The sequence below is a fragment of the Pseudomonas sp. NPDC089401 genome, assembly GCF_044749485.1.
Classification (GTDB): Bacteria; Pseudomonadota; Gammaproteobacteria; order Pseudomonadales; family Pseudomonadaceae; genus Aquipseudomonas.
In genome coordinates, this window is sequence record NZ_JBIVIA010000001.1 from 661975 (window position 1) to 775611 (window position 113637).

At 65.0% G+C, this 113637-nt stretch carries 98 protein-coding genes and 1 tRNA gene (2 of these 99 cut by a window edge); 47 read left to right on the forward strand and 52 right to left on the reverse strand.

What is annotated here, in order from left to right; translation table 11 throughout:
• Both treS and glgB read left to right on the forward strand, forming a co-directional pair.
• On the forward strand, window positions 1–511 hold the final stretch of the coding sequence (treS, locus tag ACIP21_RS03045) for a maltose alpha-D-glucosyltransferase (RefSeq protein WP_400683802.1). 2807 nt of this gene lie to the left of the window's left edge; the window shows 511 of its 3318 coding nt (coding positions 2808–3318); its start codon lies off the left edge, out of view; its stop codon occupies window positions 509–511.
• Complete coding sequence (glgB, locus tag ACIP21_RS03050) at window positions 508–2703, forward strand: 1,4-alpha-glucan branching protein GlgB (RefSeq protein ID WP_400683804.1); 2196 nt, start codon at window positions 508–510, stop codon at window positions 2701–2703. The genes treS and glgB overlap by 4 nt, the downstream gene beginning before the upstream one ends.
• 117 nt (window positions 2704–2820) lie before the next feature.
• Here glgB and ACIP21_RS03055 read toward each other — a convergent pair whose 3' ends face one another.
• The 8 genes from ACIP21_RS03055 to ACIP21_RS03090 form a co-directional block, all read right to left on the reverse strand.
• A complete protein-coding gene (locus ACIP21_RS03055) occupies window positions 2821–3621 on the reverse strand; it encodes an autotransporter domain-containing protein (protein WP_400683806.1) in 801 nt (266 codons plus the stop codon).
• A 364-nt stretch (window positions 3622–3985) separates the two neighbouring features.
• A complete protein-coding gene (gene glgX, locus ACIP21_RS03060) occupies window positions 3986–6139 on the reverse strand; it encodes a glycogen debranching protein GlgX (RefSeq protein ID WP_400683808.1) in 2154 nt (717 codons plus the stop codon).
• Window positions 6140–6264: 125 nt separating this feature from the next.
• Window positions 6265–6531 carry a DUF2934 domain-containing protein gene (locus tag ACIP21_RS03065; RefSeq protein ID WP_400683810.1) on the reverse strand — a complete coding sequence of 89 codons (267 nt, stop codon included), beginning with the start codon at window positions 6529–6531 and terminating at the stop codon, window positions 6265–6267.
• A gap of 14 nt (window positions 6532–6545) precedes the next feature.
• Window positions 6546–9320, reverse strand: a complete 2775-nt coding sequence (locus ACIP21_RS03070; RefSeq protein WP_400683812.1) for a malto-oligosyltrehalose synthase — start codon at window positions 9318–9320, stop codon at window positions 6546–6548.
• Entirely contained in the window at window positions 9317–11386 is a 2070-nt protein-coding gene (malQ, locus tag ACIP21_RS03075; protein WP_400683814.1) for a 4-alpha-glucanotransferase, read from the reverse strand. The genes ACIP21_RS03070 and malQ overlap by 4 nt, the downstream gene beginning before the upstream one ends.
• Window positions 11383–13125: a malto-oligosyltrehalose trehalohydrolase gene (treZ, locus tag ACIP21_RS03080; protein WP_400683816.1), complete on the reverse strand. Its 1743-nt coding sequence runs from the start codon at window positions 13123–13125 to the stop codon at window positions 11383–11385. The genes malQ and treZ overlap by 4 nt, the downstream gene beginning before the upstream one ends.
• A gap of 13 nt (window positions 13126–13138) precedes the next feature.
• Window positions 13139–14698, reverse strand: a complete 1560-nt coding sequence (gene glgA / locus ACIP21_RS03085; protein WP_400683818.1) for a glycogen synthase GlgA — start codon at window positions 14696–14698, stop codon at window positions 13139–13141.
• Window positions 14699–15223: 525 nt separating this feature from the next.
• The gene (locus tag ACIP21_RS03090) at window positions 15224–15391 is read right to left on the reverse strand and encodes a DUF6026 family protein (protein ID WP_400683820.1); all 168 of its coding nucleotides are present in this window, start codon (window positions 15389–15391) and stop codon (window positions 15224–15226) included.
• Between the two features lie 202 nt (window positions 15392–15593).
• Here ACIP21_RS03090 and gnd point away from each other — a divergent pair, with 202 nt between their 5' ends.
• From gnd to ACIP21_RS03110, 4 genes are all read left to right on the forward strand, one after another.
• Complete coding sequence (gene gnd / locus ACIP21_RS03095) at window positions 15594–16574, forward strand: phosphogluconate dehydrogenase (NAD(+)-dependent, decarboxylating) (protein ID WP_400683822.1); 981 nt, start codon at window positions 15594–15596, stop codon at window positions 16572–16574.
• Window positions 16574–18079 (forward strand): glucose-6-phosphate dehydrogenase, encoded by a 1506-nt coding sequence (gene zwf, locus ACIP21_RS03100; RefSeq protein WP_400683824.1) that lies wholly within the window; start codon window positions 16574–16576, stop codon window positions 18077–18079. Before gnd ends, zwf begins: the two co-directional genes overlap by 1 nt.
• Window positions 18080–18152: 73 nt before the next feature.
• On the forward strand, window positions 18153–19949 hold the full coding sequence (locus tag ACIP21_RS03105) for a glycoside hydrolase family 15 protein (RefSeq protein WP_400683826.1): 1797 nt from the start codon (window positions 18153–18155) through the stop codon (window positions 19947–19949).
• A gap of 111 nt (window positions 19950–20060) precedes the next feature.
• On the forward strand, window positions 20061–20681 hold the full coding sequence (locus ACIP21_RS03110) for a TetR/AcrR family transcriptional regulator (protein WP_400683828.1): 621 nt from the start codon (window positions 20061–20063) through the stop codon (window positions 20679–20681).
• Between the two features lie 144 nt (window positions 20682–20825).
• Here the strand turns inward: ACIP21_RS03110 and preA are convergent, their stop codons facing one another.
• From preA to hydA, 3 genes are all read right to left on the reverse strand, one after another.
• A complete protein-coding gene (preA, locus tag ACIP21_RS03115) occupies window positions 20826–22100 on the reverse strand; it encodes an NAD-dependent dihydropyrimidine dehydrogenase subunit PreA (RefSeq protein ID WP_400683830.1) in 1275 nt (424 codons plus the stop codon).
• Window positions 22101–23468, reverse strand: a complete 1368-nt coding sequence (locus tag ACIP21_RS03120; protein WP_400683832.1) for an NAD(P)-dependent oxidoreductase — start codon at window positions 23466–23468, stop codon at window positions 22101–22103. It lies immediately after the preceding gene.
• Between the two features lie 153 nt (window positions 23469–23621).
• Window positions 23622–25061: a dihydropyrimidinase gene (gene hydA, locus ACIP21_RS03125; protein WP_400683834.1), complete on the reverse strand. Its 1440-nt coding sequence runs from the start codon at window positions 25059–25061 to the stop codon at window positions 23622–23624.
• Window positions 25062–25676: 615 nt separating this feature from the next.
• Here hydA and ACIP21_RS03130 point away from each other — a divergent pair.
• Window positions 25677–27164 carry an NCS1 family nucleobase:cation symporter-1 gene (locus tag ACIP21_RS03130; RefSeq protein ID WP_400683836.1) on the forward strand — a complete coding sequence of 496 codons (1488 nt, stop codon included), beginning with the start codon at window positions 25677–25679 and terminating at the stop codon, window positions 27162–27164.
• A gap of 57 nt (window positions 27165–27221) precedes the next feature.
• On the opposite strand, the gene ACIP21_RS03135 is transcribed toward ACIP21_RS03130, so the two are convergent.
• Entirely contained in the window at window positions 27222–27767 is a 546-nt protein-coding gene (locus ACIP21_RS03135) for an RNA polymerase sigma factor (RefSeq protein WP_400683838.1), read from the reverse strand.
• A gap of 252 nt (window positions 27768–28019) precedes the next feature.
• Here ACIP21_RS03135 and tssA point away from each other — a divergent pair, with 252 nt between their 5' ends.
• The 14 genes from tssA (at window position 28020) to tssM (ending at window position 47539) form a co-directional block, all read left to right on the forward strand.
• Window positions 28020–29024 carry a type VI secretion system protein TssA gene (gene tssA, locus ACIP21_RS03140; RefSeq protein ID WP_400683840.1) on the forward strand — a complete coding sequence of 335 codons (1005 nt, stop codon included), beginning with the start codon at window positions 28020–28022 and terminating at the stop codon, window positions 29022–29024.
• Between the two features lie 45 nt (window positions 29025–29069).
• Complete coding sequence (tssB, locus tag ACIP21_RS03145; protein ID WP_400683842.1) at window positions 29070–29579, forward strand: type VI secretion system contractile sheath small subunit; 510 nt, start codon at window positions 29070–29072, stop codon at window positions 29577–29579.
• 53 nt (window positions 29580–29632) lie between these two features.
• On the forward strand, window positions 29633–31129 hold the full coding sequence (gene tssC / locus ACIP21_RS03150) for a type VI secretion system contractile sheath large subunit (protein WP_400683844.1): 1497 nt from the start codon (window positions 29633–29635) through the stop codon (window positions 31127–31129).
• A gap of 52 nt (window positions 31130–31181) precedes the next feature.
• On the forward strand, window positions 31182–31664 hold the full coding sequence (locus ACIP21_RS03155; protein WP_400683846.1) for a type VI secretion system tube protein Hcp: 483 nt from the start codon (window positions 31182–31184) through the stop codon (window positions 31662–31664).
• 96 nt (window positions 31665–31760) lie between these two features.
• Complete coding sequence (tssE, locus tag ACIP21_RS03160; protein WP_400683848.1) at window positions 31761–32279, forward strand: type VI secretion system baseplate subunit TssE; 519 nt, start codon at window positions 31761–31763, stop codon at window positions 32277–32279.
• On the forward strand, window positions 32276–34150 hold the full coding sequence (gene tssF, locus ACIP21_RS03165) for a type VI secretion system baseplate subunit TssF (RefSeq protein WP_400683850.1): 1875 nt from the start codon (window positions 32276–32278) through the stop codon (window positions 34148–34150). Before tssE ends, tssF begins: the two co-directional genes overlap by 4 nt.
• On the forward strand, window positions 34135–35160 hold the full coding sequence (gene tssG, locus ACIP21_RS03170) for a type VI secretion system baseplate subunit TssG (RefSeq protein WP_400683852.1): 1026 nt from the start codon (window positions 34135–34137) through the stop codon (window positions 35158–35160). Before tssF ends, tssG begins: the two co-directional genes overlap by 16 nt.
• The gene (gene tssH / locus ACIP21_RS03175; RefSeq protein WP_400683854.1) at window positions 35153–37822 is read left to right on the forward strand and encodes a type VI secretion system ATPase TssH; all 2670 of its coding nucleotides are present in this window, start codon (window positions 35153–35155) and stop codon (window positions 37820–37822) included. The genes tssG and tssH overlap by 8 nt, the downstream gene beginning before the upstream one ends.
• Window positions 37819–38409, forward strand: coding sequence for a hypothetical protein (locus tag ACIP21_RS03180; protein ID WP_400683856.1), 591 nt, complete (start codon window positions 37819–37821; stop codon window positions 38407–38409). The genes tssH and ACIP21_RS03180 overlap by 4 nt, the downstream gene beginning before the upstream one ends.
• Before the next feature lie 90 nt (window positions 38410–38499).
• The gene (locus ACIP21_RS03185; protein WP_400683858.1) at window positions 38500–40449 is read left to right on the forward strand and encodes a type VI secretion system Vgr family protein; all 1950 of its coding nucleotides are present in this window, start codon (window positions 38500–38502) and stop codon (window positions 40447–40449) included.
• A 33-nt stretch (window positions 40450–40482) separates the two neighbouring features.
• Window positions 40483–41787, forward strand: a complete 1305-nt coding sequence (gene tagH, locus ACIP21_RS03190; protein ID WP_400683860.1) for a type VI secretion system-associated FHA domain protein TagH — start codon at window positions 40483–40485, stop codon at window positions 41785–41787.
• 33 nt (window positions 41788–41820) lie between these two features.
• Complete coding sequence (tssK, locus tag ACIP21_RS03195; protein WP_400683862.1) at window positions 41821–43152, forward strand: type VI secretion system baseplate subunit TssK; 1332 nt, start codon at window positions 41821–41823, stop codon at window positions 43150–43152.
• Between the two features lie 22 nt (window positions 43153–43174).
• Window positions 43175–44449 carry a type IVB secretion system protein IcmH/DotU gene (gene icmH / locus ACIP21_RS03200; RefSeq protein ID WP_400683864.1) on the forward strand — a complete coding sequence of 425 codons (1275 nt, stop codon included), beginning with the start codon at window positions 43175–43177 and terminating at the stop codon, window positions 44447–44449.
• Window positions 44450–44452: 3 nt separating this feature from the next.
• Window positions 44453–47539: a type VI secretion system membrane subunit TssM gene (tssM, locus tag ACIP21_RS03205; protein WP_400683866.1), complete on the forward strand. Its 3087-nt coding sequence runs from the start codon at window positions 44453–44455 to the stop codon at window positions 47537–47539.
• A gap of 13 nt (window positions 47540–47552) precedes the next feature.
• On the opposite strand, the gene ACIP21_RS03210 is transcribed toward tssM, so the two are convergent.
• The 4 genes from ACIP21_RS03210 to ACIP21_RS03225 all read right to left on the reverse strand — a co-directional run bounded on the left by ACIP21_RS03210 (window position 47553) and on the right by ACIP21_RS03225 (window position 50848).
• Window positions 47553–48407 (reverse strand): serine/threonine-protein kinase, encoded by an 855-nt coding sequence (locus tag ACIP21_RS03210; RefSeq protein ID WP_400683868.1) that lies wholly within the window; start codon window positions 48405–48407, stop codon window positions 47553–47555.
• Between the two features lie 144 nt (window positions 48408–48551).
• On the reverse strand, window positions 48552–49514 hold the full coding sequence (locus tag ACIP21_RS03215; RefSeq protein WP_400683870.1) for a ribonuclease Z: 963 nt from the start codon (window positions 49512–49514) through the stop codon (window positions 48552–48554).
• Window positions 49515–49575: 61 nt separating this feature from the next.
• Window positions 49576–50139: a lipocalin family protein gene (locus ACIP21_RS03220; protein ID WP_400683872.1), complete on the reverse strand. Its 564-nt coding sequence runs from the start codon at window positions 50137–50139 to the stop codon at window positions 49576–49578.
• A 73-nt stretch (window positions 50140–50212) separates the two neighbouring features.
• Entirely contained in the window at window positions 50213–50848 is a 636-nt protein-coding gene (locus tag ACIP21_RS03225) for a dihydrofolate reductase family protein (RefSeq protein WP_400683874.1), read from the reverse strand.
• 160 nt (window positions 50849–51008) lie between these two features.
• On the opposite strand from ACIP21_RS03225, the gene ACIP21_RS03230 reads away from it, so the two are divergent.
• Both ACIP21_RS03230 and nudC read left to right on the forward strand, forming a co-directional pair.
• A complete protein-coding gene (locus tag ACIP21_RS03230; protein WP_400683876.1) occupies window positions 51009–51821 on the forward strand; it encodes a crotonase/enoyl-CoA hydratase family protein in 813 nt (270 codons plus the stop codon).
• Between the two features lie 36 nt (window positions 51822–51857).
• The gene (nudC, locus tag ACIP21_RS03235; protein ID WP_400683878.1) at window positions 51858–52688 is read left to right on the forward strand and encodes an NAD(+) diphosphatase; all 831 of its coding nucleotides are present in this window, start codon (window positions 51858–51860) and stop codon (window positions 52686–52688) included.
• Here nudC and ACIP21_RS03240 read toward each other — a convergent pair.
• The 4 genes from ACIP21_RS03240 to ACIP21_RS03255 all read right to left on the reverse strand — a co-directional run bounded on the left by ACIP21_RS03240 (window position 52656) and on the right by ACIP21_RS03255 (window position 56795).
• The gene (locus tag ACIP21_RS03240; RefSeq protein ID WP_400683880.1) at window positions 52656–53435 is read right to left on the reverse strand and encodes a TSUP family transporter; all 780 of its coding nucleotides are present in this window, start codon (window positions 53433–53435) and stop codon (window positions 52656–52658) included. The two genes, nudC and ACIP21_RS03240, sit on opposite strands and share 33 nt — an antisense overlap.
• A 164-nt stretch (window positions 53436–53599) precedes the next feature.
• On the reverse strand, window positions 53600–54952 hold the full coding sequence (locus tag ACIP21_RS03245) for a glutamine synthetase family protein (RefSeq protein ID WP_400683882.1): 1353 nt from the start codon (window positions 54950–54952) through the stop codon (window positions 53600–53602).
• A gap of 9 nt (window positions 54953–54961) precedes the next feature.
• On the reverse strand, window positions 54962–55513 hold the full coding sequence (locus ACIP21_RS03250; RefSeq protein WP_400683884.1) for a helix-turn-helix domain-containing protein: 552 nt from the start codon (window positions 55511–55513) through the stop codon (window positions 54962–54964).
• Window positions 55506–56795, reverse strand: coding sequence for an NAD(P)/FAD-dependent oxidoreductase (locus ACIP21_RS03255; RefSeq protein ID WP_400683887.1), 1290 nt, complete (start codon window positions 56793–56795; stop codon window positions 55506–55508). The genes ACIP21_RS03250 and ACIP21_RS03255 overlap by 8 nt, the downstream gene beginning before the upstream one ends.
• Before the next feature lie 219 nt (window positions 56796–57014).
• Between ACIP21_RS03255 and ACIP21_RS03260 the strand changes: the two genes are divergently transcribed.
• The 3 genes from ACIP21_RS03260 (at window position 57015) to ACIP21_RS03270 (ending at window position 60202) form a co-directional block, all read left to right on the forward strand.
• Window positions 57015–57902, forward strand: a complete 888-nt coding sequence (locus tag ACIP21_RS03260; RefSeq protein WP_400683889.1) for a LysR substrate-binding domain-containing protein — start codon at window positions 57015–57017, stop codon at window positions 57900–57902.
• Between the two features lie 93 nt (window positions 57903–57995).
• Window positions 57996–59105, forward strand: coding sequence for an agmatine deiminase (aguA, locus tag ACIP21_RS03265; protein WP_400683891.1), 1110 nt, complete (start codon window positions 57996–57998; stop codon window positions 59103–59105).
• The gene (locus ACIP21_RS03270) at window positions 59105–60202 is read left to right on the forward strand and encodes an extracellular solute-binding protein (protein ID WP_400683894.1); all 1098 of its coding nucleotides are present in this window, start codon (window positions 59105–59107) and stop codon (window positions 60200–60202) included. Before aguA ends, ACIP21_RS03270 begins: the two co-directional genes overlap by 1 nt.
• Before the next feature lie 133 nt (window positions 60203–60335).
• Here the strand turns inward: ACIP21_RS03270 and ACIP21_RS03275 are convergent, their stop codons facing one another.
• From ACIP21_RS03275 to ACIP21_RS03310, 8 genes are all read right to left on the reverse strand, one after another.
• The gene (locus tag ACIP21_RS03275) at window positions 60336–62288 is read right to left on the reverse strand and encodes a DNA topoisomerase III (RefSeq protein ID WP_400684295.1); all 1953 of its coding nucleotides are present in this window, start codon (window positions 62286–62288) and stop codon (window positions 60336–60338) included.
• A gap of 228 nt (window positions 62289–62516) precedes the next feature.
• The gene (locus tag ACIP21_RS03280) at window positions 62517–62945 is read right to left on the reverse strand and encodes a GNAT family N-acetyltransferase (RefSeq protein ID WP_400683897.1); all 429 of its coding nucleotides are present in this window, start codon (window positions 62943–62945) and stop codon (window positions 62517–62519) included.
• Window positions 62938–64104: a JmjC domain-containing protein gene (locus ACIP21_RS03285; RefSeq protein WP_400683900.1), complete on the reverse strand. Its 1167-nt coding sequence runs from the start codon at window positions 64102–64104 to the stop codon at window positions 62938–62940. Before ACIP21_RS03285 ends, ACIP21_RS03280 begins: the two co-directional genes overlap by 8 nt.
• A gap of 82 nt (window positions 64105–64186) precedes the next feature.
• Complete coding sequence (purB, locus tag ACIP21_RS03290) at window positions 64187–65557, reverse strand: adenylosuccinate lyase (RefSeq protein ID WP_400683903.1); 1371 nt, start codon at window positions 65555–65557, stop codon at window positions 64187–64189.
• A gap of 246 nt (window positions 65558–65803) precedes the next feature.
• A complete protein-coding gene (gene hflD, locus ACIP21_RS03295) occupies window positions 65804–66430 on the reverse strand; it encodes a high frequency lysogenization protein HflD (RefSeq protein ID WP_400683906.1) in 627 nt (208 codons plus the stop codon).
• A complete protein-coding gene (gene mnmA / locus ACIP21_RS03300) occupies window positions 66427–67551 on the reverse strand; it encodes a tRNA 2-thiouridine(34) synthase MnmA (protein ID WP_400683908.1) in 1125 nt (374 codons plus the stop codon). The genes hflD and mnmA overlap by 4 nt, the downstream gene beginning before the upstream one ends.
• A 60-nt stretch (window positions 67552–67611) precedes the next feature.
• Window positions 67612–68052, reverse strand: a complete 441-nt coding sequence (locus ACIP21_RS03305; RefSeq protein ID WP_400683911.1) for an NUDIX hydrolase — start codon at window positions 68050–68052, stop codon at window positions 67612–67614.
• 192 nt (window positions 68053–68244) lie between these two features.
• The gene (locus ACIP21_RS03310; RefSeq protein WP_400683913.1) at window positions 68245–70470 is read right to left on the reverse strand and encodes an NADP-dependent isocitrate dehydrogenase; all 2226 of its coding nucleotides are present in this window, start codon (window positions 70468–70470) and stop codon (window positions 68245–68247) included.
• A 427-nt stretch (window positions 70471–70897) separates the two neighbouring features.
• Here ACIP21_RS03310 and icd point away from each other — a divergent pair, with 427 nt between their 5' ends.
• The gene (gene icd, locus ACIP21_RS03315) at window positions 70898–72154 is read left to right on the forward strand and encodes an NADP-dependent isocitrate dehydrogenase (RefSeq protein ID WP_400683915.1); all 1257 of its coding nucleotides are present in this window, start codon (window positions 70898–70900) and stop codon (window positions 72152–72154) included.
• A gap of 70 nt (window positions 72155–72224) precedes the next feature.
• Here icd and cspD read toward each other — a convergent pair whose 3' ends face one another.
• Complete coding sequence (gene cspD, locus ACIP21_RS03320) at window positions 72225–72476, reverse strand: cold shock domain-containing protein CspD (protein WP_400683918.1); 252 nt, start codon at window positions 72474–72476, stop codon at window positions 72225–72227.
• A gap of 228 nt (window positions 72477–72704) precedes the next feature.
• Between cspD and clpS the strand changes: the two genes are divergently transcribed.
• Window positions 72705–73067 (forward strand): ATP-dependent Clp protease adapter ClpS, encoded by a 363-nt coding sequence (gene clpS, locus ACIP21_RS03325; RefSeq protein WP_016488124.1) that lies wholly within the window; start codon window positions 72705–72707, stop codon window positions 73065–73067.
• Between the two features lie 30 nt (window positions 73068–73097).
• Window positions 73098–75368, forward strand: a complete 2271-nt coding sequence (gene clpA, locus ACIP21_RS03330) for an ATP-dependent Clp protease ATP-binding subunit ClpA (RefSeq protein WP_400683921.1) — start codon at window positions 73098–73100, stop codon at window positions 75366–75368.
• Between the two features lie 174 nt (window positions 75369–75542).
• On the opposite strand, the gene infA is transcribed toward clpA, so the two are convergent.
• From infA to aat, 3 genes are all read right to left on the reverse strand, one after another.
• Window positions 75543–75761 carry a translation initiation factor IF-1 gene (gene infA, locus ACIP21_RS03335; RefSeq protein WP_002553999.1) on the reverse strand — a complete coding sequence of 73 codons (219 nt, stop codon included), beginning with the start codon at window positions 75759–75761 and terminating at the stop codon, window positions 75543–75545.
• Between the two features lie 100 nt (window positions 75762–75861).
• Entirely contained in the window at window positions 75862–76569 is a 708-nt protein-coding gene (locus tag ACIP21_RS03340) for an arginyltransferase (protein WP_400683923.1), read from the reverse strand.
• 55 nt (window positions 76570–76624) lie between these two features.
• Complete coding sequence (gene aat / locus ACIP21_RS03345; RefSeq protein WP_400683926.1) at window positions 76625–77305, reverse strand: leucyl/phenylalanyl-tRNA--protein transferase; 681 nt, start codon at window positions 77303–77305, stop codon at window positions 76625–76627.
• A 443-nt stretch (window positions 77306–77748) separates the two neighbouring features.
• On the opposite strand from aat, the gene ACIP21_RS03350 reads away from it, so the two are divergent.
• The 5 genes from ACIP21_RS03350 to cysG all read left to right on the forward strand — a co-directional run bounded on the left by ACIP21_RS03350 (window position 77749) and on the right by cysG (window position 85035).
• A complete protein-coding gene (locus ACIP21_RS03350) occupies window positions 77749–80247 on the forward strand; it encodes a DNA translocase FtsK 4TM domain-containing protein (protein WP_400683928.1) in 2499 nt (832 codons plus the stop codon).
• A 62-nt stretch (window positions 80248–80309) separates the two neighbouring features.
• On the forward strand, window positions 80310–80933 hold the full coding sequence (gene lolA / locus ACIP21_RS03355) for an outer membrane lipoprotein chaperone LolA (RefSeq protein WP_400683930.1): 624 nt from the start codon (window positions 80310–80312) through the stop codon (window positions 80931–80933).
• 12 nt (window positions 80934–80945) lie between these two features.
• Complete coding sequence (locus ACIP21_RS03360; protein ID WP_400683932.1) at window positions 80946–82271, forward strand: replication-associated recombination protein A; 1326 nt, start codon at window positions 80946–80948, stop codon at window positions 82269–82271.
• Window positions 82272–82362: 91 nt separating this feature from the next.
• Window positions 82363–83643, forward strand: coding sequence for a serine--tRNA ligase (gene serS / locus ACIP21_RS03365; protein WP_400683935.1), 1281 nt, complete (start codon window positions 82363–82365; stop codon window positions 83641–83643).
• Complete coding sequence (gene cysG, locus ACIP21_RS03370; protein ID WP_400683937.1) at window positions 83644–85035, forward strand: siroheme synthase CysG; 1392 nt, start codon at window positions 83644–83646, stop codon at window positions 85033–85035.
• A 118-nt stretch (window positions 85036–85153) separates the two neighbouring features.
• Here the strand turns inward: cysG and ACIP21_RS03375 are convergent, their stop codons facing one another.
• The 8 genes from ACIP21_RS03375 to ACIP21_RS03410 all read right to left on the reverse strand — a co-directional run bounded on the left by ACIP21_RS03375 (window position 85154) and on the right by ACIP21_RS03410 (window position 91228).
• Entirely contained in the window at window positions 85154–86113 is a 960-nt protein-coding gene (locus ACIP21_RS03375) for a glutathione S-transferase family protein (RefSeq protein WP_400683940.1), read from the reverse strand.
• 92 nt (window positions 86114–86205) lie between these two features.
• On the reverse strand, window positions 86206–87210 hold the full coding sequence (locus ACIP21_RS03380) for a glycosyl transferase family protein (RefSeq protein ID WP_400683943.1): 1005 nt from the start codon (window positions 87208–87210) through the stop codon (window positions 86206–86208).
• The gene (locus ACIP21_RS03385; RefSeq protein WP_400683946.1) at window positions 87207–87542 is read right to left on the reverse strand and encodes a TusE/DsrC/DsvC family sulfur relay protein; all 336 of its coding nucleotides are present in this window, start codon (window positions 87540–87542) and stop codon (window positions 87207–87209) included. The genes ACIP21_RS03380 and ACIP21_RS03385 overlap by 4 nt, the downstream gene beginning before the upstream one ends.
• Window positions 87539–87835, reverse strand: a complete 297-nt coding sequence (gene tusB, locus ACIP21_RS03390; RefSeq protein ID WP_400683949.1) for a sulfurtransferase complex subunit TusB — start codon at window positions 87833–87835, stop codon at window positions 87539–87541. Before tusB ends, ACIP21_RS03385 begins: the two co-directional genes overlap by 4 nt.
• Window positions 87835–88194: a sulfurtransferase complex subunit TusC gene (gene tusC, locus ACIP21_RS03395; RefSeq protein WP_400683952.1), complete on the reverse strand. Its 360-nt coding sequence runs from the start codon at window positions 88192–88194 to the stop codon at window positions 87835–87837. The genes tusB and tusC overlap by 1 nt, the downstream gene beginning before the upstream one ends.
• Before the next feature lies 1 nt (window position 88195).
• Window positions 88196–88588 carry a sulfurtransferase complex subunit TusD gene (gene tusD / locus ACIP21_RS03400; RefSeq protein WP_400683955.1) on the reverse strand — a complete coding sequence of 131 codons (393 nt, stop codon included), beginning with the start codon at window positions 88586–88588 and terminating at the stop codon, window positions 88196–88198.
• A gap of 287 nt (window positions 88589–88875) precedes the next feature.
• On the reverse strand, window positions 88876–90255 hold the full coding sequence (locus ACIP21_RS03405; protein WP_400683957.1) for a nucleobase:cation symporter-2 family protein: 1380 nt from the start codon (window positions 90253–90255) through the stop codon (window positions 88876–88878).
• Between the two features lie 301 nt (window positions 90256–90556).
• Window positions 90557–91228 carry a Bax inhibitor-1/YccA family protein gene (locus ACIP21_RS03410; protein ID WP_400683959.1) on the reverse strand — a complete coding sequence of 224 codons (672 nt, stop codon included), beginning with the start codon at window positions 91226–91228 and terminating at the stop codon, window positions 90557–90559.
• A gap of 124 nt (window positions 91229–91352) precedes the next feature.
• Between ACIP21_RS03410 and ACIP21_RS03415 the strand changes: the two genes are divergently transcribed.
• Window positions 91353–91440, forward strand: a tRNA-Ser gene (locus tag ACIP21_RS03415).
• Between the two features lie 158 nt (window positions 91441–91598).
• Here the strand turns inward: ACIP21_RS03415 and ACIP21_RS03420 are convergent.
• Window positions 91599–92159: a manganese efflux pump MntP family protein gene (locus ACIP21_RS03420; RefSeq protein ID WP_400683960.1), complete on the reverse strand. Its 561-nt coding sequence runs from the start codon at window positions 92157–92159 to the stop codon at window positions 91599–91601.
• 9 nt (window positions 92160–92168) lie between these two features.
• Window positions 92169–92744, reverse strand: a complete 576-nt coding sequence (locus tag ACIP21_RS03425) for a cadmium resistance transporter (RefSeq protein ID WP_400683962.1) — start codon at window positions 92742–92744, stop codon at window positions 92169–92171.
• A gap of 175 nt (window positions 92745–92919) precedes the next feature.
• On the opposite strand from ACIP21_RS03425, the gene ACIP21_RS03430 reads away from it, so the two are divergent.
• From ACIP21_RS03430 to ACIP21_RS03460, 7 genes are all read left to right on the forward strand, one after another.
• The gene (locus tag ACIP21_RS03430; protein ID WP_400683964.1) at window positions 92920–93603 is read left to right on the forward strand and encodes a class I SAM-dependent methyltransferase; all 684 of its coding nucleotides are present in this window, start codon (window positions 92920–92922) and stop codon (window positions 93601–93603) included.
• A 112-nt stretch (window positions 93604–93715) separates the two neighbouring features.
• Complete coding sequence (locus ACIP21_RS03435; protein ID WP_400683966.1) at window positions 93716–94408, forward strand: response regulator transcription factor; 693 nt, start codon at window positions 93716–93718, stop codon at window positions 94406–94408.
• The gene (locus tag ACIP21_RS03440) at window positions 94395–95645 is read left to right on the forward strand and encodes a sensor histidine kinase (RefSeq protein ID WP_400683968.1); all 1251 of its coding nucleotides are present in this window, start codon (window positions 94395–94397) and stop codon (window positions 95643–95645) included. Before ACIP21_RS03435 ends, ACIP21_RS03440 begins: the two co-directional genes overlap by 14 nt.
• A 53-nt stretch (window positions 95646–95698) precedes the next feature.
• On the forward strand, window positions 95699–96313 hold the full coding sequence (locus ACIP21_RS03445) for a hypothetical protein (RefSeq protein WP_400683971.1): 615 nt from the start codon (window positions 95699–95701) through the stop codon (window positions 96311–96313).
• An 18-nt stretch (window positions 96314–96331) separates the two neighbouring features.
• Window positions 96332–97228 carry an SdiA-regulated domain-containing protein gene (locus tag ACIP21_RS03450; protein WP_400683973.1) on the forward strand — a complete coding sequence of 299 codons (897 nt, stop codon included), beginning with the start codon at window positions 96332–96334 and terminating at the stop codon, window positions 97226–97228.
• A gap of 168 nt (window positions 97229–97396) precedes the next feature.
• Window positions 97397–97810, forward strand: coding sequence for an alternative ribosome rescue aminoacyl-tRNA hydrolase ArfB (gene arfB, locus ACIP21_RS03455; RefSeq protein WP_400683975.1), 414 nt, complete (start codon window positions 97397–97399; stop codon window positions 97808–97810).
• Between the two features lie 141 nt (window positions 97811–97951).
• A complete protein-coding gene (locus ACIP21_RS03460) occupies window positions 97952–98158 on the forward strand; it encodes a hypothetical protein (RefSeq protein WP_400684297.1) in 207 nt (68 codons plus the stop codon).
• An 86-nt stretch (window positions 98159–98244) separates the two neighbouring features.
• Here ACIP21_RS03460 and ACIP21_RS03465 read toward each other — a convergent pair whose 3' ends face one another.
• The 4 genes from ACIP21_RS03465 to ACIP21_RS03480 form a co-directional block, all read right to left on the reverse strand.
• Window positions 98245–98508 carry a DUF3077 domain-containing protein gene (locus ACIP21_RS03465; protein WP_400683978.1) on the reverse strand — a complete coding sequence of 88 codons (264 nt, stop codon included), beginning with the start codon at window positions 98506–98508 and terminating at the stop codon, window positions 98245–98247.
• Between the two features lie 125 nt (window positions 98509–98633).
• Window positions 98634–98876 carry a hypothetical protein gene (locus ACIP21_RS03470; RefSeq protein ID WP_400683981.1) on the reverse strand — a complete coding sequence of 81 codons (243 nt, stop codon included), beginning with the start codon at window positions 98874–98876 and terminating at the stop codon, window positions 98634–98636.
• Between the two features lie 340 nt (window positions 98877–99216).
• Window positions 99217–99396 (reverse strand): hypothetical protein, encoded by a 180-nt coding sequence (locus ACIP21_RS03475; RefSeq protein WP_400683984.1) that lies wholly within the window; start codon window positions 99394–99396, stop codon window positions 99217–99219.
• A 145-nt stretch (window positions 99397–99541) separates the two neighbouring features.
• Window positions 99542–100501: a LysR substrate-binding domain-containing protein gene (locus tag ACIP21_RS03480; RefSeq protein WP_400683987.1), complete on the reverse strand. Its 960-nt coding sequence runs from the start codon at window positions 100499–100501 to the stop codon at window positions 99542–99544.
• Between the two features lie 169 nt (window positions 100502–100670).
• Between ACIP21_RS03480 and ACIP21_RS03485 the strand changes: the two genes are divergently transcribed.
• Window positions 100671–102302 carry a BCCT family transporter gene (locus tag ACIP21_RS03485; RefSeq protein WP_400683989.1) on the forward strand — a complete coding sequence of 544 codons (1632 nt, stop codon included), beginning with the start codon at window positions 100671–100673 and terminating at the stop codon, window positions 102300–102302.
• Entirely contained in the window at window positions 102299–103420 is a 1122-nt protein-coding gene (locus ACIP21_RS03490) for a mandelate racemase/muconate lactonizing enzyme family protein (RefSeq protein WP_400683992.1), read from the forward strand. Before ACIP21_RS03485 ends, ACIP21_RS03490 begins: the two co-directional genes overlap by 4 nt.
• Window positions 103421–103460: 40 nt before the next feature.
• Here ACIP21_RS03490 and ACIP21_RS03495 read toward each other — a convergent pair whose 3' ends face one another.
• The gene (locus ACIP21_RS03495) at window positions 103461–104480 is read right to left on the reverse strand and encodes an alpha/beta fold hydrolase (RefSeq protein WP_400683994.1); all 1020 of its coding nucleotides are present in this window, start codon (window positions 104478–104480) and stop codon (window positions 103461–103463) included.
• 279 nt (window positions 104481–104759) lie between these two features.
• Here ACIP21_RS03495 and ACIP21_RS03500 point away from each other — a divergent pair, with 279 nt between their 5' ends.
• The gene (locus tag ACIP21_RS03500) at window positions 104760–106310 is read left to right on the forward strand and encodes a sensor histidine kinase (protein ID WP_400683996.1); all 1551 of its coding nucleotides are present in this window, start codon (window positions 104760–104762) and stop codon (window positions 106308–106310) included.
• A 30-nt stretch (window positions 106311–106340) separates the two neighbouring features.
• Here ACIP21_RS03500 and ACIP21_RS03505 read toward each other — a convergent pair whose 3' ends face one another.
• The gene (locus ACIP21_RS03505) at window positions 106341–107714 is read right to left on the reverse strand and encodes a UDP-glucose dehydrogenase family protein (RefSeq protein WP_400683999.1); all 1374 of its coding nucleotides are present in this window, start codon (window positions 107712–107714) and stop codon (window positions 106341–106343) included.
• 108 nt (window positions 107715–107822) lie between these two features.
• Entirely contained in the window at window positions 107823–108008 is a 186-nt protein-coding gene (locus ACIP21_RS03510; RefSeq protein ID WP_400684001.1) for a hypothetical protein, read from the reverse strand.
• Window positions 108009–108746: 738 nt separating this feature from the next.
• Here ACIP21_RS03510 and ACIP21_RS03515 point away from each other — a divergent pair.
• Window positions 108747–108941 (forward strand): hypothetical protein, encoded by a 195-nt coding sequence (locus tag ACIP21_RS03515; protein WP_400684003.1) that lies wholly within the window; start codon window positions 108747–108749, stop codon window positions 108939–108941.
• A 116-nt stretch (window positions 108942–109057) separates the two neighbouring features.
• Here ACIP21_RS03515 and ACIP21_RS03520 read toward each other — a convergent pair whose 3' ends face one another.
• Window positions 109058–109978 carry a LysR substrate-binding domain-containing protein gene (locus ACIP21_RS03520; protein ID WP_400684005.1) on the reverse strand — a complete coding sequence of 307 codons (921 nt, stop codon included), beginning with the start codon at window positions 109976–109978 and terminating at the stop codon, window positions 109058–109060.
• Between the two features lie 113 nt (window positions 109979–110091).
• Here ACIP21_RS03520 and ACIP21_RS03525 point away from each other — a divergent pair, with 113 nt between their 5' ends.
• Window positions 110092–110853: a sulfite exporter TauE/SafE family protein gene (locus ACIP21_RS03525; RefSeq protein ID WP_400684007.1), complete on the forward strand. Its 762-nt coding sequence runs from the start codon at window positions 110092–110094 to the stop codon at window positions 110851–110853.
• A gap of 1 nt (window position 110854) precedes the next feature.
• Here the strand turns inward: ACIP21_RS03525 and ACIP21_RS03530 are convergent, their stop codons facing one another.
• Window positions 110855–112279: a diguanylate cyclase gene (locus ACIP21_RS03530; protein WP_400684009.1), complete on the reverse strand. Its 1425-nt coding sequence runs from the start codon at window positions 112277–112279 to the stop codon at window positions 110855–110857.
• A gap of 137 nt (window positions 112280–112416) precedes the next feature.
• Window positions 112417–113637: the 3' portion of an SLC13 family permease gene (locus ACIP21_RS03535; RefSeq protein ID WP_400684011.1), read on the reverse strand. It continues 609 nt past the right edge of the window; only the last 1221 of its 1830 coding nucleotides appear in the window; its start codon lies off the right edge, out of view; the stop codon is at window positions 112417–112419.

Here is a 113637-nt window from a genome sequence, read left to right on the forward strand (position 1 = left end):
CGCCAAGCTGGCCGAGCAGGCCCGCGGCGGCTTGCTGATGCGCGTGCATGGCGACCTGCACCTGGGCCAGGTGCTGGTGGTGCAGGGTGATGCCTACCTGATCGATTTCGAGGGCGAGCCCTCCCGGCCGCTGGACGAACGCCGGGCCAGACACAGCCCGTACAAGGATGTCAGCGGCGTGTTGCGATCCTTCGACTATGCTGCTGCGATGATCTTGCGCAGTGCGTCTGCGGTCGACCTTGGCGACCCGGCGCGTCAGGCTCGTCAACGTGTTGCCCGGCAGTACCTGCACCAGTCGCGTCATGCCTTCGTCGAAGCCTATGGCCTGGCCACCGCCGCCATGCCCCATGCCTGGCAGCAGGCCGAGGGCGAGCGCGCCGCGCTGGAGTTGTTCTGCCTGGAAAAAGCCGCCTACGAAATCACATACGAAGCCGAGAACCGTCCGAGCTGGCTGGCCGTGCCCTTGCATGGCCTGCATGGACTGATCAGTACCTGGGGAGAGTCAGAATGAACGTTACAACGCGTGAAAACGGTGGCCTTCGGCAACGGGACGTGGACGCCCTGGCCCGCGCCGAGCACGCCGATCCCTTTGCCGTGCTCGGTCCACATGGTGAATGGGTGCGCGCCTTCCTGCCCGGTGCACTGAGCGCGCGCGTGCTGGCGCGCCAGGATGGGCGCATCCTCGCCGAAATGGTGCAAGGCAGCCTGCCTGGGCTGTTCACCGCGCACCTCGACCAGGCACAGCCGTACCTGCTGCAGGTCGGTTGGGCCGGTGGCGAGCAGGTCACCGAAGACCCGTACAGCTTTGGCCCACAGCTGGGCGACATGGATCTCTACCTGTTCGCCGAGGGCAACCACCGCGACCTGTCCGGGCGCTTCGGCGCCCAACCCAGCCAGGTCGATGGCGTCGATGGCGTGTGTTTCTCGGTGTGGGCGCCGAACGCCCGGCGGGTGTCGGTGGTGGGCGACTTCAACAACTGGGACGGCCGTCGCCACCCCATGCGCCTGCGCCACAGCGCCGGGGTCTGGGAGCTGTTCGTGCCGCGCCTGGGCGTGGGCGAAACCTACAAGTTCGAAGTGCTGGGCAAGGACGGCGTGCTGCCACTCAAGGCCGACCCGCTGGCCCGCGCCACCGAGCTGCCACCGAGCACGGCGTCGAAGGTGGCCGGCGAGCTGAGCCACGCCTGGCATGACCACGAATGGATGGAGCAGCGTGCCCAGCGCCATGCCTACAGTGCGCCGTTGTCGATCTACGAGCTGCACCCCGGATCCTGGCAATGCGAGCTCGACGAGGTGGGCGAAGTGTCGCGCTACTTCAACTGGCGCGAGCTGGCCGAGCGCCTGGTGCCCTACGTGCAGCAATTGGGTTTCAGCCACATCGAGCTGCTGCCGATCATGGAGCACCCGTTCGGCGGCTCCTGGGGCTACCAGCCGTTGTCGCTGTTCGCGCCGACCTCGCGCTATGGCAGTGCCGAGGACTTCGCATTCTTCGTCGATGCCTGCCACCAGGGCGGCATCGGCGTGATCCTCGACTGGGTGCCGGCGCATTTCCCCACCGACGAGCATGGCCTGGCGCGCTTCGACGGTACCGCGCTGTACGAGTACGACAACCCGCTGGAAGGCTTCCACCAGGACTGGAACACGCTGATCTACAACCTCGGCCGCAACGAGGTGCGCGGCTTCATGCTGGCGTCGGCGCTGCACTGGCTCAAGCACTTCCATGTCGACGGCCTGCGCGTCGATGCGGTCGCCTCGATGCTGTACCGCGACTATTCGCGCAAGGCCGGCGAGTGGGTACCCAACCGCCACGGCGGGCGCGAGAACCTCGAGGCCATCGACTTCATCCGTCACCTCAACGGCATCGCTGCCCATGAAGCGCCGGGGGCGCTGATCATCGCCGAGGAGTCCACCGCCTGGCCGGGCGTCAGCCAGCCGATCCAGCAGGGCGGCCTGGGCTTTGCCTACAAGTGGAACATGGGCTGGATGCATGACACCCTGCACTACATCCAGAACGACCCGGTGCACCGCACCTACCACCACAACGAAATGAGCTTCGGCCTGATCTATGCCTATTCCGAGCATTTCATCCTGCCGATCTCCCACGACGAAGTGGTGCACGGCAAGCACTCGCTGATCGACAAGATGCCCGGCGACCGCTGGCAGAAGTTCGCCAACCTGCGCGCCTACCTGACCTTCATGTGGACCCACCCGGGCAAGAAGCTGCTGTTCATGGGTTGCGAGTTCGGCCAGTGGCGCGAGTGGAACCATGACCAGCAACTGGACTGGTACCTGTTGCAGTATCCGGAACACCAGGGCGTGCAGCGCCTGGTCGGCGACCTCAACCGGCTGTACCGCGAGCTGCCGGCGTTGCACGAGCAGGACTGCCAGCCCCAGGGCTTCCAGTGGCTGATCGGCGATGACGCGCACAACAGCGTGTTTGCCTGGCTGCGCTGGAGCAGCCAGGGCGAGCCGTTGCTGGTGGTGGCCAACTTCACCCCGGTGCCCCGTGAGGGGTACCGGATTGGCGTGCCGTTCGGCGAGCGTTGGCAGGAGCTGTTGAACAGTGATGCCGAGCTGTATGCCGGGTCGAATGTCGGCAACCTGGGCGCGGTGCACAGTGACGAGGTGGCCAGCCATGGGCAGCCGTTGTCGCTGGCCCTGAACCTGCCGCCGCTGGGAGTGCTGGTGATGAAGCCGGCCTGATCTTTCGCCTGCGTCGGCCTCTTCGCGGGTAAACCCGCTCCCACAGGTATTGCACATCCGTGAAGGAGTGTGCGGTCCCTGTGGGAGCGGGTTTCCCCGCGAACTGGCCGGCACAGGCTACCAGCGCATCCTCACCCCCAGGCTGCCAATCAACCCGTTGATGTCATTGTCATCCACATCGCTGCTGTAATCGGCACTGACGAACAACGCCACCGATGGCGTCACCCGCGCCACCAGCCCCAACCCCAGTTCCACCGTGGTCGAATAGCGCGAGCTGGAAATCTTGTCGACCTGGTCCAGCTTCACCTCGTCGGCATTGCTGAAGTCGTACCAGACGCTGGTGCGCACATAGGGCTCGATCGGCATGCCGTTGACATCGTAGCGCCCGGACAGCTTGGCGCCGACCCGGCCGCTCCAGCTGGGCGCATTGTCGAAGGCCTGCGAGGTGGCCACCGGTACCTGGCCGCCGGGGTAGAAGCGCTGGTTGACCACTTGTGCCTGGGGTTCGATCACCCAGTTGCCGCCCAGGCTGATCGGGAAGCCGCCTTCCACCGAGAAGGATGTTGCGCGGCTGCTGCCATTGGCGCCAAGGCCCTGGTCGCCATCGATGCGCGAACCGGTGGCCACGGCATCCAGGTGCCAGCCCTGCGCGTGGGTCAGGCTCCAGTAGGCGCCCTGGCCCTCGCCGCTGAGGCTGACCGCGTTGCGTTGCATGTCGGCCACCTGCGGGCGAGGCCCCTCGAGGTTGCCTTGCAAGCTGTCGTGGCCGACGAAGGTGCCTGTGCGCAGCACCGTCGCCGGCTGTTGCCGGACAGTGGGATTTGCCGTGTTTTCCAGCAGTTCGTAGGCAAAGGTTTCCACCGGGGTTGCCAGAAGCAGCGACGTGGAAACCGCGCAGAAAATCGAGGTGTTTTTCATGGCGGATCTCCTGAGTTTCGTTGTACAGCCCAAGGATCTGGCCTGCGTGTCACGAGCTGTACGACAAAAACAGAGGGCGACCCAAACCAGCACGCGAAGGCCCGCTGGCGCGCGCAAAGGCGCGAGCTAGAGGCCCGGCATGAGTAATTACCGTAGATGGTACTGTTCAGCTAAGGAGAGGTCGGCGCTTGCGTCAAGATTATGTGCAGGGCACGTTCAAGCACGATGCCTGATGCCAAGGCCTTGATTATCCTGATAATCGAGCCGGGTATAGCGGGCTTCGCTATTTGCCCGGCGTCGACTATGCCGAATCATTGCTAGAGGCGCACCTCTTGCGCAAGGCGCTTGCACCTGGCGGGCGGGATCAGTCTTCCTCGCGCTGCAACACCATCAGCAGGAACGACCGGCCCTGGACCTCGAAGGTACTGTCGAATTGCAGGTGCTGCGGCTTGCGCATTTCCGGCCGGTCGGTGTCGAGCAGGCAGCTCCAGTACTCGCCTTCAGGCACCGACGGCAACTGGAAGGGCACCACATCATGGTGGGCATTGACGATCAGCAGCATGGTCGCCTCGGCGCCCGGCCTGGCGATACCGCTGACCTGCGCGCGGCCATCGATCAGCATGCCCAGGCAACGCCCGTGCGGGTCCTCCCACTGCTCCACGCTCATCTCGCTGCCGTCCGGCGCCAGCCAGGTCACGTCCTTGACCCCGATCGCCTCGTTGTAGTCGCCGACCAAGAAGCGCGAGCGGCGCAGCACCGGGTAGGCCAGGCGCAAGCGGGTCAGGCGCTTGACGAATGCCTGCAGGTCCGTGCCGTCCTGGTCCAGGTCCCAGTTGACCCAACCGATCTCGCTGTCCTGGCAGTAGGCATTGTTGTTGCCGTGCTGGGTTCGGCTGAACTCGTCGCCGGCGACGATCATCGGCGTGCCTTGGGCAAGCAGCAGGGTGGCGAAGTAGTTGCGCATCTGGCGCATGCGCAGGGCGTTGACCTCAGGGTCGTCGGTCGGGCCTTCGACGCCGCAGTTCCACGACAGGTTGTTGTCGGTGCCGTCCTGGTTGTTCTCGTCGTTGTCCTCGTTGTGCTTGCCGTTGTACGACACCAGGTCGCGCAGGGTGAAGCCGTCGTGGGCGGTGACGAAATTGACCGAAGCGTAGGGCCGCCGGCCACGGTTGTTGAACAGGTCGCCCGAGGCGGTCATGCGCGAGGCAAAGTCGGCCAGCTGGCCTTCGTCACCCTTCCAGAACGCGCGCACGGTGTCGCGGAAGCGGTCGTTCCATTCCGCCCAGCCCGGCGCGAAGTTGCCCACCTGGTAACCGCCGGGGCCGCAGTCCCAGGGCTCGGCGATCAGTTTCACCTGGCTCAGCATCGGGTCCTGGCGGCAGGCGACGAGGAAGCCGTGGCGTTCGCTGTAGCCGTCGTGGTAGCGGCCGAGGATGGTCGCCAGGTCGAAGCGGAAGCCATCCACGCGCATCTCGCCGGCCCAGTAGCGCAGCGAGTCGGTGACCAGCTGCAGGACCCGCGGGTGGCTCAGGTCGAGGGTGTTGCCGGTGCCGGAATCGTTGATGTAGAAACGCTTGTCGTCGGGCATCAGGCGGTAGTACGAGGCGTTGTCGATGCCGCGCATGGACAGGGTCGGGCCGCGCTCGTTGCCTTCGGCGGTGTGGTTGTAGACCACGTCGAGGATCACCTCCAGGCCGGCGTCATGCAGGTGCGCGACCATCTCCTTGAACTCGGCGATCTTGCCGCTGGCAAGGTAGCGCGGGTGTGGCGCGAAGAAGGCGATGCTGTTGTAGCCCCAGTAGTTGTTCAGGCCTTTTTCCAGCAGGTGCTGGTCGTTGACGAAGGCGTGGATCGGCAGCAGCTCGATGCTCGACACGCCCAGCTCCTTGATGTGCCTGAGCAGCTCGTCGTTGGCCAGGCCGGCGAAGGTGCCGCGCAGTTTTTCCGGCACTGCGGGGTGGCGCATGCTGATGCCGCGGGTGTGGGCCTCGTAGATGATCGTGCGCTCCCAGGGGGTCTGCACCGGCTGGTCGCGGCCCCAGGTGAAGGCCGGGTCGATGACCTTGCACTTGGGCACGAAGGGCGCGCTGTCGCGCTCGTCGAACGACAGGTCGCCGTCGGGGTGGCCGATGGTGTAGCCAAACAGTGCCTCGGACCATTTCAGGCTGCCGACCAGTTGCTTGGCGTAGGGGTCGATCAGCAGTTTGTTGGGGTTGAAGCGGTGGCCGTTCTGCGGCTCGTAGGGGCCGTATACACGGTAGCCGTAGACCAGCCCGGGGTGGGCGTCGGGCAGGTAGCCGTGGTAGATCTCGTCGGTGTATTCGGGCAGTTCGATGCGCTCGATTTCCTGCTCGCCGGTGGAGTCGAACAGGCACAGCTCGACCTTGGTGGCGTTGGCCGAGAACAGGGCGAAGTTGACCCCCAGGCCGTCCCAGGTGGCGCCCAGCGGGAAAGGCAGGCCTTCGCGGATGCGCGACGGGGCGACGGAGCGGGTTTTCTTCGGGGTGCGGGGGCTCATGGCGGTCCTCGATTGGCCGTGGTGGAGGAAGTGTTGCGGGGACCTGCACCGGCCTCTTCGCGGGTAAACCCTCCCACACGCTGCCCTGTGGGAGCGGGTTTACCCGCGAAAGGGCCGCACAGGCTTCAGCCGGCAGCGGGCTTTTTCGCAGCCCTTGGCTTCTTCGCAGCAGGCGTTTTTGCCGCCGGCAGGGCGGTCACCTTGGGCTCGGCAGGCGCCTTGGCCTTGGCCGGCGCGCGCTTGCGCGGTGCCGCCTTGGGTGCCAGCGCCTCGGCTTCGGCGAGTTTGCGGGCCATGTCCCAGTGGCGGTCTTCCTGGCCGGCGGGTTGGCCTTCCGATTCCCAGATCTGGTAAGCGAATTCGCGGATACGTTTTTCATCGACACTCATCATGACGCTCCTGATGCTCAAGATTGTTGTATCAACAGGTTGACCGGAAACTCCGCCAGCACGGCGCTCAACATCAGCTCCCTAGAAGGGCTGACCGCTGCGCTGGGAAAAAGTCCAGTCGAGTTGGCAGGCGACAAGGCAAACGGCAAGATCACCCGGGTGTCGTCCCAGTTCTGAGCCGGGATCAACGGTATCGTGGCGCTGCCCAGCAGGCCGCTGGCCAGGCGCGGTGCAACGATGATGGCGCGTTCGTCTTCACCCAGGCGGGCAAAGGCGATGACCTGGTCGGCATGCCGGCCCTGCACGGTCAGCGGCAGGTAGGCGCCGCGGCGGAACAGCTCGGCGTGGGCCTGGCGGCAATCCAGCACGCGGGCCACCAGTGCCTGCTTGAGACGGCCGTCACGCCAGTGCGCCAGCAGCTCGCCCGGCGGCGTGGCGTCGTCCAGGGTGCGACGCCTGCAAGCGTAGTCCACGGCGCGGCGGTTGTCCGGGTCGACCAGGCTGAAATCCCAGTACTCGTTGCCCTGGTACAGGTCGGGGACACCGGGCACGGTCATGCGCAGCAGGGCCTGGACCAGGCCGTTGAGGGCGCCGGGGCAGGCGAGCAGTTGCGCCGCATCGGCCAGCGAGCGGCGCAGTTGCTGGTTTTCCCGATCCAGCAGCAGGCCATCGACATAGGCGGCACAGGCCGCTTCGTAGGCCTCGTTCGGCGCGCTCCAGCTGCTGCGCAGCTTGGCCTCGCGCAGGGCCTTCTGCTGCCACTGGCGGATGCGCTCGGCGTACTGGCGCAGGGCGTTGTCATCCTGCAGGTCCAGCGCCAGCGGCCAGCTGCCGAGCAGTGTCTGCAACAGCAGCAGCTCGTCAGCAGGGCTGGGCGCCAGGCCATCGTCGAGGGCTTGGCGCAGCGGCGCGGCCAGCTCGCGCCAGTGCTCGACGCGGCTGGCGAACCAGGCGCCGCGCTCGCTCAGCACGGCCAGGCGCGCGCGGGTGTCTTCACCGCGCTTGTGGTCGTGGGTGGCGGTGGCCAGCAGGCAGTCGGGGAAGTCGCGCAGGCGGCGCTGGGCCTCGTTGTGGAAATGCGCCGGCGCGGCGCTGAAAAGCTCGGCCTCGAAACCCACGTCGTTGCGTGACAGCAGCCGTGCCGAGCGGTAGAAGGCGGTGTCTTCCACGGCCTTGGCGGCACTGGGCGCGGTGAGCTGCTGGAAGCGCACGCAGGCATGGCGCAGGTGCTTGCGCGGGCGGCCCGGCGGCAGGTGGCGCCAGGGCTGGCCGCCGAGCCACTGGGCGAGCTGGTCGAGCAATGGCCAGTCGGCTTCGGCCAGGTCCTGGCGGGCATTGGCCAGGGCCTGCTGGAAGAACCGCTCGTCCTCGGCCGGGCGGCCACAGGCGTTGAAATACGTGCGATACACCGGGTAATGCGCGACCAGCGCCTGCAACGCGCGGCGGATGGCGCCGAGGGTCAGGTCGCGGGTCATCAGGTCGTCGCGGGCGACTTGCAGCAGGGCCTGGGCCACCGACTCGCAGTCGCCGGCCAGGCTCGCGTTGAGCACCAGGTGACGGGCCTGGCGCACCTCTTCGGCAAAGTCCGGCCGCTCGCTGAGCGTGGCCCACAGCTCGGTCAGCGGCGCTTCCCCGGCCGGGTCATGCTGCAGCAGCGACACCTGGTTCATGAACTCGTAGCCGGTGGTGCCGTCGGTGAGCCAGTCGCGGTGCAGGTGCTCGCCGGCGCCAAGGATCTTCTCGACATAGATCGGAAAGTGCTCAAGCGCGGCATTCAGCGGGCGCCGGGCGAGCAGGCCGTCGACCCGGCGGCGCAGCTTGCGGCAGTAGCCGCGCGGGTCGGCCAGGCCGTCGATGTGGTCGATGCGCAGGCCGTCCACCAGGCCACGCTCGATCAGCTCGAACAGTTTGGCGTGGGTCGCCTCGAACACCACCGCGCGCTCCACCCGCAGGCCGCCGAGCTCGTTGATGTCGAAGAAGCGCCGCCAGTTGATGTCGTCGGCGGCGGTGCGCCAGCTGGCCAGGCGGTAGGTCTGGCGTTCGAGCAGCAGGTGCAGGCGCTTGAAGCCGGCTTCGCTGCGGCTGTCGAAGGCGAGCAGGGCCGATTGCAGGTCGGCGCCGTCACGCACCAGGCGTGCCAGTTCGGCGTGCAAGGGCAGGGCGTCGGCCAGGGGGGCGGCGGCGTCGCCCAGGGCGGTGAAGTGTTCGGCCAGGGCCGCCAGCGCAGGCTCGGGGCTCTGCGCGAGAATCCAGCCGTAGTCCAGCGGGCAGATCGGGAAACGATGTTCGTGGTGAGCGACTTGCAACTGGCCCAGGTGCGGGTCGAACTGCAAGGGCATTTCGCCGTTCTTCAGGGCAGTGCCATAGTCGCTGCCGAGGAACGGCAGCAGCAGCTGGCCGGCCAGCAGGGGGTCGCTGGAGTGCCACTGGATATCGAAGAATTCCGCGTAGGGGCTGCGCCTGCCCCACGCCAGCAGGCTCTGCCACCAGGGGTTGTCGGCGCCGCCCACGGCCATGTGGTTGGACACGGTATCGAGCAGCAGGCCCATGCCATGCTGGCGCAGCGCGGCCACCAGCCGTTGCAGCGCGGCCTCGCCGCCGAGTTCCGGGTTGACCTGGGTCGGGTCGACCACGTCGTAGCCGTGGCGCGAGCCGGCACGGGCCTTGAGGATCGGCGAGGCATACAGGTGGCTGATGCCCAGCTGGGCGAAATAGGGCACCAGCGGCACCGCGTCGTCGAGGGTGAAGTCGCTGTGAAATTGCACGCGCAAGGTGGCGCTCAACGGTTTCATCGGTCGCGCTCCCAGGCTTGCTCGCGGGCCTGGGCCAGCAGCTCCAGGCGCCGTGCGGCGTGTTCGTCATCCAGCAGTTCGCGCACGGGGGCGGCAAAGCGGCGGCGCCAGTTGGGGTGGCCGCTCGTGGTGCCTGGCAGGTTGGGCTGCTCGTCGCTGCCGAGCAGGTCTTCCAGCGGGATCAGCACCAAGGGGGCGCGGGTGTGACCAACGTAGCGGATGGCGGCATCGATCACGGCGTCGTTGTCCTGCTGCGGGCCGTAGTTGGCTTCCAGGGTATGGCGCAGGCCTTCGCTTTCCTTATGCCGCTCGTGGCGCCAGTGCAGCTCGGTGGCGGCGTCGATCAGTTGCAGGCGGTGGTTCCAGTCGATGTCGCGGCTCTGCAGCCAGCCGGCCAGGGGCGCCAGGTCGTGGGTGCCGGTGGTGGCCAGGGCGTTGTCCGGCCAGTCGAGGATCGGCTTGAAGTGGCCCGGCCGGGTCTGTTCGAAGGGCAGCACGCGCATGCCCAGCACGGCCTTGGCCGCCAGTTGCTCGCGCAGGCCTTCGGGCACGGTGCCGAGGTCTTCGCCGAGGATGATCGCCTGGTGACGCACCGATTCCAGGGCCAGCAGGCGCAGCAGGTCGTCCAGCGGGTAGTGCAGGTAGGCGCCTTCGCTGGGCTTGCAGCCACGCGGGATCAACCACAGCCGGCGCAGGCCCATGACATGGTCGATGCGCAGGCCGCCAGCGTGGGCCAGGTTGGCCCGCAGCATCTCGATGAAGGCGCGGTAGCCATTGCGCTTGAGGCCTTCGGGGGAGAAGGCGCAGATGCCCCAGTCCTGGCCGGAGCGGTTGAGGATATCGGGCGGTGCACCGACCTTGAGGTCGGCCAGCAGCTCGTCCTGGCGGCTCCAGGCCTGGCTGCCGGCGCCGTCGGCACCGACCGCCAGGTCGGCGATCAGGCCGATCGCCATGCCGTTGCTGCGTGCGGCGTGCTGGGCACGTTGCAGGCTGCGCTCGGTCAGCCACTGGCAGAAGGCATGGAACTCGACCTTGGCCGGATAGGCGTTGGCGAAGGCTTCGACTTCCGGGTGATAAGGGTCGTGCCAGGCACTCGGCCAGTGGCGCCAGTCGGCGCCCAGGCCGTGCTCCATGGCTTGCGCCTGCAGCACCTCGAAGCGGCAATGGTGCTCCAGGGCCTGGCCACGGGCTTCGCGGAAACTGTCGAAGTCCTTGCGCAGCGGGTGGTCGGCCTGGCTGAAATCCTGGTACAGCGCTTCGAGCAGGCGCAAGCGGGCATCGGCGGCGCGTGGCCAGTCGACCAGGGGGCGCTGCTCCAGGTCCTCGAGCACCTGCTCCAGGCCGCAGGCCTCGATCGCGATGCGCACGGCGCGCTCGCCCAGCAGCGCGGCGGGGCTGGCGTAGAGGGTATTGAGCAACAGCCGGCTGGACGGCGAGTAGGGGCTGTAGTGCTGCTGGTCGACTGCCGACAGCGCGTGCACCGGGCTGATCGCCAGGGCATCGGCGCCGCGCTCGGCGGCGCTGCGGGCCAGTTGCTCCAGGGCCAGGCAGTCGCCGAAGCCGCCATCGCCGGTGCGCCGCAGGCTGTAGAGTTGCACGGCCAGGCCCCAGAGCCGCGCTGGCGGTTCGGCCACGGCATCAGCCAGGCTGTGGCAGCGTGGTGGCGCCACGGCGAGGGTGAAACTGCGGTCGTTGATGTGCAGCAGGTGATAGCCGACCGGCAGGCCGCCGGGCAGGTTGCCCTGGGCATCCAGGGTCAGGTCCTGCAGGCGGTTGCTTTCCAGGGTGCAGCGCACGGCACTGCCGGGCGGGAAGTAGCGGTGCAGGGGCAGCGGCTGGTCCTGCTCGGCGGTCAGCAGCGGCGGCAGGTGATCGCTGTCTTCGGCGGCCTCCACGGCGCGCAGGCTGGCCTGGATGGCCGGTTCGTCGTCGGCGGGGTGGCCCAGCCCCTCGAGGACCTTGCGCAGCACCTCGTCGCTGACCTGCTGGGGGCGGTTGTTGGCGTCGATCCAGTCGCGGGCCAGCCCGACGCGGGCGGCCAGTTGGTGCAGGGCGGTTTCGCTCATGGGCGCTCCTGGCCAGGTGGAAGCAGGCTGACCACGCAGCAGTGGGCGGACAGCGCGGAATCGGGGTGCGTGGTGTCGCTGCTGTCGAACAGCCGGCGTTCGGCGCTGGGCAGTTCGACGGCCTGGGGCGTGGCCGCCAGGTTCAGGTCGATGCGCAGGGTGTTGCCATCGCCCAGGCGCCAGCGTGCGGTCAGTGCCTTGTCGCCGAGGACTTCGGCGCCCAGCGCCTGGCTGCCGGGCAGGTGCGGGATGACATGGCGTCGGCGCAGGTCGAGCAGTTGCTGGTAGAGGCCGTGCCAGCCGGCGATGACCTCCTGGCTTGTCGGGCGTGACGCTTCGAAGGTCTGCTCGGCGTTGGGGTCGGGAATATGCTCGCGCTGCTCCGGGTCGGCGAATGCCTTGAAGTGGGCGAACTCGCCGCGTCGGCCTTCGCGCACGGCGTCGGCCAGTTCGTCGTGGAAGTCGGTGAAGAACAGGAACGGCCGGCAGCTGCCATCGTCGTCGCCCATGAACAGCAGCGGGATCATCGGTGCCAGCAGCAGCAGGCCGGTGGCCGCGCGCAGGGCCGGCGGCGGGCACAGGCGGGTCAGGCGCTCGCCCAGGGCGCGGTTGCCGATCTGGTCGTGGTTCTGCAGGAACAGCACGAAGGCACTGGGCGCCAGGTGCCCGCTGGGCTCGCCGCGCGGCGTGCCGTGGCGGTTGGCCTGGCCCTGGAAGACGAAGCCTTCGCTCAGGCAGCGGGCCAGCTTGTCGATGGGCCTGGCCTGGTAGTCGGCGTAGTAGCCTTCGGTTTCGCCGGTCAGCAACACATGCAGGGCGTTGTGGCCGTCGTCGTTCCACTGGGCGTCGAAGCCCTGTTCGAGCAGGGAGGCCTGGTTGTGTTCGTTTTCCAGCACCAGCCACACCTGGCGGCCGGGCTCGACGGCGGCGCGCACGCGCTGGGCCAGCTCGACCAGGAAGTCGGGCTGGTCGATGGCGTGCACGGCATCCAGGCGCAGGCCGTCGCAGCGGTAGTCGCACAGCCACATCAGGGCGTTCTGGATGAAGTACTCGCGCACCTCGCGGCGACGAAAATCGATGGCCGCGCCCCAGGGGGTCTGGCGGTCTTCACGGAAGAACGGGCTGGCGTACTGGTGCAGGTGGTTGCCGTCCGGGCCGAAGTGGTTGTACACCACGTCCACCAGCACCATCAGGCCCTGGCCGTGGGCCTGGTCGACCAGCGCGCACAATTGTTCGGGGCTGCCGTAGCTGTGCTGCGGCGCGTAGGGCAGCACGCCGTCGTAGCCCCAGTTGCGCTCGCCGGGGAACTGCCCCAGGGGCATCAGTTCGATGGCGCTGATGCCCAGCGCCGCCAGGCGCGGCAGGTGCCGGGCAACGCCGGGGTAGCCTTCGAGCACCCCGACGTGCAGCTCCTGGATCACCGCCTCGTGCCACGGGCGGCCGTGCCAGGGGTGTTGCCAGGCGTAGGCGGCGGTGTCGACCACCTGGCTCGGCCCCTGCACGCCTTCGGGCTGAAAGCGCGAAGCCGGGTCGGCCACCTGCAACCGGCCGTCGATGCGGTAGTGATAGCGGTCACCGGCCTGGCACGGGGCAACCCCCGTGTACCAGCCGTTGTCCTCGGGCTGCAGCTCGATCGAGGGCTGCTGCTCCAGTTCCAGGCTCACGCTGCGCGCATCCGGTGCCCACAGGGCGAAGCGCGCCGACGTGGCGTCCAGCAGGTGTGCGCCATGTCTGTGCATCGTCCATCCCCGCTCAGTAGTGGCCCAGTTGTGCCTGCTTGACCAGGTCCTCGTAGAGGCGGGCGTAGGGTTCCACCGCCTGGCACCAGTTGAACGGCTGGGTCATGGACAGGCAGCGCATGGCGTTGAGCAGGTCCTTCTTGGCATAGATGTAGAAGGCCCGGCCCAGGGCTTCGCGGTAGCTCTCGACGGTCGATTCGTCGAACAGGAAGCCGGTGACGCCATTCTCGATGGTGTCGGCCAGGCCGCCGGTATTGCGTGCCACCGGCAGCGAGCCGAAGCGCTGCGCGTACATCTGGCTGAGGCCACAGGGCTCGTAGCGCGATGGCATCAGCAGGAAGTCGCTGCCGGCGAACATGCGCCGCGCGTCGGTCTCGTTGAAGCCGATGCGCACGCCGATGCGGCCAGGGTGACGCAGGGCCAGCTCGCGCATGGCCTGTTCCTCTTCCGGCTCGCCACGGCCGATGATCGCGATCTGCCCGCCCTGTTCGACGATGTAGTCGGCCACGCCCAGGGTCAGGTCCAGGCCCTTCTGGTAGACCAGCCGCGAGACCACGGCAAATAGCGGGCCTTCGGACGCCTCCAGCTCGAACAACTGGCGCACGGCGGCGGCATTGCGTGCCTTGCCGTCCCAGTCGTTGATGCTGAAGTTGTGCTGCAGGTGCTGGTCGGTGGCCGAGTCCCAGCTTTCGTCGATGCCATTGGGAATGCCGCCAAGCAAGCCTTGCTGGGCTTTGCTGGCGAGGAAGCCATCGAGGCCGCAGCCGAATTCCGCTGTGGTGATTTCCCGGGCGTAGGTGGCGCTGACCGTGGTGATGTGGCTCGAGTAGGCCAGGCCCGCCTTGAGGAACGACAGCTTGCCGTAGAACTCCATGCCTTCCTGCTGCATGGCATGGTCGGGGATCGCCAGCTCCGGGCTGCAGCCACGGCTGTACACGCCCTGGTAGGCCAGGTTGTGGATGGTGAACAGGGTCGGCGTGTTCAGCCCGCGCCAGTGCATGTAGGCCGGGGCCAGGCCGGCGGGCCAGTCGTGGGCGTGGACCACTTCGGGCTGCCAGTGGATCATGCCTTCGCCGGCGGCGATCTCCGCCGCCGCCAGGCCCAGGCGGGCGAAGCGGATGTGGTTGTCGGGCCAGTCACGGCCATTGTTGGCGCCGTAGGGCGTGCCTTCGCGCTGGTACAGTTCGGGGCAGATCAGCACATAGATGACCAGGCCGTCGGCCATGTCCATGCGGCCGATCTTGCATGGCGGCAGGGCGGCGTGGCCGCCCAGTTCGCCGACGATATGGATCGGGTTGTCGCTTTCCACCACTTGCGGGTAGCCAGGGATCAGCACCCGCACATCGTGCAGGTGCGCCAGGGCGCGGGGCAGGGCGGCGGAGACGTCGCCGAGGCCGCCGGTCTTCACCAGGTCGGCGATTTCCGAGGTGACGAACAGGATCTTGCGTTTGTTCGGGTTGTGCTGGCGCTGGGCGCCAGGTGCCGTGCCTGTCTTGGCGAAGTCCGGGGTGAGCGGCTCGCGGTTGTCCGGGTTGAATGAATCTACGTGAGGCTCGACAGCGGCACTGATCATACTTCTCTCCGTCCCTAAGCGTTGGCCGGGTGGCTGGCACCCGTTGCGTTATATCGTGTTGGTTCTCTCTGATTCTGTAGATGCGTGTAGCAATCCATGCCCCGAAGTCGTGCGCACAGGCACGACGCGATCGGCATTCCGGCCGAAGGCGATTGAACTGGTAGGGGTTGGCGGGCCGTGCGCGGGAAGTCCCTTTGCGTTTGGCCTACTTAGTTCCTGACCCACCACCATTTCCAAAAGTTCGACTTTTTTACGTCGCTCTTCCTCTGAGCAAATGGCGGGCCGAAACCTGAGTGTAGGAGAGCTGGAGATAAAAAGGTGACCCACTGGTCACTTTCGTTATGACGCGGGCCAGACGCAAACGTTGGCGTATGTGACGGGATGTGAACGAGGGTGTTCGAAGGCGGTGCGCGGGGTTTTCGTCAGTGCGCCAAGGTGTGGCTGATGGCGCTGATTTGCACTGTGCTGGTGCAGCAGAGGCAGCAATGTGGGAGCATTACGCCCCCACCGCAGGGAAGGGAAGAATCAGAGGCTGACGGGCTTGCCTTCGACACGCGCCTGTTCCAGCAGCCTGTGCAACTGGGAGACCTGCTGGCGCAGCTGGTCACGCTCGTCCTTCAACTGGCGCAGCTCGTCGCGGCGCACGGAGACATAGAGGGTCTGGGTTGGGGTAGCAGGCATCAAGGTACCCATGAGCACACCTCGCGGTTTTGGCTGGTGACAGTTAAAGCGTAGTCGCTTCACGCGGCGCGCATTCTGAATTCTTTTGCTTCCCCTGGGAACTTTTTTGTTTAACGTGGTCACGCCGTTCGTCGCTGAACCCTCGGGCGGTGTGCTGGACTAATCTGAAACGCTGAAAATGTTGTCATCTATTACGCAAGAGGAGCATCTGCTCATGCAATTGGGAATCGTCGGGCTGGGCCGCATGGGCGGCAATATCGCAAGGCGGCTGATGCGCGCCGGTCACCGCACCGTGGTGCACGACCGCAACCGTGATGCCGTCGTCGGCCTGGAAGGCGAGGGGGCGCAAGGCGCCCATGACCTGGGTGCGCTGGTGCAGAAGCTCAAGGCGCCGCGCGCGGTGTGGGTCATGCTGCCGGCCGGTGAGCCGACCGAGCAGACCATCGCCCAGCTGGCCGAACTGCTGGAGCCTGGCGATGCGATCATCGACGGCGGCAACACCTTCTACAAGGACGACATGCGCCGCGCCGCCGAGCTGGCCAAGCGCGGCCTGCATTACCTGGACGTCGGCACCTCCGGCGGGGTGTGGGGCCTGGACCGCGGCTACTGCATGATGATCGGTGGCGAGAAGGACGTGTTCGAGCGCCTGGAACCCCTGTTCAAGACGCTGGCCCCCGGCGTCGGCGACATCCCGCGCACCCACGGCCGCAGCGGTGAGCACGGGCGCGCCGAGCACGGCTACATCCACGCCGGCCCGCCTGGCGCCGGGCACTACGTGAAGATGGTGCACAACGGCATCGAGTACGGCCTGATGCAGGCCTACGCCGAAGGTTTCGACCTGCTGCGCAGCAAGGGCGGCGACGAGCTGCCGGAAGACCAGCGCTTCGACCTCGACGTGGGCGAGATCGCCGAGGTCTGGCGCCGGGGCAGCGTGGTCACTTCGTGGCTGCTCGACCTCACCGCCGATGCCCTGGTGGCCGACCCGCAACTGTCGGCGTTCAGTGGCTCGGTGTCCGACAGTGGCGAAGGCCGCTGGACCATCGACGCCGCCGTCGAGCAGGCGGTGCCGGTACCGGTGCTGTCCAGCGCGTTGTTCGCCCGCTTCCGTTCGCGCCAGCAACAGGGCACCTACGGCGACAAGATCCTGTCCGCCATGCGCCTGGGCTTCGGTGGCCACGTCGAGAAAAAAGACTGATGACCCAACAGACCATTCCTGCTGCCCCGCCTTGCACCCTGTTTCTGTTCGGCGCCAACGGTGATCTGGTCAAGCGCCTGCTGATGCCGGCGCTCTACAACCTCAGCCGTGACGGGTTGCTGGACCGCAACCTGCGTATCGTGGGTGTCGATCACAACCCGGCCACGGCCGACGAATTTACCGAGCGCCTGCATGCCTTCATGCAGGCGCGCGACAAGGCCGGCGAGGGTGCCGCCAAGTGCCTGGACGAGAAGCTCTGGGCACGCCTGGCCAAGCGCCTGGACTACCAGACCGGCGACTTCCTCGACCCCGCCACCTACGCGGCACTGGCCAGGCGCATCGAGGCGACGCGCCATGGCAACGCCATCTTCTACCTGGCCACCTCGCCGCGCTTCTTCCCGGAAGTGGCCCAGCGCCTGGGCGAGGCCGGCCTGCTCGACGAGTCGGCCGGCGGTTTTCGGCGGATCGTGGTGGAGAAGCCCTTCGGCACCGACCTGGCCAGCGCCGAGGCACTCAACGCCTGCCTGCTGAAGGTGATGAGCGAGCGGCAGATCTACCGCATCGACCATTACCTGGGCAAGGAGACGGTGCAGAACATCCTGGTCAGCCGCTTTTCCAACGGGCTGTTCGAGTCGTTCTGGAACAACCACTACATCGACCATGTGCAGATCACCGCCGCCGAGACGGTCGGGGTCGAGACCCGCGGTGCGTTCTACGACAACACCGGTGCGCTGCGTGACATGGTCCCCAACCACCTGTTCCAGCTCCTGGCGATGGTCGCCATGGAGCCCCCGGCGGCGTTTGGCGCCGATGCCGTGCGTGGCGAGAAGGCCAAGGTGATCGGCGCGATCCGCCCGTGGTCGGCGAAGATGGCCCTGAAGAACTCGGTGCGCGGCCAGTACGCGGCCGGCAAGCAAGGCCGCAAGCGCCTGCCGGGGTATCGCGAGGAAGCCAACGTCGCGCCCGACAGCCAGACCGAAACCTACGTGGCGCTCAAGGTGATGATCGACAACTGGCGCTGGGCCGGGGTGCCGTTCTACCTGCGCACCGGCAAGCGCATGAGCGTGCGCGACACCGAGATCGCCATCTGCTTCAAGCCGGCGCCCTACGCGCAGTTCCGCGAGTCGGAACTGGAACGGCCCAAGCCCAACTACCTGAAGATCCAGATCCAGCCCAACGAAGGCATGTGGTTCGACCTGCAGGCCAAGCGGCCGGGGCCTGAGCTGGTGATGGAGAACGTCGAGCTGGGCTTCGCCTACAAGGACTTCTTCAAGATGACCCCGGCGACCGGCTATGAAACGCTGATCTACGACTGCCTGACCGGAGACCAGACCCTGTTCCAGCGCGCCGACAACATCGAGAACGGCTGGCGCGCGGTGCAGCCGTTTCTCGATGCCTGGGCGCAGGACGGTGATGTGCACCCATACCCGGCTGGGGAGGATGGGCCGGAGGCTGGTAATGAGCTGCTGACCCGCGACAAGCGGGAGTGGCACAAACTGGGGTGAACGTGCCGGCCTCTTCGCGGCGGTTCGACGCCTCGAAGAGGCCCGAGCAGGCAACCCCATTCAAGGAGGTGCAATGCCCGCCCACATCGAAGACTACGCCCTGCTCGGCAATTGCCGCAGCGCCGCCCTGGTCAGCCGCGACGGCTCCCTCGACTGGTTGTGCCTGCCGCGCTTCGACGCCCCGGCAGTGTTCGCCGCCTTGCTGGGCAACGAAGAGAACGGCCGCTGGCGCCTGGCCCCCAGCGACCCGGTCGAGCACATCAGCCGCCAGTACCTGGGCGACACCCTGGTGCTGGAAACCACCTGGGTCACCGCCAGCGGCCGCGCCCGGGTCCTGGATTTCATGCCCCTGGACGAAGTCAATTCGGTGGTGCGCATCGTCGAGGGCCTTGCGGGGGAAACCCATTTCGAAATGGACCTGGTCATGCGCTTCGACTACGGACGCAGCGTGCCCTGGGTGGAAAAGCTCGACCCGATGACCCTCAGCGCGGTCGCCGGCCCCGACCGCCTGATCCTGGCCAGCACCGTCACCACCCACGCCCAGGACCATCACACCGTCGCCCGCTTGCGCGTGGCTGCCGGCGAACGCCAGGTATTCAGCCTGCGTCACCAGCCTTCGCACCTGCCGGTGCAGCCCGATTGCGACATCGACCAGGCCTTGCAGCACACCCACGAGCACTGGCAGGCGTTCGCCGACCGTTGCCCGGACGTCGGTGCCTACACGGGCCTGGTACGTCGCTCGCTGCTGACCCTCAAGGCCATGACCTTCGCCCCCACCGGCGGCATCGTCGCGGCCATCACCACGTCGTTGCCCGAGCGCATCGGCCACGAGCGCAACTGGGACTACCGTTTCTGCTGGCTGCGCGACGCCACCATGACCCTGCTGGCGTTCATGAACCTGGGCTACTTCGACGAGGCCCAGGCCTGGCGCGAGTGGTTGCTGCGCTCGGTGGCCGGCAACCCGGAGCAGATGCAGATCATGTACGGCCTGGCCGGAGAGCGTGATCTGCAGGAATACACCCTGCCGTGGCTGGCCGGCTACGAGCAATCGCAACCGGTGCGGGTCGGCAATGCGGCGTCGGAGCAGGTGCAACTGGACATCTACGGCGAACTGGCCGATGCCATGGCCCAGGCGATCAAGGGCGGCTTGCCACGCCACCCGCGCAGTGCGGCGATCTCGCGCCTGATCCTGCCCTATGTCGAGCGCATCTGGCGTGAGCCCGACGAGGGGCTCTGGGAGGTGCGCGGTGGGCGCCAGCATTTCGTGCATTCCAAGGTCATGGCCTGGGTGGCCTTCGACCGTGCCGCGGGCCTGGCGGACACCACCGAGGAAGGCCGCGAGCGCGGCAAGCATTACCGCCAGGTGGCCGACGAGATTCATCGCGAGGTCTGCGCGCGCGGGCTGGATGCGCAAGGCCAGCACTTCGTCCAGGCCTACGGTTCGAGCGAGCTGGATGCCAGCCTGCTGCAGATCGCCCTGACCGGTTTCCTGCCCGCCGCCGACCCGCGTTTCCAGCGCACCCTGGCGCGGATCGAGCAGCGCCTGCTGAAGAACGGCCTGCTGCTGCGCTACGACAGCGACAGCTGCAGCGACGGGCTGACGCCCGGGGAGGGTACCTTCCTGGTGTGTTCGTTCTGGCTGGCCGACGTCTATGTGCTGCTGGGCCGCGAAGCCGAGGCGCAGGCGCTGTACGCAACGCTCGCCGGCCTGTGCAACGACGTCGGCCTGCTGGCCGAGCAGTACGACCCCGTCGGCGGGCGCATGCTCGGCAACTTCCCCCAGGCGTTCAGCCATATCGGCATCATCAACAGTGCCCTGAACCTGCACCGGGCGCAGTGCCCGGTGCGGGACAGGGCGAATTGTGGCTAGCTGTGCACGGCCCCGGATCGTCGAAAGGGCGCGCGTGTTCATCACTGGCGAGCTCACGGTTGGCTGCAAAACTGTTAGCCTTGAGCGGTTCCCGCCGCTTCCGGACCCTCCATGGCCAACCACAAGATCGAAATCCGCCGGCGCAATATCGAGAAGATCCTCCTCGCCGCCGAAAAGGTGTTCGCCGACAAGGGCTACGGCGCCACGTCCATGGGTGATATCGCCGAACAGGCCGAGCTGCCGCGCTCCAACCTGCATTACTACTTCAGCACCAAGGACGAACTGTTCCGCGCAGTGCTGCAGGACCTGCTGGAGGTCTGGAAGCAGGATGCGCTGTGCTTCGAGAACTTCGACGACCCGAGGGTGGTGCTGACCAGCTACATTCGCGCCAAGATGGGCCATTCGCGATCGCGGTCGCTGGGCTCGAAGATCTGGGCCGAGGAAATGCTGCACGGGGCGCCGGTGCTGGGTGCGAGCCTGGGCGAAAGCCTGGTGCCCTGGGCCAGGCTCAAGGAAGACAAGATCCGTCGCTGGGTGGCGGAGGGGCGGATCTTGCCGGTGGAGCCATCGGCGTTGCTGTACATGATCTGGGCCTCGACCCAGCACTATGCCGACTTCGGCTACCAGGTGGCGCTGCTCAACGAGGGTGAGCCGCTGTCGGACGTGGCCTTCGAGCGAGCGGTGCAGACGGTGACCTGTGTGATCCTGCGCGGGATCGGCCTGGAACCCTGAAACGGCCCATTGTAGGAGCGGCCTTGTGTCGCGAAAGGGCCGCGAAGCGGCCCCAGGAATATCTGCTGCGAAGCTGAAAATCCGGGGCCGCTTCGCGGCCCTTTCGCGACACAAGGCCGCTCCTACAAGGCCTGGTCATCAGCCTCAACTGGCCTCACGGTAAGGGTTGCGCGGATCCTGCGTCCAGTTCAGGTAAGGCTTGCCAGTCTCCTGCGCGACCATCTCGATGCAACTTTCCACCGGGCAGGTGATCTGGCACAGGTTGCAGCCCACGCATTCCTCCTCGATCACGCTGTAGGCATGCGTGCCATCGGCCTTGAGCGTGCTGGCGATCGCCTGGTGCGACGTGTCCTCGCAGGCGATGTGGCAACGCCCGCAACCAATGCACGCTGCCGGGTCGATATGGGCCACCGACTTGTAGTTGATGTCCAGGTACTTCCAGTCGGTGGTATGCCCCACCGCCTGCCCGCGGAACGCCTCCAGGTTGCGATGCCCCTGCTGGTCCATCCAGCGCGCCAGGCCGTCCTGCATGTCCTCGACGATGCGAAAGCCATGCAGCATCGCCGCCGTGCACACCTGCACCGCGCCACTGCCCAGGGCGATGAACTCGGCGGCGTCACGCCAGTTGCCGATGCCGCCGATGCCGCAGATCGGCAGGCCCCGGGTCTGCGGGTCGCGGGCGATTTCGGCGACCATGTTCAAGGCGATCGGCTTCACCGCCGAACCGCAGTAGCCACCGTGGGTGCTCTGGTCGCCGACGATGGGGTGGGCGACCATGCGCTCCAGGTCGACGCTGGTGATCGAGTTGATGGTGTTGATCAGCGACACCGCATCGGCGCCGCCACGGTGCGCCGCGCGGGCCGACTGGCGGATGTCGGTGATGTTCGGTGTGAGCTTGACGATCACCGGCAGCGAGCAGTGCGTCTTGCACCAGCGGGTGACCATTTCCACATACTCCGGCACCTGGCCGACCGCCGCGCCCATGCCGCGCTCGGGCATGCCGTGCGGGCAGCCGAAGTTCAGCTCGATGCCATCGGCGCCGGTGGCTTCCACCAGCGGCAGGATGAACTTCCACGACGCCTCCTCGCACGGCACCATCAACGACACGATCAGCGCGCGGTCGGGCCAGTCCTTCTTCACCTGGGTAATTTCCCGCAGGTTGATTTCCAGCGAGCGGTCGGTGATCAGCTCGATGTTGTTGATGCCCTGCACCTGGCGGTTGGGGCCGTAGTGCGCGGAGTAGCGCGACGACACGTTGACCGCCGCCGGGTCCTCGCCAAGGGTTTTCCAGACTACCCCACCCCAACCGGCCTCGAAGGCGCGGACCACGTTGTAGGCCTTGTCGGTCGGCGGCGCGGAGGCCAGCCAGAAGGGGTTGGGTGCCTTGATACCAGCGAATTCGATGGACAGGTCGGCCATTTACGCTGCCTCCAGGTTGAGCATGAGTTGGGCATGGATGGCCTCGGCGGCCAGCTTGCCGTGTTGCACCGCCTGGACGGTGAGGTCCTGGCCCAGCGCCGTGCAGTCGCCGCCGGCGTAGACGCCCGGCAGGCTGGTGCGCATCTGTGCGTCGACGCGGATGCGCTCGCCGTCGCGGGCCAGTTGCGCGGCCAGCGGGTCGGCCAGGCTGCTGTCGTCGAACCCCTGGCCGATGGCCTTGAAGATCGCGTCGGCGGCCAGCTCGTAGGTTTCGCCGGTATCGCCCAGGCGGCCCTCGGCCAGTTCGGTGCGCATGAAGCGCATGCCGCGCACGCGGCCGTCGTCATCGAGCAGCACGGCGTCGGGCCGGGCCCAGGTGTGCAGGCGCACCTGGTTGGCCTTGGCGATGTCCTGCTCGTGGCCGGTGGCGCCCATGTCGGCAGGGCCGCGGCGGTACACCAGGTTGACGTCGCGGGCGCCCAGGCGGCTCATCTGCACCGCCATGTCGATGGCGGTGTTGCCGGCGCCGATCACCAGGCAGCGGTCGGCCAGCGGCAGTTGCGACAGGTCGTCGGCCTGGCGCAGTTCGCGGATGTAGGCCGTGGCGGCGAGCATGCCGGGGGCTTCTTCGGCGGGCAGCCCGAGCTGGCGCACGGCGTTCAGGCCCAGGCCGAGGAACACCGCATGGTACTGGTCGCGCAGTTCGCCCAGGGCAAGGTTGCCACCCAGGCGCTGGCCGTGGCGGATCTCGATGCCGCCGATGCCCAGCAGGAATTCGACTTCGCGCTGGGCATAGTCGTCCACCAGCTTGTAGCGGGCGATGCCGTATTCGTTGAGGCCGCCGGCCTTGTCGCAGGCTTCGAACACCACCACGTCATGGCCGTGCATGGCCAGGCGGTGAGCGCACGACAACCCGGCGGGGCCGGCACCGACCACGGCAATGCGCTTGCCGGTGGCGGGCGAGCGCTGGAACGGGTGTTCGCTGAAACCGGCGTTGTCCAGGGCGTAGCGCTGCAACTGGCCGATCAGCACCGGCGCGCATTCCTGGGCGTTGTTGCGCACGCAGGCCTGCTGGCAGAGGACCTCGGTGGGGCATACGCGGGCGCAGCTGCCGCCGAGGATGTTGGCCGACAGGATGCGTTCGGCGGCGCCTTGCAGGTTCTCGTCGCTGATGCGGTGGATGAACGACGGGATGTCGATCTCGCTGGGGCAGGCGTTGACGCACGGGGCGTCGTAGCAGTACAGGCAGCGCGCGCTTTCCACGGCGGCCTGGCGGGCGGTGAGGGGCGGGGCGAGGTCGCTGAAGCGCTCGTCCAGCGGGTCGCTGCCGGCGCGTGGGCGCGGCAAGTGGTTCAGGGCATCGATCACGGTGGGTAGCCTCTCTTGTTCATGGGGCTTGGTTTGAGGGCTTGAGGGCGCTACGCGCCCTTTTCGCGACACAAGGCCGCTCCTACAAGGACCGCGATCTCCTGCAGGAGCGGCCTTGCATCGCGAAAGGGCTGCGCAGCAGCCCCAATGGCCTCAGCGCTGCACGGGGCTCGGGCGCTGCTGCTCGGCGCGGCGGCCCAGCACCTCGTACACCGAGGGGTAGGCCGGGCGTTCCACGTAGCGGCCGGCGCCAGGTTCGGCGCGCAGGTCGCCATCGGCCCAGAGCAGCTTGCCCTGGCTGATGGTGTGGCTGGGGATGCCGCGCACGGTGCGGCCTTCGAAGATGTTGAAGTCGACCCGCTGGTGGTGGGTCTGGGCGGAAATGGTCCGCGTGCCCTGGGGGTCCCACAGCACCAGGTCGGCATCGGCGCCGACGCGGATGGCACCCTTGCGCGGGAACAGGTTGAAGATCTTCGCGGTATTGGTCGAGGTGAGCGCGACGAACTCGTGCATCGACAGGCGTCCGCTGTTGACCCCGGCATCCCACAGCACCGCCATGCGGTCCTCGATGCCGGCGGTACCGTTGGGGATGCGGCTGAAGTCGTTGCGGCCCATGGCCTTCTGCTCGGCGCAGAAGCAGCAGTGGTCGGTGGCGGTGGTATGCAGGTTGCCCGATTGCAGGCCGCGCCAGAGTGCTTCCTGGTGCTCGCGCGGGCGGAACGGCGGGCTCATCACATAGCCGGCAGCGGTGCTCCAGTCCGGGTGGCGGTAGACGCTGTCGTCGATCAGCAGGTGGCCGGGCAGTACCTCGCCGTACACCGGCTGGCCCTTGGCCCGGGCGTAGGTGATTTCATCCAGCGCCTCGCGGCTGGAGATGTGCACCACGTACAGCGGTGTGCCGAGGGTTTCGGCGATGCGGATGGCCCGGCTGGCGGCCTCGCCCTCGACCTGCGAAGGGCGCGACAGCGGGTGCGCCTCCGGCCCGGTCAGGCCCTGGGCCAGCAGTTTGTTCTGCAGGTGGTACACCAGCTCGCCGTTCTCGGCATGCACGGTGGGCACCGCGCCCAGTTGCAGGCAGCGCTCGAAGCTGGCCACCAGGGTGTCGTCGGCGGCCATGATGGCGTTCTTGTAGGCCATGAAGTGCTTGAAGCTGTTGACCCCATGCTGGCTCACCAGCTCGCCCATCTCTTCGGCCACCTGCTCGCTCCACCAGGTGATGGCGACGTGGAAGCCGTAGTCGGATGCGCTTTTCTGCGCCCAGCCACGCCAGGTGTGGAAGGCTTCCAGCAGCGACTGCCGGGGGTTGGGAATGACGAAGTCGATGATCGACGTGGTGCCGCCGGCCAGCCCCGCGGCAGTGCCGCTGAAGAAGTCCTCGCTGGCCACGGTGCCCATGAAGGGCAACTGCATGTGGGTGTGCGGGTCGATGCCGCCGGGCATCAGGTAACGGCCGCTGCCGTCGAGGATTTCGCAGTCGGTGGGCGGTTCGAGGTCTTTGCCGATGGCGCGGATCTGGCCATCGACACACAGGACATCAGCGGGATAGCTCTCTTCGTGGGTGACCACGGTGGCGCCACGGATCAACAGGGACATGCCGTCTTCCTCGCAGGCTGACCGGTCTGTGCCGGTTCTTGAATTGTTATGTGTCAGGGGCTGGAGGAGAGGGTAATAATCTTGCCAGACCTGACAAGATTGGAATCTAGATGCGAACTCTCGATTGTTCAAGAAAATAATTTATGAGCTTATGACTTTTATAAAGCATTGATTTATATGAATAAAAATTATGAGTTACCAAAATGGTGAGGCCTTTCACCATTTTGACGCACTTGACAAGATGAAAATCTGGTCGAGATTTTCCATGCAAAATCAGCCGCTTGAAACCCGGTGTCGAGGCGCAGGCGGCGCCGTTGAAAGACCGGGCTGCACCGCTTTGAAACACGGTGCGGGGGCCAGGGCCGGCCCAAGGTGGCGAATGGAACAGGCGCAAGGTACCGCGTGCCTGTTTCTGGCGCGCAACAATGCTTTGCAGATCAGTTGATTACCTCCGGTCGGCGGCGGCCGGCGGGGCGGGCGCAAGCCAACCCGGCACGTAATTTGAGTTCGGCCACAACCGTCAGGCCGGACCGGAGGTGCAGTACGGTGGTGTGTACTCCGGCCATCGCATCAGCCCGATGAGCAGACAACTAGAAGAAATCTGGAGAAGGCCCCATGCAACAGAGCAGATCGCAAGTGATCGAGCAGGATGGCCTGTTCGAGCTGTCCCCGGGCAGCGACGTCCTCGACAGCCCGCGCTACAACCACGACATCGCGCCGACCCAGGTGCACCAGCGCACCTGGAACCAGTGGCACATCACCGCGCTGTGGGTGGGCATGTCCATCTGCGTGCCGACCTACACCCTGGGCGGGGTGCTCACAGCCTACTTCGGCCTGAGCGTGGGCGAGGCGCTGCTGGCGATCCTGCTGGCCAACCTGATCGTGCTGATCCCGTTGACCCTCAACGCGTTCCCCGGCACCAAGTACGGCATCCCGTTCCCGGTGTTGCTGCGCTCGTCGTTCGGTATTTTCGGCTCGAACGTGCCGTGCCTGATCCGCGCGGTGGTGGCGTGCGGCTGGTTCGGTATCCAGACGATGTTCGGCGGCCTGGCCATCCACCTGTTCCTTGGCTCGCTGTTCGACGGCTGGAAGGCCCTGGGCGGCACCGGCGAGGTGATCGGCTTCATGGTGTTCTGGGCGCTGAACCTGTGGGTGGTGCTGCGTGGCGCCGAGTCGATCAAGTGGCTCGAGACGTTGTCGGCGCCGTTGCTGGTGGCGGTGGGCTTGGGCCTGCTGTTCTGGGCCTTGCCGCACATGTCGATGACCGAGCTGCTGGCGCAGCCGCCCAAGCGCCCGGAAGGCGCCAGCGTGGTCGGCTACTTCTGCGCCGGGCTCACCGCCATGGTCGGTTTTTGGGCCACGCTGTCGCTGAACATTCCCGATTTCAGCCGCTACGCCAAGAGCCAGAAGGACCAGATCCTCGGGCAGATCTTCGGCCTGCCGCTCACCATGTTCCTGTTCGCCGCGCTGGGCGTGGTGATGACCGCCGCGTCGGCGCAGCTGGTCGGTGAAACGGTGTCCGACCCGGTAAGCCTGATAGGCAAGATCCACAGCCCTGGCTGGGTGGCGCTGGCCATGGCGCTGATCGTGGTCGCCACCCTGTCGACCAATACCGCCGCCAACATCGTCTCGCCAACCAACGACTTCCAGAACATCGCCCCGCGCCTGATCGGGCGCAGCCGCGCGGTGTGGCTGACCGGCTTCATCGGCCTGGCGCTGATGGGCCATGAACTGCTCAAGAAGCTTGGCTGGATCGTCTCCGACCTGAGCCTGGAAAGTGTCTATTCCAACTGGTTGCTGGGGTATTCCAGCCTGCTCGGGCCGATTGCCGGGATCATGGTGGTGGACTACTTCCTGATCCGTCGCCAGCAGCTGGACCTGGCCGGGCTGTACCGCGATGACGTGTACCCGGCGTGGAACTGGGCGGGCTTTGCCGCCTTCGCCTTGCCGGTGGCGCTGACCGTGCTGGCCATCGGCGACAGCCGTTTCAGCTGGTTCTACGACTATGGCTGGTTCACCGGGTCGTTGCTCGGCGGCGCGTTGTATTACGCGCTGGGCAGCGTGGCGCTGCGCGGGCCGGTCCAGACAACCAGAAATGCCTGAGGAGAAACCCCATGAAGCAAGCCAACGCAGCGTTGCGCCTGGCGCACATGGATATCGTCAGCGGGCAGATGGCGGCCTAGCCCTGGCAGCGGCGCTCGGCGGCTCTTCGTGGAGTGCGCCGAGCGTTTGCCTGGCGCGGGAAATGCGGCTCATCACCGTACCGATGGGAATGCCCAGCTGCTCGGCGGTTTCCCGATAGCTGAAGCGCTCGATGGCCACCCGCAGCATCACTTCGCGCTGCCGCTCGGGCAGCCGGTACAGCGCCTCGAGCAACTGGGCGTGCATCAGCGCGCATTCCGGCGGGTGTGCGGCAGGGTCGCGGATGGCATCGATGGTGCTGTCGTCCCACTCCACGCAAGCGCGGCCACGTACCTGGCGCGAGCGCACTTCGTTGATCCAGATGGAATGGACGATGCTGAAGGTCCAGCTCAAGGGCGAGGAGCCAGGCTTGAGCTGGTGCGCGCGCTCCAGGGCGCGCACGCAGGCCAGTTGGACCAGGTCTTCGGCGTCGTGGGGGTCGCCGGACAGGCGCAGGGCGAATGCTCGCAGGCGCGGAACCAGGGGGGGCAGCAGGGTGGCGAGGTGGGTACCGGTGTTCGGCATGATCGTTCGCTTTCATGATTGAGGGGCTGGCAGTCAGTTGCCGGCTGGCGGAGCCCCCTCGCATACCCATGGACATCACTGTCGCTGAGCCGGTCTGTTGCAGGGTGTGAAGTAAGAACCCCGTCGCAGATGGCTGGAACCCTCAAGCATTTCCCCGGTTGGGCACGGCGAAAATATTCATTCCGCCCCCGGAATAAACCTTCGGCCCCGGTTGTTCTCTTCGCAGAATTTGCCTGCTGACGGGGTACGCCGATGCACCTTTGCGACCACCTGGCCGCGTTGACCGACGCCTTGAGTGCCGCCTCGCCGTGCGGAGAAAACCTTGAGTACGATGCCGACTTCCTGGCCCTCGAGTACGCGGCCCAGGGCACGCCGGACGTCGAGTACGGCGCGACCCTGACCGAGGCCGTCGCCCCGGACTGGAAGCGCGTCCACAGCTTGGCCCTGGCCCTGGGCAGGCGCAGCCGCGACCTGCGCCTGGCCATGTACCTCACCCGCGCCGAACTGCACCTTCACGGCGTCGCCGGCCTGGCAGCAGGCCTGGCACTGATCGAGGTGCTGCTGGCCGAGCATTGGCAGCACGTGCATCCGCAGCTGGACCCCGACGAAGACAACGACCCGCAGTTGCGCATCAACAGCCTGGCTGGCCTGTGCGACGGCGTCGGGCTGCTGCGCGACCTGCGTGCGACACCCTTGGTCGAGGTAGCGGGGCTGGGCCGGGCCAGCCTGCGTGACATCGACCAGGGCAGTGACGACCCACGCCGTGCAGGCGAGCAGGACATGGCCCTGATCGAGGCCATGTTCCAGCAAGCCGGGCATGGGCCGCTCGCCGCGACCCTGGCGTGGCTCGAACAAGCCTGCCAGGCCAGCCGGCGCATCGAGGCGCTGTTGACCGAGCAGGTCGGCTGCAGCCGTGCCCTTGACCTCAGCGCCTTGACATCGTTGTTGCAGCGGGGCGCCGGCTGCTTGCGCCAGCGCCTGCCGCAGTTGCCCGCCACGCTGCCGGCCGAGGCGGCGCTCGCGAGCGTCGCAGGCGCCGCACCGAGGGGGCCGATCGACAGCCGCGAGGACGTGCGCCAGGCCCTCGATCAGCTCTGTCGCTATTTCGCCGTGCACGAGCCCGGCAGCCCGGTGCCGCTGCTGTTGCAGCGCGCAGGCAAGTTGCTGGACCTGAATTTCATCGAGCTGCTGCAGGACCTGGCCCCCGACGGGCTGGCGCAGATGGCCCAGGTGAGTGGCATCCGCAGCGACGACTGAGCGTACCAGAAGACCCATCGATGCCCCCGTCACAGGAGTAGCCCCATGGCTGAAAACAGTCAGAAGTTCATCGCCCGCAACCGTGCACCGCGGGTCCAGATCGAATACGACGTGGAGATCTACGGCGCGGAAAAGACCGTGCAGTTGCCGTTTGTCATGGGGGTGTTTGCCGACCTCTCCGGCACGCCGGCCGAACCCCTCGCGCCCGTGGCCGAGCGCAAGTTCCTGGAGATCGACAGCGACAACTTCGACGAGCGCCTCAAGTCGATGAAGCCGCGCGTGGCCTTCCAGGTCGCCAACACCCTGACCGGCGAGGGCAACCTGCCGGTGGAGGTCACCTTCGAGCGCATGGACGACTTCGGCCCCGGCACCGTCGCGCGCAAGGTCCCGGCACTCGCGGCCCTGCTCGAAGCACGCACCCAGCTGGCCAACCTGCTGACCTACATGGATGGCAAGACCGACGCCGAAGCACTGCTCGCCCGTTTGCTCGCAGACCCCGCGTTGCTCAAGGCGCTGGGCAGTGCCGGCAAACCGGCGGAAGCCAGCCCCGACTGAATGCCCTGCGCGGTAGCGCCAGGCCTCAATCCCAACCCACGAGAGATGCTGCAATGTCCACTCCCCAAGCGCACCAGGCGATGGAGCCTGCGGTGGCCGGCGACACCGACGCCGGTGACTTCGCCAGCCTCTTGCAGAAAGCCTTCAGGCCCAAGACAGACCAGGCCCAGGAAGCCGTCGAAAGCGCCGTGCGCAGCCTGGCGGAACAGGCGCTGCAGAGTACCCAACTGATTGCCGGCGACGTGCTCGGCAGCGTCGAAGGCATGATCGCCGAACTCGATCGCAAGCTCTCGGAGCAGATCAACCTCATCCTTCACCACGCCGCGTTCCAGTCGCTGGAAAGCGCCTGGCGCGGCCTGCACTACCTGGTGAGCAACACCGAGTCCGACGAGTCGCTGAAGATCCGGGTGATGAACATTTCCAAACAGGACGTGCACAAGACCTTGCGCAAGTTCAAGGGGGTGGCCTGGGACCAGAGCCCGATCTTCAAGAAGCTCTACGAAGAGGAGTATGGCCAGTTCGGCGGTGAGCCCTACGGCGCATTCGTGGCCGACTACTACTTCGGCAACAGTGCGCCGGACGTCGACCTGCTGAGCCAGATGGCCAAGGTCAGCGCCGCTGCCCATTGCCCGTTGATCACCGCCGCCGACCCCAGTGTGATGCTGATGGAGTCCTGGCAGGAACTGGCCAACCCGCGCGACCTGAGCAAGCTGTTCCAGACCCCGGAGCACGCGGCCTGGCGCAGCTTGCGCAGCGCCGAGGACTCGCGCTACGTGGGCCTGGCGATGCCGCGCTTCCTGGCCCGCGCGCCCTATGGCGCCAGGACCAACCCGGTGGATGACTTCGATTTCGAGGAAATCACCGAAGGCACGGCCGGGCAAAGCTTCACCTGGGCCAATGCCGCCTACGCCATGGCGGTGAACATCAACCGCTCGTTCAAGCACTACGGCTGGTGTTCGCAGATTCGCGGCATCGAGTCGGGCGGCGCGGTGGGTGGGCTGCCGGTGCATACGTTCCCGACCGATGACGGCGGTGTCGACATGACCTGCCCGACCGAGATCGCCATCAGCGACCGGCGCGAGGCGGAGCTGGCCAGGAACGGCTTCATGCCCCTGGTGCACAAGAAGAACAGCGACCTGGCGGCGTTCATCGGCGCGCAGTCGTTGCATAAACCGGCCGAGTACGACGACCCCGACGCCACCGCCAACGCCAACCTGGCCGCGCGCCTGCCGTACCTGTTCGCCACCTGCCGCTTTGCCCACTACCTCAAGTGCATCGTGCGCGACAAGGTCGGCTCGTTCAAGGAACGCGGCGACATGCAGGTCTGGCTGAACAACTGGATCGGCCGTTACGTCGAGCACAACCCCGCCACCGCGACCGATGCCGACAAGGCCCGCAAACCCTTGGCCGGCGCCGAAGTGGTGGTCGAGGACGTCGAGGGCAACCCCGGCTACTACCAAGCCAGGTTCTACTTGCGGCCGCACTACCAGCTCGAAGGGCTGACGGTGTCGCTGCGCCTGGTTTCCAGACTGCCATCGGGCAAGGCCTGACGGGCACTGCCAGCAAGACCCACCTCAATGATCGACTGACAAGGCACAGACCATGATTCTGCTCAACTTCAACGGCAAGAAAATCAAAGGCACCTCGACCGTCTCCGGCCATACCGACTGGATCACCATCGATGCCATGCAGATGGGCGTGGGGCGCGCCATCACCACCAGCGGTGGGGGCCTCGACCGCGATACCAGCAACCCCTCGTTCTCGGAAATCACCCTGACCAAGAGCACCGACCTGGCGTCGGCCGACCTGTTCATGGAGGGTGTGTGCGGCATGAGCCTGGGCAAGGCCGAGATTCACTTCATCCAGACCGGTGGCGCCGACACCAAGGATCAGGTGTTTCTCAAGATCGAACTCGAGGACGCGATCATCAGTTCCTACTCGATCATGAGCAACGGCGAGCGCCCGAGCGAAACCTTCTCGATCAATTTCACCCAGATCAGCTACCAGTACGACTCGTTCAGCGGCGGCAAGATCACCACCGGCACGCCGAAGAAGTGGGACCTGCAAGCCAACGCCAAGATCTGACGCAATGGACCTGGCAGGTTGGCCTGACGCGCCGGCCTGCCAGGTTGCCTGGAGAGTCGACGATGAACCCACCGTTCTTTGACCGTGCCATCGCCCATGGCTGAGCTGACCAGCCGGGAACGCTTGCAGCCGTCGTTGCTCGATCGCTTGAGCGACGATGCCCGCGAGCAGTTGCAAGAACCGCGCGAGCAACGCGTGCTGTCCATGCGCGCCCTGCGCAAGGCCGTGCTGCGAGACCTGGACTGGCTGCTCAACAGCACCGCGCTGAGCGCTGCCCACGACCTGGCGGGCTACCCGCTGGCGGGGCGCTCGGTGCTCAATTTCGGCATGCCGGACCTTGCCGGCAAGACCGCCAGTGGCCTTGACCCCCTTGCCCTGGGCCGGCACCTGCAGCAAGTGATCGAAACCTTCGAACCGCGCATCCTGCCTGGCAGTGTGCGCGTCACGCCACTGGCGCCCCCAGGCGGCCTGGCGCGGGCCAGGCCAGTGGCCTTCGAGATCGTTGGCGAGCTCTGGGGGCAGCCCTTGCCGGAGCGCCTGTACCTGAAGACCGAGTTCGACCTGCAAGCCGGTGTGGTGCACCTCTATCCCCTCGAATCGGCCATCGGCCCATGAATGCCAGGCTGCTGCGTTACTACGAGCGCGAACTGCAGCACCTGCGCGAGATGGGCGGCGAGTTCGCCCGTGACTTTCCCAAGATCGCCGGGCGTCTGGGCCTGGAAAACCATGCCTGCGCCGACCCTTACGTCGAGCGTCTGCTGGAGGGCTTCAGCTTTCTTGCCGCGCGGGTGCAGCTGAAACTCGATGCCGAGTTCCCGCGCTTCACCAATCACCTGCTGGAACTGGTGCTGCCCCATTACCTGGCGCCCACGCCGGCCATGGCCGTGGTGCAGCTGCAACCTGATCTCGGCGCGGGCAGCCTGGCGCAGGGTTTCACCGTACCTCGCGGCACGGCCATGCACAGCCAGCTGGGCAAGAGCGACCAGACCGCCTGCGAATTTCGCACGGCGCACGCCCTCACGCTGTGGCCGGTGGAGCTCACCGAGGCTTGCTATTTTGCCTGCTCCAGCCAGGTCGGCGGGGTCGACCTGGCGCGTCTCGGGCCGGCCAAGGCAGCCCTGCGCCTGCGCTTGAAGGCCGGTGCCGGGCTGAGCTTCGACACCCTGGCGATGGACAGCCTGATGCTCTACCTGCCAGGGGTCGAAGGGGTGGTCGACCGCTTGCTCGAACAGCTCCTGGCACAGGCGGCAGGGGTGTTGGTGCAGCCGGTGCAGGCCGACAACCCCTGGCATGAGGTGCTGGAGAAATCCGCCCTCCACGGCCACGGCTTCGACGATGATCAGGCGCTGCTGCCGGTCGGGCCACGCAGCTTCCAGGGTTACCGGTTGCTGCAGGAGTATTTCACTTTGCCGCAACGTTTCCAGTTCGTCGAGCTGCGGGGCCTGGGCAACGCGATTCGCCGTTGCCAGGGCTCAGAGCTCGACCTCACGGTGCTGTTCAAGACCTTTGTCCCGGCCCTGGAGAAGTCCGTGTGCGCCGCGCGCTTCGCATTGCATTGCACCCCGGTGATCAACCTGTTCCCCAAGCGCGCCGAACGCGTGCACCTGTCCGACCGACAGGTCGATCACCATGTGGTGGCAGACCGCACGCGGCCAATGGACTTCGAGATCTACCAGGTGACCGGGGTCACCGGCCACGGTACCGGCGAGCGCGCCGAGCAACGTTTCCAACCGCTCTACCTGGCCAACGACCTGCAGCCGCCAGGGCGCGGTGCCTGGTACCAGCTGCGCCGCGACAGCCGCGTGTTGTCCGAGCGCCAGCGCCGAGAGGGGCCGCGCTCGAGCTATGCCGGCAGCGAACTGTTCCTGACCCTGGTCGACATCGAGCAAGCGCCGGTGTCCAGCGACCTGCGTCAGCTGAGCGTCGACACCTTGTGCAGCAACCGCGACCTGGTGCTGAGCATGCCGCTGGGCGTGGGCAAGACCGACTTCACCCTCGACAGCGGCGCCCCTGTGCGGGCGATCCGCTGCGTGGCCGGGCCAACCGCGCCGCGGGCATCGTTTGCCGAGGGCGAGACCGCCTGGCGGCTGGTCAGCCACCTTTCGCTCAACTACCTGTCGCTGCTCGACGAGGCGCCGGGGCAGGGGGCAACCGCGCTGCGCGACCTGCTGCGGTTGTACTGTGGGGTGAACGATGCGGTGGCGCACAAGCAGGTCGAAGGCCTGCGTTCGGTCACGGCCGCGCCGATCGTGCGGCGCCTGCCCCTGCCTGGGCAGATCAGCCATGGGCGAGGGCTGCAGGTCTGCGTGACGGTGGACGAAGACGCCTTCGAAGGCGCCAGTGCGTTCGTGTTCGGGGCGGTGCTGGAGCAGTTCTTCGCCCGGTATGTGACGCTCAATGGCTTTACCGAGACCCGGCTGCACGGCGTCGCGCGCGGGCTGATCATGCAATGGCCGACGAGGGTGGGGCGATGCGCGATCCTGTAGGCTTGCTGCAGCGTCTGGCGCGCCAGCCAGCGGCATTCGGCTTCCATGCGGCGTTGCGCCAGCTGGAGTGTGCCTTCGGTGACCAACCGCGGATCGGCCAGGCCAGCCACCCGGCCTTCGAACCGGTGCGTTTCGGCCAGCAGCCCTCGCTGGCCTTCGAGCCGGACATGCTGGCCGGCCTGCAACCGGGCGAAGGTGGACGGGCAGCGTTGCTGCTGCTCAACGGTTTCGGCGCGCTGGGGGCCAATGGGCCATTGCCGGTGCACCTGACCGAGTATGTCCGTGATCGCCAGCGCAACGGCGGCGATCCGACCCTGGCGCGCTTTCTGGATACCTTCCACCATCGCATGATCAGCCTGTTCTACCGCGCCTGGGCCAATGCCCAGCCCGCGGTGAGCCTCGATCGCCCGGACGCGGACCGCTTCTCCGACTATGTCGCCTCGCTGATCGGCCTGGGCATGCCCTCGCTGCAAGGGCGCGATGCCGTGCCGCTGCGGGCCAAGCAGCACTATGCCGGGCGCCTGGTGGCGCAGGTGCGCAATGCCGAGGGGCTGGCTGCGCTGCTGCGCGACGATCTGCAGATGCCCGTGCAGGTCGAGCAGTTCGTCGGGCACTGGATGACCCTGCCGGCCGATGGCCTGTGCACCCTGCGCAGCGGGCCGGATGCAGGCCGCCTGGGCCGGGACACGGTGCTGGGCGCCAAGGTGTGGGACGCCCAGGGCAAGTTCCGCCTGCTGATCGGCCCGCTGGACATGGCCCAGGTCAGGCGCCTGCTGCCGGGCAGCCCGACGTTGCAGCGGCTGGTCGACTGGGTGCGCCAGTACGCAGGCCTGGCGCTGGCCTGGGACATCAACCTGATCGTTGCCAGGCAGCACCTCCCGGGCACCCGCCTGGGCCAGGATGCCCGGCTCGGCTGGAGCAGCTGGTTGAGCAGCGCGCCGCCCCTGCGCGACGACGCCCAGTTGTTGCTCGACCCTTCCCGTTCACCACAAGGAGCAGATCATGGCTGAGATCAGTCGCGTCGCCCTGTTCGGCAAACTCAACCGCCTGTGTTATCGGTCCATCGAAAGCAGCACGGCGTTTTGCCGGTTGCGCGGCAACCCTTATGTCGAGCTGGTGCACTGGCTGCATCAGTTGCTGCAACTGGACGACAGCGACCTGCTGCGCATCCTGCGGCATTTTGCGCTGGACCTGGCGCAACTGCACGAGGGCATCACCCAGGCGCTCGACCGCCTGCCGCGCGGCTCGACCTCGATCACCGACCTGTCGTCGCAACTGGAAGACAGCGTCGAACGTGCCTGGGTGCAGGCCACGTTGTTGTTCGGCGAGTCGCAGATCCGCTCCGGCCATCTGCTGTATGCCCTGCTCAAGGACCGCACCCTGCGCAATGCGCTGCTGGCGCTGTCCGGCGAGTTCGCCAAGGTCAAGGTCGATGGCCTGGGCGAAGGGTTCGCCACACTGTTGGCCGCGTCGCCCGAGGCCCGTCAGCGCGCCAGCGACGGTTCGCAACCGGCAGCGGGCGAGGCCGTTGCAGCCCCGGTCGGGTCCGGCTGCCAGGCAGCGCTCGAACGTTTTGCCGTCGACCTCACCGCCCAGGCGCGTGACGGCGTGCTGGATCCGGTGGTGGGGCGCGATGAGGAGGTCCGCCAGGTCATCGACATCCTCATGCGCAGGCGCCAGAACAACCCGCTGCTGGTGGGCGAGGCCGGGGTTGGCAAGACCGCGGTGGTGGAGGGCCTGGCCCAGCGCATCGTGCACGGCGATGTTCCGCCGGCACTGCGCGAAGTACGCCTGCTGGCGCTTGATAGCGGCCTGTTGCAAGCCGGGGCTGGCGTAAAGGGCGAGTTCGAGCAGCGCCTGCGTTCGCTGATGGAGGCCGTGCAGGCCAGCCCGGTGCCGGTGATTCTGTTCATCGACGAAGCACACACCCTGGTCGGCAGCGGTGGGGCCAGCGGCACCGGCGATGCGGCCAACCTGCTCAAGCCGGCGCTGGCCCGGGGCACGTTGCGCACGGTTGGCGCGACCACCTTCGGCGAGTACCGCAAGCACATCGAGAAGGACCCGGCACTGACCCGGCGCTTCCAGACCGTTCAGGTCGGCGAGCCGGACGAAGCCGGCGCCGTGCTGATGCTGCGTGGCATTGCCGAGCGCATGGCCCGGCACCACCAGGTACAGATTCTCGATACAGCCCTGCAAGCCGCGGTACGCATGGCTCAGCGCTACCTGCCGGCGCGCCAGTTGCCCGACAAGGCGATCAGCCTGCTCGACACCGCCTGTGCCCGCGTCGCCGTCAGCCAGCACGCCACCCCGGCGGCCGTGGAGGACAGCCGTCGACGCATCGAGGCGCTGGCCATCGAGCGGGCGATCATGGCCCGTGAGCGCGCCCTGGGTGTCGACACTGCGCTGCGTGAGGCAGCGATCGACGCTCGGCAGGCCAGCGAGGAGGCGCACCTGGCCGGCATCGAAGCGCGTTGGCAGGACGAGCAGCAGCAGGTGCGGACGATCCTCGAACTGCGTGCCCGCCTGGGGCGCCAGCCCGATGATGACCAGGCCCTGGCGGCACTGCGCGAGCGCCAGCAGGCCTTGCTCGAGGCCCAGGGCGAGACGCCCTTGATCCTGCTGACCGTCGATGCCCAGGTCGTCGCCGCGGTGGTGCAGGACTGGACCGGTATTCCGCTGGGGCGCATGGTGCGCAACGAAATCGATGCTGTGCTCGGCCTTGCCGACACCCTGTCACGCCGCATCATCGGCCAGCCCCATGCGCTGGAGGCCATCGCCCGGCGTGTGCAGACGGCGCGTGCCGGCCTGGACAACCCCGGCAAGCCCGTGGGGGTGTTCCTGCTCGCGGGCAGCTCCGGGGTGGGCAAGACCGAGACCGCGCTGGCCTTGGCCGAGGCCTTGTACGGCGGCGAGGACCATCTCGTCACCCTCAACATGAGCGAGTACCAGGAAGCCCATTCGGTCTCTGCCCTCAAGGGATCTCCACCCGGCTACGTCGGTTATGGCGAGGGCGGCGTGCTGACCGAGGCCGTGCGCCGCAAGCCCTACAGCGTGGTGCTGCTGGACGAGATCGAGAAGGCGCACCCGGACGTGCATGAACTGTTCTTCCAGGTGTTCGACAAAGGCTGGATGGAGGATGGCGAGGGCCGCGCGATCGACTTCAGGAACACGCTGATCCTGCTCACGACCAACGCCGGCACCGAGGTCATCGAACAACTGTGCCAGCGCCAGGACCAGCTGCCGGCACCCGACACCCTCGGCAAGGCCTTGCGCCAGCCACTGTTGCAGGTGTTCCCCGCAGCGCTGCTCGGGCGCCTGGTGGTGGTGCCCTACTACCCGCTGAGCGACGCGTTGCTCGCCAGCATCATCCGCCTGCAACTGGGCCGGATCCAGCAGCGCCTGCAGGACAGCCACGCGGCGCCATTGAGCTTCGACGAGGAGGTGGTGGCGCTGATCGCAAGTCGATGCACCGAGCTGCAAAGCGGTGGGCGGATGATCGACGCGATCCTGACCCAGTCGGTGCTGCCCAGCATCAGCCGGATGCTCCTCGAACACACGCTGCGTGCCCAACCCGTGCGCAGGGTGCACATCCATGTACGCGATGGCGAATTCATGTTCAGCCAGGACGATGCCCAACAAACCGCTTTGCCACCCAGCAAGGGCCTTCGATGAGAAAACAACAGCAGTTCGGCAATTCCTGCGGCGCGGCTGCGCTGCTCTGCGCGGCAATGGAGCTGGGCATCAGGCACCTGCCACGTCTGGGAGGGATCAACCTCGGGCAACCGTTGCAGGCCAACGGCCAGTGCGAGTCGGCGCTGTATGCGCTCACCTCTGGCGCGCTTACCGGGGGGTATTCGAGGCCGCTGGACTTCGACAAGCTCGGTTATTCGATGCCGCACAACGTTGCCATCGCGGCCCGCGAGTTGGGGCTGGCCGTGCAGATCTACAGCAGCGGCCCGCTCGCCAGGCTCCTGGCGTACGGCTACCCCAGCGCCGAGGCACAGTGCATCAAGGCGGGTTTCCCCATCCTCCGTGCCGCGCCGCCGGCGCTGGCGGCCCATCAACGCGCCCTGAAAGTCATGATGACCTTCGTGGTCGGCCTGCATTACGTCATGCGCCGGCCTGACGGTACTTACATGGACCCGGGAGACGGCAGGGACTTTGCCAGTTTCGAGGCCCTGAACAGCTGGTCGAAAACCTACAACCATTCCGGCATCACCCTGGTCCTGGAAAACCCGCCTACCGCCGCTGCGGCATGAGTGCGGCAGCCTGAGGCAAGGGGCGGGAATAAACCGCCTGCGCCGGGTGTTGTCATCCCACGTCTGCCGATGAGTCGAAGAATCCGACCGATGCCCGTTACCCAAGCCAACCGCGAAATCACCGTCACCTGTGCGCTCGGTGCCGATGCGCTGCTGTTGCGGCACATGCGTGCCAGCGAAGCGTTGTCGACCCTGAGCGAGTACCGTATCGACCTCTGCAGCGAGCGTGCCGACCTTTGCATGGATGATCTGCTGGCCACGCCCCTGACGGTTTCGATCGCCCTGGCCAATGGCGGCCAGCGTCATTTCAGCGGCCTGGTCGCGCGCTTCGAATACACCGGCCAGCAGGGTCGCCTGGCCACTTACCATGCCGTGGTGCGGCCCTGGCTGTGGCTGCTCACCCGCAGCCGCGACTGCCGCATCTTCCAACAGCAAAGCGTGCCGGACATCGTCCAGGCCGTCTGTGCCCGTTACACGGTCGCCGACCTCGACAGCGCCGGGCTCAGTGCCAGCTACCCGGCACTTGCCTATTGCGTGCAGTACCGCGAAAGCGATTTCGACTTCATCAGCCGCCTGCTGGAGCAGGCGGGTATCTACTACTTCTTCCGCAGCAGCGCCGGGCGCCATACCTTGGTGCTGGCCGACGGCTATGCCGCGCATGAGCCAGCCCCTGGCTGCGAAGTGCTGCGTTACCAACCGGCCCTGGCGCCCGGTGAGGTGATCGGCGAGTGGCGCATGAGCGGTGAAGTCGAACCCGGTGCCTGGGTGCTGCAGGATTATGACTTCGAAAAGCCCTCGGCCAGCTTGTTGGTCAAGTCGGTTCAGGCGCGTGACTACGCGCAATCGCGCCACGAATGCTATGACTACCCCGGCAAGTACCACGACCGTCAGGCCGGTGAAAGCCTGGCGCGCCAGCGCAACCAGGCGTGCCACGCCAGCTATCGGCGCATCGAGGGTAGCACGGCGGCCCGTGGCCTGTTCCCCGGTGCCTTGTTCACCCTTGCCGAGCACCCGCGTGACGATCAGAACCTGCAGGTGCTGGTGCTCGGTGCACGTTACCAGCTGTCGTCCGATGCCTTCGAGCCCGCTCGCCAGGACGCCCCGGCTATGGGCTTGACCTGCACCTTCAGCGCCATGCCCAGCGAACAGGATTTCTGCCCGCCCAGCCGCAGCCCCAAGCCTGTGGTCTACGGCCCGCAGACTGCCAGGGTGGTGGGCAAGCAGGGCGAGGAGGTCTGGACGGACAGCTTTGGCCGGGTCAAGGTGCAATTTCACTGGGACCGCGAGGGTGCCGGTGACGAGAACAGTTCGTGCTGGATACGCGTCGCCCAGGGCTGGGCCGGCAAGCGTTGGGGCAGCCTGTTCCTGCCACGCATCGGTCAGGAAGTGGTGGTGAGCTTTCTGGAAGGCGACCCGGACCGCCCGTTGATCACCGGCTGCCTGTACAACGCCGAGGCCATGCCGCCCTGCGCGTTGCCGGAGCAGGCCACCCGCTCGACCTTGAGAAGCTGTTCGTCCAAGGGCGGCGGCGGCCACAACGAACTGCGCTTCGAGGACCGCAAGGGCGCCGAGCAGGTGTTCCTGCATGCCGAGCGCAACCTCGAACAACGTATCAAGCAGGACGCCCTGGACTGGGTGGGAGGCGATCGCCACTCCCATGTGGCCAACGACTTGCGAGAAAGCGTCGGCGGCAACTGTCACCAGTCCGTGCTCGGCGACCGTATTGAAAAGACCCGCGGCAGCGCGGCGCAGGTGGCCGGCGGCAACCTGCTGCTGGACGGCGCGCTCAAGGCCAGCCTGAGCGGTGGCAAGGACGTGCACATCCAGGGCGGGATGAACGTGGTGATCGAGGCTGGCGCCAGCATCACGCTCAAGGCCGGCAGCGCCTTCGTGACGATCGGCCCGGCCCTGGTGGTTTCCATGCTGCCCATGGTCGTGCCCCAGGCGGCAGCGGCGGCCAACGCCCTGGTGATGGCCTCGCGCCCGGCGCCCGCTGCGCAGCCGTTGCAACCCAAGGAGGCTGACGATGGTCGGCAGTGACCCTCGTCAGCCCGAAACATCAAGGAGCCTGACATGCCTGTAATACTGCGGGTCACGTACTATCGCGGGCGTTCGCCTGCGGCCGAACTGTCCTGTGCCATCGATGACGCCGGCACATTGGGACGCGCACCTGGCAACGACCTGGTGCTGGAAGACCCCGGCAAGTACATCTCCCGCAAGCACGCCTGCATCGAGCGGCGCGATGACGGTTACTACCTGGTCGATACCGGCAGCAACCCGAGCGTCCTCAACGAACGCCTGATAGGCCACGGCCACGAGGCGCTGCTGCGCACGGGCGACGTGCTGGTGATCGGCGACTACCAGATCGACATCGAGCTGCCGCCTGCGACGGCGGCCGCGCCTGATCCGGCCGGTCTCGGCGGTCTGCAGACACTGGCGGTGTTCACGCCGTCATCGGTGGGCGGGCTGACGCCACTGCCGCCTGCGCAGCCGCCGATCGGCGAGCCGCCACTGGAGCGCATCGACCTGCTGGACCTCGACCGCATCATCGATCCCGGCCAGGCCCCGTTGCTCGCGCTGCCCGGGGCCATCCCCAGGCAGCCGGACTTTGCGGGGGCGGGCTTCGATCATGGCTCGCCCGAGCGGCAGCCACTGCCGCAGTCGGCCCAAGTGCCAGCCGGCCTTGACGAGGCCGTGCTGATTCCCGACGGCTACGATGCCCTGGCAGACCTGGTCACGCCCCGCGGCGCGCCGGCTGCACGTGCGGGCGAGGTATCTGCGCCTGCGCACTGCCAGGTCCTGGGGGCATTGCTCGAGGGGCTGGGGCTGGCGCAGTTGCCCACTGCCCGTGGCCCCGAGGCGCTGGCCCGGCTGGTCGGGGAAATGCTCCGCGAAGCCACCGGGGCCACCATGCGCATGCTGATGGAGCGGACATTGGCCAAGCGCGAGAGCAACGTCGAGCTGACCCTGATCGGTGCGTTGGCGAACAACCCGCTGAAGTTCTTCCCTGATACCAGCAGCGCCCTGAGCCACATGCTCGGGGCGGATTCGCCAGCCTACCTGCCAGGTGTGCAGGCGTTGCGGGGCGCCTTCGATGACCTCAGGGTCCATGAGCAAGCGGTCGCGGCCAGCCAGCGTGAAGCCCTCGGCGCGGTGGTGCGCTGCTTCGACCCGTCGCTGATCGCCCGCGGCCTGCCCGCGGTGGGGCTGATGGAGCGGTTGCGGCCAGTGAAACGCAAGGCGCGTCTGTGGGCCTGCTACACCAAGCGCTACGAGCTGGTGGTGGGCGAGGGGGGAGAGCACTTGCAACGGCTGGTGGCCAAGCAGTTTTCCTCGGCCTACCCGTTGCAGGTCAGCCGTTTGCGCGGCATGCCCTGAACCCCTTCCTTTGTATTGCGTGAGACCCCGTCCATGTCCTGGAACAGCAAAGTCATCTGGTCGGAAGGCATGCTCCTGCAACCCCAGCACCTGCAGCAGCACGACCGTTATCTCGACGCCCGCCTGGAAGCCCGCGTCACTGCCTTGCGGCCCTATGCCTGGGGCTTTTCGCAGCTGCAGATCGATGAACCGCAGTTGGCGCTCGGCAAGTTCGCACTCAAGGGCTACAGCGCGGTGCTGCCGGATGGCACGCCCGTCGGCCAGCCCTTCGACGAAATGCCGTTGCCGCTGGAGATCCCCGTCGGAGCCCGCGGTTTCGACGTGGTACTGGCACTGCCCAGCGCACGCCGTGGCGTAAGCGAGGTGGACGATCGCGAGGGGGCCGAGAACGTCGCCCGGCATTGCAGCGTCGAGCACCAGGCCATGGACAGCAATGGCCTGGACAACTGCGCATCGATGCGGGTGGGCAAGCTGCGCTTGCGCCTGGCCAGCGCCTGCGACGTCAGCGATACCCACACCCTGCTGGGGGTGGCGCGGGTGCTTGAGCGCCGCGCCGACCAGCAGGTCCTGCTGGATCCCGAGTTCTGCGCGCCGAGCCTTCAGCTGCGGGCCGCACCACGCCTGGCGCAATTCGTCGAGGAATTGCTCGGGCTGCTGCACCAGCGCGGAGAAGCCCTGGCCAGGCGGCTGGCGCAACCAGGGGCCCAGGGTGTGGCGGAAATCGCCGACTTTCTGTTGCTGCAGCTGCTCAATCGCAGTGAGCCGCTGATGCGTCACCTGGCCGGCATGGCGGGGCTGCATCCCGAGGCGCTGTACGTGGAACTGACCCGCCTGGCCGGTGAGCTGGCGACCTTCACCCGCAGCTGCAAGCGTGCCAGGGATTACCCGGTGTACCGCCACGATGCCCTGGCCGAGACCTTTGCCCCGTTGATGCTCGACCTGCGCCGTGCCCTGGCGGTGGTGATGGACGCGCGGGCCATCCAGATCCGCCTGGAAGAGCGCCAGTTCGGCATCCGCGTTGCGGTCGTGGCGGACAGGGCGTTGCTGCATTCGGCCAGCTTCGTGCTGGCGGTCCAGGCGCAGATGCCAAGTGAGGCGGTGCGCAGTGTGTTTCCGCTGCAAGTCAAGCTGGGCCCGGTGGAGAGCATCCGTGAAATGGTCAACCTGCAACTGCCCGGTATCGGCCTGCAGGCGTTGCCGGTGGCGCCGCGCGAGCTGCCGTTCCATGCCGGGTTCACGTATTTCGAGCTGGATCGCGGCAGCGAGTACTGGCAACCCTTGACCCAGTCGGCGGGCTTCGCCCTGCATGTGGCGGGCAACTTCCCAGGGCTCGAAATGCAGTTCTGGGCCATCCGCAACGGATGATCGACAAGGCAGGTGATTGACGGTGAAGCTGAACGACTCCCTGGTACTGGGGCATGACCCGGAGCAGACCCTGCTGCTGTCGCCCGCCACCGCGAGGGTGCCAGCGACGCGCGACACGCTGCCCGAAGGCGTCGAGCATGGCGGCGAAGGGCTCAACCCGCTGGTGCGCGCCGCCAATCCATTGCTCGATGTGGTGGTGCCTCTGCGTGGCATGGCCCGCCCGCCCGACCGGGAGGCCCTGCGCGAGCGCCTGGTGCGGGCGGTCAGGCAGTTCGAGAAGCAGGCACTGGCCAGCCGGGTGCCGACCCAGGCCATTGCCGTGGCGCGTTACGCGCTCTGCACCCTGGTAGACGAAACCATCTCCAGTACCCCCTGGGGGGCCGGGGTGTGGAGCAGCCGCAGCCTGCTGGTGACCTTCCATAACGAGGCTGGCGGTGGCGAGAAGTTTTTCCAGGTCCTGCAACGGCTGACGCTGGACCCGCGCGGCAACCTTGACCTGCTGGAATTGATGTACCTGTGCCTGGCCCTGGGCCTGGAGGGGCGTTACCGCGTGGTCGAGCGTGGGTCGGAGCAGCTCGAGGCGCTGCGCGAGCGCTTGTTCGAGCTGATTCGCCAACAGCGCGGCAGCGTCGAGGCGGACCTGTCGCCCCGCTGGCGCGGCGTGCTCCAGACGCCAACGCCGATGCGCGGGTTGTCGCTATGGGGCACGGTCGGGCTGGCCATCGCCCTGTTGGCGGGGCTGCAGCTGGGGTGCAACTGGCTGCTCGGCCGCGCCACGGCACCGGTGCTGGCGCAAATGGCCGAAATGCGCCTGGCGCCATCGCTACAGGCACCGGCCAGGCCTGCGCCGGTGAGCGTGGCAGGCCTGCTGGCCGAAGACATCGCCGAGGGCCTGGTGAGCGTGCAGGAGAGCGCCGATCGTGCGCTGATCACCTTGCCAGGGCAAGGCCTGTTCGCCTCGGGCAGTGCCGAGGTGTCGGGCAGCCAGCGGGCCTTGCTGGGCCGCATCGGCGATGCGTTGAGTCAGCTTCCAGGCGAAGTGCTGGTGGTCGGGCACACCGATAACCAGCCACCGGCAGCGGGGGCGCGGCTGGCGTCGAACAGCGCGTTGTCCCAGGCCCGCGCCGCCAGCGTGGCGCGGTTGTTGGGCTTGCGCGCCGGCCCCGCCGCGCGTTACCGCAGCGAAGGTCGGGGAGAAAGCGAACCCCTCGTGGCCAACGACTCCTCGGCCAACCGTGCACGCAACCGGCGGGTGGAGATCACGGTATTTTTTCGGCGCAGTCGCAGTGAGGGGTAGGTAATGTCTTTTCTGATGCGGATCATCGATTGGCCGGGGCGAGTGCTGCGCTGGCTGGGCCGTTGCCTCGCGTTCGAGCGTGGCGATGGCGGCCAGGCGCGTGCCGAACGGCGCCACCTGGCAGCGCGCATGCGCTCGGTCAGGGCCGTGCTGCGCAAGCTCGGTCCTGGCGGCCGCCAGCCCTTGCCGTGGTACCTGCTGATCGGCGCGCCAGGCAGCGGCAAGACCACCGTCCTGGCGCATTCCGGCCTGCATTTCCCGCTCGGCGATGCCGCGCAGACCAGGGGCTGCGACACGCTCGCCGGGACGCGGCAGTGTGACTGGTGGTTCACCGACGAGGCGGTGCTGCTCGACACCACCGGGCGTTACGTCAGCCAGGCCGGCGAAACCGACCAGAGGGCCTGGCATGCCCTGCTGGAGCAACTGCGCAAGCACCGGCGGCGCAGCCCGGTCTGCGGGGTGATCGTCACCCTTGGCGTCAGTGACCTGCTGCAGCTCGACGATGCCGGGCGTGCCGGGCAGGCCAAGGCGGTCCGGGCACGCATCGAAGCGCTTCACGGGCACCTGGGGCGCGTGCTTCCGGTCTATCTCATGGTCACCCAGTGCGACCGGCTGGCAGGCTTTTGCGAGTTCTTCGAGTGCCTCGGCCAGGCCCAGCGTGGGCAAGTCTGGGGCATGACCTTTGCGATGGGCAGCGCCGAGCCGGCGGCCGGCGCGTTGGCGAGTTTTGCAACGGAATTCGATGCGCTGGAGCGGCAATTGCAGGTTCGGGTGCTCGAGCGCCTGCAGCAGGAGCGCAACCTTTGCCGACGCGCCTTGCTTTACCGTTTTCCCCAGCAGTTCGCCGGGATCAAGGCGATGCTCGGCGATTATCTGCAGCACGTCTTCGAGCCCAACCGCTACCAGTCTGCGCTGATGCTGCGCGGGGTCTACTTCACCAGCAGCCAGGCAGCCGGACGCAGCTACTTTGTCAGCCGTCTGCTGCGTGAGGTGATCTTTGCGGAGGCGGGGGCGACGGGCGCCGACTGGCGTCTGGAACAGCGGCGCTGGCTCAGGGCGGGCAAGCTGCGGGTACTGCTGCTGACACTGCTGCTGGCCGTGGGCATGGGTTTCGGTTTTCGGCACAACCTGTCCCTGGTCGAATGGTCGGAGCAGTACACGGCGCAAATGCAGCGCTTGATCCAGCTGGTGTGCCATGAGCGCGATGTGCCCGGGGTCTTGCCATTGCTGGATCAGGCCCGTGGCTTGGCAGCCATCCATTCCGAGCATGGCAAGCACCTGGAGCGTGTTGCGCTGAACCCGGATTCGCAGCGAGAAAGAGCGGCGCAGGCGCTGTATCGGCGCTTGCTGCGCAGCACCTTGCTGGAGCAGATCGTCGCCGACCTGGAAAGCACTTTGCGCCGTGGTGACGCCAACGACCAGCATTGGCTGTTCGAAACCTTGCGCGCCTACCTGATGCTCGGTGAGCGCCAGTTCTTCGATGCCGCTTCGCTGCAGGCCTGGGTCGATGTGGCCTGGCGCGATGCCTGGCCTCAGGTCAGCGAGCAGCAACGCCAGGCGTTGTCGGTGCATGTCTCGGCGCTGCTGGACGACAAGGATGCGCTAGCCGTGCCACTGGATGCCGAACTGATCGCGCGCACCCGCTTGACCCTGGCCAAGCTGCCCGTCCCACATCGCGTCTACAACCGCCTGACGCGGCAACTGGCCCAGCGCGGCTTTGCCGAGCTCAGTGTCAATGCGGCGGCAGGGCGCGATGCCTCATCCTTGCTCCGGCGCCGTAGCGGGGCGCCCTTGTCGCGCGGCGTCAGCGGGGTCTACAGCGTCGCCGGCTACCGCGCACTGCTGGCATCGAGCGAGCAGGCGGTGCTCGACATGGCCGGCGAGGGTTGGGTGCTGGACCGGCAGGAGGCGATGCTCGGGATGAACGGCGTGGAAGATATCAACGGCGCGGTATTGTCGTTGTACTACGCCGATTACATCCAGCACTGGGACGCGTACCTCGCCGATGTGCAGCCTGTGGCGCTCAATACCCTGGACCAGGCGGCGCGGGTGAGCCATGCACTGAATGCGGCCGACTCGCCGTTGCGTGCCTTTCTCCAGGCAGCCGCACGCGAAACCAGCCTCGAAGGCGCCGACCCGGAAAGCGCCAGTCACCCGGTGGACAGGCATTTTGCCGCGTTGCACACCCTGGTCGGGCGCGACCCGCCTTCGCCGCTGGACGAGGGGCTGGCCCTGTTGAGCGAGGCCTCGCAATTCTTCGACGGTGCCCAGCGTGCTCGGCGCAGTGGCATGCCTGCGCCCAGCGACGAGGTGCTCGGGCGGATACAGCGAGCCGCCGGCGACCAGCCGGCACCACTTTCGAGCATTCTGCTCGAGGTCGGTGAAAACGGTTCGTTGCTGGCACTGGGCAATGAGCGCGAGCGACTCAATGCCCTCTGGCGCGCCGGCGGCGCCACCTTCTGCCGTGAGGCCATCGAGGGGCGTTACCCGTTGGTGCGTGAGGCCAGCGCGGAGATCTCCGCCGATGACTTCGGCAAGTTCTTCGGGCCTGGCGGCCTGCTGGACGACTTCTTCAACAAGCAACTGGCACCCTACGTGGACATGAGCAGCAGCCGCTGGCGCTGGCGCGCCACGAGCAACATTCCCCAGGCTGTGCTCGATCAGTTCCAGCATGGCCTGCGCCTGCGCGACATGTTCTTCGTCGGCGGGGCGCAACAGCCATCGCTGCGCTTTGGCCTCAAACCCATTGGCGCCGACCCCGAGCTGGCAATGGTGACGCTGGATATCGCCGGCCAGCCGGTGGTTTTCGAGCCCGGCAGCCGCCCAGGTTTCACCCCCATCGTGTTGCCCAGCGGCAAGGGCAGCGACCTGGTGCAGTTGCATGCAGGCCTGGGCTTGCGCAGCGAGGGGCCATGGGCGTGGCTGCGGCTGGTCGATCAAGGCCGCCTCAGTGGCGAGCAAGGCAAACGCTTCGAGCTGAGCTTCGACCTCGATGGGCGCCAAGTGCGCTATGCGCTGCTGGCCAATAGCGTGATCAACCCGTTCAACCGCGACAGCCTCGAGCAGTTCCGTTGCCCGGTGCGCCTCTAGCCAGGGGCCTGGCTCAGGGGCCGATGCACAGCCGGGTAAGCTCGTCGTCCTGGGGCGTGTCTGCCAGTGCCTGCAGCACGGCGAGAAACTCCAGGGCCGAGGCGAAGCGTTCATCCGGGTGCTTGGCCAGGGCCCGGCTGATCAACCGATCGAAGCGCGCGTCCAGTGACGGGTCGAGGTCCGACGGGCGCCGTGGAGGGTGTGTGAGGATCTGCTGGGTGACCTTGGCCGTCGACCCCGAGAACGGTCGTTCGCCGGTGAGCAGCTGGTAGAACACGATGCCTGCGGAAAACAGGTCGGAACGGCCGTCCACCGCTTCACCGCGGCACTGCTCGGGCGACATGTAGCAGGGCGTGCCGATCACCGAGTCGGCGTGGGTAGCCAGGGCGCAGTCGATGCGTGCAACGCCGAAATCTATGAGCTTGAGTTGGCCACCGGCGGTGATGATCAGGTTGGCCGGCTTCAGGTCGCGATGCACCACCTCCCGGCAATGGGCATGATGCAGGGCCAGCAGCAGTTGCCGCATCCAGCCGAGCACCTTGGGTAGATGGCAGGGCAGGCGCTGGCGCAGCAGCTGGTCGAGGCCGACGCCGTCGGCGAATTCCATGGCGATGAAGGCGATGCCGCCGTCCTCGGCGTAGTCGTGGACAGCGACGATGTTCGGGTGGCTCAGCCGGCCGGCGGCCCGGGCCTCGTGGAGAAAGCGGCTGGCCAGTTGCTGCTGCGGGTAATCGTCGGGCAGGTCCTTGCGTATCGTCTTGAGCGCCACTACCCGCGCGATGAGCGGGTCGTAGGCTTTGTACACGGTGCCCATGGCGCCTTTGCCCAACACGCCGTCGATGCGGTACCTGCCCAGTCGTTCGAGCATGACGGCCTCCTTGGCGGCCCTGAAGTGCGCGCAGGGTACCCGCTGCAAGCCGCTGGGAAACGTCAATTCTTTCTATGCATCCACAGGCCTGGCATTGAAGCAAACGATGGAATAGAACGTTGCCCCGAGGTGTTGCCCGTGTTTTCAGGCCGACACGGCGACCAGGCCGCCATCGCGGCCGATGTGGTAGCGCTGCAGGTCCCGGGCCAAGGTCAGGTTGCCGCTGTAGTGCGCTTGCGCCTCCTCGCGCACGTCATCGATGCACGGGCTGCGCTTGGGGTCTGCTTGATAGCGGGCACTGAAATGCGTCAGCACCAGGTTGCGCACCCCGGCCTGCTCGGCGAACCGGGCCACGGCCGCCGCCGTGCTGTGGCCGAAGCTGTTGCCGCTGCGGTCGATGATCGGCTGGGTAAAGGTCGCCTCGTGCACCAGCACGTCCGCGCCCTGGGCGACCTGGGCCAGCAGCGCCGGGTTGTCGTTGTCGCCGCAGACGATCACTCGACGCGCCGGGCGCGAAGCTTTGAGGTAGACGCGTGCGTCGAGCGTCTGGCCGTCATGCTCGACCGAAATGCCCTTGGCCAGGTCGCCCCACAACGGCCCGCGCGGAATGCCTTCGGCTTCCAGGCGGGCGATGTCCAGGCGCGGCTCGGGGTTCAGCTCGGTGAACACGAAGCCGACGCTCGGCACGCGGTGCGACAGTTGCACGGTGCTGACTTCGACGTGGCTGCTTTGCCAGTGCTGCAGTTGCTCGACCGGCAACATGCGCAGTTCGAACGGCAGGTAGCTTTCGCTGGCCGCCAGGCTCAGGCGCACCCAGTCCTGCAGGGCGGCGGGCAGGATCAGGTCGAGCGGTTCGGTCCGCCCGCTCATGCCGGCGCTGGCCAGCAGGCCGGGCAGGCCGAAGCAGTGGTCGCCGTGCACGTGGGTGATGAAGATGCCGCGCAGGTCGCGCATCGACAGCGGCGAGTGCAGCAGTTGATGCTGGGTGCCTTCGCCGCAGTCCACCAGGTACCAGTGGCTGCCACTGGCTTCGATGACGGCGGTGGCGCTGACGTTGCGGGATTTGGTAGGCACCCCGGAGGAGGTGCCCAGAAACTGCAGGTCCAATGTTTCGCTCCATGCGTTTGGGGAGCGACACCTTAGCCCGATTGCTGCTGGGCGTCGATGCTCAAGGCGTGGCCGGGGTGTCCTGGCGCCAGATCAGCTTGTGCGTGTCGTAGCCCTGCTTGCGGGCGATCGCCAGCAACTGGTCGCGGGCCTGGTCGGTGATTGCCGGGGTGCGCGAGAGCAGCCACAGGTACTCGCGGTTGGGGTGCCCGACCAGCGCCACGCGGTAATCCTTGTCGTGGTACAGCACCCAGTATTCGCCTTTGGTCAGGCCCGGCGCCAGGCGGCTGAACCAGTTGTCGAAGCGCACCCAGAGCTTGTCGGTCCTGCCCGCCACCTGGGGTTCGGCGACGCCGCGGGCTTCGTTGAGCTCGCCGTCCTTTTCCTTGCAACGGTTGGTGACGTCGATCTTGCCGTCCTCGCGCAGGCCGTAATGGGCCTCGGACTGCACGCAGTTGCGCTGGAAGAACATCGGCAGGCGCGCCAGCTCGTACCAGGTACCCTGGTAACGTTGCAGGTCGACCTGCTGGGTGCTGGGCGGCGCGCGGTGCTCGTCGCTGGAACCGGCGCAGCCCATCAGGGCCAGGGTCATGCAGGAAAACATCAGGGCCGTGCGCATCGCCATGGCAAACCTCCTGTCGGCTTATGTTGGGCTCACAGGATGTTCGATTCAGCCTCGGCGGAAAAGTTGTATCGGCTCATGTATTCTCCGGCGGCAAATCGAATGAGCCTGTCTCAACGTCACCTGCCCGTACATAGCGGGCGATGATCACGCCCTTCGGTGTCACTTGTGAATGCTGCAAGGTATAGGCGCCTGGCGCGGCATCATCGCCGAACAACCGCTTGCCGTGCCCCAGCAGCACCGGGTTGATCAACAGCTGCAATTCATCGACCAGCCCGGCTGCCAGCAGTTGCTGCACCAGCTCGGCACTGCCCTGGGTCAGCAGGTCGCCGCCGTCCTGCTGCTTGAGGGCCCGCACCGCTGCAACGATGTCGCTGCCCAGGCCATGGCTGTTGCGCCAGGCGAGGCTGTCTGGCGCATGGGTAGCGACATGCTTGGGTACGCTGTTGAACAGGTTGGCGATGGAAAATTCCTCGGTGTCGTCCTTAACCTTCGGCCAGTAGCCGGCGAAGATGTCGTAAGTGCGCCGGCCCAGCAGCAGTTCGAAGGGCTGGCTGAACAGGGCCTGCATGGCCTGGCCGAACACTTCCTCGGCGTAGGGCACGATCCAGCCGCCGAAGGTGAAGTTGCCGCTGGTGTCTTCCTGGGGGCCACCGGGCGCCTGCATGACCCCGTCCAGGCTGGTGAAGGCGGCTACGATGAGTTTGCGCATGGGGCGTCTCCTGAAGCAGGGAAGTGTCGAAACGTCATTAATGGTCGAACGGCCCCCGGCGATTTCGACAAGCCGGCAGTCCCGTTTTTGGCACAAGCACGGCTATCGCCCTGGGTTACCATCCGCGAAGTGAACCCAACCCTCCACAGGAGTGCCGCCCGTGACCGAGTACACCGCGTTCAAGGTCGAACTGACCGACAGCATCGCCCACGTACAGATCAACCGCCCGGAAAAGATCAACGCGATGAACGCGGCCTTCTGGGAGGAGATCGTCGACATCTTCCAGTGGATCGATGACACCGACGCGGTGCGCGCCGTGGTGATCAGCGGCGCCGGCAAGCATTTCTCCTCCGGCATCGACCTGATGATGCTGGCCTCGCTGGCCGGCCAGATGGGCAAGGACGTGGGCCGCAACGCGCGCCTGCTGCGCCGCACCATCCTGCGCCTGCAGGCGTCGTTCAACGCCGTGGACAACTGCCGCAAGCCGGTGCTGGCGGCCATCCAGGGCTACTGCATCGGTGGTGCCATCGACCTGGTCTCGGCCTGTGACATGCGCTACTGCAGCCGCGACGCGCAGTTCTCGATCAAGGAAATCGACATGGGCATGGCCGCCGATGTCGGCACCCTGCAACGTTTGCCACGTATCATCGGCGACGGCATGATGCGTGAGCTGGCCTTCACCGGGCGCAACGTGGAAGCCGACGAGGCCCTGCGCATCGGCCTGGTGAACCGGGTCTATGATGATCAGGCCGCGCTGCTCGACGGGGTCTTTGCCATCGCCCGCGAGATTGCCGCAAAATCGCCGATCGCCGTGGCCGGCACCAAGGAAATGCTCAGCTACATGCGTGACCATCGCATCGACGATGGCCTGGAATACATCGCCACCTGGAACGCCGCGATGCTGCAGTCCGAAGACCTGCGCGTGGCCGTGGCGGCGCACATGAGCAAACAGAAACCGACGTTCGCCGACTGATACAGCCGGGGGGCGCGCAGTCAGGAAACCCCCGACATGTCAGCACGCTGGATTACCGCAGTACTCGACCCGCAGATCACCGGGGGGCTGGCCGTGGCGCGCAGCCCGGACGGCTTCCTGGTGGACGCCAACGGCGCGCTGTTCCCGCGCGACTGGCTCAAGCGCCAGGAGCTGGAGGTATTGAGCGAGCACGGCATCGGTCATTTCGATGGTGAGCCTGTGTTCCTGCTCGAGCTGCGCAGCGCGGTCGAGGTGCCGGGCTGCAGCTGGCGCGGCCTGCGCAGTTTCATGCTCGAAGGCGATTTCGACACCTATAAAGTGCTGGGTTACGCCGCGCAGATCGGCACCTGGGCCCGCGAGCACCGCTTCTGCGGCAGCTGCGGCCAGGCCATGGCGCAGATCCGCTGGGAGCGGGCGATGTACTGCCAGCCCTGCGACCTGCGCAGCTACCCGCGCATTTCGCCGAGCATGATCGTGCTGGTGACCCGCGGCGACGAGATTCTGCTGGCCCGCTCGCCGCGCTTCGTGGCCGGGGTGTACAGCACCCTGGCGGGCTTCGCCGAGCCGGGCGAGTCGGCCGAGGACTGCCTGGTGCGCGAGGTGCGTGAAGAGGTGGCGGTGGAGGTGCGCAACATCCAGTACGTCGGCAGCCAGTGCTGGCCGTTCCCGCACTCGATGATGCTGGGCTTCCACGCCGAATATGCCGGTGGCGAGATCGTCATGCAGCCGGACGAGATCGAGGATGCCCAGTGGTTCAGCGTGCACGACTTGCCGCCGCTGCCGGCCGGGCGCTCCATCGCCCGTTACCTGATCGACCTTTACGTCGCGCGCCGCTCAGGCTTGCCCGAACCAGTGCTGCCACGCTAAACGAATGGTCAGCGCCAGCACCACGGTGATGAACACCGGGCGGATGAACTTGCTGCCGCCGCTGATCGCCGTGCGTGCGCCGAAGAAGGCACCGACCATCACCGACAGGCCCATGCACAGGCCGACGATGTAGTCCACCTGCCCGGAAATGACGAACACCGTCAGTGCCGCGATGTTGCTGACGAAGTTCATGCTGCGCGCCACGCCGCTGGCGCGGACCAGGTCGATGGGGTAGAGCAGCAGGGTACTGACGGTCCAGAACGCGCCGGTGCCCGGGCCGGCGACACCGTCGTAGAAGCCCAGGGTGAAGCCCTGTGGCAGCTGCCACTTTTTCCCGATCGGCGCATCGGCATCCAGCGGCGCCTTGGGGGTGCCGCCGAACAGCAGGTAGATGCCACAGGCGAAGACGATCACCGGCAGCATCTTGTTCAGCCATTCGGCCGGCATGTAGTGGGCGATCACCGCGCCGATCGAAGCACCGACCAGCGTGGCGAACAGTGCCGGGCGCCACTGTGCTGGGTGGAACAGCTTGCGCCGGTAGTAGGTGAAGCCGGCGGTGGCCGAGCCGAAGGTCGAGCTGAGCTTGTTGGTGCCCAGTACCAGGTGTGGCGGCATGCCGGCGGTGAGCAGCGCCGGGGTGGTCAGCAGGCCGCCGCCGCCGGCGATGGCATCGATGAAACCGGCGACGAAGGCGACCAGGGCCAGGATCAGCAGGGTGAGGGGTTCTACGGTGAGTTCGAAGGGCATGGTGGTCTGGCAGATGGGGGCAGGGCGAAGCCGGACATGGTAATCCTGGCAGAGATGGGTTGCCAGTGCCGGCCTCTTCGCGGGTAAACCCGCTCCCACAGGTAATGCACAAGGCTTGAGTGCATGTGGGAGCGGGTTTACCCGCGAAGGGGCACACACCTATGTCAAAGGAACCACCGGTACTCCCGCGCACTGACCTCCTGCATGAAGGCCAGATGGTCCTGGCGCTTGTTCTCGCAATACACCATCACGAACTCTTCCCCCAAACCCTCGTTCACCGCCGCATGCCCGCGCATGGCCGCGACCGCACTCAACATGTCCTTGGGAAAATCGATACCACTGCCACGGTCCTCGTTCAGTGGCGCGATCGGCTCCTGCCCGGCATCCAGCCCATGTTCCATGCCACACAGGATCGCCGCCAGCACCAGGTACGGGTTGGCATCCGCCCCCGCCAGCCGGTGCTCAATGCGCAGGTTGCGCGCATCCGATTCAGGAATGCGAATGCACGCGTCGCGGTCCTCGAAGCCCCAGCTCGCACGGCTGGCCGCATTGACCATGGCACCGTAGCGGCGCATGGCATTGTGGTTGGCGGCGAAGATCGGCATGCAGTGCGGCAGCCACGCCAGGCAGCCGGCCACGGCATGGCGCAGTGAACGCTGCTGGTCGGCGGCCAGCAGGTTGTTGCCAGCGCTGTCGTACAGGCTGACATGCACATGCATGCCGCTGCCCGGTGCCTGCAAGTAGGGCTTGCTCATGAACGAGGCGCGCTGCCCATGCTTCAAGGCGACGCCACGGGTGCTGCGGCAGAACAGGGCGGCCCAGTCGGCCGCCTGCAAGCCGTCGTCGCAGTGGCCGAAGTTGATCTCGAACTGGCCTGGGCCGAGTTCGGCGGTGATCACGTTGGCGTCGATACCCTGGAGGTTGGCGGTTTCGACCATGTCGCGGAGCACGTCGCTGAAGCGCGACAGCCGCTCGATGTGCATGTTTGGCTGATCGTCCGGGTCATCGCTGAACGGGTCACGGGGGTATTGCGGCAGGCCTTGCCTGAGCGCCCGGTCGAACAGGTAGAACTCCAGCTCGAACGCCACCACCGGGCGAATGCCGCGTCGCTCCAGGCGCCGCAGTACGCGGGCGAGCACTTCCCGGGGTTCGAACTCGATGGGTGCGGCGGTGCCGTCGGAGGTGATCAGCATCTGGCCGAGCGGTTCGCGTTCCCAGGTCACCGGCTTCAGCGTGCCGGGCACCAGGCGGCGCAGGGCATCCGGGTCGCCGTCGTTGAAGCAGTAGTCGCCGATCTGGAACAGCCCACCTTGTGCGCCCAACAGCACGCAGTTCTGCGGCAGTTTCAGCGGGCTGCCGGCGGCGACCTTTTCCAGCATGTCGATGGGGTAGCGCTTGCCATAGAAGTGCCCGGGTATGTCCAGGCTGAGCAGGTCGATGTGCCGGATCTCGGGGTAGCGGGCCCGGAACGCGCGGACTTCACTGAGCAGGTCGGGAAAGCCTGTTGTTGGGGTCATGGGGTGCTCTCATCGGAATACCCAGAGGACGCGGGTCGTCTGGTCGGTCAGGTTGGCGTAGCGGAAGCGGCGGTTGGGCGGCAGCTGGAAGCTGTCGTTGGCGTTGAGCACCACGGCCTGTTCGTCACTGGCGAGCCAGAGGGTCAATTGGCCTTCAAGGACGAAGCCGCCTTGCTCGGAGCTGTCGTTCAGGTGCCCCTCGCCGCTGCTGGCGCCGGGTGCCAGGTGGCTTTCGAGCATGGCGAAGCGGCCGTTGAGGGTGGGTGACACCAGCACGTCGCTGATGCCTTCGGCGTAGTACAGCGTGCGCCGCTCGCCGGGGCGGGTGACCCAGTCCAGCACGGGCGGTTGGCTGGCCTGGTAGAAGTAGGTGGTCGGCACCTGCAGGGCTTCGCTGATCGCCGTCAGGTCGGCCACGGTCGGTTGCGACAGGCCGCGCTCGACCTGGGACAGGAAGCCCAGCGAGCGCTTGACCTTGCCTGCCAGTTCGTCGAGGGTCAGCCCGCGGTGCTTGCGCAGGTCGCGGATCAGCAGGGCCAGGCCCTGGGCGTCTTCAGACATGGTCGCGCATCCGGTACCAGGCCTTGGCCGCCGCTTCCAGGGGCGCCGCCAGCAGGTCGCCGCCGGGGAAGCGGCCGTTGTCGATGCCCTGGTACAGCGTCAGCAGGTCGTCGTCACCCAGGATTGCATCGCTTACCGCCCGCGCCGCAGCCAGGGTCGGTAGCACGCCATGGCCGGAGAACCCTTGCAGCCAGTAGCGCTGGCCTTCGCGGCCGATGTCCGGGGTGCGCTGGATACTGCAATCGATGTGGCCGCCCCAGGCGTAGTCGATGGCCACGCCGGCCAGTTGTGGAAACACCCGTTCCAGGTAGGGGCGGGTGGCGCTGGCGACGTCCTTGGGGATGCCGCCCAGGTAGGTGCAGCCGCCGCCGAACAGCAGGCGCTGGTCTGGGGTGAGGCGGAAGTAGTCGGGGACGAACTGGTTGTCGATCACGCAGCTGTTGCGCGGCAGCAGCGAGCGGGCGACCTCGGCCTCCAGCGGCGCGGTGGCCACCTGGTAGGAGCCGACCGGCAGCAGGCGCCGCGACAGGCGGCGGTCGAGGCGGTCGATGTAGGCGTTGCAGGCCAGTACCAGGACACCGCAGCGTACCTCGCCATGCTCGGTGCGGGCGGTATGGCCGTGGGTCGTGGCTTGGTAGTCGAGCACCTGGCTCTGCTCGAATATCCGACCGCCGTGGGCTTCGATCGTCGCCGCCAGGCCCTGGGCCAGTTTCAGCGGATTCAGGTGGGCACCTTTGGCATCGTACAGCGCGGCCTGGTAGCGCGGGCTGTCGATCCATTGCGGCAGTTCGTCCCGGCCAATCAGGCGCAGGGCGTCGTAGCCCCATTTGTGTTCGGCGTCGTGCAGGGCTTCTTCGAGCAGCTTGACCCGCCGTGGCAGGACGGCGGTCCACAGGCTGCCGAGGCGGTAATCGATGTCGAAGCCATGGCGGTCAGGCAGTTCGCGCAGCTCGTCGGCGGCCCAGCACATGCTGGCCCACAGGCGCCGAGTGCGTTCCGCGCCCAGGGCCTTTTCCAGCGGTGGCATGTCGCAGGACCAGCCGAGCAGGGCCTGGCCACCGTTGCGCCCGGAGGCGGCCCAGGCCACCCGGCTGGCTTCCAGCAGGGTCACGCGCTTGCCGGCCAGGGCCAGGCGCAGGGCCGTGTGCAGGCCGCTGAAGCCGGCGCCGACGATCAGCACGTCGGTGTCGTGGGCGCCTTGCAGGGTTGGGCGCAAAGGGATGCTGGCGGGGTAGGTCTGGGCGTAGTAGCTGGCGACGTGCTGGGCGGACTGCTTGAACATGCCGGGCCTCGTGAAATTTATTGTGGTTATTTTCATGAAAATCTAGCAGAGGATTTTCATGGCGCCAGGTTGTTTGTCTTTGGCTGTATATTTTGGGGCTGCTGCGCAGCCCTTTCGCGACACAAGGCCGCTCCTACAAGCATCCGCGATTGCCGTAGGAGCGGCCTTGTATCGCGAAAGGGCCGCAAAGCGGCCCCCGAGTCCCTCACAGGAAAACCCATGCGCCGCCTGCCTTCCCTGACCGCCCTGCGCACCTTCGAATGCGCGGCCCGCCACGGCCACTTCGGCCGGGCCGCCGCCGAGCTGTGCGTCACCGACAGCGCCGTCAGCCACCAGATCCGCCAGCTCGAGGACCAGCTTGGCGTCGCCCTGTTCGAACGCGTCGGTCGCCAGGTGCGCCCCAGCGCCGAAGCCGAGCGCCTGCTGCATCATCTGCAGCAGGCCTTCGAGCTGATCGGCAAGGCCTGCGACGAACTGCGCGACCCGGCGTCCCAGGCGGTGCTGCGGGTCGCGGTGACCGCCGAGCTTGCGCAGAAATGGCTGGTGGCACGCCTGGCCGATTTCAGCAGCCGCCACCCGCACATCACCCTGCACCTGCACGACCAGCCGATCGACGCGGGTGCTCCGGCGCTGGACGTCGACCTGGCCATCACCTATGGCACCAGCACCCTGGACGCCAGCACCCACTTCGTCCGGCCCTTGCCGCTACTGCAGTTCTTTCCCGTGTGCAGCCCGGGCCTGTTCAACCAGGGTGGCCTCAAGCGCCCGCGCGACCTGGTGCGCCATTGCTTGCTGCACGACGACCAGGATGGCCGCACCTGGACCACCTGGCTGGCGACCCACGCCGAGGACGCCTTGCCTACCCGCCAGCTGTACTTCCCCCACGCGGCGCTGGCGCTGGAGGCGGCGCTGCTGGGGCAGGGGGTGGCGATGGGCGACAACCTGACCTGCCAGGCCGACCTGCAAGGCGGTCGCCTGGTGCGCCCGTTCAGTGCCAGCGTCACTGCCCAGGGCCAGTACGCGCTGGTATGCGAGCGGCTGCGCCTGGAGCGTGCGCCGGTGGCCGACTTCATCGAATGGTTCATCGAACAGTTGGGCGATAGCTGAATTCAATTCACCTATCGCTGAGTTTTCATCGTTGGATGCTGCCAGCGCGGCGGCGTAGCGTTCGGTCATCACTCACCGACCCGAGGTTGACCCATGGCACGTTCCCTCACCACCACCCCGAAAGCCGACGGTTTCCGCTTGCCCGGCGAATTCGAGCGCAAGGCCGGCTGCTGGCTCGGCTGGCCGGAGCGCCCGGATGTGTGGCGCAATGGCGCCAAGCCTGCGCAAAAGGTCTGGGTCGAGATCGTCACCGCCATCGCCTCCAGCGAGCCGGTCACCGTGTGTGCCTCGGCCGCCCAGTACGCCAATGCCCGGCGCCTGCTGCCGCCCCAGGTACGGGTGGTGGAGATGAGCTGCAACGACACCTGGTTCCGCGACAGCGGCGCCTGCTTCGTGGTCAACGACAGCAGTGGTGAGGTGCGCGGCGTCGACTTCGAGTTCAACGCCTATGGCGGCCTGGATGGCGGCCTCTACTACCCCTGGGACAAGGACGACCAGATCGCCCAGAAGATCCTCGAAATCGAAAACCTGGACCGTTACCGCGCCCCATTGATCGCTGAGCTCGGCGGCATCCAGAGCGATGGCCAGGGCAGCCTGCTGACCACCGAGCAGTGCCTGCTCAACCGCAACCGCAATGCCCATCTGGGCAAGCCCGAGGTGACCCGCCGGCTACAGGACTACCTGGGCGCCGAGCAGGTGATCTGGCTGCCGCGCGGCTGCAAGTTCGACGAGACCGACGGCCATGTGGACGACCTGGCGTGTTTCGTGCGCCCCGGCGAGGTGGTGCTGCAATGGACCGACAACCGCGACGACCCGCAGTGGGAAATCTACCAGGAGGCCTACGACATCCTGCGCAGTACCCGCGATGCCCGTGGCCGTGAACTCAAGGTGCACAAGCTGCCCCAGCCCGACGTGCTGGAGTGGACCGCCGAGGAAGCGGCCGGGCTCGACCAGGTCGAGGGTACCCACCTTCGTGAAGCCGGTACTCGCATCTGCGCCTCGTACATCAACTACTACGCTGGCAATTCGGCCATCGTCGTGCCGCTGTTCGGTGACCGTAACGACGCCATCGCCCAGGCGACCCTGGCGGAGCTGTTCCCCGAGCAGCGCATCATCGGCATCGAAAACTCCCGCGAAATCCTGCTCGGTGGCGGCAACGTCGCCTGCATCACCATGCCGCAGTACGCCGGAGGTCGCCGCTGATGAAACTGCCTGCACTGGCGGCTGCGGTCGCCCTGGGCTGCGCGGCGTCGGCGGCCCAGGCGGCCGACGCCCAACAGCCGACCGTCAACCTGTACATCTGGGGCGAATACCTTGCCCCTGATACCCTGACCCATTTCGAGAAGGAAACCGGCATACGGGTGGTGGCCGACCATTTCGATTCGCTGGAAACGGCCGAGACCAAGCTGCTGACCGGGGGCAGCGGCTACGACCTGGTGCTCACCGCTGGGCAGCATTTGAGCCGGGCCATCGCCAGCGGCGCCCTGCAGCCACTGGACAAGGCCCGGCTGCCGCACCTGGCGGGCATCGGCGAGGAATTTCGCCAGCACATGGCGCTGTTCGACCCGGGTAATCGCTATGCCGGTACTTATGCCTGGGGCACCACCGGGGTGGGTTACCAGCAGCAGGCCGTGAACGCACGCCTGGCCGGTGCACCGCTGGACAGCTGGGCGATGCTGTTCGACCCGCAGGTGGTGGCCAGATTCGCTGATTGCGGGGTGAGCCTGCTCAACGACCCCAACGAAGTGTTCGCCGCGGTGATGCGCTACATGGGGCTGGACATCAACCAGCAACGCCTCGAGGACCTGAAGGCGGCAGAGGTGCAGTTGCGCAAGGTGCGCCCGTACATCCGCTACTTCGACAACGACCGCAACATCAACGACCTGGCCAATGGTGAAACCTGCGTGGCGATGTCGTGGAACGGCAACGTGGCCATCGCCCAAGGGCAGGCGCAGCAGGCGGGCAAGGCGTTCGGCCTGGACTACAGCATTCCCAGGGAGGGCACGTTGATCTGGCTGGATGCGCTGGTGGTGCCCAAAGATGCGCCGCATCCGGAGGCGGCCTGGCAGTTGATGGATTACCTGATGCGGCCGGAGGTGATTGCGCCGATTACCGACACCATTCACTACGCCAACGCGATCACGGCGGCGGATGGGCTGGTGGATGCGCAGATACGCGCGGCGCCGGGGACCTATCCGCCGGTAGAGGTGCGGGCGCGGTTGTATGGCAAGAATGACAATGGCAAGGCGTTCAACCGCGAGCTGACCCGGGCGTTCAGCCGGTTGAAGAGTGGCACCTAGGCAGTGAGTTGGGTTGCCTGTGATGGCCTCTTCGCGGGTAAACCCGCTCCCACAGGTACTGCACAGGCCCTGAAGGCAGTCAGATCCCTGTGGGAGCGGGCTTGCCCGCGAAAAGGCCAGTGCAGGCAGCCTGTCAACTTGAAGCTTTGCGCCTTGGTTTGCGGGCAGCGGTCTTGCCTTCGGTTGCCTTGGCTTTGCCGCCACCGCTGCGCCGTTTCTTCTTCCACGGCGCCGCCTTGCCCACCGCTGGCCCGCTGATGGTCATGCGCATCCCCCGGCAACGCTCGACCAGCTTGCCCATCCACGCCGACTGCCGGGCGACGAACTCTTCCAGGCTCATCTCGCCGCTCTGCACCATGTCCAGCGCCTGCTCCCAGATTGCCGTGGTGCCGGGGTCGGCGATGGCGCGGGGCACGGCGTCGATCAGGCTGAAGGCGGCCGGGGTGGCGGCCAGGGCCTTGCCGTTCTTCACCAGGTAACCACGGTCGAGCAGGCCCTGGATGATGCTGGCGCGGGTGGCTTCGGTGCCGATGCCGGTGGTTTCCTTGAGTTTCTGTTTCAACCGCGGGTCGTCCACCAGCTTGGCGACGTTCTTCATCGCCTTGATCAGGTCGCCTTCGGTAAAGGGCTTTGGCGGCTGGGTCCACAGGTCTTTCAGTTGCAGGCCCTGCACGTTGCAGTCCTGGCCTTCGCGCAGTGCCGGCAGCACCTGGGCTGGCGCAGCTTCGCGGCCTTTGGCCGGGGTCAGTGCCTCGGGCAGGGCGCGGCGCCAGCCAGGCTCGACGATCTGCTTGCCAACCGCGCGCAGGGCGTGGCTGGCGCAATCGAACTCGGCCTGGGTGCGGTCGTATTCGTGGTTGGGCAGGAACTGCGCCAGGTAGCGCGCGCGGATCAGGGTGTAGACCGCCTTGTGCTTGGCCGGCAAGCGCGACGGGTCGCTGGCGGCGACGGTGGGGATGATGCCGTGGTGGGCGCTGACCTTGGCGTCGTTCCAGGCGCGGGAGCGGCGCTGCGCTTCGAGGTGCGGCTGCAATGGGGCCAGGCTGGCGTCGGCGCGTTGCAGCGCCGCGAGAATGGCCGGCGCTTCGCCGTGCTGGCTGACCGGCAGGTAGCCGCAGTCGCTGCGTGGGTAGGTGATCAGCTTGTGGGTTTCGTACAGCGCCTGGGCGATGTCGAGGGTTTCCTGGGCGCCGAGGCCGAACTTCTTCGAGCACAGCTCCTGCAGGGTGCCGAGGTCGAAGGGCAGGGGCGCGGCTTCGCGCACGCGCTCGGTGGCGACCTTGAGCACCCTGGCCGTGCCGGCGTTGTGCATGTCGGCGGCAGCCTGCTGGGCCAGCGCCTGGTTCAGGCAGCGGCCCTGGTCGTCGCAGGCGTCTTCCGGCGCCCGCCATTGGGCGTTGAATGCCTGGCCAGCCGCTTCGAGCTGCACGTCGATGGCCCAGAACGGCACCGGCACGAAGTCGGCGATGCTGCGGTCGCGGTCCACCACCAGGCGCAGGGTCGGGGTCTGCACCCGGCCCACCGGCAACACGCCCTGGTAGCCGGACTGGCGGCCGAGCAGGGTGAACAGGCGGCTCATGTTCATGCCGATCAGCCAGTCGGCGCGCGAGCGGCCCAGCGCCGAGTGGTACAGGGTGAAGGTGTCCTGGCCGGGCAGCAGGCGCGCCAGGGCCTTGCGGATCGAGGCGTCGTCCAGGGCCGACAGCCACAGGCGCTGGATCGGGCCGCGGTAGCGGCAGTGCTCGACCAGTTCACGGGCGATCATCTCGCCCTCGCGGTCGGCGTCGGTGGCGATCACCAGCTCGCGGGCTTCGCCGAGCAGGCGCTTGACGGCCTTGAACTGGCTTGCGGTCTTGGGCTTGACCAGCATCTTCCATTTATCCGGGATGATCGGCAGGTCGGCCAGGTTCCAGCGTTTGTAGCGTTCGTCGTAGCTGTCGGGCGGGGCGGTTTCCAGCAGGTGGCCGATGCACCAGGTCACGCAGACATCGGTGCCTTGCCAGCAGCCGTCGGCCTTGCGGTTGGCGCCTAGGACCTTGGCGATGTCTTTGGCCTGAGAGGGTTTTTCGCAGAGGAACAGGCGCATGGCCGGGAACGCTTCATCGGGGGTGATGGGTACTAGGATGCGCAAGCGGGGGCGCAGAGGCAAGTTTTATCTGGATGGATGTACAGGGTTTTGTCAGGAGGTGTGTTCTTACCTGTACCGGCCTCTTCGCGGGTAAACCCGCTCCCACAGGTACGGCACAGCTTTCAGAGTCTGTGGTATCACTGTGGGAGCGGGTTTACCCGCGAAAGGGCCGGTGCAGGTTTGCGATCAGGCGCGCGAGTCGCGCACCATGTCCACGTGCGGGATGCCGGCTTCGAGGAATTCCTCGCTGACCACCCGGAAGCCCAGCCGCTCGTAGAACGGCGTGGCATGCACCTGGGCGCTGAGCATCTGCTGCTTCAGGTCACGGTTCTGCGCTTCGGCGATCACCGCATGCATCAGCGCATCGCCGACCTTCAGGCCGCGCCAGTCCTTGAGCACCGATACCCGGCCGATGGTACCGTCGGGCAGCAGGCGGGCGGTACCGATCGGGTAATCGCCTTCCAGGGCCAGGAAGTGGGCAGCGGTCGGGTCATCCGAATCCCACTCCAGCTCCGGCGGCACATGCTGCTCGGCAACGAACACGGCTTCGCGGATGCGCCGGATGTCGGCGTTGTCCTTGTGCCAGTCGGCGAGGCGCACACGAATCTTATTCATTGGCGAATCCCAGGCTTCCTTGTTTGATCAACTGCTGGATGAGCATAAGGCCATCTTCGTCCTGCAACCACTGCTCAAGGTTTTCGATGTGTAACGCGTCGGCGGCGCACACCAGCTTCAGCAGCTCGCGCAGCTTGGCCGGCAGCGGGCAGCTGCGGCCGCTGGCGAACAGCATCAGGTCGTCGTTGAGCTCGGACCAGGCCATGCGCGCGCTCGGGTTGCGGATCAGGATGGCGCCGTCTTCCAGGGCCTCGACCAGCTCGTCCTCGTCCAGCTCTTCGCCGCTGACCTGCTCCGGGTAGCGTGGCTCGGTCATGAACTGGCCGAACCAGGTCAGCAGCAGGTCCTTGTCGTTGGTGTGCTTGTCGATCAGCGCCTTGAGGCGGTCGAGGGCGTCGTGCTGGATCTGGTGCGGGTCGCTGGCAGGCTGGGCGTCGGCGTCGCTGTAGCGCTCTTCTTCCGGGAGGAACTGGCCGAGGAAGTCGGTGAAGTGGGTCAGCACTTCGGCGGCGCTCGGCGCGCGGAAGCCGACCGAGTAGGTCAGGCAGTTGTCCACGGCAACACCGTAGTGGGCCAGGCGCGGCGGCAGGTAGAGCATGTCGCCCGGCTCCAGGGTCCACTCTGCGCTCTGCTCGAACTCGGCGAGGATGCGCAGGTCGGCGTGCTCCAGCAGCGGGCTGTCGCTGTTGCACATCTGGCCGACTTTCCAGTTGCGCTCGCCGTGGCCCTGCAGGAGGAACACGTCGTAGTTGTCGAAGTGCGGGCCGACGCTGCCGCCCGGGGTGGCGAAGCTGATCATCACGTCATCGATGCGCCAGCTCGGCAGGAAGCGGAAGTGCTCCAGCAGTTCGGCCACTTCCGGGACGAACTGGTCGACGGCCTGCACCAGCAGGGTCCAGTCCTGTTCCGGCAGCTCGGCGAAGGTGTCTTCGCTGAACGGGCCGCGGCGCAGTTCCCACGGGTGGGCGCCGTGCTCGAGGACGATGCGCGACTCGACTTCCTCTTCCAGGGCCAGGCCGGCCAGCTCGTCGGGGTCGATCGGGCTTTCGAAGTCCGGGAACGCCTGGCGCACCAGCAGCGGCTTCTTCTGCCAGTAGTCGCGCATGAATTCGCGGGCCGAGATGCCGCCGAGCAGCTGCAGTGGAGTATCAGGATTCATGTTCAACCTATTGAAAAAACGTAATTTTCGTCCGGGAATAAAAACGCCCGGCTAGGCCGGGCGTTGCAACGCGACGGTCAGCTTAGATGCGTTTGGCCTGGGCTGCCGCGTTACCGATGTAGGTAGCGGGGGTCAGCAGCTTCAGTTCGGCCTTGGCGTCGGCAGGCATGTCGAGGCCATCGATGAAGGTCAGCAGCGCGTCTGGCGTGATGCCCTTGCCACGGGTCAGCTCCTTGAGCTTCTCGTAGGGGTTCTCGATATTGAAGCGGCGCATCACGGTCTGGATCGGCTCGGCGAGGACTTCCCAGCAGGCGTCCAGGTCGGCGGCGATGCGCGCCTGGTTGACTTCCAGCTTGCCGATGCCCTTGAGGCTGGCTTCATAGGCGATGACGCTGTGGGCGAAGCCCACGCCCAGGTTGCGCAGCACGGTGGAGTCGGTCAGGTCACGCTGCCAGCGCGAGATCGGCAGCTTGCTGGCCAGGTGCTGGAACAGCGCGTTGGCGATGCCCAGGTTGCCTTCGGAGTTCTCGAAGTCGATCGGGTTGACCTTGTGCGGCATGGTCGAGGAGCCGATTTCGCCGGCCACGGTCTTCTGCTTGAAGTAGCCCAGCGAGATGTAGCCCCAGACGTCGCGGTCGAAGTCGATGAGGATGGTGTTGAAGCGGGCGATCGCGTCGAACAGCTCGGCGATGTAGTCGTGCGGCTCGATCTGGGTGGTGTATGGGTTGAACTGCAGGCCCAGCTCGTCTTCGATGAAGGCGCGGGCATTTGCTTCCCAGTCGATCTGCGAGTAGGCCGACAGGTGGGCGTTGTAGTTGCCCACGGCGCCGTTGATCTTGCCCAGCAGCGGCACGGCGGCGACCTGGGCGATCTGGCGCTCCAGGCGGTACACGACGTTGGCCAGCTCCTTGCCCAGGGTGGTCGGCGAAGCCGGCTGGCCGTGGGTGCGCGACAGCATCGGCACGTCGGCGTGGGCGTGGGCCAGGGCGCGGATGGCGTCGGCGATCTGGCGCATCAGCGGCAGCAGCACGTCGTCACGGCCGGCGCGCAGCATCAGCGCGTGGGACAGGTTGTTGATGTCCTCGCTGGTGCAGGCGAAGTGGATGAACTCGCTGACCTTGGCCAGCTCAGGCAGCTGGGCGGCCTGCTCCTTGAGGAGGTATTCGATCGCCTTGACGTCGTGGTTGGTGGTGCGCTCGATTTCCTTGACGCGTTCGGCGTGCTCGAGCTTGAAGTCGGTGGCCAGGCTGTCCAGCAGGGCGTTGGCTTCGGCGGAGAACGCCGGCACTTCGCCGATCTGTGGGTGGGCGGCCAGGCGCTGCAGCCAGCGCACTTCGACCAGGGCGCGGAAACGGATCAGGCCGAATTCGCTGAAGATGGGGCGCAGGGCCTGGGTTTTGCCGGCGTAACGGCCGTCTACAGGGGAAACCGCAGTGAGCGAAGAAAGCTGCATGGGGTGTTCTCGGACAGTCAGGCTTTTGGAAGGGCGCATATCATACATGAAATTCGCGCCCGGGTCGGGTGGCTGACCAAAGGTCGGCCCTTGAAAGCGTGTCGCGGTCCCTGTGTAGGAGCGGCCTTGTGTCGCGAAAGGGGCGCGCAGCGGCCCTGAATTCTTCGCCCCAGCACAGATCGCCGGGGCTGCTGCGCAGCCCTTTCGCGACACAAGGCCGCTCCTACCCAGGGTTGGGCGTCGCCTTCAGGAAGGCGAGCGCATCATGTCGTACAGTTCGTTGAGCAGCTTGCGCCGGCTGAACACCAGCTGCCAGCGGTGCCCGCCGAGCTGGCGCCACAGGCGCGCGGCGCGGATGCCGGCGAGCAGCAGGGCGCGGATCTTCGAGGCGTTGCTGGCCTGCTGCAGGAAGCGCATGTCGCCGTGCACCTGGATGCGCTGGCGCAAGGTGCTCAGGGTGTCCTGGTACAAGGCTCCGCTGGAAGCGATGACGTTTTCGTGAACCAGGCCGAAATGTTCGGCCTGGGACTGGATCTGCGGCAGGCGGTTGCCGATGGTGTCGAGCAGGTCGCCGCGCTTGTTCAGCTGGCGTTCGAGGTTGAGCATCGACAGGGCATAGCGCAGCGGCTCGCGCTGCAGGCTGCTGGGGTCGCGCTCCAGGGCGCCGACCAGCGCGCGGTAGCCGTCGCGCAGGTTGAGGTCGTCGCCGCCGAACACTTCCAGGGTGTTGTTCGGGTCGCGTACCAGCAGGCTGCCGAGCATGCAGCCGATGTTGGCCTCGCTGGCCTGGCCGGTGCGGGCGATGCGGTCGACCAGCACGGCGGCCTGGAACACGCCGCCCAGGGCAATCAATTGCTCCTGCAGGTTGCTCATGCGCGCGGGCTCCACGGCTCGGCAGTTTCGATCACACCGCCGCCCAGGCACACTTCGCCATCATAGAACACCACCGACTGGCCCGGGGTCACCGCGCGCTGCGGCTCGTCGAACACGGCGCGGTAGCCGCTTTCGGTGAGTTCCAGGGTGCACTGCTGGTCGCCCTGGCGGTAGCGTACCTTGGCGGTGAGCTGGCGCGGGCTGCTCAGGTCGATCGGGTTGACCCAGAAGATCTGCGAGGCGAGCAGGGCGCGGGAGAACAGCCATGGGTGTTCGTTGCCCTGGCCGACCACCAGCACGTTGCGGGTCAGGTCCTTGTGCAGCACGTACCACGGCTCGTCGCCGGCGTCCTTGAGGCCGCCGATGCCCAGGCCCTGGCGCTGGCCGATGGTGTGGTACATCAGGCCATGGTGGCGGCCGATCACGTCGCCGTCGGTGGTTTCGATGTTGCCTGGCTGGGCCGGCAGGTACTGCTTGAGGAAGTCGCTGAAGCGGCGCTCGCCGATGAAGCAGATGCCGGTGGAGTCCTTCTTCTTGGCGGTGGCCAGGCCGTGTTTTTCGGCGATGGCGCGGACCTCGGGCTTTTCCAGCTCGCCGACCGGGAACAGGGTGCGGGCGATTTCCTTGCCGCCGACGGCGTGCAGGAAGTAGCTCTGGTCCTTGTTCGGGTCCAGGCCCTTGAGCAGTTCGGTCAGCTCGCCAGTGTCGCGGCGGCGCACGTAGTGGCCGGTGGCGATCAGGTCGGCGCCCAGCGACAGGGCGTAGTCGAGGAACGCCTTGAACTTGATTTCGCGGTTGCAGAGGATGTCCGGGTTGGGCGTGCGGCCGGCCTTGTACTCTTCGAGGAAGTGCTCGAACACGTTGTCCCAGTATTCGGCGGCGAAGTTGGCGGTGTGCAGCTTGATGCCGATGCGGTCGCACACGGCCTGGGCGTCGGCCAGGTCTTCACGGGCGGTGCAGTATTCGGTGCCGTCGTCTTCTTCCCAGTTCTTCATGAACAGCCCTTCCACCTGGTAGCCCTGTTCCATGAGCAGAAGGGCGGAGACGGAAGAGTCCACGCCGCCGGACATGCCGACGATGACGCGGGTCTTGGCGGGGTCTTTGAGTGCTGGGCTGGTCATGGGTACCGGTGTGTATCTGAGGGGGAAAAACGCCGATTCTATCAAAACCGGCGCGGCGCGTCAGTCGCGCAGCAGCTCGAGGCTGTGCAGCGGGCCCTTGAGGTAGTCGTCTAGGCAGCGCGGCACCAGCTCGCTGCGCCAGCGGGAGGGGTCGGCCAGCAGCTCGTCGCGGGTCAGCCACACGGCGCGGACGATGTCGCTGTCCAGGGCGAGGTCGGCGTGGTGGCGCACGGGGCGGGCGGCGAAGCAGATGCGCTGGTAGGTCACGCCGTTGCTGGGGGCGGTGTAGAGGTAGATGCCGACCACGCCGGTGAGCTCGACTTCCCAGGCGGTTTCCTCGAGGGTTTCGCGCAGGGCGGCCTGGGGCAGGGTCTCGTTCGGTTCGAGGTGGCCGGCGGGCTGGTTGAAGACGTGCTGGTTGGCTTTGAATTCCTCGACGAAGAGGAACTTGCCCTCGTGCTCGACGATGGTGGCGACGGTGATGTGGGGTTGCCAGGTCATGAAAAACTCCTTAAGGGCTTGGCGCGGGCCTTGTGGGGGCGGGGTTACCCGCGAATGCGTCGGTGCATTGAACATCGCATTCGCGGGTAAAACCGCTCCCACAGGTTTCGCGCTGGCCGCTGGAAATCATTGATCCAGAAAGCACAAACCCCGGTGCGTGGCCGGGGTTTGTGCTGTTACTTCAAGCGAACCTTACAGGGCGGCAATGGCGCTGTTCAGGGTCTGGCTCGGGCGCATCACCTTGGCGGTCAGCGCGGCATCCGGGGCGTAGTAGCCGCCGATGTCGGCTGGCTTGCCCTGGACGGCGTTGAGCTCGGCGACGATGGTCTCCTCGTTCTCGGTCAGGGTCTTGGCCAGTGGGGCGAAGCGTGCCTGCAGGGCGGCGTCGTCGCTCTGGGCAGCCAGGGCCTGGGCCCAGTACAGGGTCAGGTAGAAGTGGCTGCCGCGGTTGTCGATACCGCCGACCTTGCGCGAAGGCGACTTGTTGGTGTCGAGGAACTTGCCGGTGGCCTGGTCCAGGGTGTTGGCCAGGACCTTGGCGCGCGGGTTGTCGTAGGTGTTGCCCAGGTGCTCCAGGGAAGCGGCCAGGGCCAGGAATTCACCCAGCGAGTCCCAGCGCAGGAAGTTCTCTTCCACCAGTTGCTGAACGTGCTTGGGCGCCGAACCGCCAGCACCGGTCTCGAACAGGCCACCGCCGTTCATCAGCGGCACGATCGACAGCATCTTGGCGCTGGTGCCCAGCTCCATGATCGGGAACAGGTCGGTCAGGTAGTCGCGCAGCACGTTGCCGGTCACCGAGATGGTGTCCTTGCCTTCGCGGATGCGGGCCAGGGAGAACTTGATGGCGTCGACCGGGGCCAGGACGCGGATGTCCAGGCCAGCGGTGTCGTGGTCCTTCAGGTACTTCTGCACCTTCTCGATCATCACGCCGTCGTGGGCGCGGGCCGGGTCCAGCCAGAACACCGCCGGGGTGTTGCTCAGGCGGGCACGGTTGACGGCCAGCTTGACCCAGTCCTGGATCGGCGCGTCCTTGGTCTGGCACATGCGGAAGATGTCACCGGCCTCGACGTTCTGCTCCAGCACGACCTTGCCCTGGCCATCGACCACACGGACGACGCCGTCGGCCTGGATCTGGAAGGTCTTGTCGTGGGAGCCGTACTCTTCGGCCTTCTGCGCCATCAGGCCGACGTTCGGCACGCTGCCCATGGTGGTCGGGTCGAAGGCACCGTTGACCTTGCAGTCTTCGATGGTGGCCTGGTAGATGCCGGCGTAGCAGCGGTCCGGGATGATCGCCTTGGCGTCCTGCAGTTCACCGGCGGTGTTCCACATCTTGCCCGAGTCACGGATCATCGCTGGCATCGAGGCGTCGACGATGACGTCGCTCGGCACGTGCAGGTTGGTGATGCCCTTGTCGGAGTTGACCATGGCCAGGGCCGGACGCTCGGCGTACAGGGCCTGGATGTCGGCTTCGATCTCGGCCTGCTTTTCGGCTGGCAGGTCCTTGATACGGGCGTACAGGTCGCCGATGCCGTTGTTGGCGTTGAAGCCAACCTGGGCCAGGGCGGCGGCGTGCTTGGCCAGCACGTCGTTGTAGAACTCCTCGACGATGACGCCGAACATGATCGGGTCGGAGACCTTCATCATGGTGGCTTTCAGGTGCACCGACAGCAGCACGCCGGCGGCCTTGGCATCGGCGATCTGCTCGGCGATGAAGGCTTTCAGGGCCTTGCGGCTCATGGTGGCGCAGTCGACGATTTCGGCAGCTTTGACGGCGGTCTTGGCTTTCAGCACGGTGGTGCTGCCGTCTTTGCCGACCAGCTCGATGCGCAGGCTGTCGTCAGCCTCGATCAGTGCGGCTTTTTCGCTGCCGTAGAAGTCGCCTTTGCTCATGTGGGCAACGTGCGACTTGGAGTCGGCGGCCCAGGCGCCCATCTTGTGCGGGTGCTTGCGCGCGTAGTTCTTGACCGACAGCGGTGCGCGGCGGTCGGAGTTGCCTTCGCGCAGCACCGGGTTCACGGCCGAACCCTTGATGCGGTCGTAGCGCGCGCGGGATTCTTTCTCGGCCTCGGTGGCCGGCTCGTCGGCGTAGTCAGGGATGTTGAAGCCCTTGCCTTGCAGTTCCTTGATCGCGGCCTTGAGCTGCGGTACCGAGGCGCTGATGTTCGGCAGCTTGATGATGTTGGCTTCGGGGGTGGTAGCCAGCTGGCCCAGTTCCGCCAGGTGATCGCCTACTTGCTTCTCTGCGCCCAGTTGCTCCGGGAAGGCGGCAAGGATGCGGCCGGCCAGGGAGATATCGCGGGTTTCGACGGCGATGTCAGCCGAAGCGGTGAAGGCTTCGACGATCGGCAGCAGCGAGTAGGTGGCGAGGGCGGGGGCTTCGTCGGTGAAGGTATAGATGATCTTGGAACGGGTGGGCATGCGGGTTAACTCTCTGTGTGCTGAGCGTGCTCGAGTCTCGTGTTGCGCAGGGTAGGCGCATCGCCCTGGCAACGCCATGAGCGGAAAGTCGAGAGGCTGCGAGCTGTGATGGTGGATGCATCAGTCGAGCGTCAATGCTGAACTGCGGTAACAGTCCAGACTTTTCTGGCCAGGCTTTCAGGCCATTCCTGGCCAAGGGCGGTCCGCATTTTCCTGGGATTCGCCCCGATGACCCTTCGGTCGCGGCGCAGTATACCAAACCATTCGGGTTAATCAGCAAGGCCAAGTGGCATCGTTGCCATTTATAAGACCAAAGACGTAGGGGCAATGTGGTGTATTGCCGCAGTGCTTGCAGGTCGACGGATGTGGTTTAGGCTCATTGGATCGCACGATGTCCAATCACACCCGACAGCGGAGTAGTGCAAGCATGGGATACCAGAAAATCAAGGTTCCGACCGACGGCGCCAAGATCACCGTCAATGCAGACCATTCGCTCAACGTTCCTGACAACCCGATCATCCCCTATATAGAAGGCGACGGGATTGGCGTCGATGTCTCGCCCGTGATGATCAAGGTGGTCGATGCCGCGGTACACAAGGCCTACGGCGGCAAGCGCAAGATCGCCTGGATGGAGGTGTATGCCGGCGAGAAGGCCACCCAGGTGTACGACCAGGACACCTGGCTGCCCCAGGAAACCCTGGATGCGGTGAAAGACTACGTGGTGTCGATCAAGGGGCCGCTGACCACCCCGGTCGGCGGCGGCATCCGCTCGCTCAACGTGGCCCTGCGCCAGCAGCTGGACCTGTATGTGTGCCTGCGCCCGGTGCTGTGGTTCCAGGGCGTGCCGAGCCCGGTGAAAAAGCCCGGCGACGTAGACATGGTGATCTTCCGCGAGAACTCCGAGGACATCTACGCCGGCATCGAGTGGAAGGCCGGCTCGCCGGAAGCGAACAAGGTGATCAAGTTCCTCAAGGAGGAAATGGGCGTCACCAAGATCCGCTTCGACCAGGACTGCGGCATCGGCGTCAAGCCGGTCTCCCGCGAGGGCACCAAGCGCCTGGTTCGCAAGGCCTTGCAGTACGTGGTGGACAACGACCGCGAGTCACTGACCCTGGTGCACAAGGGCAACATCATGAAGTTCACCGAAGGCGCCTTCAAGGACTGGGGCTACGAGGTGGCCCGCGACGAGTTTGGTGCCGAGCTGCTCGATGGCGGCCCGTGGATGAAATTCAAGAACCCGAAAACCGGACGCGAAGTGATCGTCAAGGACGCCATCGCCGACGCCATGCTCCAGCAGATCCTGCTGCGCCCGGCCGAGTACGACGTGATCGCCACCCTCAACCTCAACGGTGACTACCTGTCCGACGCCCTGGCGGCGGAGGTGGGCGGCATCGGCATCGCGCCGGGCGCCAACCTTTCCGACACGGTGGCCATGTTCGAGGCCACCCACGGTACCGCGCCCAAGTATGCCGGGCAGGACAAGGTCAACCCGGGGTCGGTGATTCTTTCGGCGGAGATGATGCTGCGGCACATGGGCTGGACCGAGGCGGCCGACCTGATCATCAAGGGCACCAATGGCGCGATTGCGGCCAAGACCGTGACCTATGACTTCGAGCGCTTGATGGATGGGGCGACGCTGGTGGGCAGTTCAGGCTTTGGCGATGCGATGATCAAGCATATGTAGGGCGATACAAAACCGGCCGCTGCGGTAAAGTAGCGGCCGGTTTTTTCGTATACCGGCAGAGCGAAATGGGTCATGCGTTACTGGTGACGGCCTCCGGAGTGACAGCTGCCTTCGTGGTCACGAGGTTGATGATATTGACCGCGTGATTGCCTTTGGGGCCCTGCAGGATATCGAAACTCACTGCCTGGCCGGCTTTCAGGGTCTTGTAGCCGTCCATCTGGATGGCTGAGTAATGCGCGAACAAGTCCTCGGTCTTACCGTCTTCATTGATGAATCCGTAGCCCTTGGCATTGTTGAACCACTTGACTTTACCGCTTGCCATCCCTATGTCCCTCTGCAAAGGACTCCATCACTGGAGTATCATCCACTTCATCCGCATACGAACCTGCGAAAATCGGGTTGACTGCGCGGATCTTTATCGACCACGGTGGGTTCTTATTGGTTGTAACACCGTTTTGCCGATAGTCAAGGTCACGCGGCGCCTGCGCTGGCGGCGGCCTCGACGGCCAACCCACAACCTTAACCTGTCGCTCATGATGAAATTCTTTCCATGCATGCACCCAGTGAGATTCGACTAACATTCAATCAGGATCGCCCGCAAACGAACGAGGACGACGGCTCAGGTCTTGCCGTTCAGGAAGCCAAGCCGATCCTGCAGGCGCCACCGATGTACAAGGTGGTTTTGTTCAACGATGACTACACGCCGATGGATTTCGTCGTCGAAGTGCTCGAAACGTTCTTCAGTCTGAACCGCGAGCTGGCGACCAAGATCATGCTGACCGTCCATACCGAGGGGCGGGCAGTGTGCGGATTGTTTACCCGTGACATCGCCGAAACAAAGGCCATGCAGGTCAACCAATACGCCAGGGAAAGCCAGCATCCGCTACTCTGTGAAATCGAGAAGGACGGTTAATCGCCGACCACTTGGGTATGAGGTGAAGCTATGTTAAACCGCGAGCTCGAAGTCACCCTCAATCTTGCCTTCAAGGAGGCCCGTTCGAAACGTCATGAGTTCATGACCGTCGAACATCTGCTGCTGGCACTCCTTGACAATGAGGCTGCTGCGACCGTTCTGCGCGCCTGTGGCGCCAATCTCGAAAAGCTCAAGCATGACCTGCAAGAGTTCATCGATTCCACCACACCCCTGATCCCCGTCAACGACGAAGACCGCGAAACCCAGCCGACCCTGGGCTTCCAGCGTGTACTGCAGCGTGCCGTGTTCCACGTGCAAAGCTCCGGCAAGCGTGAAGTCACCGGTGCCAACGTGCTGGTGGCGATCTTCAGCGAACAGGAAAGCCAGGCCGTGTTCCTGCTCAAACAGCAGAGCGTGGCCCGCATCGACGTGGTCAACTACATCGCCCACGGCATCTCCAAGGTGCCTGGCCACGGTTCGCACAGCGAAAGCGAACAGGAAATGCAGGACGAAGAGGGCGGCGAAACCTCCTCTTCGAGCAACCCGCTGGATGCCTATGCCAGCAACCTGAACGAGCTGGCCCGTGCCGGCCGTATCGACCCGCTGGTGGGTCGCGAGCAGGAAGTCGAGCGTGTGGCACAGATCCTTGCCCGCCGGCGCAAGAACAACCCTCTGCTGGTGGGCGAGGCCGGCGTCGGCAAGACCGCCATCGCCGAAGGCCTGGCCAAGCGCATCGTCGACGGCCAGGTGCCCGACCTGCTGGCGCAGAGCGTGGTCTACTCGCTGGACCTGGGCGCGCTGCTGGCCGGTACCAAGTACCGCGGCGACTTCGAGAAACGCTTCAAGGCGCTGCTCGGCGAGCTGCGCAAGCGCCCGCAGGCGATCCTGTTCATCGACGAGATCCACACCATCATCGGTGCCGGCGCGGCGTCGGGCGGGGTGATGGATGCGTCCAACCTGCTCAAGCCACTGCTGTCGTCGGGTGAGATCCGTTGCATCGGCTCGACCACCTTCCAGGAATTTCGCGGCATCTTCGAGAAGGACCGTGCCCTGGCGCGGCGCTTCCAGAAGGTCGATGTCAGCGAGCCTTCAGTGGAAGACACCGTCGGCATCCTGCGCGGCCTGAAGGGGCGCTTCGAGAGCCACCACAACATCGAGTACAGCGACGAAGCCCTGCGCGCCGCCGCCGAGCTCGCCTCGCGCTACATCAACGATCGCCACATGCCCGACAAGGCCATCGACGTGATCGACGAAGCTGGCGCCTACCAGCGCCTGCAGCCCGAGGCCAACCGGGTCAAGCGCATCGACGTGCCGCAGGTCGAGGACATCGTCGCCAAGATCGCGCGGATTCCGCCGAAGCATGTCACCAGTTCCGACAAGGAGCTGCTGCGCAACCTGGAGCGTGACCTGAAGCTGACCGTGTTCGGTCAGGACCAGGCCATCGACTCGCTGGCCACCGCCATCAAGCTGTCCCGCGCGGGCCTCAAGTCGCCGGACAAGCCGGTCGGTTCGTTCCTGTTCGCCGGCCCTACCGGCGTCGGCAAGACCGAAGCGGCGCGGCAGCTGGCCAAGGCCCTGGGAGTTGAGCTGGTGCGCTTCGACATGTCCGAGTACATGGAACGGCACACCGTGTCGCGCCTGATCGGTGCACCGCCAGGCTACGTCGGCTTCGACCAGGGCGGCCTGCTGACCGAAGCGATCACCAAGCAACCGCACTGCGTGCTGCTGCTCGATGAGATCGAGAAGGCCCACCCGGAAGTCTTCAACCTGCTGCTGCAGGTGATGGACCACGGGACCCTGACCGACAACAACGGGCGCAAGGCTGACTTCCGCAACGTGATCCTGATCATGACCACCAACGCCGGCGCCGAAACCGCCGCGCGGGCCTCGATCGGCTTCACCCATCAGGACCACGCGTCCGATGCCATGGAAGTCATCCGCAAGAGCTTCACGCCGGAGTTCCGCAACCGTCTGGACACCATCATCCAGTTCGGCCGCCTGAGCACCGAGACCATCAAGAGCATCGTCGACAAGTTCCTCATCGAACTGCAGGCGCAGCTGGAGGACAAGCGTGTGCTGCTGGAAGTCAGCGATGCCGCCCGCGGCTGGCTGGCGGTGTCCGGCTACGACGTGCAGATGGGTGCACGGCCGATGGCGCGGCTTATCCAGGACAAGATCAAGCGGCCGCTGGCCGAGGAGATCCTGTTCGGCGAGCTGGCCGAGCATGGCGGTGTGGTGCACGTCGACTTGCGCGATGGTGAGCTGGTGTTCGATTTCGAGACAACGGCTGAGGTGGCTTGATAGGGCTGGGCTGTGCCTGTGGGAGCGGCTTTAGCCGCGAACACCGGTGCAGCCGGTGCCAGCTAACGCGTTGGTTTCTTCGCGGGTAAGCCCGCTCCCACTGGGGGCGGGTAAGTCTGTGCAGACAGGCACAAAAAAGCCCGGCACATGGCCGGGCTTTTTCATGGCTTGAGCTTAGCGCGCACGGTAGGTGATGCGGCCCTTGCTCAGGTCGTACGGCGTCAGTTCGACGCGGACCTTGTCGCCAGTGAGAATACGGATGTAGTTCTTGCGCATCTTTCCGGAGATGTGCGCGGTTACGACGTGCCCGTTTTCCAACTCCACGCGGAACATGGTGTTGGGCAGGGTGTCGACGACAGTACCTTCCATTTCGAAGCTGTCTTCTTTCGACATGCAGTAGAGCCCTCGGATCCAGTGTTGGCCCGACGCATATCCGCACCGGGCAAAAAGTGGCGTGGATTATGCCCGAAAACTGTGTGTCAAGCCAATGCTTTCAGTTGAGGGTGACCCAGCGCTGGTTTATCAGCAATTCGATGGGCCGGTACTGCGTCTTGTAGTTCATTTTCTTGCAGTTCTTGATCCAGTAGCCCAGGTACACCGCCTCCAGGTCCTGGCGCAGGGCTTCGGTGATCTGCCAGAGGATGGCGAAGCGGCCCAGGCTGCGGCGTTCTTCGTCCGGCTCGTAGAAGGTGTACACCGCCGACAGGCCGTTGGGCAGCAGGTCGCAGACGGCGATGGCCAGCAGCCGGCCCTCCAGGCGGAACTCGTAGAACCAGCAGAACGGCAGGTCGCGCACCAGGAAGGTGGAAAACTGGTCGCGGCTGGGCGGGTACATGTCGCCATCGGCGTGGCGCGTCTCGATGTAGCGCCGGTACAGGTCGAAGTACTCTTCCTTGAACGCCGGCCGCGCCGCGGTCACCGTCAGGTCGGCGTTGCGCTTGAGGATGCGCCGCTGCTGGCGGTTGGGGATGAACCGCGCGGCGGGAATGCGCGCCGGCACGCAGGCATTGCAGTTCTGGCAGTGCGGGCGGTACAGGTGGTCGCCGCTGCGGCGAAAACCCATTTCCGACAGGTCGGCATACACGTTCACGTCCATCGGCTGGCTCGGGTCGAGAAACAGTGTGGTCGCCTGTTCGTCCGGCAGGTAGCTGCAGGAGTGGGGTTGAGTGGCATAGAACTTCAGCCGCGCCAGCTCTGTCATGATCAACCCCTCGGTGAGACTTTGATTTAAGTGTATGCCAGCTGGCAGAACTCGCCTAGCAAACCCAGCTGGCGCTGTTGGGCTGGTCGAGGTGGCCGGCCAGGTAGCCGGCGAACTCGGCCCGGCTGATGGCGCGGGCGCCGAGGCTGTGCAGGTGGTTTGTCGGCATCTGGCAATCGATCAGCACGAAACCGGCCTCGCGCAGGTGCTCGACCAGGGTCACGAAGCCGACCTTGGAGGCGTTGTCGGCGCGGCTGAACATCGATTCGCCGAAGAACAGCTGGCCCATGGCCAGGCCGTACAGGCCGCCGACCAGCTCACCGTCCTGGCGCACCTCCACCGAATGGGCGAAGCCGCGGCGGTGCAGCTCGCAATAGGCGTCGCGCATAGTCTGGGTGATCCAGGTGCCGTCTGCATAGTCGCGGGGCGCGGCGCAAGCGTCGATCACGGCGGCGAAGTCGCGGTCGAAGCTGACCTGGTAGCGGCCCTGGCGCAGCAGCTTGGCCAGCGAACGCGACACGTGCAGCTCGCCCGGGAACAGCACCGTGCGCGGGTCCGGGGACCACCAGAGGATCGGCTGGCCGTCCGAGTACCAGGGGAAGCAGCCGTGGCGATAGGCCTGCACCAGGCGTTCGGGGCTCAGGTCGCCGCCGGCGGCGAGCAGGCCGTTGGGGTCGTGCAGGGCCTTTTCCAGGGGCGGGAAGGTCAGCGAGTCGCGAGTCAGCCAGGTGAGCATGGTCTATCGTGCGGTGGGGGAGGGGAGCGGGCAGCATGGCTTGCGTGCACGGCAGGGTCAATGGTTGCGGCCTCTTCGCGGGTAAACCCGCTCCCACAGGTATCGCGCCGGCCTTGAGGACGGTGGAGTACCTGTGGGAGCGGGTTTACCCGCGAAGAGGCCGCTGCAGGCAACAAAATAGGCAATTTCCTACGCATTCATGAAACCTTAGGCACCATCCGCGGCATTTGCTGTCACACCTGTGCAAAAACACAGCATAAGCCTTTGTCACAAAAGAAAATGCATGCTCAAATTGCACCTATACGAAAGTCGCCCCCAGCCAGGCTCCATCTGGCGCGCCACCATGGCGGCTGGCGGGCAGTAATGTTAAAAGTAGCGGTTCATTGGCCAAGCACCGGCCGACTGCTACTGGACGCGCAGCACCGCGCAGGAATAGACGCGTTTTGAAGAAATCCACCGCAACTCCAGCTCCCTTGCCCGTGCCCCTGTGGCGGCAGCAGCTGCACTACCGCCTCAAGGAAGGTGCGTTGATCGCTGTCGGCGCCCTGTGCCTGTACCTGTGGATGGCCCTGCTAACCTACGACAACTCGGACCCGGGCTTCAGCCACACCAGCAACGTCGACCAGGTGCAGAATGCCGCCGGGCGTGCCGGTGCCTACTTCGCCGACATCCTGTTCATGGTGCTCGGCTACTTCGCCTACATCTTCCCGTTGCTGCTGGCGATCAAGACCTGGCAGATCTTCCGCGAACGCCACCAGCCGTGGCAGTGGAGCGGCTGGCTGTTCTCCTGGCGGCTGATCGGCCTGGTGTTCCTGGTGCTGTCGGGCGCGGCGCTGGCGCATATCCATTTCCACCCGTCGGCGAACATCCCGTTCTCCGCCGGTGGCGCCCTGGGCGAAAGCCTCGGCGACCTGGCGCGCAACCTGCTGAACGTGCAGGGCAGCACGCTGATGTTCATTGCGCTGTTCCTGTTCGGCCTGACCGTGTTTACCGACCTGTCGTGGTTCAAGGTGATGGACCTGACCGGCAAGATCACCCTCGACCTGTTCGAGCTGGTGCAGGGTGCGGCCAGCCGCTGGTGGGAGGCGCGCAACGAACGCAAGCGCCTGGAAGCACAGCTGCGCGAAGTCGACGACCCGGTCTTCGACCTGGGCGGCAACAAAGCCGACAAGCGGGAAACAGCCAGGCCGCAGCTGCGCGAGCGCGCCGAGCCGGTGATGACGCGTGACGAGCCACCGGCCCGGCCGGTGGCGCCGCGTGAGCCGACTATTTCGCGTGAACCTGTGATCGCTCGTGAACCGGTCGTGCCTCGCGAAACCGTGGTGCCCCGCGCGCAACCCGCCGCCCCGGTGATCATCCCGCCAGCCGTGGACAAGGCGCCGGAGCCGAGCAAGCGGGTGATGAAGGAAAAACAGGCGCCGCTGTTCATCGACAGCGCCGTGGAAGGCACCTTGCCGTCGATTTCCATCCTCGACCCGGCCGAACAGAAGAAAGTCGAGTACTCGCCGGAAACCCTGGCCGGTGTCGGCCAACTGCTGGAAATCAAGCTCAAGGAATTCGGCGTGGAAGTCTCGGTGGACTCGATCCACCCAGGCCCGGTGATCACCCGTTACGAAATCCAGCCGGCCGCCGGCGTCAAGGTCAGCCGCATCGCCAACCTGGCCAAGGACCTGGCGCGTTCCCTGGCGGTGACCAGCGTGCGGGTGGTCGAGGTGATCCCCGGCAAGACCACCGTGGGTATCGAGATCCCCAACGAAAACCGGCAGATGGTGCGCTTCTCCGAAGTGCTCGCCACGCCGCAGTTCGACGAGCAGAAGTCGCCGGTCACCCTGGCCCTTGGCCACGACATCGGTGGCAAGCCGGTCATTACCGACCTGGCCAAGATGCCCCACCTGCTGGTGGCCGGTACCACCGGTTCCGGTAAGTCGGTGGGTGTGAACGCGATGATCCTGTCGATCCTGTTCAAGTCCAGCCCGGAAGACGCGCGGCTGATCATGATCGACCCGAAGATGCTCGAACTGTCGATCTACGAAGGCATCCCGCACCTGCTGTGCCCGGTGGTCACCGACATGAAGGACGCCGCCAACGCCCTGCGCTGGAGCGTCGCCGAGATGGAGCGGCGCTACAAGCTGATGGCGGCCATGGGCGTGCGTAACCTGGCCGGCTTCAACCGCAAGATCAAGGACGCCCAGGAAGCCGGCGAGATCATCCACGACCCGCTGTATCGCCGCGAAAGCATGGACGACGAGCCACCGGCGCTGAAGACCCTGCCGACCATCGTCGTGGTGGTCGACGAATTCGCCGACATGATGATGATCGTCGGCAAGAAGGTCGAAGAGCTGATCGCCCGTATTGCCCAGAAGGCGCGGGCCGCCGGCATCCACCTGATCCTCGCCACCCAGCGCCCGTCGGTGGACGTGATCACCGGCCTGATCAAGGCCAACATCCCGACCCGCATGGCGTTCCAGGTGTCGAGCAAGATCGACTCGCGGACCATCATCGACCAGGGTGGCGCCGAACAGCTGCTGGGCCACGGTGACATGCTCTACATGCCGCCGGGCACCAGCCTGCCGATCCGCGTGCACGGCGCATTCGTCTCCGACGACGAGGTGCACCGCACGGTCGAGGCGTGGAAGCTGCGCGGCGCCCCGGACTATAACGACGACATCCTCAACGGCGTCGAAGAGGCCGGCAGCGGCTTCGAAGGCGGCGGCGGTGGTGGCGACGGCGAAGATTCCGAGAGCGACGCGCTGTATGATGAGGCCGTGCAGTTCGTGCTGGAAAGCCGCCGCGCCTCGATCTCGGCCGTGCAGCGCAAGCTGAAGATCGGCTACAACCGCGCCGCGCGCATGATCGAAGCCATGGAAATGGCCGGCGTGGTCACCCCGATGAACAGCAACGGCTCGCGGGAAGTGATTGCCCCGGGCGGCCCGCGCGACTGATGAACACCTTGCCGGGCGCCAACGGTGGCGCCCGGCCTATTCAATGCTCAATGAGGATTCCCATGCGCGCGATTCGCATGCTGTTGGTTTCTGCCCTGACCTTGGGCTCGGTGACGGCGTATGCCGGTGACAAAGACGTGGCACGCTTGACCGATCTGCTGAACAAATCCCAGACCATCGAGGCCAACTTCTCCCAGCTGACGCTGGATGCCGGCGGCACCAGCCTGCAGGAAACCACCGGCAAGATGACCGTCAAGCGCCCGGGCCTGTTCTACTGGCACACCGATGCGCCCCAGGAGCAACTGGTGGTCTCCGATGGCAAGATGGTCACCCTGTGGGACCCGGACCTGGAGCAGGCGACGGTCAAGAAGCTCGATGTGCGCCTGAACCAGACCCCGGCGCTGCTGCTCTCCGGTGACGTGTCGAAGATCAGCCAGAGCTTCGACATCACCTCCAAGGAGCAGGGCGAAGTGATGGACTTCACCCTCAAGCCGAAGACCAAGGACACCCTGTTCGACTCGCTGCGGGTGTCGTTCCGCAAGGGCCTGATCAACGACATGCAGCTGATCGACAGTGTCGGCCAGCGCACCAACATCCTGTTCAACGGCGTCAAGGCCAACCAGGCGGTGGCGGACAGCAAGTTCAAGTTCGACATCCCCAAGGGCGCGGACGTCATCAAGGAGTAAGCAGAGCTCGCCATGGACCTGTTTCGAAGCGAACCCGTCGCCCAGCCCCTGGCGGCCCGGCTGCGCCCGTCCAACCTGGATGAGTACGTCGGCCAGGAGCACCTGCTGGCGCGCGGCAAACCGCTGCGCGAGGCGCTGGAGCAGGGTGCGCTGCACTCGATGATCTTCTGGGGCCCGCCTGGGGTCGGCAAGACCACCCTGGCGCGTTTGCTGGCGCAGTTCTGCGATGCCCACTTCGAGACCGTGTCGGCGGTGCTGGCCGGGGTCAAGGAGATCCGCCAGGCGGTCGAGGTGGCCAAGCAGCAGGCCGGCCAGTACGGCCGGCGCACCATCCTGTTCGTCGACGAAGTGCACCGCTTCAACAAGTCGCAGCAGGACGCCTTCCTGCCCTACGTGGAAGACGGCACCCTGCTGTTCATCGGCGCCACCACCGAAAACCCGTCCTTCGAGCTGAACAACGCGCTGCTGTCGCGGGCGCGGGTCTACGTGCTCAAGAGCCTCGACGAGGCGGCGCTGCGCAAGCTGGTCAACCGTGCGCTGACGGAAGAGCGCGGCCTGGGCAAGCGCAACCTGCGGGTGGGCGACGAGGCCTTCAAGATGCTCATGGCCGCCGCCGATGGCGATGGCCGGCGCATGCTCAACTTCCTCGAGAACGCCTCCGACCTGGCCGATGACGGCAGCGAGATCGACGTCGAGATGCTGCAGAGCCTGCTCGGCGACAGCCGTCGCCGCTTCGACAAGGGCGGCGAGGCGTTCTACGACCAGATTTCCGCGCTGCACAAGTCGGTGCGTGGCTCCAACCCCGATGGCGCCCTGTACTGGTTCGCGCGCATGCTCGACGGCGGTTGCGACCCGCTGTACATCGCCCGCCGCGTGGTGCGCATGGCCAGCGAGGACATCGGCAACGCCGACCCGCGTGCGCTCAGCCTGTGCCTGGCGGCCTGGGACGTGCAGGAGCGCCTGGGCAGCCCCGAGGGCGAGCTGGCGGTGGCCCAGGCCATCACCTACCTGGCCTGTGCGCCGAAGAGCAACGCGGTGTACATGGGCTTCAAGACCGCCCTGCGCGAAGCGGCCGAGCACGGCTCGCTGGAAGTGCCGCTGCATCTGCGCAACGCCCCGACCAAGCTGATGAAACAGCTGGGCTACGGCGACGAATACCGCTACGCCCACGACGAGCCCGATGCCTACGCCGCCGGTGAGGACTACTTCCCCGACGCACTCGAGCCGCGCCCGTACTACCAGCCCGTGCCCCGCGGGCTCGAGCTGAAGATCGGCGAGAAGCTGCGCCACCTGGCCGAGCTCGACCGCAACAGCCCGCGGCAGCGAAGAAAGCCCTGATGGCCTATACCAGTACCAGCGCAGTGGCAGGGCTGTCGGCCCGCCACTGACCCCAATCTGAACCAACACCTACCTATAACGAGAGAACGATATGCTCGATTCCAAACTGTTACGCGGCCAACTTCAGGAAGTGGCGGATCGCCTGGCCTCCCGTGGCTTCAGCCTGGATGTCGCGCGCATCGAATCGCTGGAAGAGCGCCGCAAGGCGGTGCAGACCCGCACCGAGCAACTGCAGGCCGAGCGTAACGCCCGTTCCAAGTCGATCGGCCAGGCCAAGGCCAAGGGCGAGGACATCGCCCCGCTGATGGCGGACGTCGAGCGCATGGCCAACGAACTGGCCGCCGGCAAGAGCGAACTGGACGAAATCCAGGCCGAGCTGGACGGCATCCTGCTGACCATCCCCAACCTGCCGGACGCCAGCGTGCCGGTCGGCGCCAGCGAAGACGACAACGTCGAAGTGCGCCGCTGGGGCACGCCGCAGGCCTTCGACTTCGAGATCAAGGACCACGTCGCCCTGGGCGAAATCAGCGGTGGCCTGGACTTCGAAGCCGCCGCCAAGCTGTCCGGCGCCCGTTTTGCCGTGCTGCGCGGGCCGATCGCCCGCCTGCACCGCGCCCTGGCGCAGTTCATGATCAACCTGCACACCGGCGAGCACGGCTACGAGGAGCACTACACCCCGTACCTGGTGCAGGCCCCGGCCCTGCAGGGCACCGGCCAGTTGCCGAAGTTCGAGGAAGACCTGTTCAAGATCACCCGCGAAGGCGAGGCTGACTTCTACCTGATCCCGACCGCCGAGGTGTCGCTGACCAACCTGGTGGCCGGCGAGATCCTCGACGCCAAGCAACTGCCGCTGAAACTGGTCGCCCACACCCCGTGCTTCCGCAGCGAAGCCGGCGCGTCGGGCCGTGACACCCGCGGCATGATCCGCCAGCACCAGTTCGACAAGGTCGAGATGGTCCAGGTGGTGGAGCCGGCCAAGTCCATGGAAGCCCTCGAAGGCCTGACCGCCAACGCCGAGCGCGTGCTGCAGCTGCTGGAGCTGCCGTACCGCGTGCTGGCCCTGTGCACCGGCGACATGGGCTTCGGCGCCGTGAAGACCTACGACCTGGAAGTGTGGGTGCCGAGCCAGGACAAGTACCGCGAAATCAGCTCCTGCTCCAACTGCGGCGACTTCCAGGCGCGCCGCATGCAGGCCCGCTGGCGCAACCCGGAAACCGGCAAGCCGGAGCTGGTGCACACCCTCAACGGCTCCGGCCTGGCCGTGGGCCGTACCCTGGTCGCAGTGCTGGAGAACTACCAGCAGGCCGACGGTTCGATCCGCGTGCCGGAAGTGCTGAAGCCTTACATGGGCGGCGTCGAGGTCATCCGCTAAATGGATTACCTGCCGCTGTTCCACAAGCTGCAGGGCGGCCGCGTGCTGGTCGTCGGCGGCGGTGAGATCGCCCTGCGCAAGGCGCGCCTGCTGGCCGATGCCGGCGCCGCGCTGCGCGTGGTGGCGCCGGACGTCGACGGCCAGCTGGCCGCGCTGGCCCGGGAAGGTGGCGGTGAGGTGCTGGTGCGTGGCTATCAGGCGACTGACCTGGCCGGTTGCCGGCTGGTGATCGCGGCCACCGACGACCCTGGGCTCAACGCCCAGGTGTCGGCGGATGCCCAGGCGCTGAGCGTGCCGGTCAACGTGGTGGATGCGCCGGCCCTGTGCACGGTGATCTTTCCGGCGATCGTCGACCGCTCGCCGCTGGTGATCGCGGTGTCCAGTGGCGGCGACGCCCCGGTGCTGGCGCGGTTGATCCGCGCCAAGCTGGAAGCCTGGATCCCGTCCGCCTATGGCGAGCTGGCCGGGCTGGCGGCGCGTTTCCGGCACAAGGTGAAATCCTTGTACCCGGACGTCAACCAGCGCCGCGGCTTCTGGGAAACCGTGTTCCAGGGGCCGATCGCCGAACGCCAACTGGCCGGCCAGGGTGGCGAGGCCGAGCGCCTGTTGCAGGCCATGGTCGACGGCGCGCCGGTGCAGCAGGGTGGCGAGGTGTATCTGGTGGGGGCGGGGCCGGGCGATCCGGACTTGCTGACCTTCCGCGCCTTGCGCCTGATGCAGCAGGCCGACGTGGTGCTGTACGACCGCCTGGTGGCGCCTGCGATCATCGAGATGTGCCGGCGCGATGCCGAGCGCATCTACGTGGGCAAGCGCCGCGCCGACCATGCCGTGCCCCAGGACCAGATCAACCGCCTGCTGGTCGATCTCGCCCAGCAGGGCAAGCGCGTGCTGCGCCTGAAGGGCGGCGACCCGTTCATCTTCGGCCGTGGTGGCGAGGAGATCGAGGAGCTGGCCGAGCATGGCATCCCGTTCCAGGTGGTGCCGGGGATTACCGCGGCCAGCGGCTGTTCCGCCTATGGCGGTATTCCGTTGACCCACCGGGATTATGCCCAGTCGGTGCGCTTTGTCACCGGGCACCTGAAGGATGGCACCAGCAACCTGCCGTGGGATGACCTGGTGGCGCCGGCCCAGACCCTGGTGTTCTACATGGGCCTGGTGGGGTTGCCGACCATCTGTGCCGAGCTGATTCGCCATGGGCGCGCGGCCAGTACCCCGGCTGCCCTGGTGCAGCAGGGAACTACGCGTAACCAGCGGGTGTTTACCGGGACTCTGGCGGATTTGCCGGAGCTGGTGGCCCGGCATGAAGTGCATGCGCCGACCCTGGTGATTGTCGGGGAGGTGGTGCAGTTGCGTGACAAGCTGGCCTGGTTCGAAGGGTCGCAAGACAGCTGAAATCGTCGGGGCCGCTTTGCGGCCCTATCGCGACACAAGGCCGCTCCTACAGGGATCACGCGTTTCCTGTAGGAGCGGCCTTGTGTCGCGAAAGGGCTGCAAAGCAGCCCCAGCGATCTCAACCCTGAAAGATCCCTTTCCCCACCAACCGCTCCCGATCATGCGGCACCGTGAAGTCCTGCAGCGGCCCCTTGGGCACGATCCCGTTCGGGTTGATGGTCTTGTGGCTCATGTAGTAATGCTTCTGGATGTGCTCCATATCCACCGTCCCTGCCACCCCCGGCCACTGATACAGTTCACGCAGCCAGTTAGACAGGTTGTGGTAATCGCTCAAGCGCCGCAGGTTGCACTTGAAGTGCCCGTGGTACACCGCATCGAAGCGCACCAGCGTGGTGAACAGGCGCACATCGGCCTCGGTCAGGTACTCGCCGGCCAGGTAGCGATTGCGGCCCAGCAGCTCTTCCAGATGATCCAGCTCGTTGAACACCTCATCGAAGGCCGCCTCGTAGGCATCCTGGGTGGTGGCGAAGCCGGCGCGGTACACGCCGTTGTTCACCGCCGGATAGATGCGCTCGTTCAGCGCCTCGATGGTCGGGCGCAGCGGCTCGGGGTACAGGTCCAGGGTGTTGCCGGTCAGCTCGTTGAACGCGCTGTTGAAGATGCGGATGATCTCCGACGACTCGTTGTTGACGATGCGCTTCTCTTTCTTGTCCCACAGCACGGGCACGGTCACGCGGCCGGTGTAGTGCGGGTCATCCTGGGTGTAGCGCTGGTGCAGGTACTGCAGGGCGTCAAGGTGGTCGCCGCTTGAGCCTTCCTGCTGGTCGAAGGTCCAGCCATGGTCCTGCATCAGCCAGCTCACCACGGACACGTCGATCAGCGGCTCCAGGCCCTTGAGGGCGCGCAGGATCAGGGTGCGGTGAGCCCAGGGGCAGGCCAGCGACACATACAGGTGATAGCGGCCGGCCTCAGGGGCGGGGAGTTGATTGCGGCGCTGGGCGTTCTCGCGCTTGAAGGTGCCGTCCTTGCCATTTTCATACCACTGGTCGTGCCAGCGGCCGTCGATCAAAAGGCCCATGCTGAGCTCCTCGGAAACAAAGTGTTTGTCGTTGGAGCCCAGTCTAGGGAAAATCGTTCGAATAACTAGCGCAAGAACTGCACCCTATTGATCTACTTATTCGATTGGTTGCGTGCGGCCCAGTATCCGCGTGCGGTGGCGAACGCTTGCTCGCGGTCCTGGCCCAGGCCGCGCAGGGCCAAGGCCATGGTGGCGACCACGGCCATCTCGCCGTAGCTGTCCTCGGCCTCGCCGCGCCATACCGCCAGCAACTGCTCGGGTTGCAGGCTCGGCGGCTTCACGTGGCGGCGTTCGCTGAGCGCTGGCCACTCCTCGTCCCAGGCCTCACCGGCCGTGGTGCCATACAGGTGGCTGATCACGTCAGGATTCACCTCGATCTCGCCGCCATCACCCTTGATCACCACAGCATGATCGCCCAGCAGGCGGCTGGCTTCGCGGTGCACGGCCTGGTAGCCGGGGTGGAAGATGCTCTGCAGGCCGCAACGCGCGCCCAGCGGGTTGAGGACCCGGGCCAGGGAATGGATGGGCGAGCGCAGGCCGAGGGTGTTGCGCAGGTCGATCATCCGTTGCAGCTGCGGTGCCCAGTCGTGCAGCGGGGCGAAGGCCAGGCGCTGCCGGTCCAGGGCCTGGCTGACCGAGGCCCAGTCGCGGCACAGCGGGATCTCCAGCAGGGCCAGCAGCTGTTCGGTGTACATGCGCCCGGCCGTGTGCGCACCGCCGCCGTGCATCAGGATGCGCACGCCGTTGGCGGCCAGGCACTTGGCGCTCAGCAGGTACCAGGGCAGGTGGCGCTTCTTGCCGGCGTAGGTCGGCCAGTCGATGTCCACTGTGATGCGCGGTGCCTGCAGGTGCGCGCGCAGGGCTTCGGTGAAGCCGGCGAGTTCGTCGGCGCTTTCTTCCTTGTGCCGCAGCAGCATCAGGAAGGCACCCAACTGGGTGTCTTCGACCTTGCCTTCGAGCAACAGGGTCATGGCGGCGCGGGCTTCCTCGCGGGTCAGGCCGCGGGCACCGCGCTTGCCTTTGCCAAGGATGCGCACGAATTCGGCGAACGGGTGTTCGGCCGGGGTTTCCAGGGTCAGCGGGCGGGCGTCGGTCATATGCAGTTGATCGGTTTGGGCAGGCCCGCCAGCTTGGCGGCGAGTTTGGCGGGGGTGCCGTTGAACAGGCGGTTGAGGTGCGGGCTGTTGCCCTTGTCCGCGCCCAGCTTGAGCGCGGTGTACTTGATCAGCGGGCGGGTGGCCGGCGACAGCTGGAACTCGGCGTAGAACTGGCGCAGCAGCTCGAGGATTTCCCAGTGGTCGGCGCTCAGGGCGATGCTTTCGCGCGCGGCCAAGGCTTCGGCGACCGGGTGCGACCAGTCTTGCAGGTCGACCAGGAAGCCGTCCTTGTCCAGGGCGATGGCGCGATCGCCAACGTTCAGCGTACTCATAGCCAGCTGTTGACCTTGTCGTAATGCAGCGACAGCGCGACGAAGGCCTGGTAGTCCACGGCCTTGGCCAGCGCGCTGGAGAGGGCGCGGGCTTGCAGGTCTTCATCGAGGGCGAACAGGCGTTCCTGCAGCCCGGCCGCCTGCAACTGGCGATGGGCGTCGCTGCCCTCGCGCAGGGCGTAGACCGCATCGCCGGTCAGCAGCAGGGCATCGTCGGCGCCCAGCAGGCGCAGGCAGCTTGCCAGGCGCTCGTCGCCGAACGGGGAGTGGGATAACACGTGCAGGGTTGGCATCAGAGCGTCACCACTTGGTCGAAACGGGCAATCAAGGCCTTGAGCGCGGCGTCGTCGAGCACGTCCACGTCCAGCGCCAGGGTGTCGGCGGCCAGGCCGCGACGCGTGAGGCTGTGGGCGCAGGCGAACAGTTCATCGACGCCGAACATCGGCAGGGCCTGCAGGTTGGCAGCGAGGTTCTTCTGCTGCACCGCGGCCGGCTGTTGGCCGGCGGCGAGCTGGAACACCCCATCATCGAGAAACAGCATCGCCAGTGGCAGGTCGAAGGCGCCACCGGCCAGGGCGATGTCCAGCGCCTCACGGGCGGACGGGCCGTTCCACGGCGCCTGGCGGCTGATGATCAACATGGATTTGGCCATTTCAGTCGCCTCCGAAGCAGACCAGGCGGTCGGCGGTTTGCGCGGCTTCGTGCAGCTGGCCCAGGCCGGACAACTCCCACGGCTTGGGCAGGTTCACCGCCGGGCGCTGGTAGCGGCTGGCCTCGGCGTCGTCGAGCACGCCACGGCGCAGGGCTGCGGCGATGCACACCACCGCGTCGAGCTGGTTGGTTTCGATGAAGGCACGCCATTGGGCGGCGATGTCCTGCTCATCCTGCGGCGCGACGATATTGGCCGAGGCGCTGTGCACCCCGTCCTGGTAGAAGAACAGCCGGGCAATTTCATGCCCGCCGGCCAGCACCGCCTCGGCGAAGCGCAGGGCGCGCCGCGAGGAGGGCGCATGGGCCGGGGAAAAAACCGCGATGGCGAATTTCATGGACAACTCGTGCAAAGGAATGCCGCCATGATAAAGCAAAAAAGCCCGCGCCCGCTTCAACATGGCGGAGCGGGCTTTCGATTCGGTCGTTGCCGGCAATCGCCCGCCTTGCGCGGTACTTTGTAGGAGCGGCCTTGTGTCGCGAAAGGGCTGCAACGCAGCCCCGGCGATCTATGCATTTGCGCTGAGATCCTGGGGCCGCTACGCGCCCCTTTCGCGACACAAGGCCGCTCCTACAGGCGGCTTGCCTGGCACACATCAAAACCTGGAGCAGGCGAGTGGCAGCCTCAAGCCTGTTCCTTGCTCTCCGGCAGGAACCAGTTCAGCACCAGGGCACAGATCCCCCCGGTAGCCACGCCCGACTCCAGCACATTGCGAATCGCCGCCGGCATATGCGCCAGGAATTCAGGAACCTGCGCCACACCCAGCCCCAAAGCCAGCGACACCGCAATGATCAGAAGGGCACGACGGTCCAGTCGCGTGCTGGCCAGGATATTGATCCCCGAAGCCGCCACCGCACCGAACATCACCATGGCCGCGCCACCCAGCACCGGCTCAGGCACCGCCTGGATCACCCCGGCCACGCTCGGGAACAGCCCCAGCAGCACCAGCATCACGGCAATCCAGATACCGATATGGCGGCTGGCAATCCCGGTCAGCTGGATCACGCCATTGTTCTGGGCAAAGATCGAGCTAGGGAAGGTGTTGAACAGCCCGGCCAGCAACGAGTTGGCCCCGTTCACCAGCACGCCGCCCTTGATCCGCTTCATCCACACCGGCCCTTCGACCGGCTCGCGCGACACCTTGCTGGTGGCCGTGACGTCACCGATGGCTTCCAGCGAAGTCACCAGGTAGATCACCAGCATCGGAATGAACAGCGCCCAGGAGAAGCCCAGGCCGAAGTGCAGCGGCATCGGCACCTGGAACAGTGCGGCCTCATGCATGCCGGTGAAGTCCAGGCGGCCCAGGTAGCCCGCCAGGGCATAGCCGACCGCCAGGGCGATGACGATGGCGCAGCTGCGCATCCACACCACCGGGATGCGGTTGAGGATCACGATCACCGCCAGCACGGCGCCCGACAGCATCAGGTTCTCGCCATTGGCAAAGGTGCCATTGGCCATCGCGCCAAAGCCACCGCCCATGCTGATCAGGCCGACCTTGATCAGCGTCAGGCCGATCATCAGCACGACGATCCCGGTCACCAACGGGGTGATCAGGCGTTTGACGAACGGCAGGATGCGCGACACGCCCATTTCCACGAACGAACCGGCAATCACCACGCCGAAGATCGCCGCCATCACGCTCTCGACCGGCGTGCCTTGCTTGACCATCAGCGCGCCACCGGCAATCAGCGGCCCGACGAAGTTGAAGCTGGTGCCCTGGACGATCAGCAGTCCGGCGCCGAATGGGCCGAAGCGTTTGCATTGCACGAAGGTGGCGATACCGGAGATCACCAACGACATCGACACGATCAGGTTGGTATCCCGCGCCGAAACCCCCAGCGCCTGGCAGATCAGCAGGCCAGGGGTAACGATCGGCACGATGATCGCCAGCAGGTGCTGCAGCGCTGCCAACAGGCCGATCAGCGGCCGAGGCTTGTCCTCGAGGCCAAGTACCAGTTCGTTGGCAGGCGCCGCCGCGCCTGGGCTGTGTTCGTGTGAGCTCATCTAGGAAGCTGCCCCGGAAGAAAAAAGGAGCGCATTCTACGGGCAGATTAAAGATGTGGGTAGAAAAAAGCAGGATCGCAGCATGATCGGCGATCAACTGCCTGGTTATCTGACTTTTAGGTTAGATTTTTCGACGTGTTTAGCAGGGACCTGTGGGAGCGGGTTTACCCGCGAACACGGGCGAAGCCCGTGCCATCCTCCGCATTACCTGATTTTTAGAGAATGTAGGGATCAAAGCATTCTCCAAGACGCAAAAAAGCCCGCCGAAGCGGGCTCTTCCAACCAACTCAACCAACCCGAATCAGTCGTCCCGACCCATCAGGCCAAACAGCTGCAGCAGGCTGACAAACAGGTTGTAGATCGAAACATACAGGCTGATGGTCGCCATGATGTAGTTCCGCTCACCGCCATGAATGATGGCGCTGGTCTGGAACAGGATGCACACCGACGAGAACAGCACAAAGCCCGCGCTGATCGCCAGCTGCAGCCCGCTGATCTTGAAGAAGAAGCTTGCAACCACGGCACCCAGCAGCACGAAGAAGCCTGCGGTGATGAAACCGCTCAGGAAGCTCATGTCCTTGCGGGTGATCAGCACGTAGGCCGACAGACCACCGAATACCAGGGCCGTCATGGCGAAGGCCGAGCTGACCACTTCAGCGCCGCCCGCCATACCCAGGTAACGGTTGAGGATCGGGCCGAGGATGAAGCCCATGAAACCGGTCAGGGCAAAGGTCGACACCAGGCCCCAGGCCGAATCACGCAGTTTGTTGGTGAGGAAGAACAGGCCATAGAAGCCGATCAGCACGACGAACACGTTCGGGTAGCCAACGCGCATCTGCTGGGCCACGAAGGCCATGACGCCGCTGAAGGCGAGGGTAAGCGCCAGCAGGCTGTATGTGTTGCGCAGGACCTTGCTAACCTCCTGCTGCTCGGCCTGTAGGCCGTGGTTTACGGCATAATCCTGTTCGCGCATGGCGACACTCCTGTGGTTTTGGACGTTCAGATGGAAAGGAGTCTATCAGAGGTGCCGCAACCCGCGACACAGAGAGTTTGACAGCGTGTTTCATTACGGTATTATGGCGGCCGCAAAACGAGCTGGAAGCGTGGCCGAGTGGTTTAAGGCAACGGTCTTGAAAACCGTCGATGGGCAACTATCCTAGAGTTCGAATCTCTACGCTTCCGCCACAAATTCTCATCAAAGCCCTGACTAGTCAGGGCTTTTTTGTGTCTGTAGGTTGTTGGTCCCCCTCCTGATTTCATGCCCGGTACTACGCGGCCACCGTCAGTGTTCCCGGCCGCTCTAATAGAAGCCTGCGTGATGGCTTTTTGTTCTTGGTTGGCCCTCAAAACTTATCGAAGAAAACCAGCACACCAACAAAGATCAAGATCACGCCGCCCAGAATCTGTGCCCCCTGATCCACTACCCGCTTGATGGCTTTCCCGATAAGGGTGCCAATAATGGAAATCAGCACTGTTGGCAGGCCTAGCGTCATGGCCGCAACGATGATGTTCACCTCGACGAATGCCAGGCTCATACCCAGAGAGAAAGCGTCCAGGCTGATCGCCAGTGAGATGGCTACCAGTATGGGCAGCGAGTTGCCTGAGGGTAGTCTGCTTCTGCGAGGTGATGCAGGCTTGAGGGCGTCGACGATCAGTGATACACCGATTCCCGAAAGGATGGCGAGGGTCAGCCAGTGGCTGTACGACTCAACGAAGGGGCGCGCAGTATGACCGAGCGCCCATCCGAGAACTGGACAGGCGGCTTCGGCCAGCCCGAACACCAGTCCTATCCGCAGTGCTTCGCTGAAGCGCACTTTATCCAGTTGCGAGCCCTGGGCAACCGACGCGGCAAACGCGTCGGCGGACATCGCAATGGACAGCATGAGTAGGGAGATGAAACTCAACAGATTTACTCAGCCGTGGAAGAAGCCGCTCAAGATTTCCAGGCCGATGGCAATCAGGACGACGGGCAAAATGTAGTGTCCGTAGCGCTCGATCTTGGCCGCCACTGGAGGGAATTTCACCAGTGCATAGCCGAGGAGGCACCACACGCCAGTCATGACCGCAAACACGAAGGCGTAAGCCGGGATGATGCTGGGGTCGGATGCAAAGAGAGGAACATACACCCCTGTGTTATCGCCACCGTTCGAGATGGTCATCATGGTGACGTAGGTGAAGGCCGCTTTCGAACCCATCAGACCAGGCGTTGCATGCTCATCTGCTGCCCCTGGCTTGAACAGTTGAAGGCCCTTGTAGATCCCGAGCCCCAGCGGAACGAAACCGAGCAGCGAAATCCATTTGGCTGGGAACTGGGCAGCTACCAGGGACAGTGCGATGCTCCCGATCAAGATCATGCCGATGCCGACGTACTGCCCCAGCATAATGGCTCTGCGGCTCAGTTTTCGATCACCGAAAAAGAGGGAGAGGATGATGATGTCGTCGATGTTCGTGACCGCGAACACGACAATGGCGGATATCACTGCTTCCATTACTGCTTGAGCCTCATTCAGGTTCGACCTTCCATTCGAAGGCATTCAAAAGTGTCCGAGGATAGAGAGGCATCAGTTAGGAAACCGTGAAGATTTGAAGCTTGGTCATCGTTACGCTTTCCTCACGCCGAGCTCGCTAGGGTCATCTTTCATCCTTTAGCGGGAGCTCTCCCTCATGAAGCACATCAGCCATTTCAAGCGCGCCGAGCGGTATGATGCCGAGTCACCGCAAGGCGACTACCTCAGCCATCAGAGGGGCTTCTCTCGTCGCATCGCAGCACTTCGGGAGGCGCAGCTCATCCGCAAAGCCCTCCAGATTGCCGGCCAACCACGTGAGGTGCTGGACATACCCTGCGGCATGGGAAGACTTTGGCCTATTCTGGCTGAAAATCCTGACCGCCGTATCATCGGCGCAGACGACGCCTTGCACATGCTGGATGCTGCCGAGCGCCTGCAGCCGGATCACATTCGTGGCTCCATTCGGCTCTTGCATACATCAGCCAGGGATGTCGCTCTGCCTGCCCAGGCAGTGGACGCTGTGATCTGCATGCGCCTGTTTCATTACCTGGGCGATGCCCAATCCAGAATGGACGTGCTCAAGGAGTTCGCAAGGGTATCCAGGAATCGCGTCATTCTGTCCCTGTGGGTGAGCAGCCGTTTCATGGCGTTACGCCGACAGCGAACAGACCGCTTCCGCCTTGCCCGAAATGGCGCAGTTCAACCTGAGTATCAGGGGCGATATGTCATCCCTGCGAAGGTGGCAGAGGCGGAGTTCAGGGAAGCCGGGTTCAACAAAATTGTTGCATTCGATTACCTGCCATTCTGCGGGCTATCGCGGATTTACCTTCTGCAGAAATAGTTCCTCCACGCTATGCTGCCTAACGGCTTCTTAACGGCTGGTGGGATAAGATAAATCGAGCTCGGCGCCGAGCATCTAATATTTAGGGTTTAAAATTTAATTTCGGTTGGTCATGAGAATTTTAATAATCGAAGATAATCCTGACATAGTCGAAAACCTCTACGAGTATTTCGAACCGCTTGGATATAGCCTCGATAACGCTATTTCGGGCTCTGCAGGGTTGGCCATGGCTAACGACACTGCATTTGACGTCATCGTCCTCGATGGGATGCTTCCGGGCATTGATGGCCTGGATGTGTGCCGAGGTATACGCTCAGGCCCGAACCATGAAGTGCCGATCCTGATGCTCACCGCACGCGACACCACCCAGGACAAGGTCGATGGCCTCTATGCCGGGGCTGACGACTACATGGTCAAGCCCTATTCCCTCATTGAACTGGAGGCCCGGATCGTCGCACTTCATCGTCGCTCGACGAAACGTGGCGCAGCTAAGCGACTGAGCTATGGCGAGATCGCAATCGACGTGGGCACTCGCCAGGTGACGAGAAGCGGAGTTTCTGTTGATCTCCCTCCGTCCAGCTACAAGTTGTTGGTAGCGCTGGTCAAAGCTGCCCCTGAACTCGTTCTGAGAGAGACCTTGGAGTATGAGCTCTGGCAGGACGACCCTCCCATGAGTGATGCCCTCAGGACTCATGTCCATTCGCTCCGGCAACTCATCGACAAACCTTTCCCTGACCGCGAGCCGATCCTGATTACGGTGTCGGGCGTGGGCTACCGCCTGGCTGCGAGTAATGAAGAAGCGTGAATCCATCAGGGGCCGACTTGTCGCGGCCTCCGTTCTCCTTGCAGCGATCATCATCGCTTTCTTCGGTGCCGTATCGGTCCTGGTGAACCTCACGATCAAGCACGAGTTCATCGATCAGCGGCTGTCGAGCTCAGCAGAGCTGTGGGCCGGAGAAGCCTTCAACAAGATCTCCAGCAAACCCACTGAGCTTGAGTTCTTCAGGGAGGCAGACATCCCAGCTGAGTTTCGGTCGCTGGCTGCCGGCGTGCACACGGTCACCATCAATGGACGGTCTGCCAGGATCTTGATCGCGGAGGATCGAGGTGAGCGCTATGCCGTGATCGACGACCGCAGCGACTATCTCTCCATCGAGTTCATTTCCATGATCGCCGTTGGCGTCTCGTTCCTGGCTGCGATTATCCTTGCCGTCATCATTGGCCGGGCAAACGCCAGTCGCGTAATTCTGCCGCTGACGAAGCTGGCCAAGGCAGTCGAGGAGGGATGGGCATCTGGAAAGCTGCCAGGGCTGGAGGCGACCGACGAGATTGGCATCTTGGCTCGTGCCATCGAAGACAGAAACGAGCGCCTTCTTTCGGCTCTGCGACGAGAGCGGTACTTCACAGCCGATGTGAGCCATGAGCTTCGAACGCCTTTGACGATCATGATCGGTAGTGCTGAGGTGCTGCACAGCCGGCTGCGCGAGCATCCGGAGCTCCAACTGATGGCGGAGAGAATTCGGCGTAATGCGTCGGCCACAGCGCTTCAGGTCGGTGCCTTGCTCCGGCTGGCCCAGTCTCCGGAAAGCAGCTTGCGTAGTACCGTCAGCCTGCGAAACCTCATCGCCCAGGAGGTCGACAGGTATCGGCCATTGCTGAGAGGTAAACAGGTAGACCTGACCTTTACGTCTGGAGCCGATGTTGAGGTCGAGGCAGTTCCAGAGTTGGTGAGCATTGCGGTGGGTAACCTCATCCGCAACGCCTGTCAGTACACGAACGAGGGACGAATCGAGGTGTGTCTGCTGAGCAACCAGATCACGATTCGCGACACTGGTCTCGGCATCCCCCAGAAAGTTCGTGAGCGTCTCTTCGACCGCTTTAATCGAGGCGAAGAAGACAGTAGCTCGGGTACGGGTATCGGCCTCTCGATTGTGAAGCGGGTAGTGAACTACCTGGGATGGGAAATCACACTGGATCCCGTGACGGGGCCTGGTTGCCTGTTCACGATTCACCTCCCTGATAACGCTCAAGCGACATGCTAACGGTTTCCTAACGGCCCCCCATGTAGCCTGAACCCTTGCTATCAGGGGGCTATATGAAGAAGTCCAGTCCACAAACAAGTGAAGCGCAGGGCCAGCTCCATCAAGGTGTATATCAGCGATTTCAGATAGCTCGTGAGCGCCGGGCTGCTGCAAGAGCCCTGCGCGTGATTGGGCGTTTGAACCATGTCCTGAACCTTGCACACGGTACTGATGAGTCGCTGAACCTGCTTCGCCACGCAAGCGATGTGGCCGCCATCGATGCGACGTTTGATGCTCGTAGCAGCGGCGGGATATGCATCACCGGCATCAAGAGTAATGGCAGAAGACCCACCGTCAACGTAGGTCAACTTGAGCTGGGATCTGGTTCGGTGGAGTGCGTGTTCTGCCAGGACGTGCTCCCCAACATCCCGTCCTCGGAAGAGCGGTTGTCCCTGCTCAGTGAGTTTTCGCGGGTGACCTCAAAGTGGCTGGTCGTATCGCATGCCGTTGATGGTCACTTCGGTGGAAAGCAAGGTGCTCTCGGAAGTCGTACTTCCAACGTGATATCAGACGATCTCATGGTCTTCGAGCTGGCCAAGGCAGGTTTTGATGTTGTGGCTAAGATTCGCGTGGTTCCTGTTATTCCTAGCTATTGCTTTTATGTTTCCAGGCTAAGGTGTTCGCAGTAATTTTATCGAGATTTATAAATGCGTTTGTCTATAAAGTTTGCTTTGGGTGTGGTTGCGCTTTTAATTATTCTGGTGGTTGCTAGAGGCGGATGGTTTATTTACCAATACCAGTTGCTCGACCGATGGAAATTCAATATCAGCCATGAAAACGGGGGTGTCGAGGGAAACCTTGAAGGCTATAAGCCTGTCGTTCAAGCCAGAAAAGTAGATGGGAACGGCCTTTCCTCGCTGACCTATAACACCGACACCAACACTCTTTTCACCATCGGCGATGACACTCCCGAGATTCTGGAGCTCACGACTGAAGGTGAGGTGCTTCGCCGTATTCCAACCAAAGGCTTCGACGAGACCGAGGCTATCGAATACATCGGCGACGGGAAGTTCCTGGTTCTGGAAGAGCCCCACAACAGGATTTCCATCGTTGAGATTGGCCCAGAGACCAAGGTGCTGGATTCCTATCTCTCCAGGATTTCGGTAGAGATTGAGCTGAACGACTTCAACAAAAATTTTGAAGGTCTGGCCTACTCCAAGAAACTGAAGCGAATTTATGTCGGGAAAGAGCGCGACCCTGTCCGCATCTATGAGATCGATGGTTTTGTCGACGGCAAGACGCCTACAGACATTGTGGTCCGAGGCAACACTGAGCGCGAGAAGGGCCTGTTCATCAAGGATCTCTCTGGACTTGAAACCGATCCCAAGACGGGTCACTTGCTCGTGCTGTCGCACGAGTCGCGGTTGATCACCGAGCTCGATGATCAGGGCAAGCCTATATCCACGCTCTCGCTACTAGCCCTTGGCAGCGGACTGGATCAGTTGGTGCAGCAGGCCGAGGGGATTGCATTCGGGCCTGACGGCACTTTGTACGTGATGAGCGAGCCCAACCTGTTCTATTCGTTCAAGCGGGACACGAAATAGAAGGCGGTACTACTTAACAGTGAATCCTGACCGCAGACTGCTTAGCTTGAAGAATTGACAATATCGTAGCGGTCGTCTCGACCAAGGTAGTTGACGTCATTCGTATTTTTGTTCTGTGGTCGAACGGCGAAGGCTGTAATAATGGAGGGCAATCACAGGGGCTATGCCATGTTGACCATCTCCAATAACGTGCATCTGCCAGATACCGACATCGAGCTCACATATATCCGCGCTCAAGGCGCAGGCGGGCAGAATGTCAACAAGGTATCCAGCGCTGTGCACCTGCGTTTCGACATCCCGGCCTCATCGCTGCCCGAGTTCTACAAGGAGCGGCTGCTGGCGCTGCGTGACAGTCGCATCACTGGCGACGGGGTGTTGATCATCAAGGCCCAGCAGTACCGCACCCAGGAGCAGAACCGCACTGACGCACTGGCGCGTCTTGCCGAGTTGATCATCGCTGCCGGCAAGACCGAGAAGAAACGCCGCCCCACCAAGCCGACCCTCGGCTCGAAAACCCGCCGCTTGGAAGGAAAGGCTCGGCGCGGCACGGTCAAGGCGGGGCGGGGCAAAGTGGATTTCTAGGAGCAGGATCAAGTACTGGCCGAGTCTGCGGCCTGGGATCTGCGAACAATCCCGATGGAACTGCAAGCTTCCCAATGATGGTGGCATGTTGCTACATTGCGTCGCTCGCATTTCTATGGATTGAAGCAAAGCATGAAGTACATGAAACAAGCGCTCTTCCTGGCCGTCATCGCAACCTGTGCCGGGATGAGCGGCTGCGTTGTTCAGAGCTCCTACAGCAAGACCGTTTCGGTCACCAAGGATGCTGAAGGAAAAGTCCTGCAGACCGTCGAAACTGAAACTGTGGTGCAGCCTGGCCAAGGCTATCCAATGCGCCTTCAGTTGATCAAAGGCATCCAGCCGAACTGACGAGCTCTTGCTCCGAGAACCCGCCAACTGGCGGGTTTTTTGTGCAGGGTAACGAGCCGGGCTGTGGTTTCACCGGCTCACACCACTCAGTGCCTCATCCCCAACTCCGCATCATCCATCAGCGCCTTGGCCAACGCACTCAGGTAATGAGCAGCCCAGATCAACTCAGGCTTTTCGTCCATCACACCAGTGATGGTCATGTTCCGGACATACCCCATCAGCTCTGAAGCCTGTTCCCGGGCGTGCTGGCATGGAATGCCGGCCTCGATGCGGAAGAGGGGGTGGGTCTGGTTTTCACCCTGGAAGAATGTGGTTTTGCCGACGGTGAAATGGGTGTCTTCTGTAGTCATCGTTTCCATCCCTTGAATGTGTGCTGCCTGGGCTGGCCTCTTCGCGGCGGTTCGACGCCTCGATGAACCCGCACACAGAGACCGGGTGACAGGCCCAGCCCAGGCAGTTGGACATCGTTGTCGCGTTAATGCAGCGTCCGCGGATCTTTCGGCATCTGTACCTGAATCAACGCCGACTCAAGTATCGCTCGCAGCGATTCAAGTTCATGTGTCGACGCCATCATCAACGCCGCTGCAGGCGACTTGGGCTGTAGCAACATCGCTTGCTGCGAGATAGCCAAAGCTCCAAGCGCATAATCTGCGGCCTGGATCAGTGTGTCTTCGAGGGTGAGGAGTGCATGGGGTGGATCGGGAACAATCTTCAGCATCTTTCAATTCCTTGGATGATGCTGCGCCCCTGAGCCGTCAAGCAGAGGGTGGCAGCTGCACGTGGGTTGACGGACCGGCGGAATTGAAAAAGCTCCGGCGCACGCAAGCGTGCCCGCACGTACAGCCACCATAGAGGTGTGCCGTCATTCAAGACCGTCGCGGCCCGTCAAAGCCGTATCGCTGAATATGCAGCGACAGACCGAGACTAGAACCCCAGCAGAGCACCCGCAACGGAAATCAGGCGGCAGCAGTATCTTTGGGAAATGGACTACAAGTAAGGGCTAAATTCTGATTTTTCGAAACAGTTAGTAACTGGAAAACCGAAACCCAACACGCGCGTCAGGATTTCTCCCCGCCCTGACGCCCCCGCAGAAACCGGCTAACCCCAATCTGCACCACCGCCGCCACCAAACACAGCAACCCAACCTTCCAGTTCGTCCCCATCTCGTAGTGCTCGCACACCTTCCCCACGGCGATCACACTCACAAAAATGGCAACAGGTAAAAGCAGCTTCTGCATCCGATACTCCCGGTGGTACAACTCGATCATCTGTGCGCCCAACGCGCGCGACCCGGAATGGTAACGCTGTAGCTCCCAGTACTGGAAGAACAACGCCCATGCCACCGCCCCGGGTGTGGGTCGCCACTGGCGGAAACCGCAAAGGCTATAAAGGCTGTTCCCCGCCTGGTTGCAAATTGAGTTCCTGCTCCGTAATCAACGCCTCCTGCTTCAACCACTGAATGAACGCTTGAGCGGTGCTGCTCAGCGGGCGCTGCTTGCGGGTGAGCAGGTAGTAGGCGGATGGGTGGCGCATGACCCTTTCCGGAAAGGGCACAACCAGTTCGCCCGTGCGCAAGGGCCGCTCGATGAGTGCAAGCACACACAGTGCGACGCCGTACCCTTCGATGGCAAGTTGTGCGAGCACGTTGGAGTCTGAAACGACATGCCCGCGCTCAGGGTCCATGGCCACGTCCGGATACAGCTGATGCCAGCGCTTCCAGTCCCCGTAATCACGGTCATGCAGCAAGGGCTGGCTGCCAAGATCGGACAGCTTCAGCAGCGGTGTCTTGCTCGTCAGCAAATGTGGCGAGCAGACCGGGACATAGTTCGCCCCCATCAGAAACTGGGCATCGAAGCCTGGCCATCTGCCGTCCCCCCATTTGATCGCCAGTTCGGTCTGGTCGGCAAATTCCACGCGTTGTGTGGTGAGTGTCTGTTGAATGTGCAATGACGCAAAGCGGTCGGTGAATTGGCGCAGCCGTGGTGTAAGCCAAAAGGCGCTCAATACCGGCTCGGACTCTATGTGCAGCGTCGGCGTTGCCGCTTTGCGCGCGCAGCGATCGAAAGCGCCTACAAGGTGCTCGAAAGCACCTCGAATATCGTCTAGCAGGTCGGCCCCCTCCTGGGTCATTTTCACCGAGCGAGTCGATCGGATGAACAGTTGCACGCCCAACGCTTCCTCAAGCTTGACGACCTGCTGACTGACCGCGGACTGGGACAGGTGGAGTGCTTCGGCCGCGCGCGTGAAGCTGGCAAGCTCGGCAACTGTTTTGAATGCCAGCAGCAGGGAAAGGTGGGGAAGTCGGCTCGGGGCTTGACCTGAGCTGGAGCGATTAATAAGCACCTGTAATTAACCCATTATGAAATCGCGCTTCAGGGGGAAGACCTTGCGGCATAGATTGGCTGCAGGCCCACTGTAACCGGGCCTCCTAATAATGACAAAAGCAGGGCAATCGCGATGCATACCACTCCCACAGCCGAACAGGCCCGTGACCTCCTTGCGGGAGGTTCCCATGAAGCCTGAGCTCCATACCGTCACTGCGCCGAGCAAAGATCGAACCCTGATCCTGGCCAGCCTGATCGTCATTTCCACCACCGTGTTTGGCCTGATGTCCTTCCCTGAAGAGGCGAAGCGGCTGGCTGACCAACTGTTCAACGCTGCCACGATGACGTTTGGCTCAGTTGTGCAGTTGCTGGGGTTCGCCTGTGTCGTGCTGATCGCCGGCCTTGCATTGAGCAAATACGGCAATGTCAGGCTCGGCAGCGGTCGCCCTGAATACTCCAACACCAGTTGGGTGTTCATGTTCATCTGCGCCGGGCTTGGCTCGGCCACCATGTATTGGGCTTTCATGGAGTGGGCCTACTACTACCTGACACCCGGCCTGGGTATCGCCGCCGCCAGCAAGGAAGCCCTCGAGTACAGCATCGCCTATTCGTTCTTTCACTGGGGCGTGACGCCTTGGGCGATTTATGGAATGGCCTCGCTCGCCATGGCGTACCACTTCCATGTCCGGCGCAACAAGGGCCTGAGCCTGGCTGGGGTGATCGAAGCCATCACGGGTTACAAGGCACAGGGCCCGGTGGGCCGTGTCATCGATCTGGTCTTCCTGTTCGCTACATTCGGTGGGCTGGTGCTGACCACCACCCTGACGACCTCTACGGTTGCCAAAGGCTTGTCGGATCTCATCGGGATTGATGACGGTTTCGCATTGAAAGCCGGGTTGGTCATTTCTGTGACCCTGATCTTCTCGCTGAGCTCCTACATCGGTATCGCTTCCGGCATGCAGCGTCTTGCGAAGCTGGCCTGTGGGCTGACCTTGGCCTTTGCCTTGGTGGTGTTGCTGCTGGGCCCCACCTTGTTTTCGCTCAGCAACATCACCAATGCCGTCGGGCTGACTCTGCAAAACTTCATCCACATGAGCCTGTACACCGACCCGGCAGGCAACGGTGAGTTCTCCCGAGGCTGGACGGTCTTTTACTGGCTGTACTGGATCACCTATACCCCAGGTGTGGCGATTTTCGTCACCCGTGTTTCGCGCGGGCGCACCATCCGTGAACTGGTCATGGCCATGATTCTCGGTGGATGTGGTGGTTGCTGGTTCTTCTTCGGCAGCCTGGAGAGCTTTGCCATTCACCAGTTCATGGAAAAAGTGGTGGACGCGCCAGCGATGTTGAGCGGAGCGGGCGGAGAAGCTGCGGTTTCCTTGCTCTTGCACAGCTTGCCGTTCGGCAAGCTGCTGTCTGTCGTCTACTTCGTGCTGATGCTGTTGTTCCTGGCCTCCCACCTGGATGCCGTGGCCTACACGGTTGCAGCGACAAGCACCCGAAACCTGCGGGAAGGTGACGACCCTACCCCGGGTCTGCGGTTGTTCTGGTGCGCACTGTTGGCGGCACTGCCTCTGGCGATGCTGTACATCAATGCACCATTGAGCACGTTGAAGACGGCGGTCATTCTCACCGCGATCCCATTCATCGTGATCCTTGTGGTGAAAATCGGCGGACTCTTCAAATGGCTGCGTGAGGATTACAGCGATTGGAGTACCGAGCGAATCATTGCGCAGGCCAGGCAAATGGCCGTGCAGGAAGAGGCGCATCGCGATCAGGCTCAGGAACTTGCGGCAGAACGTTCGGAAGCAAAAGTATGAAGATTGTAGAAGTAGAGGCCATCTGGCTGCGTGTCCCAAAATTCGATGAGGTTTGCGAGTGGGGCGAGGATGCGTTGATTGTTCGCATACACACCGACACGGGCATAGTTGGAGTGGGTGAAACGGACAGCTCGCCTGCAGTGGTCAAGGCACTTATCGAAACGCCAGCGTCCCACGAAACCTGTCAGGGACTTCGCGATGTGCTGCTTGGCGAAAACCCGCTGGAGATTGACCGGCTTTGGAAAAAGATGTACCGGCACAGCGAGTATGTAGGCCGGCGAGGTGCTGGCGTGCACGCAATCAGTGCCCTGGACATCGCGCTCTGGGATATTGCCGGGCAGCATTATGATGTCCCTGTCCACACCTTGCTCGGCGGCAAGTACCGCGATCATATTCCTGCCTACGGTACCTTCATCCCCAGGGCATCCGCTGCGGGCAACCGCGACGTGGTGAGAAGCCTGCTTGGCCAAGGTCTTCGCAGCATCAAGCTGGGCGGTGCCGGATTCGGCGAAAATCCGGCCCGTGACAAGCAATTGCTGAAGCTGGTGCGTGAAGAGATCGGTGATGAAGTTCAACTGCAGATCGACTTGGTAGGCAGGTGGCGCAACGCGGCACATGCACTTGCTCAATGCGAGGCGTTGCGCGAGTTCAACCTGAACTGGGTCGAGGAGCCGCTGCCGTCGGATGACGAGCGCGGCTTGGCGTATCTTGCGAGCCTTTGCAGGGTCAAGGTCTCGGGGGGGGAGGGGCTTGCCACCCGGCATGAGTTCCGCAACTTCCTGGAAAACACCCGGCCTGCGATCGTGCAGCCTGATATCACCCGGTGCGGAGGTATCAGTGAAATGCGGCATATCTACGAATTGGCAAACCACTATGGGGCTCAATTGGTGCCGCATGGCTTCAGTACAGGGATCTTGCTGGCTGCGACCACGCACTTTCTGGCCGCGTGCGAGTTTGGCGAGTTGATCGAATACTCACAAAGTGAAAGCCCATTGTTCCGCAAGCTGGTGAAAAACCTGATTCCGCTGGAGAACGGCTGTGTCAACGTGCCGAACTCTCCGGGTCTTGGCATCGTGCTCGATGAGGGGGTGATCGAGCAGTATCGCGTTGTTCAATAACGCCGTCGATAAAGCCCACGTCCATGCCGCGTGGGCTCCATCACTGAGCGTCAGAGGAGTGGAAAAGGTGCCGCGCGACACTTTTCGTGGCAAACAACCGCGCCTCATCATGCCCAACCGTTCTCGCCACAAACTGCCGGTGCTGCACGGGCACCTGCCATTGCCGAGCGAGAAACGCTTCATACCGCAGGTAGTTGAGCTGCCTGGCAACCCGCGTAACGCCTTGCAACGCAGCCCCACAACTGCGGTCCATCACCCGGCTCTCAGGGTTGTTGTCCAGAGCGCCGACCATGTAGGTCACGTCGCGCGTCGCATAGCGCCGGAACAGCTGCTGCGCATCCAGCCCCTGGCGGACGAAATAGTCAGGGGCCTGCTCAAGGCCATATCGATACTGGTTGTAGCCTGGGCACCGGCCCGCCACCACCGGCTTGAAGGCCCCGTCCTGCAAGCGGTTATCGTCAATATACAAATAGGACGACGGGCTGGAGATCACGTAGCGCACCCGAATGCCGCTCAACCCCTTGTCCCCCTCACCCAGCAAGGCATAACGCTGCATCAACTGCCCACCGGCCGAATGCCCGATCAACACGATTTCTTCGAGCTGTGGAAAGTGCTGTCGATCACCAAGGTAGGCAAGCAGATCATCGAGCACGGTAAATCCGGCAATCCCGACACGCCCATCCTGCGACTCGGTGCCCTGCATCCATTTGTCCTTGGCCCACAACGGCATGTCATCGCCCGAACGGCGGTCGCGGGGTGTGAGGAAATGGGGTGTCAGCAGCAGGGTGTCGCTGGCACTGAGCCCCGCGTGCTCAAGCAGTTGCTTGCCGCTATCGAAGTAATCCTCCGCATTGCGCCGCACCCCATGCAAGAGCACCACGGCGCGCTGCACGGGCAGGCTGGCGCGGTGCATGTCGTTGTTGGCGAACGCCAAGAAGTGGTAATGCGTAGCTTGCCCCAGGCTCAGCATCTGAGGGGCGGCGCTGGTCTGTGCGGCCAGCAGCAGGGTGAGCAGAAGCAGCAGGGCACGTGTTAGCGTGCGCAGGGTGTGATGCGGCATGGCATCTCCTCGTTCCGTTTGTCCATAAAGTACCCGTTCAAGCGGTCTGCGCGATGCATCGAACGACGTAAACCTGCACTGGAAGCGGCGCAAGGTGGCTGTTTCCCCCCTATGCTCAAGGATACCGCTCCCCAATACGCTCCGTGATCGGCATGAAGCCGCACACCGGGTTGGCCCGCCTGCCAGCCCGGTGGCGCAGGCATTCGTGCCGCTTAGCTGCTAGGGTTCCGGGGCTACAAGCGAAACGCCAGCCTGGCTGGCCAGGTCAATGGAGAGTTCATGCAACAGTTACCACCGGACGAAACCATTCGCGCTGCCTTGAAAAAGTCCCACGCCCGGCTGCACCGCCAGCATGAGCTGGTGGTCGAGTTCGGCGTGATGTCGCTCAAGGTCGATGACCTGGACGCGCTGCTCACCCAGGCCTGCACCGTTGTCGCCACGGGTATGCACACGCGCTTCGCCAAAGTGCTGCAACCGCTGGCGGACAGCGAGGCGTATGTGCTTTCCCACGGCGTCGGCTGGGACGCGGCGGACATCGGGCACGCCACGGTGGGCGGCGATATCGCCAGCCCGGCGGGATACGCGCTCTCTACCTTCCGCCCGGTGCTGTCCAACCACCTGGGCCTGGAAGAGCGTTTCCGCACCCCCGACCTGCTGAAGAAGTACGGCATCGAACGGGCCATAAACGTCCCCGTCCGCGGCGCGCTCGGCCCGTTTGGCGTGCTTGAGGCAGACAGCAGCGACGGTGAGGACTTCGTCGAAAGCGACCTGGTGTTCATGGAGGGCATCGCCAACGTCATCGCCCTGGCGGTGGAGCGCATCGCGGCGGGCGCCGAGGCGCCTCACCCCGACCCTTATTCCGAAAGCACCCTCAACGCCAGCCCCGATTGCGTGAAGATCCTCGCGCTCGGCGGCGAAATCGAATTCATGAACGACAAGGGCCTCGAGCTCATGCACCTGCCGGCCCTTGCCGACGTCAAGGGGCAGCGCTGGACCGAGCTCTGGCCCGCTGACTCGCGGCCACTGGTGGCGCAGGCACTGAGTAAGGTGATGGGCGGCGAAACCGCCAGGTTCGAGGCGTACTTCCCGACCGCTCCGGACGAGCCCAAATGGTGGGATGTGACGGTTGCGCCGATCCTCGGCGTGGATGGCCAGATCGAACGGGTCATCGCCGTGTCCAGGGACATCACCGAGCGCCATCAATACGAGGCCCAGCTGCTGTCGCTGATCGAAGCGCAGAACTCGCGCCAGCACGCCAGCGACCTGCACCTGGAAGAGATCCACCATCGGGTCAGGAACAGCCTGCACCTGGTCAACACCTTGCTGCTGCTGCAGGCCAACCTCACCCCGGACACGGCGGTGAAGCTGCAGCTGGAAGCGGCGGCAGGCCGCGTGGTGACCATCGCCAGCGTGCACGAGCGGCTTTACCACATCGGCGACGACCAGGAGGTATCGGCCAAGGAGTACCTGAACGCCTTGCTCGGCGACCTCGGCAAGGCCCTGGCCGACCGCCGGATCCTGCTCGAGACCGACGACTTCGTGTTGCCGCCCGAGCGCATGGCGCCCCTGGGCCTGGTGATTTCCGAGCTGATCACCAACGCCTTGAAGTACGGCAGGGGCACCGTTGAAGTGTCGGTTCGGCATGCCCAGGACCACCTGCGGTTGACGGTGAAGGACGAGGGCGATGGCTTCCCGGACACCTACCCGAAACCCACGGGCACCGGCCTGGGCATGCGGCTGGTGAACAGCTATTCAGGCTATGGCAGCGCTGCTGTCACCATCGATCGGCTCGAGGGCAAGAGCTGCATTCACGTGCGCTTCAGGCTCTGAAGCGGCACCCGGCAGGCAAGCCCAGGGGCATCACGCCGCTTTCGGGCGGCGACGCGGCTGCTGAGGCGCGACGGGGAGCTGGCAGGAGTCGCCGCGGCCGATCGGGAAGTACTTGAAGCCTTTGCGCGCCAGGCGCTCGGCGTCGTACAGGTTGCGCCCGTCGAAGATCACCGGGGCCTTCAGGCGTTGCTGGATCAGGTCGAAGTCCGGGGCCTTGAACTGCTGCCATTCAGTGCAGATGATCAGCGCGTCGGCGCCAGCCAGCACCGACTCCGGGGTGCCCATCAGCATCAGCTTCTTCTCGTCCGGGTACAGGCGCTGGGTTTCCTGCATCGCCTCCGGGTCGAAGGCGCGCACGTTGGCGCCGGCGCCCCACAGGGCTTCGAGCAGCACGCGGCTTGGCGCGTCGCGCATGTCGTCGGTGTTGGGCTTGAAGGCCAGGCCCCAGACGGCGAAGGTCCGTCCGCGCAGGTGGCCGCTGTAGAAGGCCTTGATGCGGTCGAACAGCTTGTTTTTCTGGCGCTCGTTGATCGCCTCGACCGCCTTGAGCAGGTCGCTGGAGCATTGCGCCTGCTCGGCGCTGTGGATCAGCGCGCGCATGTCCTTGGGGAAGCACGAGCCGCCGTAGCCGCAGCCGGGGTAGATGAAGTGGTAGCCGATGCGAGTGTCGGCGCCGATGCCCTGGCGTACCGACTCGATGTCGGCGCCCAGGTGTTCGGCCAGCTCGGCGATCTGGTTGATGAAGCTGATCTTGGTGGCGAGCATGCCGTTGGCGGCGTACTTGGTCAGCTCGGCGCTGCGCAGGTCCATGAACATGATGCGGTCGTGGTTGCGGTTGAACGGTGCGTAAAGGTCGCGCATCACGTCGCGCACGTCTTCGCCATCGCAGCCGATGACGATGCGATCCGGGCGGCGGCAGTCGGCGACGGCCGAGCCTTCCTTGAGGAATTCCGGGTTGGAGACGATATCGATGCGCAGCGCGCGGCCAGCCAGGCAAGCGTCGATGTGGGCGCGCAGCTGATCGCCGGTGCCGACCGGCACGGTGGATTTCTCCGCGAGGATCAGCGGCTGCTGGCGATGCCGGGCCACCGCTTCGCCCACCGCCATCACCGACCTGAGGTCGGCCGAGCCATCCGCGCAGGACGGCGTGCCGACGGCGATGAAGGCGACGCGGCCGTGTTCGACGGCGTGTTTCTCATCGGCCGTGAAGTGCAGGCGGCCACCGTCCATGCCTTCGCGCACCAGGCTCGACAGGCCTGGCTCGAAGATGCTGACGTGGCCCTGGCGCAACAGTTCGACCTTGTCCTGGTCGACGTCCATGCAGACCACATCGTGGCCGACCTCGGCCAGTACCGCAGCTTGCACCAGGCCGACATAGCCGCTGCCAAACACTGTGATTTTCATGGAGCACTCCTGAGCGCGGGCGCACGGGCCGGACGGCGTGCGGCCGCTTCAGGATAAGCCAGGGCATGTTTCAGTTAGCCGACGGCATGACCAGCGTTCGGCGCAAAACTACTGCAACGTAGGCACCTTCATCCCCTCCGGTAAACCCGCCACCATCGCCTCGATCCGTTTGATCTTGCTGTCCAGCCGCGCGGCATCCTCGGCCTTGCCTTGCGCCTTCAACTGATCGCGCTCGCGGCGCAGGTTCAACAGGTTCTTTTGCAGCGCCAGGCCAGAGGTATTGAAGTCGTCCATTGGTTTCTCATTGTGTAAGGGCCTCCTTGCCGTTGTAAGAAAAATGGACCGTAGCAGTTCAAAATCCCCAGCAATACTGCGATTTCATACAGGAAATGGTTGCAACGATTCTTTACCCTACAGTGCGAGGTAAAGCTTCCTACAAATGCGTGGGGCGAATGTTTCCATTCATGTAATGCAAACAGCCCAGCAGATCCCGGATCTGCTGGGTTTCTCGGTAATTGAATGGATTGGGTGGGGCAGGGTATCTGCAGGCGCAGTTTCACTGCGCATTGAAAACTTCTGTTGCAATTACTGGGTGCGTCGAGCGCCAGGTTGCTCAGCAACGGTGACTGCACGCCCTCGGGCAGCCAAAACGCATCTGATCTGCTTTTTTCTCGCCAACCTGCATCTGTAACCGTATCAGCCCAGCGGCCACAATGTGTCTGTCCGATATCACACTGAAAGAGGTTCCGATGGGCAAGCTCGCGCTGTTTCTGGGTGGCTTTCTGCTGTTGACCCTGCTGATTGGCCTGCTTGGCACCATTCCGCCGAGCTGAGCATCGATTCGCCCTGCGGCCCGTCTATTTCGCCAGACGGGCCCCTGCCTGCCGGGCTCTGGCAGCGCGTCCTCCCTTGCACCGTTGGACTAGCGGTCGTTGCAAGCCATTCTCAAGTGCAAAGTGCTCGTGTAGTCTGCGACCGCGTCATAATGGGTCGTATAGCGACCTGCTCATTTGCCTTGGAGTCAGAACATAGATGGAATGCAAGAAGGCCACTTCAGCCATGCTGGAGTGGCGTAGCCGTTTTCTCAGCGCGGATAGCCTCGAAGAAGAGCAATATGACCAGGCACTGCGCAGCGCCGAGGCGTTGGAGCAGTCGGGCGTGATCAGCGCGCTGGAATGGATCGAGCTGGTCAAGGCGGCCAATGCGGCGCTGCTACGGGTGCGATAAGTCCTTCTTTATGCGGGGAAATCTGTCCACAAAAAACGTGGGTAGGTCTGTGGATAACGTTCTGTAAGCCAAGCGGGCGGCGGCCTCTGTTAGATTGAGCAGAATTTGAGCAGCGCTCAGCGAGGCACTTGGAAGGCGGATTCACCCGCCTGGCGCAACGCCAGCAGCAGCTCGCGAACCCGCGCCGGCAGCTCGCCGGTGGGGTACAGCGCATGCATCTGCGGGTCCTGGCCGGTGCTCGAGGTCAGGCGGTAGTCGGCGCACACCCGCACCAGGCGCCCGGCCTTGACCTGGGCTTCCCCGACCCAATCTGCCAGGCGTGCGATGCCGGCGCCGGCCAGCGTGCTGTGGTACACCGCACCCCCCGAACCCAGGCGCAGGCGCGGGTCCGGGCGCAGGCTGGTGATCTGCCCGTCGCGGCTGAAGTGCCACGCCTTGAGGATGCGTGGGGCGGTGTGCAGGATCAGCGCATGCTGGTCCAGCTCTTCGGGGTGCTGCGGGGTGCCGGCGTGGGCCAGGTAGGCCGGGCTGGCATACAGATGGCGACGGTAGCGCCATAGTGGGTAGCCGATCAGCTCGCTCGATTGCGGGAAGGCGCCGCGCACGACGAAATCGAACTTGCCCAGCAGCGGGTCGACGGCCTCGTCGCTGTATTGCACGTCCAGAGTGACTTGCGGGTGACGCTGGGTGAAGGCTGCCAGCACAGCGGGGAGTACATGTTCGCCAAGCAGCTGCGGCACGGCAAAGCGCACCCAGCCCTGGGCGCTGCCGCTGAGTGCGGCCAGTTCGTCGGCGGCATCGCGTTGCACATCCAGCAAGCGTTCGGCATGGGGCAGCAGGCGTTCGCCGGCTTCGGTGAGGCTGACCGCATTGGCGTTGCGGTTGAGCAGCTTGCAGCCGCTGTTGTCTTCCAGGGTTTGTACCGCACGCGTCACCGCGCTGGGCGAGCGGCCGAGGGCGCGAGCGGCGGCAACGAAGCTGCGCTTGTGCGCGACGCTGACGAAGGCCTGGATATCACGCAGCATGTCCAATGCCATGGAAGGGCTCCTGTTCGCAGTGCTGATTGCAGTTTTCGCAATATGGCATTTCAACACAAGCGCGCCGCTTTGATTAGCCTTGCTGTCTGCTTTCACTGCCTGGAACCGCGCCCATGATGGATATCGCCGTACTTTCCCTGTTTGCCTTCGCCGCCGGCCTGATCGACGCTGCCGTGGGAGGTGGCGGGCTGATCCAGATCCCGGCGCTGTTCAATGTGTTGCCCACCGCGCAACCGGCGTCGCTGCTGGGCAGCAACAAGCTGGCGTCGGTGTGCGGCACGGCTTTCGCAGCGCGCTCGTTCATTCGCAAGGTGACCCTCGACTGGGGCCTGATCGTGCCGGCGGCGCTCAGTGCGTTCGTCATGTCCTTCGCCGGCGCGGCCACGGTGTCGCTGGTGCCGCCCAGCGTGATGCGCCCGGCGGTGCTGGTGCTGATCGTGCTGATGGCGATCTACACCTTCTGCAAGAAGGACTTCGGCACGCTGCACAAGCCGACGCAGATCGGCCGCAAGGAGCAGTGCCTGGCGGTGCTGATCGGGGGTGCCATCGGTTTCTACGACGGCCTTTTCGGGCCGGGTACCGGCAGCTTCCTGATCTTCCTGTTCATCCGCTTCTTCGCCCTGGACTTCCTGCACGCCTCGGCCTCGGCCAAGGTCGTCAACATCGCCACCAACCTGGCGGCGCTGGTGTTCTTCGTGCCGTCGGGCAACGTGCTGTATGCCATCGCCCTGCCGATGGCGGCGTGCAACATCCTCGGCGCGCTGACCGGTACCTGGCTGGCGGTGCGCAAGGGGGCGGGCTTCGTGCGTGGGTTGTTCCTGGTGTTGCTGTGCGTGCTGATCGCCAAGTTGTCCTGGGACCTGCTGGTGGGTTGAGTCAGCCGTGCTGGCGCTGCGGCTCGGCCTGTTCGACACGGTTGCGGCCGTGGGCCTTGGCGCGGTAGAGGGCTTGGTCGGCACGCGCCAGCAGTTCGTCCAGGCTCGGCGCCTGCTGGTTTTCCGAGCAGCCGTCGAGGCCGATGCTGACGGTGATCTGCAGGCGTGCATCGCCTTGGGCCACGTGCAGGTCCTGCACGGCACGGCGCAGGCGTTCGGCACTGAACGAGGCGCGCTCCGGGGCCAGGCCCGGGAGCATCACCACGAATTCTTCACCCCCCAGGCGTGCCAGCAGTTCACCGTCGTGCAACTGGTCTTGCAGGGTGCGGGCGAAGTGGCGCAGCACCTGGTCGCCGACGGCATGGCCATGCTGGTCGTTGATCGACTTGAAGTGGTCGATGTCGAGCATCATCAAGGTCAAAGGCAGCGCCTGGGCGTGCTGCTGACGGCTGTCGAGCAGGGCGGTGGCGCGGCGGGTGAAGGCGCTGCGGGTCAGTACGCCGGTCAAATGATCGGTGGTCGCCTGGTGCGCCAGGCGGGCCAGCAGGCTGCGGTTGGCCTGGCTGACACAGGCCACCACCAGCGGGCCGAGCACCAGCATGGCAATGCCCAGGCGCGCCGACATCAGCGTGGTGACCCCGGGTACGCTCTGCGGCACGCTGAAGTGCATGAGGTTTTGCGCCACGGCGACGATCAGCGTGCTGCCGGCGCTGAAGGTCAGCAGCGAAACCAGGAACGGCGAGTAGGTCCAGGCGCACCACAGCAGCGCTGCGATCGGGAAGGCGATCGCCCCTGGCCCGCCGAAGAGGATGCTGACCACCAGCGAAGCCAGCAGCACGCCGAGGGGGGCCAAGCGTATCGCCTGGGCGCCGCTGCGTACCAGGGCGCGCGCCGAGGGGGCGGTGAGCAGCACCGGCAGCACCAGCACGCTGGTCGAGAACTGCTCGCTGAACCAGGCCAGCCAGGTCGCCTGCAGCGATTGCTGGAACCACGGCGCCGCCATCACGCAGGCCAGGCTGGCCGCTACCACGGCGCTCGCGGCGCAGGCCGCGAACACGCTGAGCACACCCCGCGGGGTGCGCATGCGCCGGTGCACGCGGGGCAGGCGCGAGAGCAGCAGCCACACCGTCACCACCACGCTGAGGTTGCACAGGTTGAGCCACAGGGCCGGGCTCCAGGCACTGCCGCAGGCCAGGTCGGCCGCGACCATCGCCAGCCAGACCAGGGCAAAGCCCGCCAGGTTGGCCTGGCGCGGGTAGCGCAGCAGCACGCCGGCCAGCACCGCGTTGACCGGCCAGAACAGCGACAGCGATTCGATCGGCCGGGCCAGGATCCCGCCCAGGGTCAGGGCAAAGGCCAGGCCGAACAGCGAGGCATAAGGCAACAGGCGCAATTGTGCTGGAAAAACCATAGGCTCGACCGACAAGCGGAGACGAAATCCAGGACAACGGCTGTAGGCACCTGGGGTATTGCGTGTCAGTGTGTTTCCACAGGCTACTTGATGTCAATCTGCCGCGATCGCGCACAATAATGGCCAATAGCCGCAATTCTTTGCTGGCTGCCCTACAGGCCGAAGAACCAGGGCACCATCAGTACCGTCACCAGCATGACCAGCAAGGTGAAGGGCACCCCGACCTTGACGAAATCGCCGAAGCGGTACTGGCCAGGGCCAAGCACCAGGGTGTTCACCGGCGACGAGACCGGTGTCATGAAGGCCGCCGACGCAGCAAGGGCCACGGTCATGGCGAACGGGTAGGGCGACAGCCCCAGTTGCGTGGCGGTGCTGATCGCCACCGGCGCCATCAGCACCGCCGTGGCCGTGTTGGAGATGAACAGGCCGATCACCGCGGTGACCGCGAACAGGCAGGCCAGCATGGCCATTGGCCCGGCGCCGCCCAGCAGGCCGACCAGCCCGCCGACTGCCAGGTCGATGCCGCCGGTCTGCTGCAAGGCCTGGGCGAACGGCAGCATGCCGACGATCAGCACCAGGCTTTGCCAGTGGATGGCGCGGTAGGCGCTGTTCATGTCGATACAGCGCCCGGCGCCCATCAGCAGGCAGCCGATCAGCGCGGCGATGACGTTGGGCACCGCGCCGCTGACCATCAAGCCCACCATGACCGCCAGGCTCAACAAGGCCTGGGGCGCACGGGCGCGGGCCGGGGCGACCTGGTCGATCTCGGCAGGCAGGCTCAGCACCAGGAAGTCCCTGGGCTGGCTTTGCAGCTGGCGCACGGCCTTCCAGGGGCCGACCACCAGCAGGGTGTCGCCCTGGCGCAGTTTTTCTTCCACCAGTTGTTCGTCGATCGCCGCCTGGTCACGGCGCAGGCCCACCACGTTGAGGTCGTAGCGGCTGCGGAAGGTCAGTTCGAGGATGCTCTTGCCGATCAGTTGCGAGCCCGGAGGCAGCGACACCTCGGCCATGCCCAGTTCCTGGGACTGGTCGATGAAGTAGGCGGCCTTGAAGTGCAGCGGTTCCAGCTGCATGGTCTGGCACAGGCTGCGCAGGTCGTCGCGGTTGGCGAACAGGTCGAGCAGCAGCACGTCGCCCTGGTGCAGCACGGTGCTGGAGTCGGCGCTGATCACCCGGGTGGTGAACTTGTGCTGGCGCTCGATGCCGATCACGTTGGCGCCGTGCCGGGTACGCAGTTCCAGTTCGCCGAGGGTGTGGCCGATCAGCGGTGAGTGCGGGCGGATGCGCAGGCGCCGTTCACGGCCATTGAGCTTGTAGTCCAGCACCAGGTCGAGCAGGGTGCGGCGGCTCTCCACCCGGCCGTCCTTGCGTAC

Excerpts from the sequence above, each read along its gene's own strand:
- glgB (WP_400683804.1), top strand. The coding sequence starts at position 508 with ATGAACGTTACAACGCGTGAAAACGGTGGCCTTCGGCAACGGGACGTG.
- ACIP21_RS03055 (WP_400683806.1), bottom strand. The coding sequence starts at position 3,621 with ATGAAAAACACCTCGATTTTCTGCGCGGTTTCCACGTCGCTGCTTCTG.
- glgX (WP_400683808.1), bottom strand. The coding sequence starts at position 6,139 with ATGAGCCCCCGCACCCCGAAGAAAACCCGCTCCGTCGCCCCGTCGCGC.
- ACIP21_RS03065 (WP_400683810.1), bottom strand. The coding sequence starts at position 6,531 with ATGATGAGTGTCGATGAAAAACGTATCCGCGAATTCGCTTACCAGATC.
- ACIP21_RS03070 (WP_400683812.1), bottom strand. The coding sequence starts at position 9,320 with ATGAAACCGTTGAGCGCCACCTTGCGCGTGCAATTTCACAGCGACTTC.
- malQ (WP_400683814.1), bottom strand. The coding sequence starts at position 11,386 with ATGAGCGAAACCGCCCTGCACCAACTGGCCGCCCGCGTCGGGCTGGCC.
- treZ (WP_400683816.1), bottom strand. The coding sequence starts at position 13,125 with ATGCACAGACATGGCGCACACCTGCTGGACGCCACGTCGGCGCGCTTC.
- glgA (WP_400683818.1), bottom strand. The coding sequence starts at position 14,698 with ATGATCAGTGCCGCTGTCGAGCCTCACGTAGATTCATTCAACCCGGAC.
- ACIP21_RS03090 (WP_400683820.1), bottom strand. The coding sequence starts at position 15,391 with ATGGGTACCTTGATGCCTGCTACCCCAACCCAGACCCTCTATGTCTCC.
- gnd (WP_400683822.1), top strand. The coding sequence starts at position 15,594 with ATGCAATTGGGAATCGTCGGGCTGGGCCGCATGGGCGGCAATATCGCA.
- zwf (WP_400683824.1), top strand. The coding sequence starts at position 16,574 with ATGACCCAACAGACCATTCCTGCTGCCCCGCCTTGCACCCTGTTTCTG.
- ACIP21_RS03105 (WP_400683826.1), top strand. The coding sequence starts at position 18,153 with ATGCCCGCCCACATCGAAGACTACGCCCTGCTCGGCAATTGCCGCAGC.
- ACIP21_RS03110 (WP_400683828.1), top strand. The coding sequence starts at position 20,061 with ATGGCCAACCACAAGATCGAAATCCGCCGGCGCAATATCGAGAAGATC.
- preA (WP_400683830.1), bottom strand. The coding sequence starts at position 22,100 with ATGGCCGACCTGTCCATCGAATTCGCTGGTATCAAGGCACCCAACCCC.
- hydA (WP_400683834.1), bottom strand. The coding sequence starts at position 25,061 with ATGTCCCTGTTGATCCGTGGCGCCACCGTGGTCACCCACGAAGAGAGC.
- ACIP21_RS03130 (WP_400683836.1), top strand. The coding sequence starts at position 25,677 with ATGCAACAGAGCAGATCGCAAGTGATCGAGCAGGATGGCCTGTTCGAG.
- ACIP21_RS03135 (WP_400683838.1), bottom strand. The coding sequence starts at position 27,767 with ATGCCGAACACCGGTACCCACCTCGCCACCCTGCTGCCCCCCCTGGTT.
- tssA (WP_400683840.1), top strand. The coding sequence starts at position 28,020 with ATGCACCTTTGCGACCACCTGGCCGCGTTGACCGACGCCTTGAGTGCC.
- tssB (WP_400683842.1), top strand. The coding sequence starts at position 29,070 with ATGGCTGAAAACAGTCAGAAGTTCATCGCCCGCAACCGTGCACCGCGG.
- tssC (WP_400683844.1), top strand. The coding sequence starts at position 29,633 with ATGTCCACTCCCCAAGCGCACCAGGCGATGGAGCCTGCGGTGGCCGGC.
- ACIP21_RS03155 (WP_400683846.1), top strand. The coding sequence starts at position 31,182 with ATGATTCTGCTCAACTTCAACGGCAAGAAAATCAAAGGCACCTCGACC.
- tssE (WP_400683848.1), top strand. The coding sequence starts at position 31,761 with ATGGCTGAGCTGACCAGCCGGGAACGCTTGCAGCCGTCGTTGCTCGAT.
- tssF (WP_400683850.1), top strand. The coding sequence starts at position 32,276 with ATGAATGCCAGGCTGCTGCGTTACTACGAGCGCGAACTGCAGCACCTG.
- tssG (WP_400683852.1), top strand. The coding sequence starts at position 34,135 with ATGCGCGATCCTGTAGGCTTGCTGCAGCGTCTGGCGCGCCAGCCAGCG.
- tssH (WP_400683854.1), top strand. The coding sequence starts at position 35,153 with ATGGCTGAGATCAGTCGCGTCGCCCTGTTCGGCAAACTCAACCGCCTG.
- ACIP21_RS03180 (WP_400683856.1), top strand. The coding sequence starts at position 37,819 with ATGAGAAAACAACAGCAGTTCGGCAATTCCTGCGGCGCGGCTGCGCTG.
- ACIP21_RS03185 (WP_400683858.1), top strand. The coding sequence starts at position 38,500 with ATGCCCGTTACCCAAGCCAACCGCGAAATCACCGTCACCTGTGCGCTC.
- tagH (WP_400683860.1), top strand. The coding sequence starts at position 40,483 with ATGCCTGTAATACTGCGGGTCACGTACTATCGCGGGCGTTCGCCTGCG.
- tssK (WP_400683862.1), top strand. The coding sequence starts at position 41,821 with ATGTCCTGGAACAGCAAAGTCATCTGGTCGGAAGGCATGCTCCTGCAA.
- tssM (WP_400683866.1), top strand. The coding sequence starts at position 44,453 with ATGTCTTTTCTGATGCGGATCATCGATTGGCCGGGGCGAGTGCTGCGC.
- ACIP21_RS03210 (WP_400683868.1), bottom strand. The coding sequence starts at position 48,407 with ATGCTCGAACGACTGGGCAGGTACCGCATCGACGGCGTGTTGGGCAAA.
- ACIP21_RS03220 (WP_400683872.1), bottom strand. The coding sequence starts at position 50,139 with ATGGCGATGCGCACGGCCCTGATGTTTTCCTGCATGACCCTGGCCCTG.
- ACIP21_RS03225 (WP_400683874.1), bottom strand. The coding sequence starts at position 50,848 with ATGCGCAAACTCATCGTAGCCGCCTTCACCAGCCTGGACGGGGTCATG.
- nudC (WP_400683878.1), top strand. The coding sequence starts at position 51,858 with ATGTCAGCACGCTGGATTACCGCAGTACTCGACCCGCAGATCACCGGG.
- ACIP21_RS03240 (WP_400683880.1), bottom strand. The coding sequence starts at position 53,435 with ATGCCCTTCGAACTCACCGTAGAACCCCTCACCCTGCTGATCCTGGCC.
- ACIP21_RS03245 (WP_400683882.1), bottom strand. The coding sequence starts at position 54,952 with ATGACCCCAACAACAGGCTTTCCCGACCTGCTCAGTGAAGTCCGCGCG.
- ACIP21_RS03250 (WP_400683884.1), bottom strand. The coding sequence starts at position 55,513 with ATGTCTGAAGACGCCCAGGGCCTGGCCCTGCTGATCCGCGACCTGCGC.
- ACIP21_RS03255 (WP_400683887.1), bottom strand. The coding sequence starts at position 56,795 with ATGTTCAAGCAGTCCGCCCAGCACGTCGCCAGCTACTACGCCCAGACC.
- ACIP21_RS03260 (WP_400683889.1), top strand. The coding sequence starts at position 57,015 with ATGCGCCGCCTGCCTTCCCTGACCGCCCTGCGCACCTTCGAATGCGCG.
- aguA (WP_400683891.1), top strand. The coding sequence starts at position 57,996 with ATGGCACGTTCCCTCACCACCACCCCGAAAGCCGACGGTTTCCGCTTG.
- ACIP21_RS03270 (WP_400683894.1), top strand. The coding sequence starts at position 59,105 with ATGAAACTGCCTGCACTGGCGGCTGCGGTCGCCCTGGGCTGCGCGGCG.
- ACIP21_RS03275 (WP_400684295.1), bottom strand. The coding sequence starts at position 62,288 with ATGCGCCTGTTCCTCTGCGAAAAACCCTCTCAGGCCAAAGACATCGCC.
- ACIP21_RS03280 (WP_400683897.1), bottom strand. The coding sequence starts at position 62,945 with ATGAATAAGATTCGTGTGCGCCTCGCCGACTGGCACAAGGACAACGCC.
- ACIP21_RS03285 (WP_400683900.1), bottom strand. The coding sequence starts at position 64,104 with ATGAATCCTGATACTCCACTGCAGCTGCTCGGCGGCATCTCGGCCCGC.
- purB (WP_400683903.1), bottom strand. The coding sequence starts at position 65,557 with ATGCAGCTTTCTTCGCTCACTGCGGTTTCCCCTGTAGACGGCCGTTAC.
- hflD (WP_400683906.1), bottom strand. The coding sequence starts at position 66,430 with ATGAGCAACCTGCAGGAGCAATTGATTGCCCTGGGCGGCGTGTTCCAG.
- mnmA (WP_400683908.1), bottom strand. The coding sequence starts at position 67,551 with ATGACCAGCCCAGCACTCAAAGACCCCGCCAAGACCCGCGTCATCGTC.
- ACIP21_RS03305 (WP_400683911.1), bottom strand. The coding sequence starts at position 68,052 with ATGACCTGGCAACCCCACATCACCGTCGCCACCATCGTCGAGCACGAG.
- ACIP21_RS03310 (WP_400683913.1), bottom strand. The coding sequence starts at position 70,470 with ATGCCCACCCGTTCCAAGATCATCTATACCTTCACCGACGAAGCCCCC.
- icd (WP_400683915.1), top strand. The coding sequence starts at position 70,898 with ATGGGATACCAGAAAATCAAGGTTCCGACCGACGGCGCCAAGATCACC.
- cspD (WP_400683918.1), bottom strand. The coding sequence starts at position 72,476 with ATGGCAAGCGGTAAAGTCAAGTGGTTCAACAATGCCAAGGGCTACGGA.
- clpS (WP_016488124.1), top strand. The coding sequence starts at position 72,705 with ATGCATGCACCCAGTGAGATTCGACTAACATTCAATCAGGATCGCCCG.
- clpA (WP_400683921.1), top strand. The coding sequence starts at position 73,098 with ATGTTAAACCGCGAGCTCGAAGTCACCCTCAATCTTGCCTTCAAGGAG.
- infA (WP_002553999.1), bottom strand. The coding sequence starts at position 75,761 with ATGTCGAAAGAAGACAGCTTCGAAATGGAAGGTACTGTCGTCGACACC.
- ACIP21_RS03340 (WP_400683923.1), bottom strand. The coding sequence starts at position 76,569 with ATGACAGAGCTGGCGCGGCTGAAGTTCTATGCCACTCAACCCCACTCC.
- aat (WP_400683926.1), bottom strand. The coding sequence starts at position 77,305 with ATGCTCACCTGGCTGACTCGCGACTCGCTGACCTTCCCGCCCCTGGAA.
- lolA (WP_400683930.1), top strand. The coding sequence starts at position 80,310 with ATGCGCGCGATTCGCATGCTGTTGGTTTCTGCCCTGACCTTGGGCTCG.
- ACIP21_RS03360 (WP_400683932.1), top strand. The coding sequence starts at position 80,946 with ATGGACCTGTTTCGAAGCGAACCCGTCGCCCAGCCCCTGGCGGCCCGG.
- serS (WP_400683935.1), top strand. The coding sequence starts at position 82,363 with ATGCTCGATTCCAAACTGTTACGCGGCCAACTTCAGGAAGTGGCGGAT.
- cysG (WP_400683937.1), top strand. The coding sequence starts at position 83,644 with ATGGATTACCTGCCGCTGTTCCACAAGCTGCAGGGCGGCCGCGTGCTG.
- ACIP21_RS03375 (WP_400683940.1), bottom strand. The coding sequence starts at position 86,113 with ATGGGCCTTTTGATCGACGGCCGCTGGCACGACCAGTGGTATGAAAAT.
- ACIP21_RS03380 (WP_400683943.1), bottom strand. The coding sequence starts at position 87,210 with ATGACCGACGCCCGCCCGCTGACCCTGGAAACCCCGGCCGAACACCCG.
- ACIP21_RS03385 (WP_400683946.1), bottom strand. The coding sequence starts at position 87,542 with ATGAGTACGCTGAACGTTGGCGATCGCGCCATCGCCCTGGACAAGGAC.
- tusB (WP_400683949.1), bottom strand. The coding sequence starts at position 87,835 with ATGCCAACCCTGCACGTGTTATCCCACTCCCCGTTCGGCGACGAGCGC.
- tusC (WP_400683952.1), bottom strand. The coding sequence starts at position 88,194 with ATGGCCAAATCCATGTTGATCATCAGCCGCCAGGCGCCGTGGAACGGC.
- tusD (WP_400683955.1), bottom strand. The coding sequence starts at position 88,588 with ATGAAATTCGCCATCGCGGTTTTTTCCCCGGCCCATGCGCCCTCCTCG.
- ACIP21_RS03405 (WP_400683957.1), bottom strand. The coding sequence starts at position 90,255 with ATGAGCTCACACGAACACAGCCCAGGCGCGGCGGCGCCTGCCAACGAA.
- ACIP21_RS03410 (WP_400683959.1), bottom strand. The coding sequence starts at position 91,228 with ATGCGCGAACAGGATTATGCCGTAAACCACGGCCTACAGGCCGAGCAG.
- ACIP21_RS03425 (WP_400683962.1), bottom strand. The coding sequence starts at position 92,744 with ATGGAAGCAGTGATATCCGCCATTGTCGTGTTCGCGGTCACGAACATC.
- ACIP21_RS03430 (WP_400683964.1), top strand. The coding sequence starts at position 92,920 with ATGAAGCACATCAGCCATTTCAAGCGCGCCGAGCGGTATGATGCCGAG.
- ACIP21_RS03435 (WP_400683966.1), top strand. The coding sequence starts at position 93,716 with ATGAGAATTTTAATAATCGAAGATAATCCTGACATAGTCGAAAACCTC.
- ACIP21_RS03440 (WP_400683968.1), top strand. The coding sequence starts at position 94,395 with ATGAAGAAGCGTGAATCCATCAGGGGCCGACTTGTCGCGGCCTCCGTT.
- ACIP21_RS03445 (WP_400683971.1), top strand. The coding sequence starts at position 95,699 with ATGAAGAAGTCCAGTCCACAAACAAGTGAAGCGCAGGGCCAGCTCCAT.
- ACIP21_RS03450 (WP_400683973.1), top strand. The coding sequence starts at position 96,332 with ATGCGTTTGTCTATAAAGTTTGCTTTGGGTGTGGTTGCGCTTTTAATT.
- arfB (WP_400683975.1), top strand. The coding sequence starts at position 97,397 with ATGTTGACCATCTCCAATAACGTGCATCTGCCAGATACCGACATCGAG.
- ACIP21_RS03460 (WP_400684297.1), top strand. The coding sequence starts at position 97,952 with ATGAAACAAGCGCTCTTCCTGGCCGTCATCGCAACCTGTGCCGGGATG.
- ACIP21_RS03465 (WP_400683978.1), bottom strand. The coding sequence starts at position 98,508 with ATGACTACAGAAGACACCCATTTCACCGTCGGCAAAACCACATTCTTC.
- ACIP21_RS03470 (WP_400683981.1), bottom strand. The coding sequence starts at position 98,876 with ATGCTGAAGATTGTTCCCGATCCACCCCATGCACTCCTCACCCTCGAA.
- ACIP21_RS03475 (WP_400683984.1), bottom strand. The coding sequence starts at position 99,396 with ATGCAGAAGCTGCTTTTACCTGTTGCCATTTTTGTGAGTGTGATCGCC.
- ACIP21_RS03485 (WP_400683989.1), top strand. The coding sequence starts at position 100,671 with ATGAAGCCTGAGCTCCATACCGTCACTGCGCCGAGCAAAGATCGAACC.
- ACIP21_RS03490 (WP_400683992.1), top strand. The coding sequence starts at position 102,299 with ATGAAGATTGTAGAAGTAGAGGCCATCTGGCTGCGTGTCCCAAAATTC.
- ACIP21_RS03495 (WP_400683994.1), bottom strand. The coding sequence starts at position 104,480 with ATGCCGCATCACACCCTGCGCACGCTAACACGTGCCCTGCTGCTTCTG.
- ACIP21_RS03500 (WP_400683996.1), top strand. The coding sequence starts at position 104,760 with ATGCAACAGTTACCACCGGACGAAACCATTCGCGCTGCCTTGAAAAAG.
- ACIP21_RS03505 (WP_400683999.1), bottom strand. The coding sequence starts at position 107,714 with ATGAAAATCACAGTGTTTGGCAGCGGCTATGTCGGCCTGGTGCAAGCT.
- ACIP21_RS03510 (WP_400684001.1), bottom strand. The coding sequence starts at position 108,008 with ATGGACGACTTCAATACCTCTGGCCTGGCGCTGCAAAAGAACCTGTTG.
- ACIP21_RS03515 (WP_400684003.1), top strand. The coding sequence starts at position 108,747 with ATGGAATGCAAGAAGGCCACTTCAGCCATGCTGGAGTGGCGTAGCCGT.
- ACIP21_RS03520 (WP_400684005.1), bottom strand. The coding sequence starts at position 109,978 with ATGGCATTGGACATGCTGCGTGATATCCAGGCCTTCGTCAGCGTCGCG.
- ACIP21_RS03525 (WP_400684007.1), top strand. The coding sequence starts at position 110,092 with ATGATGGATATCGCCGTACTTTCCCTGTTTGCCTTCGCCGCCGGCCTG.